Genomic DNA, 115,343 nt, shown 5'->3' on the forward strand with positions numbered 1-115,343 from the left:
CGGAAAATCCGGGATATCGCGTATGGCGGCTTTTATCTGCTGTGCTATCATTTAAATTTTATATAAGGCTCGATCTTGTGCAGTACATCAGGCGTTATGATTGCCACGTTGCCAACATCATCCATCGAATTATAATTGCCATGCTGCGTTCTATACTCAATTATCGCGCTGGCTTGCTTATAGCTAAGGTATGGGCTTTGCCGCAAGGATGCAAAAGAAATGGTATTGATATTTATTTTGATCACTCGGCTTGGATCAACTGTTAGCTGGTCTTTGATCTCAGCATATTTGGCGGAATCCAATTCATATACTTCCTTTAGCTGTTCCTTATTGTAAAAGCCCCCAATGCGGTTGCGGTAACGGATGATCCGGATGGCAAATGAGCCGCCTATGCCATGTACACGGGTCAATTGCGCGGAGTCGGCTGAATTAAGTTCAATGGTAACACCCGGCTTTAGTTTATTGCTAACGTAGGCTTTTGTAATATGATCTTCGTTGTTGGAATTCTTATAAGAGGTTACGCTATCCGCCTTTTGCGCTTTGCTTAACTGCGCTACAGCAGCATCAAAGCCCGTAAAGTTAATTGTGCTATCTTTGTAGAAATGTTGGTATACATAAGGTGCTGCCAGTACTAATAAAATAAGTATAACCAGCACCAGCATCCCGTTCCATTGTTTTTTAGTTATATTGAGGTAATTTTTAATTTGTGATTTCATTCAGGACTGTAAAACATGGGTAAAATAAATAAATTTGGAATATTATTGCCTCATTAATCTTTTTTTTATAAATAAATGAAAATTATAACCACCGAAGAGTTTGCCAAAGCCACCAAACTGGATAAGCTGAAAATGCCCGGCCTTGCTGCTTTACTGATGGAAGTAATGAAGATAAACCAGGTTAATGAAGTGTTTGCGCAGGCACAACACAAAAACGGAATCGAGTTTATTGATGCCATATTAGCCGGTTGCGGAGTTGAGATTGAATTTGACCCGCGAGACCTTAAAAACATACCCAAAGAATGTAGTTTTATAGCTATAGCCAATCACCCTTATGGTGGTATTGAGGGATTGGTTTTGTTGAAGATGCTACTTACTGTAAGGCCTGATGCCAAGCTGATGGCTAACTTCCTTCTGAAAAAGATCCCTAACCTGAGCGACTTTTTTATAGCGGTAAACCCTTTTGAAAATATTGAGCATTCCTCCAGCATCAGCGGTTTAAAAAACACCCTTGAACTATTGAACGCAGGCACGCCAATAGGCATTTTCCCTGCCGGTGAAGTATCTACCTTTAATATTGAATCTCAACAGGTAACAGATCGCCTATGGCACCCGGTTGTGGGTAAGATAATTGCCAAAGCAAAAGTGCCGGTGGTGCCTATTTATTTTCATGGTAATAATGGCTTGTTGTTTAACCTCTTGAGCATGATACACCCTGCTTTGCGTACAGCTAAGCTACCATCGGAATTATTTAACAAACAAGGCCAAACTATTAAGCTGCGTATAGGCAAAGCGATTAACATTGCTGATTACCCGGAGTATAATAATAGCAACAAGCTGCTTACCTTTTTGCGTGCACGTACCTATGCTTTAGGTACAGGGCTTGAGGAGGAGAAAAAACTTTTCAACCCGCGTAACCTATTCAAGATAAAGAAACTTCCGGAGGCTTTTGCGCCTGAAATGGACGCCAACCTGCTTGAAAAAGAAATAGAACCTATTCGCGAGGAATACCGCATTTGGCAGGAGAAAAACTACGAGGTATTTATTGTGCCTACTTCTGTTATCCCCAACATCATCAGGGAGATTGGCCGGTTGCGCGAGATAACTTTCCGCGAAATTGGCGAAGGGACCAATAAGGCGGCCGACCTGGATGAATACGATATTTATTATAATCACCTGTTTATTTGGGATATCGAAGCAAAACTAATTGTAGGTGCTTACCGCATTGGCTTGGGTGATGAGATATTTTATAGCCAGGGCAAAAACGGTTTCTATTTAAATGAGTTATTTAAAATAAAGGACCAGCTGATCCCGGTATTAAAGAAGAGCATTGAGTTAGGCCGGTCGTTCATCCGTAAGGAATATCAGCAAAAACCATTACCACTGTTTTTATTATGGAAGGCCATATTTAAATTCCTGATCGATAACCCGCGTTACCGTTATCTGATCGGGCCGGTAAGTATCAGTAATTCATTCTCCAAATTCTCTAAATCTCTGATTGTAGATTACATCAACAGAAACCACTTCGACCATGAGCTGGCGCAATATGTTAAGCCACGCAAAAAATTCAAGGTAGACTTCTCAAAAATAGATGCGGATATGCTGATGAACGGCGAAGACAGCTTTAAAAATTTGGACGATATTATATCCGAAGTGGAAACACGTAGCATGAAGGTACCCGTATTATTAAGGCAATACATCGCCCTAAATGCTAATATCATCTGCTTTAATATCGACCCAAAATTTGCTGACTGCCTGGATGGCTTCCTGGTATTGGACTTCCAAAAAGTACCTGCGGAGATGCTGGAGAAACTGGCTAAGAATTTGTAATTCTTTTAAAGCGTGTATCATTTCGACCTGAGGAGATAACTATCTCTTGAGCGCAGCGAAAAATCTTCTTCGATATCAAAGTAGCTATACAAATTGTAGAAGATCGCTTTAAACATGACAAACAATAAGGTATTTGCTTATTGTTTGTCATAGGGTGAAATAATTACCCTAATTAAAAGAAAGGGCGAAATTCGTAACAGAATTTCATTATCATAGATTTGCAAAACATACATATCTTTATCCTATCTATCGTACCTGCATGTTTTTATATCCATCACAGCAAATTAACAGAAAGCTTCCTGAGAACTATCAACATGGAGAATTGGATTTTTGCAAAACCGAATTCTCTTACAATACTCACAATGTAGAGCTATTGACATTTAAAAATTGCTATGTAAATTTCTTTGGTAATCTATATACTTCTGCCTTAAAATTGGTTGAGGTCTCGCTGGTCGCTCCATCAATATTCAGAAATCGTAGCTGGTTTAGGTTTCTCAAAAAAGTGATCATAAAACCTAAAAGGAAGCTTGCAAATGATGAAAAATACTTGTTAGCTTTTGATCAGTGGAGTAATAACCATTATCACTGGATAAATGATTATTTACCACGGCTAACACTATTAGCTTCCGAATTACAAAATTACACCTTATTACTGCCCGATGAGCCTTATATCAGAAATGTGGGTGTTAAACTGTTAGATTATCTCAATTTAAAACCCCGCCGTATTGAATGGATAGGCAGGGGTAAATTTGTTAAAGCACCTGATCTAACATTAATCACCTCTGTAGTTTTAAGTGGCCAGGTACATGATGAGTTAATAAAACAGGTACAAAACAGGTTAAGTGATACGCTCCTATCCGGCAATTTAAATGCCTCGCGCAGGATTTATATCAGTCGTACAAAAGCATCTAACCGTAAAGTATTAAATGAAGCAGAGGTTATCTCCTTATTAAAAGAATATGATTTTGAAGTAGTTGCTTTTGAAGACTTAAGTATTGAACAACAAATACAATTGGCCAACACCACCTCAGTAATGATATCTATGCATGGCGCGGGGTTAACAAACGCCATTTTCATGAAGAAAAATACAGCAGTATTAGAATTTAGAAGGGATAAAGTGTACCACAACCAGTGTTATTGGCACTTATCGGCGGCGCTGGGACAAAAATATTATTACCTGTTTGGGCAACCTGATTCAGATAACGTTATTGAAGGGGCCCCTGGTTGTAATTTAACCATTCCTTTATCAAAGTTAAGGTTAACTGTTGAACAAATGTTAAAAGATCAACAAACAAACTAAAAGACTTTTTGGGACTGATAACAAATTGTTTGTTCATAGTAAAGAACGGAAAAGTTCGTTAATGTTATCTTCACTGCCCTCCGGTAGAGATGACAATTCTGTAGTTAGATTTTTATAACCCTATCATTCTTCCGCTCTTCCGGCTTGTGTTCCAAAGCCTTCGGTATCAGCTTTACAATGGCAAATATAACCGAACCTATTACCGTAATTGCCTTAAACGCGAAGTGTACAAAAGGCTTCATCACTTCCCAGTTTTCCTGGGTTAGGTAAGTACCTTTATTCTCTCCAGGAGCCTGTTTTGTTTCTATTCTTTTATATTGAGTTGCCATGGCTGATGCTTTTTTTAATTAATAAAAGCATCAGAATGGACTTTTGTTTTAAGCAACTTTCCGTTTCAAGGTTAGCACTGTAATTTCCGGCCAAATACCCAACCTGCCTGAGAATGCCAGGAAACCAAAACCACGATTGACGTACAGGTAACGTTTATTATGATGCGCTAAACCCGCCCAGTCGAGGTATTTATATTGCACCGGGCTCCATCTGAAACCGGCAGTTTCCACACCGAATTGAGCGCCGTGGGTGTGGCCAGCCAAGGTAAGATCGATTTGGGTAGTGTTAAAGCGTACTTTTTCTTCCCAATGGGTAGGATCATGAGACAGCAAGATCTTAAAAGCATCTTTATCTACCTCCTCTAACGCTTTATCTAAATTTCCTATTTGTATAAATCCCCTGCCCCAGTTTTGTACACCTATTAAGGAAATCTTTTGGCCGTTCTTTTCCAGCTCTACATTTTCATCCAATAATAACCGGTAGCCAAGTTCCTTATGGTGCTGTTTTAGCTTATCTAAATTAGCTGCTTTTTCGGTCTCATTATCCCATTGAATGTAATCGCCATAATCATGGTTACCTAAAATTGAATATTGCCCGAATGGCGCTTTCAGTTGCTTAAAATGATCTATATATGGTTCAATTTCCCAGGCAGCATTGTTTACTAAATCGCCGGTAAAAACAAACAGGTCGCTTTTTTGCTTATTGGCGAGATCAATTCCACGCTGTACGGCTGCGGTATTATCAAAGCTACCGGAGTGTATATCTGAGATCTGTGTTATTGTAAAGCCGTCAAAAGCTTCGGGTAAATTATCAAAATAAATCGTTTCGTTATGAACTTTATAATCGTATTTTCCCCTTACCATGGCATAGATCAAACCCGCAAAAGGAAACGCAGCTATCAATATCGCCAGTTCGCTTATGAATTTTCGCCTTGAAGGGAAAAACGGTCCGGGAGTCTTCTCACCTTTATTTGCTATTGAATCACCTATCCCGTAAAAAAACCTGCCTAAATCACCTAAAGAAAGTACGATAGCAAAAAACAGCTTGGTAATAAGAAAAGTAACAAAGATGCTCAGCATATACTCATGATATGGCAGCATACCCCGGGCGTGACTGAAACTATTTAGCCCGACTAAAAAAAGAACTGTTACCCCGACTGAAATGATCAAATATCCCCAGGTAACAACCTGTCTTGCTTTGCTTGATTGCCAGTCATTGGTAAACGTTTTCAATCCTGAAAACACATACCAATCCAGCAACAGGCTTATCGCTGTCAAAATTAAAAAAACTGTAAACAAGCCCCCTCTGTGCATATTAAATTCATTAGAGCTGCAATTTAAAAAAGGACAGGTATTAATACATAAAGTTTATGTATTAATTACCTGTCCTTTATACAAAAGCCCCGCTGTATAGCGAGGCTTTAATATCATTAGTTAGTAATAACGATAGTATCTGTGATGACCACGATAGTATGGTGCACGGTGGTGATAATGGTGACCATTATGCACATATGGGCCTAAGCCAATATTAACTCTAACTTGTGCTTCTGCGTTTCCGAAAGTGAATGCTATTATTACGGCAAACAACATTAATTTAAGGTACTTCATAATATGTTTTTAGTTATTGTTAATACTGACTAATATCTGTGATAGTGATGCCAGTGACGGTGATGATAATAGTGGTGATGATGATAGTGGCCTCCAAGGCGTACTACTACCTGCGCCTGGGCACCTGCAAATGTGAATGCCATAATTAAGGCAAACAGCATAATTTTTAAATACTTCATGATTTGTGATTTATTTTTATAAATAGTTGAAAAAAATTCATTTATTGACTTGTATCAGCACTTATATTATTACAACCACAATTAACTTAAAAAGTTTAAAGTATTATATGTTTGTTACATAATACTTTAAAATGAAGCTTGGTTTTTTATTAAACATGCCTCCCATCCTATTATAGCAGCTTTGCGCGTGCTGCCCCAATGATATTGCCCGGTTTCGCCCGAAGAGCGGATGACACGGTGGCAAGGAATTAAGAAAGATACAGGATTGGCGCCGATAGCGCTTCCTACTGCCCTGCTAGCCTGGGGAGAATTTATTTTTTGCGCGATTGAAGCATAAGTATTCAAACCGCCAACGGGTATTTTTAATAGCGCATCCCAAACTTTAAGCTGAAAGTCGGTGCCCTTTAAATGCAGCTTAATATCTGATAATTGCGACCAGTCTTTTCTGAAAATAAACATGGCATTTTGGTGAATAACATCTGCAAATTGATGATAATCGGCATTAGGAAATTGGTTTTTTAATTCGCCCAGCGCTATTTCTTTATCATCGGCAAAAGCAATAAAACAAATACCTTTGGAGGTTGACGCTACAATAATATCTCCAAAGGGGCTTTCCGCAAAACTATAGTTTATACTTAGTGCCGCTCCGCCATTTCGATATTCGGCGGGCGTCATACCTTCAATATTTACGAACAGATCATGCAAGCGTCCTGTGCCGGATAAACCAGTTTCGTAAGCTGTATCAAATAAAGTAGCACTTTTTTCCTTAAGCATAGCTTTCGCATGTTCAATACTCAGGTACTGCAAAAACTTTTTTGGGCTTACGCCTGCCCAATCTGTAAACAAACGCTGAAAATGGAATGGGCTCAGGTTTATTTTAGCCGCCACCTCATCCAGGTTAGGCTGTAATTTAAAATTGAGTTTTATATAGTCAATTGCTTCGGCAATCCGTTCGTAATTTAGCTGTTCCTGGGTTTTCATATTTGCAGCATTTATGAAACATAATTTACCATTGTGAACGCTTTGCATAAACCCGAAACTTGCTAAGTTTTATATATAATTTTGCCTATTCGGGTAATATGATCTGAAAGTTCCTGGTTTTTGATATGATGGTAAATTGACAGATCGAATTGGTTGGGTAGTAAGAGATCATCCAATTTATGGATACGTTACTTAGTACGTTCAGGTCAATTTTTTCTCCCTTTAAAACTATATCAATATCAGTGGATTTATAATTACCCTTTGCCCTTGAACCATATAGAATAGCTGTTTCAATCCATTGTTATCCATCTATAACTAAATTAGCCTTGTAAGCCTCGCGGATGACATCTCTCGAACCGGCCATATTTAGTATGCCCTGGTATTCCAGATAATCTTTTAATGTATTCCAGGCTAATTCATAAGTGTATTCAAAAGCTTTGATAAGGCCTTATTCTTCCAGTTACGACAATTCTCCTTTTTGAACAAACTTTTCTAATTGCGCTATTGCTTTATTGTAATTTGAGAACCGTTGTAACCAGCGTATATCTTCATTTAAAGCCATAAACAAATATATAGAATTAATAGTTATACCGTTATTAGGATTTAAAACATCGTCTATTTTATATCTTTGCAGAACTTAAAATCACACTTATGAAGAAAATTTTCACCACACTTGCTATTATTTTAGGCTGCTATAGCCTGACTTTTGCCCAGCAAAAAGGCAGCGTTGAATTTGGCGCTAATGTTGGCTACAACAACTCTTACGTAAACGAAACTTATTCAGGGAATAGCAGCGACTTTATCAGCGGCGTTAATGCCGGATTATTTGTCGACTCATATTTTTCAAATGCATGGAGCTTAAAGGTTGAGGTTAACTATGATCAAAAGGGCTGGGGAAACGGCTTTTATACTGATCAAAACGGAACAACTTATGATGGAGTTAACTTTAAACTAAACTATATTACAGTACCTGTATTGGCCAGCTGGCACTTTGGCTATACCAACAACTGGTATGTTCATTTTGGCCCATATGTTGGCTTTTTAATGAGCGCAAAAGAAACAACCGACAACATTGATGTAAAACAGGTTTTTAATACTGTAGACGGCGGCCTTGATTTAGGTATTGGTGTTAAGATCCCTATCTCGAACAGGGCTAAAATATTTTTTGAATATGACGGTCAGGCCGGTGTAGTTAACATTTTTAAAAACAGTGACGATTATTCCAACGTAGAGAACCTACGGTCAAGCATTAACGCGGGCATCAATTTTTCGATCCATTAATTTCTTATAATCCTATTTAAAAAAGGTTCGTGCATTAGGACACGAACCTTTTTTATTTGATAAAATTGAGAAATCGAAATCCAAAATCCTTAAAAAAAACTATCTTTGCCCATGCAAGAAAAAATCCTTATTCTTGATTTCGGCTCACAGTTCACCCAACTGATCGCCCGCCGTGTCAGGGAGCTCAATATCTACTGCGAGATTTACCCCTTCAATCATTTTCCTGAAATTGACAGCACAGTAAAAGGCATTATACTTTCGGGTAGCCCTTATTCTGTTCGCCAGGAAGATGCGCCAAACTTTGATTTTGCAAAATTTCATGGCCAATTGCCTTTATTAGGCGTTTGCTACGGCGCGCAACACATTGCCCATAACAACGGTGGCGAAGTGATGAAATCAAGCACCCGCGAGTACGGACGTGCCAATCTGCAGTACATCGACCAGGAAAATAAGCTTTTTAAGGATGTTCCATTAGAATCACAGGTTTGGATGTCGCATGCCGATACAATTGCACGCATTGCTGATAATTTCCAGATCATCGCCAGTACCGAATCTGTAAAAGTTGCTGCTTATCAAATAACCGGTACCCAAACTTACGGTATACAATTCCACCCGGAAGTTACTCACAGTATTGACGGTAAGCAATTACTTCAAAACTTTCTGGTTGACATTTGCGGATGTTCACAGGATTGGACCCCGGATTCCTTCATCGAAACTACTATTGCTGCTTTGCAGGAAAAATTAGGTGATGATAAGGTTGTTTTAGGCTTATCAGGAGGTGTGGATTCATCGGTAGCGGCAATATTGCTGCACCAGGCCATCGGTAAAAATCTGCATTGTATATTTGTTGATAACGGCTTATTGCGCAAAGATGAATACCAATCTGTATTGGATTCATACAAGCACATGGGCTTAAATATAAAAGGAGTTGACGCCAAACAACGTTTTTACGATGCCTTAGCTGGTTTAACAGATCCTGAAAAAAAACGTAAAGCAATTGGTCGTGTGTTCATTGAAGTTTTTGATGACGAGGCGCACCAGGTAACCGATGTTAAGTGGTTAGGACAAGGTACAATCTATCCTGATATTATCGAATCAGTATCGGTAAAAGGCCCGTCAGCAACTATCAAATCTCATCATAACGTTGGTGGCTTGCCTGATTTTATGAAACTGAAAGTAGTTGAGCCATTAAATACTTTGTTTAAGGATGAAGTTCGCCGGGTTGGTAAGGCTTTAGGTATCGATCCGAATATATTAGGCCGCCACCCTTTCCCAGGTCCCGGTTTAGCTATCAGGATATTGGGCGATGTTACGCCTGAGAAAGTGCAGATATTACAGGAAGCAGATGCGATTTATATCAACAATTTGCGGTCATACGGTGTTTACGATAAAGTTTGGCAAGCCGGTGCAATATTTTTGCCCGTACAATCAGTAGGAGTTATGGGCGATGAGCGCACCTACGAGAATGTAATTTGCCTTCGCGCGGTAGAATCATTGGACGGGATGACAGCAGATTGGTGCCACCTCCCCTACGACCTGCTGGCGAAGATCTCTAACGAGATCATCAATAACGTAAAAGGAATTAACCGGGTAGTATATGACATCAGTTCGAAACCGCCTGCCACAATTGAGTGGGAATAGGTGGTTATTAGGTTTATTTACTGTACTGCTTATCGGTGCGTGTTCACCAAAAACACGCTGGGTATCCAATCCTGTAAATAAACCTGCTGAAACTCTCACTTCGCCAAAAGTTGAGGTTAAGCCGGTTGTACCGCCGGCATCAAAAGTTTCCGTTATTTCATTGATATTGCCATTTGGCCTGGATCATATCGGGCCGGGACAACATTATGATGCTATCAGCCTGAAAAAAGCAAGAATAGCTGCTGACTACTACCGCGGCTTTAAACTGGCCCTGGATTCCCTTACTTATGCAGGTTACAATTATAAATTAGAGCTTTTCGATTCAAAGGACAATAGCGCGCAAGCACATTCTTTAGCTTATAATCCAAAAGTCAGGGCAAGTGATTTGATCGTGGGGCCTGTTTTTCCGGAAGATGTTAAGGCTTTTACTTCGGTATTAACCAGTCCGCGAAAGCCTATTGTTTCGCCCCTGTCGCCGGAATCCCCGTCTACTTTTAAAAATCAAAACTTAGTTACGGTTAATCCACCACTGGATTACCATGCCTGGGCTACGGCAAAGTTTATCAACGATAAGATCAAACCTCAAAAGGTATTCATTTTAAGATCAGGCTATAGCGAGGACAATGATTACATCGTCCCCTTTAAAAAAGCCATTGACAGTTTAAGTGGCAGGCAAATTAAGGTGATCAGCATTACTATTGTGCGGGGCCAGCTTAGTGCTTTATTGCCGCAATTGGTTAAAAACGGGCAAAATATATTCCTGATCCCATCAACTAACCAGCAATTTTTAACAGTTACTCTCCATTCGCTCGATACCTTAAATAAGCGTTACCCCGTTACGCTTTTCGGCCACCCAAGCTGGGAGCATTTTGTTTTTTTGAAAGCGAAGCAAATGCAACGGCTTAGAACGCATATTACCTCGGCGGATAAGGTTGATTATAGCTTACCTTCAACCGTAACATTTATAAAAAGTTACCGCAATGCGTGGCATACTGAACCGTCAGCTTATGCATTAAAAGGCTTTGATGAAGGATTATATTTTGGTAGATTACTGGCTGAAAACAGTATAAAAAACTGGGCAGATTTCAACGGCCTGCATAATAGCTTTCATTTCGAAAAAAAACCGGGCCTGGGTTGGGTAAATACCCATGTAAACTTGCTAATGTATACTAACTTTGAGCTAAAGAAGGCAGAATGAAGGCGATAAACCAGCTTAAAACGTTCCAAAGATTATTAGAAGAGTACCCGGCCGAAACGCCATTAAGTAAGTTTTTACCCGGCTTTTATCGTCAAAACAAGCAAATGGGCTCAACCGACCGCAAGGTTGCCAGCCGCTTGATCTACAATTACTTTCGTTTAGGTGCCGCTTTGCCTGATCTGCCGTCAGAAGACCGCTTAATTGTAGCCGATTTTCTTTGCAATACCCAGGTAAACTCATTCATCCAGCATTTTAAACCGGAATGGGCGTTATGTATTGGCTTTACTTTGGATGAAAAACTGGCATTGGTTAAAACTGCCTACAAGGATTTTAAGTTAGCCGATGTTTTTCCCTGGGCTAATCAAATATCCGCAGGAATAGATAAAGAGGCCTTCCTGAAATCATTCTTCACGCAGCCCGATCTTTTTATTCATGTACACAATGGTTACGATCATTTGGTTAAAGCCGAACTGAACAAAGCGGAGGTTGCTTTTAAGGATGAAGGCAACGGTTGTTTTTCGCTGCCAAATGGTACGCGTTTGGAGACCATCTTCCCTACCCAGCATTGGTTCGAGGTGCAGGATTATTCCTCGCAACAAACAGCTAATTATTTTAAACCCAATAAATGGGACCAATGGTGGGATGCTTGCGCGGCATCCGGGGGGAAATCGTTGTTGTTGCATGAGCAGGAACCGGATATTAAATTAGTGGTGTCTGACATCCGTGAATCCATCTTAGCCAACCTCGATGAGCGTTTCCAGCAAGCAGGCTTGCGCAAATACCAAAAAAAGCTACTCGACCTTACCCAAAATCCCGACCAGGAAATGCATGATTATGCCTTTGACGGTATCATCCTCGATGCCCCCTGCTCCGGCTCCGGTACCTGGGGGCGTACGCCTGAGATGATCGCGCAATTCCATCCCTCCAAAATTGAATTCTTTCAGCGCCTGCAAAAAAGCATCGCCCAAAATGTTGCCCGCTTTATCAAACCGGGGAAGCCGCTTATTTATATTACCTGCTCTGCCTTTAGAAGCGAGAATGAGGATGTGGTTAACTATTTAGTAAAAGAATTAGGGCTAAAATTGGAAGAACAAACCGTATTAACAGGTTATGAAAATAAGGCAGATACCATGTTTGTGGCGAGATTGATCGGCGTTTGATTGACTACTCAAAGTTTAAATTTCTCTTCGGGTACAAATATATGCTAAGCAGAGTTACGAAGTTTTAAAAACTTCGTAACTCTGCTTAGCATATCGACTTCAGAGAGTTCGAGTCTCTCTTCGGGCACCAAATAATACAAACAATTTTATGTTAGTTGTAATTCAAATTGATGCACTTTGTCATCCATAACTAATAATAAATTATTATTGGAACGAACATTCCTAAATGAATATATATTTGCGGAACGATTATTCCAAATATAAAAAGTAATCTTCACACGACAATGAAAAAGTTAGAAAATAAAGTAGCCGTAGTTACAGGAGCATCAAAAGGTATAGGTGCGGGCATTGCCAAACATTTGGCAGCAGCAGGCGCCAGCGTAGTTGTAAATTATGCATCATCAAAAGAGGGCGCTGATAAAGTAGTTGCCGAAATTACCGCCAATGGCGGTAAAGCAGTAGCTGTGCAAGGCAGTGTATCAAACGAAGCCGACATAACCCGTTTATTTGCAGAAACTCAAAAAGCTTTTGGCGCTGTTGATATTTTGGTGAACAATGCCGGTGTATACCAATTTGGCGCCATAGAAGAAATTACCGCGGCAGATTTCCACAAACAGTTTGATACCAACGTACTTGGTTTATTGTTGACCACACAAGGCGCGTTAAAGGTTTTCAATGAGAATGGTGGCAGCATCATTAACATTGGTTCGGTTGTTAGTGCTATAACTCCACCAACAAGTGCAATTTACACCGCGACAAAAAGCGCTGTTGATGCTATTACCCATGTATTGGCTAAAGAGCTTGGAGCTAAAAAGATCCGTGTTAACTCTATTAACCCGGGTATGGTTGAAACAGAAGGCACACATGCTGCAGGTTTTATAGGCAGCGACTTTGAGACACAACAAGCAGCCACTGCACCACTTGGCCGTATCGGTCAGCCGGATGATATTGCTGATGTAGCTGTATTTTTGGCCTCTGAAGATTCACGCTGGTTAACCGGCGAGATCTTGCTTGCAGGCGGTGGTGTAAGGTAATACCCGCCGTTTTACATAAACTAATTTAAAATGAATAGCTTTGCTTATTACAAGCAAGGCTATTCCCCGTTATGGCAAGGACAAAAGATTTTGATGAGAACGAAGTGCTGGCCAAAGCTATACAGATCTTCTGGTACAAGGGCTATAATGGTACGTCCATGCAGGATTTGGTAGATGGTTTGGGAATCAGTCGTTCGAGCTTGTACGATACCTATACTGATAAGCACACCTTGTTTGTGAAAGCGCTGGAAAGCTATCAGAATTCAGGCAGCAGTAAAGTAGAGAAGATCGTTAATAGCGAAGGATCAGCCAAAGACATCATCAAAAAATTATTGGAATTTGTTACTGATGAGTTACTTGGCGATAAAGACCAAAAAGGGTGTTTTATGGTTAACGCCGAAGTGGAAGTGGCGCCGCATGATGCCGAAATAAATAACCTGGTTTGCAAAAACGATCAGCAGATGGAAGATGCCTTTTACCAGGTGATCAAAAGAGGTAAGGAAAGCGGTGAAATCAAAAGCCAACAGGATGCGCGGGCGTTATCACGTTTCTTTTTCAATACCATTAAAGGGATTCGTGTAACTGCTAAATCCACTACCGATAAGTCGGTTTTTGATGATATTATTAAGTTGACGGTGGCAGTGCTGAATTGAAGTATTCAAACAATTATTAACTGTCAATCGCATAAAGCGATCATGATATTTTAGCGAAGTTAACTACCAGGTAAGTTTACTATACTTTTTCTAAATTATACCAAGTCCGTCCATTAGATTCTGTAACTAGTATACTGTGTTCTTTTCCTGTTTTTGCAGCCGCTTTTTTAGCAGAATCTAAAATCTGTTGACGAGTAAAGTTTCCAATTTTATTGTATTCTGCGGTTGGGAGATGGTATGTTATATTATCATCAGAAATTATTGTGCGTAAAAACCCCTCCAATTCCATTTCAGCATGGAGCTTTTTGTAGTCGATTTCTTGAGATGCTTTGTGTAACTCTACACGTGTTGTAAAAGATGCCATACTTAAGTTTAGGTTGTTTATATAAAGTTGATTAAAATATTCGACAAAACATAATTAAATATTAAATCATTCATTTTTAGTATCTTGCATAAGCTATAATCCATTAAAGACCTAAATTATTTAAAATGACTCAGAATAATAAAATTGATAATTCTAATAAAGCAATTGAGATAACAAAAGTTAAACCTGCAAAGACAAAGTCTTCTGAAGGAGAGGAAAAAAAATCAACATCATCAAATCAGATAGATTTAATGAAAAGCACGTCTTCTACTTCTTCCAATTACCCAAGACATTCATTAGAAAAGGCTTTTAGGATACCCAAAGCAATTTTAGATCAAAATGCAGGTAAAGAAACCCCAGATAAGGAAGCAGCAAAATTTTTGGGTATTACAAACATTAAAGGGCCTTTCTCTGTCGAATTAAGCTCTTCATCCAAGTATGGATTGTTGGAGAAACCAAGTGCGGGTTTGATTAAGCCTACTGAATTAGCCAAAAGAATTTTGAGACCACAATCATCTGAGGATGAATTAAAAGGATTACGGGAGGCCATTTTAAAAGCTCCTGTTATTAGTGATGTATACAAGCATTATCGTGGTGAGAATTTACCAGATCGACAATTTTTTGAAAATGCATTGATTGATACATTTAAAATTCCTGTAGAAAAAATATCTGAATTTATAGAAATTTTTACAGAATCCTTAAATAAAGCAAAGCTCATTGAAACTATAGGAGATAAACAAAGAATAATTGATATTTCAGCTGAAAGAAATTCTCCAAAAGTGGATACTACAAATGAATTTAAAAAACTAAGTAAAGCTGCCTCAATTACTTCTACTGACACATGTTTCGTAATGATGCCGTTTGCACCACCGTTAGGTGAATATTATAGTAAAATTTATGAACCTGCTATAGAAAAAGCAGGACTAAAAGCTGTCCGTGCAGATGATGATATCTTTGGAACTGGGAAAATAATTGATCAGATCTGGAATGGAATAAATTCTGCAAAGGTTTTAATAGCAGAATTAACATCTAGAAATCCCAACGTTTATTATGAATTAGGCTTAGCACATGCATTGAAGAAACCTGTGGTTTTAATTTGTTCTAATGAACAAGATGTACCATTTGATTTAAAACATATTCGAGTTATATATTATGACATATATGATCCATTTTGGGGGACAAAACTAATAGAGAAAGTTGCAGAAAATATTCTATCAGCTATTAGTAACCCAATAGAAACAATATTATTTTAATTCCACACAAGTAATCCCCTACAAATGCGTATTACTCCTAAACAGCTTTATCGCGATAGCCAATAAGATTACCCCAAAAGCCTTACGCAAAATATTGATGCCTGTTTTGCCGAACAGCCTTTCCAGCCATTTTACATTTTTCAGCACGAGGTAGACGAATAGCGTATTAGCTACTATACCTACTAATATATCCTGGGTTTGGTATTGTGATTTTAGCGATAGCAGGGTGGTCATGGTACCCGCACCTGCAATCAGCGGGAATGCCAAGGGAACTATCGAGATGGTTTCGGGCATTTCTTCTTTGAAGAATTTCGCGCCTAATACCATTTCCATCGCGATAATAAAGATAACCAATGAACCTGCTATGGCGAATGATGACACATCCAGCCCGATAATATCCAGCAACTCGTTACCGCCAAATAAGAAGCCTATCATCAAAACCAACACCGCGATACTCGCCTTTTCTGATTCAATATGCCCCCCAGCGCGCTGGCGCAGCTCGATTATTACCGGGATAGCGCCTAAAACATCAATGATCGCGAAGAGGATCATCGTTACCGATAATACCTCTTTAAAAATGAGTGGGTGCATAACGTTAGGATTTGTATTTAGATGTTAACCTAAATGTAAGCAAAAAAGCAATGAGAATATAAAATGCCGACAGAAAGAAAACAAAATGAATGGAATATATCGCCATAAAACCGGCGGTAATTGGCCCTAACGTTTGCCCGATTGAGGCATAAGACTGATTTACGCCCATCACTTCTCCTTGTCGGTTGCTGGTATTATTATCCGCGATAATCGCGTTCAGCATGGGGTTACGCAATCCGTTGAACAAGCCATAAATAATTAAACCAATGGCAAATGTGATAATGGTACCAGTAAAGCCGGTGTAGAACATTGCGCCTAAACATGCCGCTGTTGACAGCAGTAAGATCATTGCCTTAGATGAAATGATCTTTGTAAAATAGGGAACACAGAGCTGCATAATGATACCTGTAACTGCAAAACCTGTATATAATAAGCCCACATTAGTGGGATTGAGTTTTAGCGTATCGACACTGAACGTCTGAAACCCAATGATGAGCGTGAACTGGGCCATTGTTAGTAAAAATCCAATGAAGATGGCGGTACCTATAACCGGCATTTTCAGGGTATTGATAAGCGACATAAAACTAAATTTACTTGCTCCCTTTAAAGTAGCTTTCTTCTTTTTGTCATTGGTTTCCTTTAAAAAGAAGACTGAGCACAATGCCCCCATCAAAGCAATACCGGCGGCAAAGTAAAACGGCACCTGCGGGCCGAATTTACTGAGCAAACCACCCACAGCAGGCCCTATCACAAATCCAAATCCAAATGCCGAGCTGAGGATCCCGAATTTCTTAGCCCTGTCTTTACTGGTTGAGGTATCGGATATCATGGCTTGTGCTACGGATACGTTGCCACCGGTTAAACCATCCAGTATCCGCGCAGCGAAAAGCATGATAGCACCTTGTGCGAAGGCAAACATCAGGAAAGATAAACAAGTACCAAATAAGCTGATAGCCAATAAAGGCTTCCGCCCAAACTTGTCACTCATGGAACCTAAAACAGGGGTTGCAAAAAACTGGGCAATACTGAATGCTGCAGTAAGTAAACCAATAGTTTCATGGTTGATGCCGAAACGTTTACCATAAGAATAAAGCAAGGGCACGATGATGCCGAAACCCAGCGAGTTAATGATGCAGATAAAAACAAGTACTGATAGTTCTTTATTCTTCACAGAGGGCATTTATAATGAGGACGGCGGTAAAAGTAGTTAAAACAAAAAGGCCCTGAAAATTTCAGGGCCATAAATATTTATGAGGTTATATCCTTATTTTTTTTCAAAGTCGGTTGCCTTAGGCAAAGCATCATAAGCATTACCCAATTTACTATTTTTGCGGCTGTAGCTCATGTAAATAACAAGGCCGATCAGCATCCAGCATAAAGCGCTTATTTGCGTTTCGGCAGGTAAGCTAAATATCATAGCAGCGCAAACAACGATGCCTAATATGGGTACTAATGGCACTAATGGAGTTTTAAACGGCCTAATCAGGTCCGGTTGCTTTTTACGTAGAATAATGACGCCAATACATACCAACACAAATGCGAACAGGGTTCCGACAGATGTTAAATCGCCCGCGATACTTTCAGGTAAAAAGGCTGCAAACAATCCCACGAATACAAACAAAATGATATTGCTCTTATACGGCGTACGGAACTTAGGGTGAAGATCAGAAAATATTTTTGGTAATAAACCATCAGTTGACATGGTATAGAATACCCTTGATTGACCCATTAACATCACCAGGATAACTGAGGAGAAGCCTGCCAAAATAGCTATACTTACTAAAGTTGAAAGCCATGCATATTGAGTCATATAATGGCTGATTGCATAAGCTACGGAAGCTTCTTTACCCGATTTCATAAAATCTGTATAAGGAGCAACACCTGTAAGTACCCATGAAAACAACACATATAATATGGTACAAACAGCTAAAGAACCTAAAATACCGATTGGCATATCCCTGCTTGGATTTTTTGCTTCTTGTGCAGCAGTAGAAACTGCGTCGAAACCAATAAATGCGAAGAATACTACCCCTGCTCCACTTAAAATACCTCCCCATCCGTGATTAAAGAATGGAAGATAAGAATAGAAAGTACCGTCAGGTTGTTTTACATCAGGGGCGTTTGCAGGTATTAAATATGGTGTATGATTTTCCGGCCTAATATATTGCCAGCCGATCGCGATAAATACCAACACAATAGCAACCTTTAACACAACAATAATGGCATTAATAGTAGCTGATTCCTGTGTACCTTTTATCAGCAATGCCGATATCAATAATAAGATAATTAAAGCCGGCAAATTAATAATGCCATGTTGTGAAACACCGTTAATAATTTCGGATTGTAGAGGTGAGTGGCACCATTCATATGGTATTCGATGCCCTACAAGATTATTGGCATACTCGCTCCAGCTGATAGATACGGTAGCCGCGCCCAGAGCATATTCTAATATCAGCGCCCAGCCAATTATCCAGGCAACAATCTCGCCCATTGTGGCATAAGCATAGGTATATGCGCTACCCGCAATAGGTATTATCGAAGCAAATTCTGCATAACATAAACCTGCAAAAGCACAACCAATAGCGGCAACAATAAAGGAGATGGTTACAGCCGGACCAGCGTGTTCGCCAGCTGCTGCTGCTGTTCTTACAAAAAGTCCCGCACCTATAATTGCACCAATACCTAAAGCTATCAGGCTGCCTGCCCCTAAGGTCCTTTTTAGGGATCCGGCGTCATCTGACGAGGCCACAAGCTGGCTGATAGATTTTTTTACAAATAACTTCATAGTTTAATTAATAAGATCAGTTTTTAGTTAAAATCGTTTTCCAAACGTAATTAATTTTATTGACATCTGAAAACGCTCACCATACAACAAATACACTTAAATCCTCTTAAAATCCTAAATAAATTTAATGACAATAAATTTACATGTTTAAACATATAAATTGAATTTACTATACTATATTTGACGAAAATATTAACACTCACAAAAATCAATATGAAAAAATTAATCCTATTAACTGTAATTGTATTATCACAAACCGCAGTATTTGCACAAACAACCTGGAAGGTTGATAAAGCACATGCTCGTTTCCAATTTACTGTAACTCACATGCAGGTGTCTGATGTTGAGGGTAACTTTAAAGATTTTGATGCAACCATTACTGCGTCAAAACCCGATTTCAGCGACGCTAAATTTGATTTTACTGCCAACGCTGCATCAATTAATACTGGTAACGATATGCGCGATGGTGATTTAAAATCCGATCATTTCTTTAATGTAGCAGTTGATCCAACAATTACTTTCACCAGTACTCGCATAGTTAAAACATCTCCTAACCACTACAAATTAAGCGGTAACTTAACAATGCATGGCATTACAAAATTTGTAACGTTTAATCTTTGGTACCGTGGCACTATCCTTAACCCAATGAGCAAGGCTAATGATGCAGGTTTCCAGTTAACCGGTACTGTAACGCGCACCGAATTTAACTTAGGCGCCATGTATCCTAATGCAGTACTTAGCGATGACGTTACTATTAAAGCTGACGGTGAATTTGCTGTAGCGAAATAATTAACTCCACTATATATATTTAAAGCGCCGCGTTAATAGCGGCGCTTTTTTTATTTTAACGGTTTAGCGCAAATGAAATTAAATGTTGCTTATTTGCACTAATTATTTATAATTGCCTTAACAAAGCAGTTGTTATTTTTATTAACAGTTAATTTAAAGCTACATTGAAAAATTCGCCGTTAAAAAGCCAGATCATTAAGCACCTGTATTTTGATAAAGGGCTTTCCTGCGCCGAACTAAGCGAGATATTAGATAAAAGCCTCCCATCAACTGCAAAAGCCATTAGTGAGCTAATTGATGATGGTATGGTGATAGAAGATGGCTACGCGCGCTCGAGCGGTGGGCGCAGGCCGCAGGTATACTCCATTAAGGGTGATGCCATGTATATCCTTGCGATAGCGATGGACCAGTTCTCGACCCGCATTCAATTAACCGACCTGCTGAATAACCCGGTTGGGGATATGATGGTTGTTGAGATGCAAATGGGCGATAATTCGCAGGCGCTTCCGTTGCTTATTTCCTATATAAATGATTATGTAAAAACCACAGGTATACCCAAAGATAAATACGCCGGGATAGGTATAGGTATGCCCGGATTTATAAATGTAAATGAGGGTATTAATTATACACACCTTGATGCCGGTGCTGATAGCTTAACACATTATATAACCCAGGAGACCGGTATACCCACTTGTATTGATAATGACTCGAGCCTAATTGCCCTTGCCGAGCAACGTTTTGGCATAGCCAAAAACCGTAAAGATGTTATGGTAATAAACTTAGGTTGGGGTATTGGTTTAGGAATGATTGTTAATGACGAATTGTACCGCGGGCATAATGGTTTTGCAGGCGAGTTTAGCCACATACCTATTTCTGATAGTAACGCTTTATGTAATTGCGGTAAACGCGGCTGTTTGGAGACAGAAGCATCTCTGTTAGTGGTTGTGCAAAAAGCGATACAAGGAATAAAGGAAGGGCGTATTTCCAGGTTAAATTATACGGAAGAAAATCATCCTAAATTAGTGGGAGATGCCATTATGGATGCCGCCAATAATGGCGATCAGTTTGCTATCGAGTTATTATCTGATGCCGGGTACAAAATTGGTAAGGCTTTATCAATACTCATCCACATCATGAACCCGTCAAATATTGTGCTTAGCGGCCGTGGCGCTATTGTAGGAAAAATACTGCTTGCGCCGATACAGCAAGCGTTAAATAAGTATTGCATCCCACGTTTAGCCGGCAGTACCGAACTTTTAATATCAGAGCTTGGTTTTGATGCCGAACTCATCGGCGCGGCGATATTGGTAATGGAAAACCTGGTTTGCGACCAACAATAAAAAATGGCTGGTATCAAATTTTAGTTTGATTCCCAACCATTCACAACTCACATTAATTTTTATAACACTACCGAAGACTGATATTGATATTCCTGGTGTTTTTGTAACCAGTTATAAATGTAATCAGCTACTTCTTCCCATCCGGGCTCACCACAAATGAAATGCCCGCGATTAGTAAATTCTTTATACTTAGTTATACTAACCTCGTCAGTATAAACTTCACTATTTCTTTTGGTCAATTCAGCTGGGATAATTTCATCCTTTTCGCCTGCGATGAATAATAATGGCGCATGTGGCATTTCCACGTCAATTTGTCCATCGGCACCCATACAATCTCGTAGTACGTTACGGCTGTCATGAGTTGCATATTCGCTATAAGCAACTTCAGTTTCTTCCATACTCATGGTGTTGCAAAAAGAATCGTGGAAATTTTGCAGATCCATATAAAATGGCTCGTTACCTTTAAAGGGATTAGCAATCAAAGCACTATTTTTCATAAAGCCCCAGTCAAAAGCCAGCATGGCGTTAGGTGCAACCGAGCTGATGGGTACACCAATATCTGCCAAGCCTTTTTCAACCAGTAACTGTACTATTAAACCGCCAACAGAGTGCCCAATCAAAACAGGTTTTTCATCTAAAGATGTTATAACGTCTTCTATTTTATCTACAATAGTTTGCAGATGCAGGTCACCTAAACCTTCGGGTGGATTGTTGCGCAAGTCTGTTGGCTCGCCTTCGTGCAATGGCCAGGTTGGCACTAAGCAATTATAACCTTTTGCACTGAAAAATTCGACCCATTTATCCCAACTTTTAGGATTTTGGAACATGCCGTGTATAAATACTATGGTTTTCATGGTTTGATTTTATTTACATCTACCATCAAAAAACCATACCAAAATCTTAATTAATTAAACTAAAAAGAAATTTTATTACAACCGGAAAGTTTAACTACAATAAATTAATCAAATCGCCAAGGTGCTCAATGGTTGCTATTTGACCTTCTTCAACTTTACCAAATCCATAAGCAGCAAAAATAAATGGTACGCCGGCTTTTTGCGCACTGGTAAAATCACCCATGGTATCGCCAACATAAACAGGTGCTTTAAGTTGATGATCATGTACAATGTCCATAATATTCTCCGCTTTCGGCGCATTTTTAGTTCCGTAACACTGATGCCCTAAAAAGTAGTGTCCAAGTTGGCTAAAATTCAAAAATGTTTCGATGTAATCGTTCTGGCAGTTACTTACAATAAACAATTTATATTTGGTTTGCAAGTATTGCAATACAAACTCCAGTTGCGGATACAATTCTCCGCCTTTTTCATTCAGCGTTTGTATTTCATATTTAGCGGCAATAGCTTTAAACTCGTTACGATGACTCTCATCTAATTCAGGGAATAAAACCTCGAAAATAGCTTTATAGGTCATTCCTGTGATACTGCGTACGGTATCAACAGTAAATTCTTTACTTAAAAAATCAACTTCCTGTTCAGCTTTCTGCCAGGCGAGAGCAACATTAGCTGTACTATCCCAAAGCGTACCATCAAGATCGAAAATTATACTGTCGAATTTATTTTTTAGCGAGATACTCATTCCTGCAAAATTAGAATTTTCGCTAATAGATTATGTGTAATTAGGGGAATAACATCCGATAATCCGAAATAAATATTTATTTTCTTTGAATGATCAATAATTAATCGTAATATTACGATATAATATGGGAACTACTAAAACCGAAATTTTCTCTGATGAACAAAACAAACTGGCCATAATGCTTAAAGCAATGGCGCACCCGGCGCGTATTGCAATTTTACAGCATATTATAAATGCTAATGCATGTATTTGTGGGGATTTAGTGGAAGAATTAGGATTAGCACAAGCAACCATATCCCAGCATTTAAAAGAACTTAAAAATGCCGGGCTAATTCAAGGCACAATTGAGGGTGTAAGCGTTTGTTATTGTATTGAACCTAAAGCGTGGACAATGCTTAATACAGAATTGGCTAATTTCTTCGGAGGATATAAAGATCCTAAAATCTGTTGTTAAAAAAATTTAAATTGATCCATCGTAATATTACAATTGATAATAATTAACATGAATATCACTCAAACAATAACCTGGCAATTATTTAAAGAGGCTTTAACACAAAACGATGAACTTAACCTGCAATTTAAGTATGCAGAGAATAAATTTGTTGATGCATCTTACCACATTACCGAAATTAAACAAGCGCCCATCACATCAGTTGATTGTGGTGGAGTTTTAAATACCTGGATAGAAATAATTGTTCAATTATGGGAGCCGATTGGCCAGCACCGGGTTAAACCCATGAAAGCTAAAAAGGCTTTGGAAATTATTGAAGTTGTGGAACACAAGCTGGAATTAGCTTCAAACGGAATAGTTAAAATTGAATTTGGTAATTCAGATTTTGATACACGCCAAATGTTTCCAAATGAATTTATAATAAAAGGCGAAGACTTAATTATTGACCTGCTTTCGGATGCTGTTCAATGCAAAGCCATTAATCGTGGCGATATCTGCGGCACAGAAAAATCAAAAGTAGAACTAAAAAACCTGGTTAAAGAAAATAGTTGCACTGCGGGATCAGGATGTTGCTAATTAATATAAATAATATGAAAAACATATTAGTATTATGCACCGGTAACAGCTGCCGGAGCCAGATAGCCGAAGGCTATTTAAGACATTTTGCAAGCAATAAAGCAAACGTTTACAGCGCCGGAATAGAAACCCATGGTGTTAATCCAAAGGCAATTGAGGTTATGGCCGAGGATGGCATAGATATATCCAAACATACCTCCAACAATATTGATGAATATATGCATGTTCCTTTCGATTTTGTGATTACTGTTTGCGATAATGCGAATGAAAATTGCCCTTACTTTCCTACCAAAGCACAGCGGTTTCATCAAAACTTTCCCGATCCAGCAAAAGCTACGGGTGACTTGAAAGATGTGATAAATGAATTTAGGCGGGTAAGGGAGATGATAAAATCCTACACCGAAAGTTTTATAAATCAACATTTAGCATAATCCGGATGAGTGCAAACAACTGTAACCCTACACAACGAAAAAAGCTATCTTTTTTAGATAGGTACTTAACCTTATGGATCTTTATCGCGATGGGCATAGGTATAGCGATTGGGTATTTTATACCATACGCACCCGCCTTTATCAATTCATACTCCAGTGGTACAACTAATATTCCCTTAGCTATTGGTTTAATATTAATGCTGTATCCCCCATTAGCAAAAGTGAATTATGAAACCATTGGCAAAGTGTTTAGCAACGCCAAAATATTAGGGGCCTCGCTACTACTTAATTGGGTAATCGGGCCCATATTGATGTTTGCCTTAGCTATTATATTCCTACATAACCATCCGCAATATATGATAGGGCTCATACTTATTGGCATTGCCCGGTGCATTGCCATGATATTGGTATGGAATGAACTTGCCGATGGTAACCGCGATTATGCAGCAGGCTTGGTGGCTATCAACAGTATTTTCCAGGTATTGCTTTATAGCGTTTATGCCTGGTTATTTATTACGGTACTATTACCATTTTTCGGTTTCAAAGGCGCAGAGATCAATATCACGATCAATGCAATTGCAAAATCTGTAGCAATTTATTTGGGTATCCCGTTTATAGCAAGCTTCGTTAGTCGGTATTTATTAATCAAAGCAAAGGGTATCAGCTGGTATCAGCAAAAATTCATTCCTTTTATTTCACCTATCACATTAATAGCCTTACTATTTACAATCATCGTCATGTTTAGCCTTAAAGGTAAATTGATTGTAGCCATACCTTTTGATGTACTGCGTATTGCTATACCTTTAGTAATTTACTTTGCCATTATGTTTTTGGCCAGTTTCTTTTTAGGCAGATATTTTGGTGCCGACTATTCACAAAACGCAGCCATATCCTTTACTGCCGCGGGAAACAATTTCGAATTAGCGATTGCCGTGGCCATAGGAGTTTTTGGCATTAATAGCGGGCAGGCCTTTGTTGGTGTTGTAGGCCCATTGGTTGAGGTACCTGCTTTAATAGCATTGGTTAACGTAGCATTTTGGTTAAAAAGGAGATTTTATCCATTAAATTAAATCTACAAAAAAAGGCCGGTATTGCTACCGGCCTTAAAATCAAATCAAACCTAATTTTAAACTAACCTATTGTTGCTCTTCTTCAGCAGCACCTTCACGGCTGCTTTCATAATGTTTAAGGATCTTGGCCTCAACATAAAAAATAATCTCTTCGGCAATATTTTTCGACTGGTCGCCTACACGCTCCAGTTTACGGATGATAGACAGAATGTAAAGCGCTTCTGGCAGGCTATCGTCATGTGCTTTTATAACCTCGGCAACTGTTGTTGGCGCGTTATCATTTATAGCGTCTAACACATCATCACGTTTAAAAATGCTGCGTGCTAATACAGTGTCCTCCTTCTCAAAAGCAGTACGGGTATCTATTAAAATATTTACTGCCTCTTCATACATACGTATCATTGAGGTGCTTTCCATTGCGGCTACATCAAAATTCACGGATGAATCAACCACATATTTAGCAATACCTGCTGCAATGTCGCCAATACGCTCCAAATTTGTATTGATCTTCAGCGCAGCCAACAAAAATCTCAGGTCGATAGCAACAGGGCAATGTAAAGCGAATATATTTTCGCAATCCCTGTCTATCTTTAACTCAAAAGAGTTTACTCTTTTTTCTTTAACCAAAACCTCGCGTGCCAAATCCTTATCAAACTGGATCATAGCATCCTTAGCCTTGTTTAATTGCGACTGTACCAATATCCACATATTGATAAGTTCTTTTTTAAGTGCGATTATTTCGTTTTCTAATGGTGTCATATCTTTTAAAAATTAAAAGTCAAAAAGTTAAAAGTCAAAAGTGATCATTAATTTAACTAATCTCTAATCACCAACCTCTAATCTCTATCATTAACTAAATCTTCCTGTTATGTAATTCTGTGTACGCTGATCGCTTGGATTAGTGAACATTTGCTTGGTATCATCAAACTCAACCAATTCGCCCATGTAAAAGAAGGCTGTTCTATCACTAACACGTGCAGCCTGCTGCATATTGTGTGTTACGATGATCAGTGTATAGTTTTCTTTTAATTCATGAAATAACGCTTCAACACTCGAAGTTGATATAGGGTCGAGTGCAGAAGTTGGCTCATCAAACAGGATCAGTTCAGGCTGCATGGCTATGGCGCGTGCGATGCACAAGCGCTGCTGCTGGCCTCCTGAAAGGAATGTACCTTTTTTATGTAAAGAATCTTTAACCTCTTTCCATAAAGCAGAACTGGTTAATGATTTTTCAACGATCACATCCTTATCAGCTTTTGATATTTTGATGCCATTTAATAAATAACCTGCTACAACATTTTCATAGATGCTCAAATTCGGGAACGGGTTGGGGCGTTGAAACACCATACCAATTTTCGAGCGAACATAAATAGCGTTCATGTCATAAACATTTTCACCGTCAAGTAGTATTTTACCTTTTGATGTTGCGCCTGGGATCAGTTCGTGCATACGGTTTATACCACGTAAAAACGTAGTTTTCCCGCAGCCCGAAGGGCCCATTACCGCTATAACCTCATTTTTGTTTATGCTGATATTTACATCTTTTACAACATGGTTATCACCAAAAAAAGAGTTATAATTTTCAGCTTTTACAATTGTACTTTCCATTTTCTTGTTAACACTTTTGTGAATATGTTTAATACTAAAACAAACATTAATAATATAAATGATGCGCCCCAGGCTAAGTTGTGCCAGTCATCATAAGGGCTGGTTGCATAGGTAAATATCAGGTGAGGTAAACTTTCCATTGGTTTGGTAAGCGAGTATGATAAGTACGGGTTACCAAAAGCTGTAAACAACAAAGGTGCAGTTTCACCAATAACACGTGCTATTGATAACATAATACCTGATAAAATACCCGCGAAGCCGCAAGGAACAATTACCTTTAAAATAACCCTGTGATATGGTACTCCTAATGATAGTGCAGCCTCTTTTAACGAAGCAGGCAACATTTTAAGCGTTTGCTCGGTCGACCTGATAACAATGGGCAACATCATTATTGCCAATGCGGCACTACCTGATAATGCCGAAAATGTTCCTAACGGTTTAACCAACCAGAAGTATACAACAATGCCCACTACTATTGAAGGCACGCCCTGTAAAATATCAACGCATAAACCGCTGTAATAAGCAAGTTTCGACTTTGGATTTTCACTCAGATAGATGCCGGCAGCCATCCCTACAGGAATAGCAACTACTGCTGATACCATAACCATTATAAAGCTACCAACTAATGCATTTATTATTCCTCCGCCGGTTTCGCCAACAGGTGCCGGAACATTGGTTAAAAAATGCCAGTTTACCTGGAAGATACCTTGCTTAATAATGTAACCCAAAACGATGATAAGCGGCACTGTAATTAAAAAGGCAAAAAATACAATTATGCCTTTAAATATCGCGCTTTTAGTGTTTCTTAATCCTACATTTAATTCCATAATAGCTTAATCGTTTGTGAACCGGGTGATGATTCGTTTGCCAATCAGGTTAATTACTACGGTTACAAAGAACAACACCAAACCAAGTTCAATCAAAGCAGATAAATATTGTGAGTGATCCGCTTCGGTAAACTCATTGGCTATAACGCTGGCCATGGTATTGCCCGGCCCGAAAATGGCATTCTTAAGGCTGTCTGCAACCGCGCTTGTGTTACCGATCAACATGGTAACTGCCATTGTTTCGCCTAAAGCCCTGCCTAATGAAAGCAATACCCCGGCAAATAAGCCCGAACGTGTATAAGGCATGATCACACTGCGAATAACTTCGAAACGTGTTGCACCTAAGCCGTAAGCAGCTTCTTTTAATGGAGATGGTACCATACGGATCAAGGTTATGCCTAATGAAGCCGCGTAAGGAATGATCATCACCGCCAAAATAAGTGAAGATGTAAATACACCGATACCATACGGCGCTACACCAATTTTCATTTCAAATGTACGGATAATGGGTACCAGCACAAATAATCCCCAAAAACCATAAATGATAGATGGTACTGCCGCAATTAATTCGATGGCATTCTTAAGCAGGTCGGATAACCAACCTTTAGGATTATACTCGCCAAGGTAAATTGCAATTGCATAAGAAAATGGCACCGAAATAATGAGCGCGATAAACGAAGTAAGTAATGTACCTACCAGGAAAGGATAAGCACCGTAAACGTTACTTACAGGGTCCCATATTTTGCCCCATAAAAAGCCTATGCCCAATGTTTTGATTGTTGGCATGGATTCAAGTATAAGCGTGGCAAGCACGCCTAATATGATAACCACCAGCAAAATACTCATTGCTATAAGTATACGCCTGAATATGGTTTCCCACTTAAGCTGGCCGTTTGATAGTTTTAATCTTTTATTTTCCACAAACTTATTGGTTTTCTTATATATACAACTACCAGTTCACCTTATCGGAGAACTGGTAGTTAGATTTTTTTAGAGCAAAGAACTAAGAGAATCAGGATTCAATAATTTATCTTGAATCTTACTTCCTGCGTCGAAATTATAATATTGCTTTACCGTCGTAAGTAGCTGATTTTAATATTTGCTCAGCAACTTTAACAGCTGATTTTGAAAGCGGTGCGTAGTTTAACGGAGCGCAATCAGCTTGTCCCTGGTGAATATTCCACCATAACAATTTCAATAATTCAGTAGCACGTGCTTTTGAACGGCCACCGTAGTTTTGCTCTTTGTAAATTAAAGCCCAGGTAAAGCTGGCAATTGGGTAACCTTTAGGGTTGTCAGTATCAGTAATAGATACTTTTGAATCCGCAGGGATAACAACGTTGCTTGCTAAAGTAGTAGCTTCAATTGTTGGCTCAATAAATTTACCGCTTTTGTTTTGGATGTTTGAGATAGGCATGTGGTTTTGTTTAGCGTAAGCTAATTCAACATAACCAATAGCACCAGGGGTTTGCTTTACTAAACCGGCAACACCTTCGCTACCTTTACCACCTAAACCAGCTGGCCAGTTAACAGCACTTGCTTTACCAACACGTTTTGCCCAATCAGCATTTACTTTAGTTAAGTAATCAGTGAAGATAAATGAGGTACCGCTACCGTCTGAACGGTGGATAACAACGATTGGCAATTCAGGCAAGTTAACACCTTTGTTTGTAGCTTTAATTTCGGCTGCATTCCAGGTAGTAATTTTACCTAAGTAAATATCAGCAAGATCTTTACCGGTTAGGTTTAAAGCCGCGCTAACACCCGGGATGTTGTAAGTTACTACAACAGCACCTGAAGTCATTGGGATATGCAGAACAGGGGCACTCATTTTAGCTGTTTGATCAGCATTTAAAGGAGCATCTGAATCACCAAAATCAACTGTTTTGTTTGTTAATTGCAATATACCGCCGCCAGAACCAATTGATTGGTAGTTAACTTTTGAAGCAGTGTATTGAGAAAACATTTTTGAGAACAGGGGGTAAACAAATGTACTACCTGCGCCCAGTAAGGTATTGTCCTGTGCCGAAGCAGATAATGTTGCCGCTGATGCTGCTAATGCAACTATCGCAACTTTTAAACTTTTCATTACTTTCATGATCTGTTATTTATATTTACTAGTTTATGATTTATTTACCAAAAGTGTAGAAGAAAGTCACTCTGTATACTAAAGTGTGGTTATCAGCAAAATAACCTTTTGTTGGAGCAGTTGTTTGTACACCTGTTACTGCATTCGTAGTAGTAGTAGTAGGGTTTAACTGGTCTTTGTACTGATCAAACCAGATGTTTGGCATAAAGTGAATGTTTTTAGCCGGAGTAAAATCTAAACCTGCTGTAACAAACTTTTGTTTAACTGTAGGATCATATGAACCATAGTTTGTATTAACCGTATATGTGTTAGCGCTGTTAAATTTAGTATCAGGATTATAACCATCATAACGAGCGAACCAACCCCATTGATTTTTAACTATAGCGCCTTTTGCCCATAATGAAATACCTTGTGCAGTAACATTTTGAGCTGTGAAAGTATTATTATCAGTAACACCTAATCCAAATTTTTGAGTGTAAGCTTCAACACCTACTGTTAAAGGTGAGCTGTTGTATGAAACAAATATTTTGTACATGTTATGCTCTTGTGTACCCAATGAACCTGAAGGGATAACGGTTGTAGCTACAGGAGTGTTAGATGCAGTTTTAGCATAATCCGCATATAAATCCACATAGATTTTGTTGTTTAGAAATTTACCCCACAAATCACCATAAAATATTTTAAAGAAACCTGTATTTGGGTTAGGGTTGGTTGCGCTTAAAGCATTATTGCTGTTATAAACAGTAGCTAAAGTTGAAGTAGTATTATCACCGATCATGAAAACGTAACCGAAGTTTTTAGTTTTAGGATCGAATGTACCTTGTAAAGCCGCACCAACATCATAAGAATTATTTTTGTGGAAGTCGGTGATTGTTCTTTCAATTGAACGGTAACCCCAGGTTGCTTCTGATAATGAAGTAGGAGCATTTGTTCCACCTTCGTTTAATGCGAAACCAGGAGTGCTCATTTCACCGATAACGAAGTCAGTTCCAGGCCAAACTTCTCTTGTACGTAAGTTAAAGTTTTTGATATAGAATGACATTCTGCCGTCAGCTAAGTTGTCACCGTTTTGAACACCTACAGTGCTGCTTACCGGTAGCGTGTTTTCATTAGGCTCTGATGCTAACAAAACTTCAGCCTTGAATTTTTTGGTTATATCATAATCATAACCTAAGTATAAACGACGGAACTGGAAAGCATTTCTGCCAGATGGAGTTTGGTAATAGTTGTTTTCTTTACCCTGGGTTGAAGTTAAAGGAGGTGTATGTTGAGCATAATAAGCATCGCCGAAAGCGTAACCCCATAATCTTCTTTGCGGGTGCCATGCAGTATCAACTGGCTCAGCAGGTTTTACCTGTGCGGTAGTTGTTGTTATAGCAACAGCCGAATCTTTTTTCGCGATCTCTTTCTTATGCATGGTTTCTGTCGATGCAAAAGTTTGCGCGTTAGCTGTAATACCCGATATTAACAAACCTGTTAACACAGCAGTATTTAATAGATACGTAAACGTTTTTTTCATAACGAAATGAGTTTAAATTTTTTCTTCAAAGGTGCAGGCGTAAGGTTACCCTAATATTAAGGATGCATTAACATTTGGTAATGTTATTTAAATATTAACTCAATGAAAAAAACATACTAATAGTAAATATGATTAATTATAAATTAACAAATGCATTCACAATTATCTAAATATCAATTCATTATATGCAATATTAACACTAAACAATTTGTTTATACAGAATTAACATAGTATAATTTTGTGTTAATACCCAGTTAACATAGTGCCTTTATTTTAGCGTTTTTAATAGCAATAGGTTGTATGGGGAGATTTTTCCAGGATTATTTTTTAAATGGTGCCCAGTTTTATAATTTGTTTGATCAGGCTGCTGGAAATGCAGTAGAGATGGCTGGTTTACTGGTTAATGCAGTAAATACAGAAGAGCCCGAAGCCCGCGAGGTGATTTTTAAACACATTGATCGCCTTGAGAACGTTGGCGATGATATTACCCATAAAATATATCTTGCGCTTGATAAGGTGATATTCACCCCACTTAACCGGCCCGACATACATACGCTTGCATCTGCCATTGATGATGTTGCCGATTTTATACATGAGGCAAGCGAGCGTATGTACCTTTATAATATTACCGAGTTTATCACACCTATGACAGAGATAGCTAACATTATATTAAATGCCAGCTCCGAAATAAAAAAATCTGTCAATATGCTGCGCATGTCAACCAAAGGGGCATTAATTTTGGAATCATGCAGGCAGATAAAACATTTTGAACATCAATCCGACCAGATCTATTATAATGCCCTTGCTGATTTATTCGCCAATGAAAAAAACGCGATCACATTAATTAAATATCGCGAGATATTGTATTCGCTGGAAACTACAACCAATAAATGCAAAAGCGTTACTGATGTTTTGCGGGCAATACTGGTAAATAGTTTTAATTATTCTGCCAATAATTAGTAACGAATAGCCTACCCAATATTCAATTAATTAACTTCGTTGCATAATGGCAGATTTAAACAATAACTCCAGATACGAAAAACTTACTTTATTAACCGCAGGCAACTTCCAGGCATTTTTATATGATTGCGATGGTACCCTTGCCGACAATATGGGTGCTCATAAAAAAACTTATGTTAAAGTTGCAGCTGAGGCCGGAGTTTTGATTGATGCCTCATTGGTTGATGAATTGGCCGGCTGGCCTGTTATTAATGTAGTTGAAGAAATTAATAAACGATACAACAGTTCGTTCGACCCAATTGAATTTGCACATAAGCGGGAGCAACTTTTTTTGGAGGAATACATCGATCAAACTCTACCTGTTGATTACGTTGTTAACCACCTAAAGTCACACGTTGGCAGAGTTAAAATCGGAGTAGTATCCGGAAGCCAGCGCAGCGCAGTAGAAAGAACATTGCGTGTATTGGGCATAGCTGATTTGCCTGAGGTTTTAGTTTGTGCCGGTGAAACCCCGCATGGCAAACCCTACCCCGACCCTTTTTTAGCTGCCGCCGAAAAACTTGGTGTAGCACCCGAAAATTGCCTGGTTTTTGAAGATGGTGAAGCAGGTACCCGCGCAGCTGAAGCCGCAGGTATGAAGTGGATCAGGATAGATAAGATATAGTTAATCATAATTGCTAGTCAATCACATTTCGTTGATTCATTATCCGTTTTAACAGGTAAAAAATTTCATAATCCGATTTAAATTACAGAAACTTGTTAAACTAAAATTTAACAAGTTAAAACATTTATTTTCAGGGTGTATGAATAAACGCTACTCGGCAATTATTACTGGTTTTTTATTATTTGTTTTCGCCGGGGATGCATTTTGTCAGCAACAACTGGTTACTGCCGGTAAAAAGAAAGCGCTTCAGGATCTGTCAATCCAAAAAAATACTATTTATACCAATAGCCATCAATCAGCTATGGCACAGGCAACAGTACATGGCTGGAAAATCCGTAGTAAAACCAAAGATGGCGGTATAAAAGCTTTACAAGGTTTAAATCGCAGGGGGTTCCCAGTTTATCTTAAAACTTTCGATAATATAATATCAGCTGCAACAACCCAAACCAATGCGGTGCAGCCGGTCGGCAGTTCAGGATTAAATCTGTCGGGGTCAAGTACTTTTTTAAATAATAAAATAGGTGAATGGGATGGCGGCGCTGTATATGCAGCTCACCAGGAATTTGCCGGTAAAACGATCACTCTTAAAACTACAGAATCGGTTCTTGACCACTCTACCCACGTAGCCGGCACAATAATGGCGAAAGGTGTTTACGCACCTGCAAAAGGGATGGCTTTTAATGCTGCCACACTCCAATCTTATGATTTCAATAATGATATAACTACCATGAGTGCCGCCGCCCCCGGTCTGATTTTATCAAACCACTCCTATGGCGATGTAGCAGGATGGGACCTGGATGCCAACGGTAACTGGACCTGGTACGGATTACCGGGAGATACCGTTGATTATGCATTTGGCATGTATGATGACAGGGCACAATCATTCGACCAGATAGCATATAACGCCCCATATTTTCTCATTGTAGAATCAGCCGGGAATTCGCGCGGTTATAATGGCCCTGCTATTGGCGGAACATACCAAGGGTACCAAAGTGCAACAAATCCAACCTTGGTAACAAAAACCCGCACAGCCGCCAGCGATATCAGCAGTCAATATGGGTTTAAAGGCATTGCAACAACAGGTAATGCAAAAAACATTTTAACCGTAGGCTCTGTTGGTGCTTTACCTTACGGCCCACCGGGTAACAGCAGTATTATTGCCAGCTATTTCAGCAGTTATGGCCCTACGGATGACGGGCGTGTTAAACCCGACATCATGGGTATGGGCGAAAACGTATTATCGTGCGGTAGCGCAACCCCAACAACTTATATCACATTAAGCGGTACATCTATGTCTGCGCCAAATGTTACCGGGTCTTTGTACCTGTTGCAGGAATATTATGCAGAAAAGCATTCCGGTAAATTTATGCGGGCCGCCACTTTAAAGGGGCTTGCTTGCGCAACTGCTCTTGATGCCGGTAGTGTCGGCCCGGATTACATGTACGGCTGGGGATTGCTGAACACCAAAAATGCGGCACAGGCAATAACCGATAATGGCACAAAAAGTATAATACAGGAAGATTCACTATCTCAGGGACAAACACAAACAGTTAATGTAGTGGCATCAGGGGATGGACCATTAATGGCTACTATATCTTGGACAGATCCCGCAGGTACAGCATCAACCATTGATACCGCTTATGACCCAACAATAAAATTGGTTAATGACCTGGATATAAGCGTTAGCGATGGCACTACAATCTTTATGCCCTGGATATTAGATCCGGCACACCCAATTAACCCTGCAACAACAGGCAATAACATACGCGATAATGTGGAGCAAGTTTATGTAGCTAAATCTGTACCCGGCAGAGAATATACTATTACTGTATCGCACAAAAACACTTTAAAATCAGGCGGACAAGCCTACTCCCTGATAGCTACCGGAGTTGGTGGCACCACCTATTGTACATCCGGGCCAACGTCGAGTGCAGATTCCCGTGTAAATAATTTCACCATATCAAATATAAATAATACGCCGGCTGCAGGTTGCACAACTTACGCTGATTATACCAGCCTTACCGATAGTTTAATCGCGGGTAAAACCTATCCCTTAAGCTTAACCTTAGGTACCTGCGGCAACAATTTCAATAAAATTGCTAAAGTATATATTGATTGGAATGGCGATGGCAATTTTAACGGCGCTGGCGAATTAGTGGCCACAACCGGGGTAATTAATGGCACAGGCACCTATAATAGTAACATCACAGTTCCGATAAGCGTAGTTCCGGGCAATTATAGCTTGTTGAGAGTTGTATTAACTGAAACTAACGATACTGCAGCTGTACAGGCATGCGGTTCGTATGCAAAAGGTGAAACCCAGGATTACCGTGTGAAATTTATAAAATCAACAACCGACGCAGGGGTAGTTTCTATTGCAAACCCTGAACCTGCCGGAAGCTGTTCAGGCGCTACGCCAATTACGGTTGTGCTTACTAATTATGGGTCAGCAAATATTAGTAATATACCGGTTATTGTTAAGGTAACATCAGCCAGCAATACGGTTACTACATTTACACAAACGTACACAGGCACATTGACACCATTACAACAAGCCGATTTTACTTTAAACACAACCTTTAACGCTGTTGCAGGGGCAACTTACACTGTTGTTGCATCAACAAGTTTGCCGGGGGATGTAATTACATCAAACGATACAGCAAAAAGCACTGTTATTATTAATACGGCGCCTACTGTCAGCGATCTTAAAGCCAGCTATTGTATCGAAACCAGTAAATACTCTTTATCGGGAATTGGCGATGGTACTATCTTTTGGTATAATAACACTACTGATACCTCACCTATTGCAACAGGTTCACCTGCAACTGCATCACAAATACCCGCAAACAAAACAGTTTATGCCGGACTAAATGATTTTAGCGGCACAATAGGGCCTGCTACTAAGGAAGTTTTCACCGGGGGTGGATATAATCAATTCGGACCGTCGGTTTTGGTGCATGCAAACGCACCTGTCATATTACAAAGTGCCCGTTTGTACATTGGCTACCCGGGAGCGATAACTTTTAATGTAACCAACAGCGGCGGCGAAACACTATCAAGCACAACCATAAATGCAGTAGCTACCGCAACAAATCCACAGCAGGGTGCACAATCTGATGACCCGGCAGATACGGGCAAAGTATATAACTTGAATCTATTGATCCCTGCAGCCGGTGATTATTCCATTAATGTATCATATGATGCCAATGTTACTATTTATCGTAATAACGCGGGTGTAAGCGGCTACCCTTTTACAATTGATAGTGTGTTTACTATTACAAGCAATACTGCCACAGGCACAGGTGTTAATCCTTTAAACTACTACTATTATTTTTATAATTTAAAGGTAATAAGTGCGAGTTGCGCGTCAGACACCAGGCTGCCTATAACTTTGATAAGGCCGACTATAACTAGTAATGGCTCGGTTTTAAGTTCTAATTTCTCTAGCGGTAACCAATGGTATTTAAATGGTAGTATCATTAATAATGCTACAGGCCAAACATATATCCCGGCCGGCAGCGGCAATTACAAGGTAAGGGTAACGTCAGGCACAGGTTGTTCCGATACATCGTCAACCTACGTATATATAAACACACCTACAGGAAGCACCGATGCCATTGGCTTTACGGTATATCCCGTACCTACAAATACTGTATTAAATGTGTTGTTTGATGCACCTGCAACCACAATAATGAACATGAGCCTGGTAAACAGTGTTGGCAGAACTGTTTATACTGATACACAAAGCATACCGGCGGGTAATTACAGCACTGCAATTAATGTAGCTAATCAACCTGCGGGAGTATATGTATTAAAGTTGATGCTTGGCGCAACTATTTATGCTAAAAAGATCGTGATCATACGATAACGATCTTTTCAAAAGTATCTAAAAAGTGTATTTTAACCCTAACCCCGGCGCAAGATCAAAATAAGGGCCGCTGGCTAATTCAATTCTTGGGTCAAGATCAAGACTTATAGCAATGGGTGCGCCCGGTAATGTATACTCCAATCCTATAACCCCATCTGCGCCTAATAAAATGTGGCTGCTATTATAGTATTCAGCCCCATTAAAATCATCAATCTCGCCTTTACCTACCGCGCCAATATGCGCGCCGAATCCATAATAAAATTTTAAAGCCGGTACATTAAAGGCTTCCTGGTTTAATTCATATAACCCGGTAAATACAACACCATGATCCCGAAAACCGATCAATCCATCATAAGAAACATTACTGGTTGGAAAATATTTTACAGAGATGCCACTTTCAAAAGGCCCAAACTTTAGCCCTACTGCCGTTCTGTAATCTCCGTTGCCTTGCGGCTGATTGTCCTGGGCATTTGATAGGTTAGCAACCAGTAAAAATGTTGCTGAAATAAATAAGGTAAGAAATATTTTTTTCATCAATGATAACTTTGTATATATAAATGTTACAATCAATAACGGGCGAAATTACATTTTATGGCATTGATAGCCAAAAAAACAAGTGGTCAGCTAATAATTATGCTGATATTTAACAAAAAACAATTTGGTTTTAAACGTCAATGTATCAAAATATTCTATTTTAGTGCTTTATTCAATGTTATTTTATTTTGATTGAATACATATAACCCCTGATATTAAAATGCTAAAAATCATTAAACTCAAACAAGCAGCTTATACCCTATTAATTTTCTTAGCATTGCCATTATTAAACAGTTGCGTACAAGGGGCATTAGGTAATACAAGTGGTGGCGAATTTTATAACGGTATGGTAGTTTGTGCTTACCCGGATGCATCAAAAGTTGGTTTAGATATTTTAAAAAAAGGTGGTAACGCGGTTGATGCTGCTATAGCTGTTCAGTTTGCGTTGGCGGTTACTTTACCCGAGGCCGGTAATATTGGCGGGGGAGGTTTTATGGTATACCGCGGTGCGGACGGGCAAAGTAACACGCTTGATTTCAGGGAAAAGGCACCCGGTGCCGCTACTACAAATATGTATCTTGATTCCGCAGGAAACCCAATACCTGACATGAGCCTATACACGCATAAAGCATCGGGTATACCCGGATCTGTTGATGGGATGTTTGAGGCACATAAAAAGTATGGTAAATTAAAATGGGCTGATCTTGTTCAACCTGCTGTTGATTTGGCCACAAATGGATTTAATATAACCGCGAATCTGGCTAATGATTTGAATAATAATGCAGCAAAATTCAAAAAACTTAATCCCGGCAAATCATACCTTTTAAAAGGTGATAAATGGAAACAAGGCGATTTATTGGTACAAACTGACCTGGCAAAAACCCTGCAACTGATTCGTGATAAAGGTCGTGAAGGATTTTACAATGGCGTTGTTGCTGATGAGCTGATTGCCGAAATGAAAATTGGAGACGGCATCTTCACCAAAAAAGATCTTGAAAACTATCATGCAGTATGGCGCAAACCTATTATTGGCATTTACAAGGGATTTAAAATCATCACCATGCCACCTCCTTCAAGCGGCGGGATCGCTTTAATTCAATTATTAAAATCAGTTGAAAATTACCCTTTGCACAGGTGGGGATATAGCCAGGATTCAACAATACAATTGATAGTTGAAGCTGAGCGTAGGGTATATGCCGATCGTTCAAAATATTTAGGCGACCCTGATTTTTTTAAGGTTCCGGTAGATAGTTTATTAAACACGGTATACATCGCGTCGCGCATGCAAAGCTTTAACTGGAACGCAGCCACACCAAGCGCGTCTATTAAACCGGGCACATTTGTTGGTTATGAAAGTGACCAAACTACGCATTACAGCATTGTTGACCGCGATGGTAATGCGGTAGCCATCACCACTACATTAAACGATTCATTCGGGTCGAAAATATTTGTTAAAGGCGGGGGCTTTTTACTAAATAACGAGATGGATGATTTTAGTGAAAAACCGGGCGTACCAAACATGTTTGGCCTTATTGGGGGTAAGGCTAACAGTATACAACCAGGCAAACGCATGTTATCATCAATGACGCCAACCATCATTGAAAAAGATGGGAAACTTTTTATGGTAGTAGGTACCCCGGGCGGATCAACCATTATCACATCAGTATTTCAAACTATATTAAATGTGATTGAGTTTGACCAAAGTATGCAGCAGGCCGTAACTTCAAAACGTTTCCATAGCCAATGGATGCCTGACGAGGTTTATATTGAAAAGGGCGCTGTTGATAGCACAACGCTTCGTAAATTGCAAAATAAGGGTTACAAATTTGTAGACCGTAAAGGAATCGGACGCGTTGATGCCATTTTAAAAACTAAATGGGGCCATTATGAAGGCGGTGCTGATCCGCGTGGTGATGACACTAAACTAGGCTGGTAACTGCGGAGGGATCAAAATTTACTTATGTTTGTGAACTATGCGAAACAATGTAAAAAGCCAGGAAACTATTGACTATTTTTTGAAGATAGTTTGGCAAACCGTTGCCAACCGTTATAACCAACTGGTAACTGAATTTGGCATTACACAATCAATAGGTTATTTGCTGATAAATATTGATGAGCAGGAGGGCACAACGGTTTCAAAAGCTGCAGCATTATTGGGATTAAAATCAACCAGTTTATCACGTATGCTCAACCAGCTGGAGAAAACAGGATTGATCTACCGTGAATCAAACCCAGGTGATAAAAGATCGGTTAAAATATATCTTACTGAACTTGGAAAAGAAAAACGCCACTTAGCCCGAGGGGTTGTAAAGCAATTTAATAATTATTTAAACGCGCACATAAATGAAAACGACAAGCAGTATTTAATTAATATGCTTGAAAAAATCAATCAACTCACCCTGAACTACAAGCCTTAAACATCACAAAAATCAATTATTGTTATAATATTTTGCCGTTTAACGGGTTAAATCACTGTAATATTTGTTAAAAAATGTTAAGCTGCCGTTTTTGAATTATAAAAGAATAAATTTGCCGTTTGAAAATTAAATGAACAGGACACTGTTAATAATTGCGCTTTGTTTGGTTTGCTGTTTTACGGCTTGCACAAAATCATCCTTATTTGGCCCTGCACAATATGCGGCTCAGGCTAAAATAGATGATTCCCTTGTGAGTAAATACATCAGGAGCGCCGGACTGGAAGGCAAATTTAAACATGTACAAAATAACGACACCATTGGTGTTTATTATATGATAATTGATACTGGGACAACAAGTACGCTTTATACAACTTCAACACAAGTTACTGTGGGCGATACAGGGAGTTACTTTAACCAAAAAGGAACCGGAGAAACCCAATTTTATGAAACAGGTATCTATCATCCCGCATATGTGTTGGCCAATGTAATTTCGGGGTGGCAATTGGGTATACCTGAATGTAATGCAGGCGGAGAAGTAAGATTACTCATACCATCCAGATACGCTTATGGGCACTACGCACAAGCAGACCTCGGATTACCAGCAAATGCTATTCTTGATTTTAACATAAGAATTTATAGTGTAACTAATTAATTAAATGAAACAAACAATTTTTACTCTTTTACTACTTTCTACTATTGGGTTTATGTCGTGCCGAAAAAATGGTGTTGAACAAACCATTGCACAATACGACCAAACCCAGATACAAAGCTATATTAAGAGCAATAATCTAACCGGTATGCAAAAAGATACTGTAGGCGGCGATACATCAGGTATATACTATCAAATTTTAAGCCCTGGTACAGGAACACCTTTAGTTTATACGGATCAAATATCCTTTGTATTCACTTTAAAAAGCTTAGATGGATTGTATACCACTTCTGATACAATTGCAAATCATTTTTTTGGTTATGTTGGCCATATTGCAAGTGGTGCTATTCCGCCGGGAGTTGAAATTGCTATTCTTAATGATTTAAAATACAGTGGCGGCAGAATACGGATGCTTATACCATCACAATTAGGTTTTGGAAAGGCTGGTTATGGTTCGGGCAGTATCAATATTTCCGGCAGTCATATTGCAGGTAACCAGAGCCTGGATATATATGTGCACATAATTTCTAAACAAACAGATATGGTTTACGGTACAAACACATTTGGGTACCAATATTCATATAATAAAGCACAAGAAGCTTATGATGAACAGGTAATTCAAAATTATATACCAACAACTGGTATAACTTATGTAAAGGCCCCATCGGTTAACCTGCCAGGCACCAATTATTGGTATTCAATAAGAACGCCGGGAACAGGCACTGATACGATAAACCAAAACTCAACAATCACAGCCAACTTTTATGGTAGATTGCTTGATAATCAAGTTTTCACTCAACACAATAACAGCATTGCTGATACGACAAGTTTGGACGTACCTGCTTTAGCCAAGGGTGTTCAGGAAGCATTGAGCCATACTACAACCGGATCAACAGTTTCAATGATATTTCCATCAGCGTTAGGATATGGTGAAGTACCCCAAAGCGCTGATATATCTGTTCCGGTGAATAGTTGTTTACGTTTTGAGTTTGAGGTGAGAAGAGTTTATCCGTAATTATTTAGCAAGGGCCAATTTAAATGCCTTTAAACAACGGTCACGTGCAAAAGCATGATCAACAATGGGTTTTGGATATGTCGTAAAGTCAGCATACTCCGGAACCCATTTTTTTATGTACTCAAATTTAGGATCGAACTTTTTAAGCTGAGATTCAGGATTGAAAATGCGGAAATATGGCGCCGCATCTGTACCGCTGCCTGCCGCCCATTGCCAGCCGCCAACATTGCTTGCCATTTCGTAATCGAGTAGTTTGAGGGCAAAATAATGTTCGCCCCAACGCCAGTCTATTAACAGATCCTTGGCTAAAAAACTGGCTACAACCATACGTACACGATTATGCATATAGCCTGTGGCATTCAATTCTCGCATACCTGCATCAACTAATGGAAAACCAGTTTTCCCTTCGCACCAGGCCTTGAACTGTTGTTCATCATTTATCCATTTGATCTTATCATACTCAGGCCTGAAGGCATGATCCATGGTATGCGGAAAATGATCCAGTATCATCATGTAAAACTCGCGCCAAACCAGTTCATTCAGCCAGGTCTTTTCTTTATATCCATTTGCTGTCGATGCTAACTCTCGAATACTTACTGTGCCGAATCGTAAGTGTAAACCAATATGTGATGTTCCTTTAATTCCCGGAAAATCGCGTTTATCAGCATAATCCTTGATAACTTCTTCGTATCGCCGTGAAGGAAAATCCACCATGCTTTTTTCAAAGCCTATTTCCTTAAGGGACGGAATTTTTAAACTATCTGTTTTTAACAGGTTATGCAAATATTTTTTTGTAGGATAGGCTTTAAGATAGAACGGTTTAAGTGTCTCGTACCATTTCCGCTGATATGGTGTATAAACAGTGTAAGGTGTACCATCATTTTTTAAAACTTCATCCTGGTCGAATATTACCTGATCTTTAAAAGTCTTAAATTCAATGTCGTGCTTCTTTAATAGTTTTGTGACCTCATCATCCCGCTTTTTGGCGTAAGGTTCATAATCATGGTTAGTGTAAACTGCCGATACCTGATAGTCTTTTAAAAGTTTCGACCAGGCATTTCCCGGTTTATCATAATATACCAATAAACTGCTGCCATGTTTTTTTAACTCTTTGTCTATATCTTCAATGGCATTATAGATGAAGGTGACGCGTGCATCATCTTTATCTTCCAGCTTGTCTAATATCTCTTTATCAAAAATAAATATGGGCAATACCGGGTTGCCCCTTTTTAAAGCGCGGTACAAACCGGCATTATCTTCGATCCTAAGATCGCGCCTGAACCAAAATATAGTAACTGGATTATTATTAGCCATAGATATTTTTTAATGCACCCTGCAATTCAGGAAATTCAAATTTAAACCCTGCAGATTCAATTTTTTGTGCCGATGTCCTATCGCTCTCCAATACTGCGACCCTCATTTCACCCATGAGCAACTTTAGAACAAACTCGGGCACATTTGGCGCCCAAAATGGTTTATTGAGTTGTTTAGCCACCGCTTTGGTTAATTGCTGATTGGTTACAGGGTTTGGCGCTGTCATATTATAAACACCCCTTAACCCGGGGGTTTCGATACCATAAATATACAAATTAACTACATCCTGCCAATGGATCCACGGCATCCATTGTTTGCCCGTACCCAGTGGTGAGCCTACTCCCCATTTTACCGGGTTAGCTAATTGCGGTAAAGCGCCGCCATCTTTATCCAAAACAATGCCTGTACGTAGTTTCAACACACGCAAACCTAACTCCAATCCCTCATCCGCAGCAGCCTCCCATTTCAGGCATACCTCAGCCAAAAAATCATTACCGGGTTTGCTTTCTTCAGTTAAAACTTCATCTGCCCTATCACCATAGTAACCTGTAGCTGACGCTGAAATAACTGATTTGACGATATTATTTTTTAGGCGAAGAAGGCCATATATCAATTCAATTGACTTGGTACGACTATCGATGATCTCCTGTTTGCGCTCATCTGTCCATCTTTTATCCACTACGCCCGCACCGGCTAAATGAACAATAGTATCAACCCCGTCTATGCAATCCGGATCAATTTCTTTTTTAGCTGTATCAAATAGAAAGGTTTTAACATTAGGGTCATTACCAGGCTTTCTGCCTAAATGACTTACCTGGTAGCCCTTTGCCAATAAAATTTTTGTTAACTGCGTGCCAATAAGGCCGGTACCCCCGGTTAATAATATGTGCTTTTGCATGGAGTTTTATGAATGTGAAAGGCTAACCTTTGGAATTTTAAATGCGATAAGTTGCTTTGCCATTCCTTTAAAGATAAATAAATGGAAAGGCAGCATACTATACCAATACAACCTGCCTACTAAACCGTTAGGCCTGAAGGTGGCAATTTGCGAGAGTATTTTTTTACCATTGCGATCGATGATCTTAAATTCAAGCCAGGCTTCGCCCGGTAATTTCATTTCAGCATACAATAATAATCGCTTGGTTTTTTTATCAGCCAATAATACCCGCCAAAAATCGATAACATCACCCGGCGACACGCTTACATTGCTGGTACGGCCGCGACGCAAACCTACGCCGCCTACCATTTTGTCCAGCATACCGCGAATCCCCCAGATCCAGTCCCAATAATACCAGCCGCGGTTGCCACCAATAGCCATAATATTATCTAAAACTTGTTGATCATCACCAGGAATAGAAAGCTTGACTTTATACTCTAATGTACCATTTTGAGGCACCTTGATCTGATCCATAAAATCTGAGTTGAGGTAGCCCATATTCAGGGCATCTTTCCAGCTGGATACAATTGAATTCTGTTCGATCTTATTAAAAGCTAATTCTAAAGCTTCTTCATAATGCAGGCATTTGCGCGGCACCACTTCATCAATCGCGTGATCTTTTACAATGGTCTCATTTTTCATGCTGTCAACCAGGCTTTGCGCAAGCTGGTAGCTTGTTGAGGTAACAAAGTAAAGCCAGTATGATGATATTTTTGGCGAAAGGAAAGGAATAGTAATAATGTATCTTTTTAGTTTACGCACTTTAGCGTAACCCAACATCATTTCCTTAAATGTTAATATGTCCGGCCCTCCAATATCAAAAGTTTTGCTGATGGCTTGTTCATTCAACAAAACACCTTCTAAATAACCTAACACATCACGGATACCGATTGGTTGGCATTTTGTATTAACCCATCGAGGTACAGTCATTAATGGCAGCTTTTCCGTCAGGTCACGAATGATCTCGAACGATGAACTGCCGGAACCAATAATGATAGATGCCCTTAAAACGGTTAAAGGCGACTTAGCATCAGCTAAAACATCCTCTACATGCCTGCGCGATTGCAGGTGCTTGGATAAATTAGTATCATTTGTGATTCCGCTTAAATAGATGATTTGCCTGGCTTTGGTTTTGTTAAGCACCTCCACAAAATTCTCTGCAGATGATGCTTCTAATTTGGCAAAATCTTCATTTTGCGACATAGAGTGCACCAGGTAATAAGCAGCTTCAATATCAGCAGGGAATTCGTCTATAGATTCCTTGTGCAACAAGTCGCCTTTTAATAGCTGAACTTTATCACTATAGTCACTTTGCTCATGAAAGCGGCGCTTATCCCGCACCAGGCAAACCACATCATGCCCTTGTTCTAAAAGAACAGGTATTAGCCTTGTACCGATGTAACCGTTAGCACCTGCGATTAATACTTTCATATATGGGCAACAATATAAATCAGAACCTGTTTGCATCAGCGTATTCCTGAATGGAATATGCTGACGATATTAGACATTTATGCTATCCTGCACAACTACCTTTGAACAAAGCTCAGCATATTTCGCTATAAACTCCTGGTGAATAGGATCTACATCATATGAATCATGATCAGCCTGGCTATTGAATATAATGAGCAAGGAAACATCATACGAGTTATCTACCGGGCCGCCGCTTGTACTTGCCGGTATGCCGATATGTATGTCTTTTATTGATTTTATAGCAGTTAATGCTTGCAAGCCATTAATAAATTTCGCGCTATCTGCTTTATCATTTAACCAAAAATGTACGTGATGTACAAATGAGTCTTTTAATATCATGTTATAATTATTGTAAGCTGTCTACCGTAAACTGTGTTGTTACATGCGGCTTGTAAGTATCTGTTTTAACTGTCGCTTTTAGCTCATGTAAAATATTGTATAAGCCGAAGTTAGTGCGGTTAACATAAATAAAGTGCTTTACACCTCTCGCCTGTTTAAACTCCGGCATTTTTGATATCTTCTCGCCGAAACTATATAATTCGTCAAAGAACTTACTTTCGCTAAAGTCAAATGTGCTATCAATATAAGGCATGGCGAATAAACGGATCATTTGTTTGTACTGCCCGTAATAAAACTCAACTTGGGCTGGCGTGTCATTTGGATGGATCATTTCCAGCAAGCGAAACGCCTTGATCGTTTCCTCTTTATTATCCAGTAAATTAGTTGATGTTAACGAGAAGAACGGCGAATAGAAATCTTCAGGCATTTCTTTTATACAACCAAAATCAATTACACCAAGCTTACCGTCAGGAGTGATCATAAAATTACCAGGGTGCGGGTCGGCGTGCACGGCGCGTAATTCATGCTGCTGAAAGTTATAGAAATCCCACAGCGCTTGCCCTATTGTATTTCTTAACTCCTGTGATGGGTTAGTAGCTAAAAATTCTTTCAAGTGTTGACCTTCAAGCCAACTCATGGTGATAATGCGTTTGCTTGATAATTCAGGATAATAGGTCGGAAATACGATGTTATTTAAATTAGCGCAAGCGTTTGAAAACTCTACCGATCGGCGAATTTCCAGTTCATAATCTGTTTCTTCTAACAAACGCTCTTCTACCTCGCGCATGTAAACATCAAGTTCTTTTTCGCTCATACCAAGTAGGCGGAACGCGAATGGCTTAACCAACTTTAGGTCGGATGATATAGAATCGCCAACACCCGGGTACTGTATCTTTACCGCCAACTTTTTGCCATTTAGTTCAGCTGAATGCACCTGCCCTATTGAGGCTGCATTGGTGGATTTCAGATTAAATTTATCATAGATCTGCTCAGGTGTTTTACCTAAATTCTTTTTGAAAGTTTGCACGATAAGCGGACCAGATAATGGCGGCGCATTATACTGCGATTGCGAAAACTTATCTACATAAGCCTGCGGCAGCAAGTTTTTGTCCATACTCAGCATTTGGGCTACCTTTAAGGCACTGCCTTTCAACTCGCTTAATGATTCGTAGATGTCGGCAGCATTATCCTCATTTAATTCGCTGTTATCCATCTCAGGATTAAACAGTTTTTTTGAATAATGTTTGATGTAATTACCCCCGATCTTAAAGCCTGTCTTCACAAACTTACCTGATCGTTGTACTTTACTGGTTGGTATACTATTTTGTTCTTTTGGCGTATCGCTCATATCTTTTTTGTTCATATACGTAATTTATGATGAGAAAAACACTCCATAAACTACTCAAATAATGCAGCCAGCTTTTGTACCGTCAAAGTAGAATAGTCGTCTATTGTCAAATTTGATGGTTGCAATTGTGCTGCCGCATGCCCGGTAGTAATGCCTACCACTTTCATGCCAGCTGCATTGGCAGCTTTAATTCCAGCCAACGAGTCTTCAAATACCACGCAATCCTCAGGCTTGGCATTCAATTCTTCGGCAGCCTTTAAAAAAATTTGCGGATTTGGCTTCCCTTTGGTTACCCGGCTGCCATCAATAATAGCCTCAAAATCATCACGGATGGGCACTTTATTGAGTATAAAATCAATATCACCCATGGTTGCTGATGATGCCATGGCCATTTTTATGCCAGCACTCTTCATTTCGGACAGGAAATTCTCTAATCCATTTATCGGCCTTAAAAATGGCGCATAAATTTCTCGGTAGAATTTTTCCTTTTCATCAAGGTATCCTTTTAGTGTTGCTTCATCAGCGTTAGGGAATAACCGCCTTAACGTTTCAATGATAGGGACACCACTAATATCTGTTTTATAGGTTTGCTCGGTGATATCGCCTAAACTATGATTTTTAAAAAATGCCTGCCACGATTTAAAGTGATAGGGTGTATTATCGATAAGGGTACCATCCATATCGAATATTGCGAAGAAGTTTTTCAAAGGGTTAAATCTATAAACTTGTCATTCTGGATGACCGGAATAACAATGGTAAAGAACTGGTTTATTAAAATTGGCCAAATCCCATCTTTTCTTTCATACCGCCGTTTTTAGCTAAAAACTTGCCATACTCAAAAAGATTGTCAATTGGTGAGCGCTGGAAAAGATCAAAGGTTACGTTAACGCCTTTTTCAATCGCTTCATCGGTTTTTTCAAAGCCGGTTGAGCTGTCGTTGATCCAGAAATTAAGCACAAATACAAATTGTATCCATAAGGCATCTTTATAACGTTTCGACAAAAATTTACGATCGGATAATTCTCCTGTTTCAATGCCTTCACTGATGACCTCTTCGGCAAAACCTTCGAAAATCTCTTTTAACTTTTCAAATACTTTAGGGGTTGTAAATCCTTTAGGTTGCTTTTTAATGCTGTAAACCGCAAAGCTGCGGCTGCCTTTAAGCAACTCAAAAAAAGCGTAAAAGAATGACAATGCCTTCTCGCGCGATGAATACTCCTGCCATACTTCCTGCGCACGGATTTCAATCAGGGTATTCAATGCAAAACCTGACCATATGCTTTCCTCGATCGCATCAAACGAACCAAAGAACTGGTAAAACTCAGCCTCGGTCATTTTATTTTTTTTGGCGAATATATAAACCGACTTTGGTTGAACGCCTTCTGTAAGCACATAATCGATGTATGCTTTTCTGATACCTTCTATAGTTGCCATATAATTTTAATTATGATATAAAATTAAGCATAGATAAACACCTATATGTCATGCTTATCTATAATTAAACGGGTAATAAAATTTGATATTACAATAAGCGATCAATACTAAAAATGTTTAGCACATGTCAAATAATTACTACACATGCGAAAAACAAATAAAAATTTGCAACTTTTGTACACCACTTTTTTCTAAAGGGTCTGCTATACATGAGCGAAAAAACTATTCTGGTTTGGTTTAGAAATGATTTACGAATACACGATAACGAAATACTGTTAGAAGCTATCCGTAAAGCTGATAAAATTTTGCCCGTATATTGTTTTGATCCCTTTTATTTCACAAAATCTTCATCAGGCGAGTTCAAAACAGGCAATTTTCGTGCAAGATTTTTATTTGAATCTGTTGCTGATCTGCGTAAAAATCTGCAAGAGCATGGCGCTGAGTTAGTGATCCGCATAGGCGATCCTGCCGAAATACTTCCGCAATTATGTGAGGAATACCATGTTAACGAGGTTTATCATCACCGTGAAGTAGCTTATGAAGAAACATCAATATCTGAGCAGGTGGAAACAGCCTTATGGAAGATAAAGCTTAACCTGAAACACTTCATCGGCCATACGCTTTATCATAAAGAGGATCTTCCGTTCCCAATAAAGGATATACCGGACAGCTTTGTCACTTTTAAAAAGAAAATTGAACGCGATAGCAACGTTCGCCCTTGTATTGATACACCAGGAGAAATTCATACTCCAGTTATCACCGATGCCGGCGAATTACCAACTTTACGGCAATTAGGCCTTACCGAGCCTGCTGACGATCCTCGCGCTACAACTAAATTCATTGGCGGCGAAACGGAAGCACTAAGACAACTAAATTATTTTATATCAAATAATAGCGCTGTAAGCGCTAAAAATGGGAAAATCGATAGTCTATTTGTCACGTCCCACCTTTCGCCGTGGATATCTGTTGGCTGTATTTCCTTACGACAAATTTATTGGGATGTTTTAAAAAACGAGGATAACCAGCATAACAATAGTCCATTAATTGTGGAATTGCTGTGGCGCGATTATTTCAGGTTTATGTTTAAAAAACATGGTCAAAAGTTTATCACAGCCAAAAATAGCAACGATGTAAGCGATTTCGCTGTGAACCAGGATGAACTTTTTACCAACTGGAAAAATGGGGAAACAGGAACACCATTGATCGATGCCATTATGCACGAATTAAATGCAACCGGTTATATCAACAACTACAGCAGGCAAACAACAGCCGGATATTTGGTGAATATCCTTAAAGTTGACTGGACCAAAGGTGCAGCCTATTTTGAGGAAAAATTGATAGACTATTCGCCGGCAAGCAATTGGGGAAACTGGGCTTTTATTGCAGGCATAGGTAGCGACCCAAAAGATAGCCGCTATTATAATACAGCCCGTCAAACAGATCTGGAGACTAAAAATAGTTTTATTGATACCTGGCTGCCTGCTGATAAAGTTAAATCGCCTGTCAATACGCTGTAAACAAATTATTTAGGTGTAACTTTTGGTTAAACATCACGTCTATAATGTAATAAAACAACCAATCATGAACTCTTTCGAAGATTTCACCGTTATTATAGGGCTAATAGCCGTAGCGTTAGAGGGTGTTTCTTATGTGCGCAACTTTTTGCACAAACTGTTACATAAGCGCTAACGCTTGTTTATTTTCAGCCAACAGCCTATTGTTTTGTTTTAAAATGAATGTTTTATAAATTAAATTTAAAGTTTGTAAGCACATATGCTTACTTTTGTACCGTTTAATTGAATGGTTTTACACATGGATCGCCTAAATTATATAAATAGCGGAAACGCAGCTTTTATTGATTCCCTTTACGAAGAATATAAGCAAGACCCCGCCTCTGTCGACTTTGGATGGCAGAAATTTTTTGAAGGTTTTGATTTTGGCCGTGGCGCCGAAGCAACCGAAGTAAGTGCTGAAACTCCTGAACATTTTCTGAAAGAGATTAATGTGCTTAATATGATAAATGGATACCGCACACGCGGCCATTTGTTTGCAACAACCAACCCTGTACGCGAACGCCGCCACTATTTTCCGGGCAAAGAACTGGAAACTTTTGGTTTGAGCGAGGCTGACAATGAAACCGTATTTAATGCAGGTGTAGAAATTGGTTTAGGCCCTGCCAAATTGCGCGACATTCGCCAGGCTTTAGAAGACACTTATTGCCGTACCATTGGCGCTGAATACCGCTACGTACGCAACCCGATAAAAATAAAATGGTTTGAGGAGCGTATGGAGCGCACCCGTAACACACCATCGTTTACAGTCGAACAGAAAAAGCTGATGTTTGAAAAACTTAGCCAGGCTGTAATATTCGAAAACTTTTTAGGTACCAAATTTTTAGGCCAGAAACGTTTCTCGTTAGAAGGTGCTGAAGCTATTATTCCTGCACTTGATTCGGTTATCCAAAAAGGATCATCGTTAGGCATACAGGAATACATCATCGGTATGGCTCACCGTGGCCGTTTGAACGTTTTGGCAAACATCATGAAGAAAACCTATAAGGAGATCTTTTTTGAGTTTGAAGGTAAAAATTATGATGAAGATTCACCATTTAGTGGTGACGTTAAATATCACTTAGGTTATTCAACCGACGTAAAAACCGACGAAGGTAAAAGCGTTCACTTAAGCCTTTGCCCTAACCCATCGCACTTAGAAGCGGTTGACCCGGTTGTAGAGGGTCTTACCCGTTCAAAAATCGACTTTAAATATAATGGCGACGAAGAAAAGATCGCGCCGATATTGATTCATGGTGATGCATCAGTTGCTGGCCAGGGCATAGTTTACGAGGTTTTACAAATGGAAAAACTGAATGGCTACAGTACCGGCGGCACCATCCACCTGGTGATCAATAACCAGATCGGTTTTACTACTAACTATTTAGATGCACGTTCAAGTACTTATTGCACTGATGTTGCCAAAACTGTACTTTCGCCGGTTTTCCACGTAAATGGCGATGATGTTGAGGCAGTTACTTATGTGATCAACTTAGCTATGGAATACCGCCAGGCTTTCCACAGCGACGTATTTATAGATATTTTATGCTACCGCCGCTATGGCCATAACGAAGCTGATGAACCTAAGTTCACTCAGCCTGTATTATATAAAGCCATCGACGCACATGAAAACCCACGCAAAGTTTATTTAGACAAGCTTTTGGCTGAGGGTTCTATCACTGAAGAATTCGCAAAAGAATCTGAAAAGAAATTCCGCGATCTTTTACAATCTCAATTAGACGAATCAAAAGCTGAAGAGAGATTTAGCGAGCCTATCCAAATGTTTGCCGGTGCATGGGAAGGATTGCATATAGCTACCGAAAAGGAAACCACTGCAAAAACCGAGACTGCTGTTCCAAAAGATGAATTATTGGCTATCGGTAAATCACTGACTGAATTACCAAAGGACAAAGAGTTTTTCAAGAAGATAGAGAAATTGTTCCAGGATCGCAATGCGATGGTTGAAAAAAGCCACGTATTCGATTGGGCAATGGGCGAATTATTAGCTTATGGATCTTTATTGAAAGAAGGCCATGCCGTAAGGTTAAGTGGCGAGGACGTGAAACGTGGTACATTCTCGCACCGCCACGCCGTATTAACACTGGCTGATTCGGAACAAGAATATACCCCGATGGATAATATAGGAGCCGAAGCTAAATTCAGCATTTACAATTCTTTATTATCTGAATATGGTGTATTAGGCTTTGAATATGGTTATGCATTAGCGAATCCGAGTGCTTTAACTATATGGGAAGCACAATTTGGTGATTTTTTTAACGGTGCACAGATCATCGTTGACCAATACATAGCCAGTGCAGAAACAAAATGGCAACGCGGTAACGGTTTGGTAATGTTATTGCCACATGGTTACGAAGGCCAGGGACCCGAGCACTCATCAGCACGTATTGAGCGCTTTATGGAACTTTGTGCCGATAACAATATCCAGGTAGCTAATTGCACTACACCTGCAAACTTCTTTCATATTTTGCGCCGCCAGATACACCGCGATTTCCGTAAACCATTGATCGTGTTTACACCAAAGAGCTTGCTTCGCAGCCCTAAATGTGTGTCACCATTGGTTGATTTCACCGAAGGGAAATTCCAGGAAGTGATTGATGACAGCTTTGCAGATGCGAAAAAAGTTAAACGCGTTTTATTCTGCTCAGGTAAGATCTATTATGATCTGTTAGATAAACAGCAAGCCGATCAGCGTAAGGATGTAGCCATTGTTCGTATCGAGCAATTATATCCGACACCTGTTCAGCAAATGGCTAAAATAAAAGCTAATTACAGCAAAGCCACAGAATTTATATGGGTACAGGAAGAACCTGAAAACATGGGGGCCTGGCCATATATGTGCCGCAAATTCCGCAAGGGCGATGTGTTGAATTTAGACGTAATATCACGTTTAGAAGGTAGCAGTACTGCCACAGGTTTCGCGAAACAACATGCTGCCCAACAATTGCACATTATTTCTAAAGCATTTGAATCACCTGCCGGCCCGGTATTAAAGGAAAAAATTAACAAAACGACACAAAAAATGGCTACGGCCAGTGCTGATTAATACTTTGTTGTGAGTTGTATGTTGCGTGTTGTAAGTAACCGCTTAACTAAAACTCACAACTCATAACATACAACTTAAAACATATGAGTTTAGAGATCAAAGTTCCGCCGGTTGGCGAATCAATTACCGAAGTAACACTGGCATCGTGGTTAAAAAAAGACGGCGAAGCGGTAAAAATGGATGAAGTAATTGCTGAATTAGAATCAGACAAGGCAACCTTCGAGCTTACTGCCGAAAAAGCCGGAACTTTAAAAACAATAGCTAAAGAAGGTGATGTATTGTCAATTGGTGCCGTAGTTTGTACTATTGAAGAGGGCGGCTCAGCCGCTTCTGCCCCGGCAGTATCAGCATCAACCGCTACTCCTACTAAAGAAGAAGCAAAGGAAGAGGAAAAATTAGCCTTAACCACTGCTGATGTATCAAAACAAGCCACCTATGCATCGGGTACACCATCGCCAGCTGCTGCAAAAATATTAGCCGAAAAAGGCGTTGACCCTGCCAGCGTAAATGGCAACGGCGTAGGCGGAAGAATAACCAAGGAAGATGCACTGAAAGCGCAAAATACACCGGCTGCTGCCCCTGTTCCAAAACCTGCAGCTGTTGCAGCCCCGATTGCCGAGATCAACCCGGGTGAGCGTACCGAGAAACGTGAGAAAATGTCTTCTCTTCGTAAAACAGTCGCCAAGCGTTTGGTATCTGTTAAAAACGAGACTGCGATGTTGACCACCTTTAACGAGGTTGACATGTCGCCGATCATGGATATCCGTGCTAAGTATAAGGATAAATTTAAAGAGAAAAATGGTGTTGGCTTAGGATTTATGTCGTTCTTCACCAAAGCAGTAACCGAGGCATTAAAAGAATGGCCTGCTGTAGGCGCACGTATTGAAGGTGAGGAAGTAGTTTACAGCAATTATGCTGATATATCTATCGCGGTATCTGCACCAAAAGGTTTAGTGGTTCCGGTTATCCGGAATGCGGAAAGCTTAAGCCTTGCCGGAATTGAGAAAGCCGTCGCAGCGTTAGCAGCTAAAGCCCGTGACAACAAATTATCACTGGAGGAAATGACAGGCGGAACATTTACCATCACCAATGGTGGTGTGTTTGGATCGATGTTATCAACCCCGATCATCAATTCACCGCAATCTGCAATTTTGGGTATGCACAATATTATTGAGCGCCCGGTTGCTGTCAACGGTCAAGTTGTTATCCGCCCGATGATGTATGTCGCTTTATCTTATGATCACCGAATTATTGATGGCCGTGAATCGGTAAGCTTCCTGGTAAGGGTTAAACAATTGCTTGAAGATCCAACAAGGTTATTATTAGGAGTTTAATCTCCTCCGCCCCCCTAAAGGGGAACTTTAATAAAAAGCCCGGTTGTAAATTACAACCGGGCTTTTTATTGCTTAATATCTTTAAAAAGTCGGGATAAAATATTTCTTCACTACTGCGGTAACTTTATGCTTGATGTGGGTTGACGCTTTTTTCTCCCAAACAATTTTATAACTCTCATTAGGCCTTTGCATGATCTTATAATAATCTATCAGATCCCCCGTAATTTCAACTGCATTTTTCGCGCCTATTGCGGCTATCTCTTTATGGTATTCGTCCATGCTTTTTTTGTGCTAATTTACCGATTATTAATTTAGCATTTTGTTGTACTGTTTCACGAAAACAGGTGAAACAATTAGCACATTTGAAATACTTTTAGCCCATTTTTGCTCTAAAACGGTTGTTTTACACGTAAAAATGGTCAAAAAACATCATATTTTTATTGTTTTCCGATCGTTTTACTCGAAAAATTTCGTTATTGTAATGTTTTTGTTCCAAAATATACCTAATAGTGTTTCATGCTGAAACACTATTGAAACGCAGATTTACCCGTCACATATTTGTTATCCGCTTTTAGATAATAGTTGAAACTTCTACCTTGCCTGAACGTTTTTTTTAATTAAACACCTGCATTATGGAATTTGCAAGATTTGGGAATACCGGGATGATCGTTTCAAGGCTATGCCTTGGCACTATGACCTACGGTACACCTACCGACCGCTGGCAATGGGCATTGAACGAAGAACAAAGCCGCCCGTTTATTAAACAGGCATTGGAATTAGGCATTAACTTTTTTGATACTGCCGATGTATACACCAACGGCGCCAGTGAGGAAGTGGTCGGCCGCGCCCTAAAAGATTTTTCTAAACGCGACGACTATGTATTGGCCACCAAGGTATTCAACCCAATGGGGCCGGGACCAAATGATAAAGGCCTGTCGCGCAAACACATCATGAGCGCGATTGATGCGAGCTTGAAAAGGCTGGGCACAGATTACGTCGACCTGTACCAGATCCACCGCTGGGATTATGATACCCCGATTGAGGAAACTTTGGAGGCCTTGCATGATATTGTAAAAGCCGGTAAGGCAAGATACATCGGCGCATCATCCATGTATAGCTGGCAGTTTGCAAAGGCGTTGTATACAGCTGAACTAAATGGCTGGACCAAATTTGTATCCATGCAGCCGCACTATAACCTAATCTATCGTGAGGAAGAACGGGAAATGCTGCCATTATGTGAGGATCAGAAGATAGCGGTTATCCCTTGGTCGCCATTGGCGCGCGGGGTGCTGACACGCAAACCTGAAGAACGTAACGATACCAAGCGCGCGCAAACCGATGCGTTCGGTAAATCATTGTATACTGATGAATCGGATATGGAAATCGTAAAACGTGTTACCGAAATTGCGGAGCAACATGGCGTTCCTAACGCGCAGGTAGCCTTAGCCTGGATGCTAACTAAGCCGGTGATCACCTCTCCTATTATTGGCGCAAGCAAACCGGGCCATTTAGAAGATGCGGCAGCGGCCTTATCGTTAAAACTAAGCGACGAGGAGATCAAAAAGTTAGAGGAACTTTATAAGCCGCATAGTATTCAAGGGCATAGCTAACGATAAATATAATTAAGGATAACATAAGTAAGGGTCATGCTGAGGCCACTCGAAACATAAGCGTAAAGGCCTCACCCACATGCTTCGACTAGGCTCAGCATGACACCCACTTAAACCTTAGGATTACACCAGCTTCCTCAAACTCATAATATAGCCAATATGCAATCCATCATGAAATGGCAAAAAAGCAATGGCCTCATCAATGTTGTTTATTTCAACATCATAACGGGTAACAAACGGTGTATAGTTAGCCATAATACCGCTATCCTGATCAGTATCTAATTGCTCGAGCGTGGTGAACAACATTTTTTTGATTTTCTCCACTCCTGCAGCATCAAGAAAACCTTCGGGTTTAGTTCCTGATTTATAAGTGTGAAAAAATGCTTCTTCAACGCTGGCAGGCAAACCGGCGCGCAAATAGCAAATGCCTTGCTGCGAAGCGATCATATGCCCAAGGTTCCAGATGATGTTATTATTAAAGCCACCAGGTATTTTGTTGAGTTGCTCAACGCTTAAATGGCTTATTTCATTTAGTACGCGCTGGCGTGGAAATTTTAGGATTTCTATAGCTCTTTTCATTGGTAATAATTTTCGCCTAAAGTGCGTAAAATATTTTATCCGGGCATAAATTTGCTTCATTTCAGCTTCATAGTTTTATTATAACTTTACGGGCTGTAACCAAAGCGATATTTGAATGCCGGGCACCATTGTCAGTTACTCACTTCAGTCTAAAAAGATCATCTGGTATTTCCTGTTTGGATGGACGGTGCTGAATATTATCCAAGGTTATACGCTTGAGCTTCATGCCGACGAAGCCTATTATTGGCTCTACTCCCGTTTTCTGGACTGGGGCTATTTCGATCACCCCCCTATGGTGGCGCTGTTTATCCGCTTTGGTGATAGCATTATGCACAATGAGCTTGGCTTGCGGATATTGACCATAACTGTCAGTACCCTATCATTTTACATCCTATGGCTCATCCTGAAAAAATATAATGCCAGCGCCAAGTTGTTTGTCATCGTGATCGCCTGCATGTTCATGTGCCACATGTATGGGTTCACCACAACTCCCGATGCGCCTTTATTCTTTTTTGCTGTTGTATTTTATTATTTCTACCAAAAATATATCGAGCAGGATACCTGGCTGTTGGCTTTTGTCCTGGGTTTAGTAGTCGCTTGTTTACTATATAGCAAGTATCATGCAGTATTACTCATCAGCTTTACCATTATCTCCAACATCAAATTATTAAAACGCCCTTCCTTCTGGCTGATCGTAATGTTAGCGGGCATACTGTTCATCCCCCATATTTTGTGGCAGGTACATCACAATTTCCCATCCCTTAACTATCATTTGTCTGAGCGTTCGGCAGAAAAGTATCATCCCGAATTTACTTACCTCTATCCCCTCGGGCAGATATTAATGGCAGGGCCAATCATCGGTTGGTATCTATTCTACAAAGGTTTCAGCACCAAAATTACAGATGCCTTTATCCGCTGCCTGATGGTGAATTGCATTGGCACACCGATATTTTTCCTGATCTCATCTTTCCGCGGCGAGGTACAACCGCAATGGACCTACATCTCCTTTGCACCGCTGATCCTGCTCATCGTGATCAACTTCGCCCAAAAACCAAATTTGCCGAAATGGTTTTTACCGGTGGCTTATATCAACATCGCAATTATTTTATGTGTGCGCTTCGCGCTGATAGCCGGTATTCCTATCGGCAGATTGCAAAGCCAGTTCGGGTTTAAGCAATGGGCTTATGCGGTTATGCAAAGGGCTGGTGATAACTATGTGGTTTTTAATGAAGGCTTTCAGAACCCATCTAAATACGATTATTATAACAATACGCTGAAAGGATTTTCCTACGATTCGAGGTATTATCGCGGTACCCAATTCGACATTTGGCCTATTGAGGACAGCATTCAAAACAAACGCGTTTTATATGTGCTGCAATATAAACTGAAAGGCATAACTACTGATTCTATCAAAGTACCCGCCGGAACCTGGTATACCGGTTGGGTTAATGATGTGCGTACCTATCAAAAAGTGACTGTTGATAATGGGAATTACAAGATGAGCCTGCCATCCGGCCAAAAGCACACTTTTGGCCTTGTGATCAAAAATCCGTATCCTTTCGCCATCAACTTTAGCAATACCGGCACCATACACCATGTATATTTGGATGCTTGTTTTTTTGATGAAAAGGGCGATGCGAAAATCCAGACGGCCGATACTACATTTAATCATATTGCGTTAAAGCCGCAACAAAGTACATATTACAAATTCACAATTGTCACCCCAAAGCAAAAAGGCCCTTACGACCTGGTATTTTCTATCCGTACCGACCCTTTTAATGGCAGCAAAAACAGCAGAATAGTTAAATTTACAGCGAATTAAATACCCCTGACAAATAATTACCCTTTATGATTAAAAAACTTTACTTATTAGCATTCTTATTATTTATAACATCAGCCGCAGCCTTTGCACAAGATAGTCTTGATGTACATTTTAATGCCTTGGGCTGGTTAGATAACCGCGAATATAAAGCCTTTATTCCCCGCTCACGCACTTACTCAGGCACACGTACCGCATTGGATTTTGGCCTGGTTATCGACAGTAATAATAGCTTCAGGGTTGGTACCAATGCCATACATGAATTCGGCGCGCAGCCCTATTTTTTAAGCGCTGTACCGGTAGCTTACTATCATTTTGAAAGCAGCCACTGGTTATTTAATGCCGGTGAATTCCCGCGTGAGGGTTTAATTGATGATTTCCCGCGTGCTATGCTGAACGATACCTTAATGTACTTTCGCCCGAATATTGAAGGTTTGCTAACGCGATACCAGGCGGGAAATTTTTGGCAGATAGGCTTTATCGACTGGCTGAGCCGCCAAACCGACACCCAGCGCGAAGAATTTATGTTTGGGGCCGAAGGTAAATTCACCTTTGGTAAAGACAGCCCTTTTTACATCAGGGATTACTTTATGATGGAGCACGATGCCGGTGCAGCTATACTACAACCAACCGACCATATTTATGATAACGGCGCGCTGGAACTAAGACTTGGATTAGACCTGACGAAGAAATCAGGCTTAGACTCATTAGCATTTGAGGCAGGTAACCTTACATCGTTTTTAAGGGAGCGTGGCAGCACCGGCTGGCAAACACGCAATGGCTTTGTGTTTACTGCCTATGCAGAAATAAATCCGCGATTAGCCCTTAGGGACGAAGTATACAAAGGCCAGGGCAGCATCATCTACTACGGCGACTCCTACTACGAAAAAACATTTTATAACCGACTTGATGTGATTTATACTCCATTCAGGGCCAAGCGCATTACCGGGCAATTCATCGCCAGCTTCCACGGTTCTCCTGGTCATTACAACGATAATCAGGAAGTATTCCGCATTAGCTATGATTTAGGCCGGAAGACGATAGCGAGGTTTAAGCCTGCGGAAAATAATAATTATTAGATAAAAACTATTTTTTATAGCTTTATAATAAAATTCGAGATGATTTTTAAGAAAAATATAGCCTTAATCTTATTTCTAATTATTAGTTATAAATCTTTTAGTCAAGCACCAATCAACTTTCAAACCATGAGCCATGTACATGAGGAGTGGAAAGGGTTGCGCCATTGTGATACACTATATTACGCGAATAAGATTCAGCCTGAAGTAATTGATGCCACAATTAAACAGTTACGCTCAAAAAAAGTATATCCTGTAAGCGACCTGTATATGGGTGCTAATAAAGCACCACTGATTGTAACCGTAGCTGAACAAACATATTTGATAGCAGAATTAAAAAAGCTTAAGTCATTCGAATGGCCTTCTGGCATGTTTCCGAATTCAAAGCTTATAAATATTGACAGCACTAAATCCGTATTTCTGATTACAAATAAATTGCCTAAATCGCAATCAGACGAATGTTCTATTATATATACTTTTTCGAAACCAATATATTTTAGAAATGGCTCAATTGCCTTGTATCTTGACCAGGAGCAATACTCAAATATTTCTACTCAGCTCACTTACAATTTTTATTACAAAGAAAATAAAGAGTGGGTAGAGTACGCAGATTGTTATATAAATATGGGTAAGGAAGACCCTGGCGATAACTGAGATAGAATAAAGTTATGCCTTTGTTGGTGTTGTAATAGGGGTATCACCAAAAACAATAAAGGCATTAACTTTTTGGCGACAACACCAACAGGGAAGTAATACGCGCAACACTTCTATCACCTCAGTGCGAAATTCAGCCACAATCAATTTTGTACATACAACATATAGACTGCTTCTTTCGCAATGACGCTAATTCTCAGCTTCTGCCAACCTGTCACCGTCATTATCTCCCATTCTGACGAAATTTATCCTTTCACATAACCTAAACAATTCTTTTCTCTGCCAAAGCAACATTGGCACAACCCTTGTTAAATACAATCTGTAAACAACAATATCAATCAAGAAAAAACAATATAATGGCTAAAATCATTGGAATCGACTTAGGGACAACGAACTCGTGCGTTGCGGTAATGGAGGGTAACGAACCCGTAGTTATTGCTAACAGCGAAGGCAAGCGTACTACACCATCAGTAGTTGCTTTTGTTGACAACGGCGAACGTAAAGTGGGTGATCCGGCGAAGCGTCAGGCTATCACCAATCCTACAAAAACTATATTTTCAATCAAACGCTTTATGGGTAACAACTTTAACGAAGTTACCACAGAAGCATCCCGTGTACCATATAAAGTGGTTAAAGGTGACAACAACACCCCACGTGTAGAAATTGGCGACCGTAACTATACTCCACAGGAAATCTCAGCAATGATCCTTCAGAAAATGAAGAAAACTGCTGAGGACTTTTTAGGTACCGAAGTTACTGAAGCGGTTATCACCGTTCCGGCTTATTTTAACGATGCACAACGCCAGGCTACTAAAGAAGCAGGCGAAATCGCAGGTTTAAAAGTACGCCGTATAATAAACGAACCTACTGCTGCTGCCTTAGCTTATGGCTTAGACAAAGCACACAAGGATATGAAAATTGCGGTATTTGATTGCGGTGGTGGTACACATGACGTGTCTATCCTGGAATTAGGTGATGGAGTTTTCGAAGTAAAATCAACCGATGGCGATACCCACTTAGGTGGTGATGACTTTGACCAGGTGATCATTGACTGGATGGCTGACGAATTTAAAAGCGATGAAGGCATTGACTTGCGTAAAGACCCGATGGGCTTACAACGTTTAAAAGAGTCTGCTGAGAAAGCTAAAATCGAGTTATCAAGCTCTGCACAAACCGAGATCAACTTGCCTTACATTACTGCTGTTGATGGTATGCCTAAGCACTTGGTTAAAACTTTAACCCGTGCTAAATTTGAGCAATTGGCTGATAGCCTGATCAAACGTACTATCGATCCTTGCCGTTCAGCATTGAAAAATGCAGGATTAAAGGTTACTGATATTGACGAAGTTATCCTGGTTGGTGGTTCAACACGTATCCCTGCAATCCAGGAAGCGGTTGAAAAATTCTTTGGTAAAGCACCTTCAAAAGGTGTAAACCCTGACGAAGTTGTAGCTATCGGTGCTGCAATTCAAGGTGGTGTATTAACCGGCGAAGTTAAGGATGTGTTATTGTTAGATGTTACCCCGCTTTCATTAGGTATCGAAACTATGGGTGGTGTAATGACTAAATTGATCGAATCAAACACAACTATTCCTACTAAAAAATCTGAAACATTCTCAACCGCGTCTGATAGCCAGCCGTCAGTAGAGATCCACATATTACAGGGTGAGCGCCCAATGGCTGCGGGTAACCGTACAATCGGCCGTTTCCACCTGGATGGTATACCACCAGCACCTCGCGGTGTGCCACAGATCGAAGTAACATTTGATATTGATGCTAACGGTATATTACATGTGGCTGCTAAAGATAAAGCAACCGGTAAAGAGCAAAACATCCGTATCGAAGCTTCATCAGGTTTAACTGATGCTGAGATCAAACGTATGAAAGACGAAGCTGAAGCTAATGCTGATGCCGACAAACAAGCAAAAGAAGAAGTTGAAAAACTGAATGCTGCCGATGCACTGATCTTCTCAACTGAAAAACAATTGAAAGAATATGGTGATAAGATCCCGGCTGATAAAAAAGCACCTATTGAAGAAGGTTTGAAAAAACTGAAAGATGCTTTCGCTTCTAAAAACTTAGCTGATATTGAAGCTGCTCAAAATGAGTTAAACACTTCATGGACCGCTGCCTCTGAAGATATGTACAAAGCTGCTGCAGATGCAGGCCAGGCACAACCAGGCGCTGAAGGCGCAGGACCAGAAGCTCATGCTGAAGGAAATGCTGATAACGTAACTGACGTTGACTTTGAAGAAGTAAAATAATCCTCCTATCTCCTGATAGTAAAAGCCCGGCTGGAAATTTCCAGCCGGGCTTTTTGTTTAATAAGAATTCTTTATATCATGTTTTCATTTCGACCATATAATAATTTAAAAATGCTCCTTTCCTTTAGCCAGTTTACTTTTTATCCTGCTTAAATGCACCGTACTTACGCCCAGATAAGAAGCAATATAGTGCTGCGCCACACGCTGCACAATATACGGCCTATCTTTTAAAAGGCTTTGGTAACGCTGTTCTGGTCTATCGCGAATGAAGGAAACAAACTCGTTCATGTAGTGCATCTGCCGCTGTGCGGAGATATGCAGCATCATTTTCGCGAAATCAGGCTCGTGGCTTAGCTCATCCATTAATTGCATCGTGTATTGCTTGGGCAGCATGTAAATAACCGATGGTTCAATGGTTTCTATGGTGAATAAACTCGGGATGTTATTGATGAAGCTATCGAACGAGGTAAGTCCCTCGTTTTCAAAAAAGAATTGTACCGTTTTGTCGTCGCCATTATTATTGAAAAAGAATCGTACGCAGCCTTTCTCAACAAAAATATAGTTCTGGGATATTTTGCCTTCGTCCAGCAAAATTGTTTTCGCCGGCACTTCCATGCGCTTTTGAACTGGCAGGTACTTATCCCAATACTTGTTTAGCTGCGGGAATTTATCACGAAAATGGAATATCATCTAAGCTAAGTTACTATATTTAAGCAATGAAATTTATATACCTGGCCTTTTTCATATTCAATATAAGTGTAGTTAATGCTCAACAAATACACTTACAGGGAACTATAAAGGATGCCGAAACCAACCAACCAATCGCCGCAGCTACGATCAGTATCCAATCAAAAGAATTGTATTACCCGGCTGATAACGCAGGCAGATTCAATATAGAAACGGATTCACCGGTGAACAGCGATTCGGTTATCTTTTCATGTATCGGTTACAAAACAAAAAAGGTAAAAGCGGCCGATCTATCTCCCGGCATCATCGTTAAGCTCGAGCTTAATATAAATGTGCTGCAGGAAGTTAAGATCAACAGTAAACCGATAATCCCTATAAATGTAGGAAGCAAGTACAAATATGGGAAATACAGTATACCGCTTAAGCCGGGATTTGATCAGGCCTATTTTATGGATGGATCAAAAAATGTAAAGGGTATTATCCAATCGGTTGGCTTTTATTTAGGCAATGGGATAGGTATAATTAAAGGTGGCGATATTACAACGCCATTCAGGATAAGGATTTTTGCTGTTGATACCAATGGCACGCCGGGTAGGGAATTAACTAAAGATATTATCGTAGTTCATGGCGAGAAAAATAATGCCTGGTTTGATGCTGATCTATCTGCCTATCATATCCCAAATCCTGACAGCGGCTTTTATGCATCCTTTACTTTATTGACTGATGAATACTACCAGATCAACAAAAGCATAAGGACAGCTGATTCATTATACAGTCCAAACAATGTTGGAAATGCTGCTGAAATAATTACGCCACGACTTGGGATGATGAAGGGTGGGAAGATCCCACAGCGTTCTTATTTTTCTACTGAAAAGGGATTTCCGATTACACACAGGGCCTGGCAAAAGGATTATTTTAACTTCAGCTATTTAATACGGGCTACAATAATACCTGAATACTAAAAACAGACCTTAAGAAGTTTTTAAAACTTCGTAAGTCTGTTAGTGTCAATTAATATTTAACTATCATTTCTTTGTTATCATTACCAAATGCTAATCCTGATGCTTTTCCATTTAACTTGATCGTCTTAACCTCTCTATCGAAGCCATGCAATACCAATTCAATCTGGCTATATTTTGATGCAAACAATCCTTCAACCGCTGAAAGGCTGATCTCTTTTTTAGTAGGGTCAAAGCTGATAGTGCGTTTGTAAAAAACATCTTTTTGATAATCGTAAGACGTACCATCATCCTCATAATAAACAAATGAATTGGCTTTGGTACCATTCCAGATGTTGATCTTCAGGATGCCATCACCTTTTTCTTTGGTATTCTGCACTACGCTTTGCATCGGGATGATGGCGCTGCCTTTAACAAATACCGGCAGATCAGTCAGCGGTGCAGATGCATTGATTATTTTACCGCCCTCATATTTTTCGCTGGTGCTTAAGCGGTACCATTCGCCTTTTGGCAGGTATACATCTTCGCTTAACCTGGTGCTTTCAACCGGTGCTACTAATATGCCATCGCCAAATAAAAACTGGTTTTGGAAATGCTCGGAGTAAACGCTGTCATCCTGAGTATAATTTATAGCCAGTGTGCGGCTTATTGGTAAACCTGTTAAATGCGACTGGTAAAAACTTGAATAAATGTATGGCAGCAATTTGTAGCGCTGCTCAATATCTTTTCTGATGACATCCTCGTTTTCTTTACCCCATAACCAAGGCTCACGATGTTTGGTATCATGTGCCGAGTGGTTACGGAACATTGGCGTATATACGCCTAATGAGTTCCAGCGGACCATCAGCTCAGGTGTTGGATCACCGGTAAATCCGCCAATATCGACCCCAACTAATGACATGCCGGTTATACCCAAACTATTTACCAAACGCGCGCCTAATAACATGTGGGCATCATAGGCAGAGTTGTCACCTGTCCATACTGCCGAAAAGCGTTGTGTGCCTGAATATGCTGCACGTGTTAACACAAACGGACGTTTATTACCCATTAGTTTTTTAGTACCTAAGTAAGTAGCTTCCGCCATTTGCATACCATATACGTTGCGGATCTCCGGCATATAATATTTACCGAATTTTACCATGTATGGAATATTTTGGTTCCACACAGCAGGTTCATTCATATCATTCCAAAAACCTTCAACGCCCGGTTCCGTTAATGCGCTGAATGATGCACCCCACCAGTCACGCACTTCTTTACTGGTAAAATCAGGGAAGTGCACACGGCCAGGCCATACTTCTGCTGTATATTTCTCCCCGTTTGGATAGGTAGCGAAATAGTTTTTAGTTATCCCTTCATCAAACTGCTTATAGCCTTCCTCAATTTTAATACCCGGGTCAACAATGGTAACCAAGTTAAAGTCCATATCCTTTAGCTTGGTCAATAAACCTTTGGGATCAGGAAAAGTAGTTTTATTCCAGGTGAAGATTTTGTAATGATCCATGTAATCAATATCACAATACATCACATCTGCCGGTATCTTATCTTTACGCAAATGCGTGGCTATATCTAATAATTCATCCGCGCTCATATAGCTCCAGCGGCATTGCTGATAGCCGAGGCTCCACAATGGCGGCATTTCCATGCGGCCTGTAAGCCATGTATAGTCTTCTATGATTTGTGCCACGCTTTGCGCACCGAAGAAGTAATAATTCATATCGCCTCCATCGGCGCCAAACCAACTGGTTTGATTATCGGTAGATGCACCAAAATCAAAATAACTTTTATGGGTATTATCAAAAAACAACCCATAAGTTAAACCACCATGCATCCCTACAAAAAACGGGAAGGTTTCATATAATGGATCGGTAGTTGGGCCATGATTAGGTGCATCAGTGTTCCAGTTTACGTAAGAACTGCCACGACGGTCAAGATTGCCCGTCTTTTCGCCCAAGCCGATAAAACGTTCGTCTTTATATAATTTACGGTAGTTCACCACCCTTGCTCCCTGCCAGTTTGTACCAAAACTTGGGTCGTCCTGACTTAGAGCCCTACCATCTGCAGTATAAAAATTGAACCTTAGTGGGGATTTATTAATCACCAGCTTTAAAGCCGATGTAGTAACTTCAATGGTATTGCCGTTGTCTTTATATTGGATGTCGGCTGCGGGCTCTTTAACTACCGCAAATGATGTATCCAGGCTATGCTCTTTACTGATACTTACCCTGATGATGCTGGGTGTGTAAATCCAAACCCTTGCTTCGGCCTCTTTGGTTTTGATGATTAAAACATTGTCTTTTTTATTTACACTTTCGGCATTCCCTAAGATCTGTACATCCATATGTTGTTGGGCAAATAAATTTGATGAATAAACTGCTAACAGAATAACGAGCGACAAGCAATAACGTTTCATTTTTTAATAATTGGTATTTTCAAAAGTAATAATTATCCGGGAACGTTGCCGGAAACATCGAAACAAAATTCGAAATGGTTGCGTTTTGTTTTACCACAGAAGTAGTAAAGAGAAGGTACAGACATAAAGAGCGTTTATTTCCTATCTGTATAAACAAAAAATCCCGCTCGAGGCGGGATTTGTATATCTATTTTAATTTATTTATGCCCAAAGATTCTCCGGATAAAAACCGCTGTTTACCAAATCAGAGATACATTTTTGAACGATAGGCTTGTCTTCTTTATAAGTAACACCAAACCATTTTGATGCAGTTGGGATCACTTTAAATGATGCGATATTCTCTTTAATTAATTTATCAGCTACCAAAGGAATAAAAAATTCTGATTTTGGATTGTTTTCATTCGCTGCAACAAAATCGCGAAACATTTGCTCGCTTTGTTTAAATACAGCCGGCGTAAATCCCCAAAAATTCATGGATACACGGGTATCGGTAGGTAATTCGGTTTCAACTCCACCTTCCTCATAAACTACTTTTCCGCCGTCCTTAAAATAAACCTGCGTACGCTCATTTACCTCAATCATATTGCCGTTGTCATCAACCTTACACACACCGCGTGATACCGAACCATAATCAGATAAAGTTTTATCTATTTGGTATCCTATTAATGAGTATTTGTCATCAGCAACTTCGGTTGTTAAAAACTTGGCCATTTTTTCAAATGAGTCATAGCCATAAAAGTCATCCGCGTTAATTACGCAAAAAGGCTCATTGATCTGGTTTCGGGCAGCTAATACCGCATGGGCAGTTCCCCATGGTTTAGCGCGCTCAATTTCTTTATCAATACCAAAAGGTTTCAGGTCATAGCTCTGGAAAACGTAATCAGTTTCCACTTTACCGGCTAGTTTAGGTTCGAAAATAGCCTTAAAATTTTCTACAAATTCCTCGCGGATAATAAAGCTGATCTTTCCAAATCCCGCCTTAATGGCGTCATAAATTGAATAATCAATAATGGTTTCGCCATTTGGGCCAAAGCCATCAACTTGTTTCATGCTGCCATAGCGACTGGCCATACCTGCTGCCAGTATTAATAGTGTAGGTTTCATATATTTAAGGATAGTATGTTTATAACTGTAAATATGACATTTTAAAATGAGATATTCTACTTAGTATACTGTTTAATATTTAAAATGTTTTAAATGCACGCGCTATTTAATATATCTAAAGTCCTGCCCGGCCTTAATGTTCAGCAGTGATTCATAGATCAGGCGTATCACGTTATCCACGTCTTCCTTGTGGATCATCTCTACAGTGGTATGCATATAACGCAATGGCAAGGATATCAATGCCGATGGTACACCATCATTTGAATAAGCAAATGCATCGGTATCAGTTCCTGTTGATCGTGATGATGCCTGGCGCTGGAAAGGGATCTCTGCCTTTTGAGCAGTCTCGATCAATAGCTTGTTCAGGTTGTTTTGCACTGCAGCCGCATAAGATACTACCGGCCCTTTACCACAAGCCAGGTCGCCCTGTGTTATCTTGCTGATCATCGGCGTTTGGGTATCATGCGTAACATCAGTTACAATAGCTACATTCGGCTTAATATGATGAGCGATCATCTCTGCACCACGTAAACCGATCTCTTCCTGAACAGCATTGACGATATATAAACCGAAAGGCAGTTTCTTTTTATTTTCTTTTAATAAACGGGCAACCTCGGCAATCATAAAGCCACCGGCACGGTTATCCAGGGCACGGCCAACATAGTAGCGGTCATTCAACACCATAAATTCATCCTCGTAGGTGATAACACAGCCTACATGGATACCTTTTTTCTCTACTTCATCCTTTGATGTACAACCACAATCCAGGAAAATGTTCTTTAATGAGGGCGCCTCCTCTTTTTCACCGGCACCACGTGTGTGGATAGCAGGCCAGCCGAAAACAGCTTTTACTATACCATTGTCGGTATGGATATTTACTCTTTTTGATGGCGCAATCTGGTGATCTGAACCACCATTACGAATAACATAGATCAATCCATCACTTGTGATATAATTTACAAACCAGGAGATCTCATCAGCATGGGCCTCGATAACAACTTTATATTCAGCTTTTGGGTTAATGATGCCTACGGCAGTTCCGTAGTTATCTACATAATGCTCATCAATATAAGGGGCAATATAATCAAGCCATAATTTTTGTCCTGTCCATTCAAACCCTGTTGGGGATGGATTATTGATGTAAGTCTCAAAAAAAGCAAGAGAAGTTTCATTTACAACCGGAGTATGCTTTGCTGTATCAGTTTTTTTTTTAGCCATTTATTTAGTAGCCATTAGCATTTAGCCACACGCAAATATAATAAAGCTGATGATAATGCTATATATTAAATAACCATCCGGATTTATTAATGGGTTAACATTTAATTTATATCCCATGCGTTACTTTGTACAAGTAATTTTTTTTCAGAAAAATTAGTTTAGTTTGGTTAAAAGCCGGTGTGGTGACCGGCTTTTTTAAATATCTTTTTCCATCAATTCATAATCAATCCCCATTTTACTGTAGGTGCTGCCTGTTTGCTCGAAACCATGCTTTGCGTAAAATGAAACGGCCGATAATCTTGCATTACACCATATGCGCTTACCACCTTCAGCTTTGGCAAAAGCAGTTACATAATTAAGCATCAGGCTGCCTATGCCCATATTTTGTACGCTTGGATCTACTGCCACTTTTCTAAATTGAAAATCGTTTCCCTTCTGAAATAAGGAGATCACACCAACAAGCCAACCATCTTTAAACGCGCCAAAATGGACGCCGTCGAGGTCTTCAGTCATGCTCATATCACGCACCCCAAGGCTAGGGTATAAAATCTCCTGTCGTAGTTTCCAGGTTAGTTCGTGGCGTATTTGTTCTATCGATATTTCTTCCATTAATTTTATTTGATGCCAAGATATAAAACCTGTTAAACAAAAAGTCCGGCTTAGCCGGGCTTTTAATGTTATTTACTTGTCCAAACATTGTTGGCCGGATTATAATCCGGGAACACGTTATCAGGGTCATAGGTAACTGATTGTATTTCTTCAGTTGACGGATATTTGAAAGTCCAGCTTGCAAAGCGCTCCCAAATTTCTACAGGTAAATGTACTCGATCGGTTTTTCCGCTTTTGGTTTTAATTTCGAGGGTAACAGGCATTGCCATTTTATCCAGGTTGTCAATGGTGATCAAAGCCCCTTTTGCAGGGTCATTATCAACATATTTAACATCGCTTACGGCAACATCTAAACGCCAGTTGTTTACAAACCACCCTCTCCAGAACCATTGCAGGCTTTCGCCGGAAACATTTTCCATCGTACGGAAGAAATCATCAGGTGTTGGGTGTTTATAGGCCCACCTGTTGATATAAGTTTGAAATGCACGGTCAAAGCGATCCGGCCCTAATATCTGCTCACGTAATAATGTTAATGCAATACTCGGTTTAAAATATAAAAGCAAACCGGTATTTCTTTCTTTAAGGTCAGCCGGTTCTGTTAACACGGGTTCCAGGTCGGGGTTAGTAATTACAGGCCCCATACGGTGCATGTCCATCGGCGCTTTGGGTTTGTACTCGCCGTTATTAAAATCAGCAGTTGATAAGGTATTGATAAAAGTATTAAAACCTTCATCCATCCAGCCATATAAACGCTCGTTTGAACCTACGATCATAGGGAACCAGGTATGACCAAACTCATGATCATTTACGCCCCATAAACCTTTTCCTTTAGACTTATATCCGCAAAATACAATTCCGGGATATTCCATACCGCCAACTATACCTGCAACTACCGTGGCATTAGGGTAAGGATATTCAAACCATTTTGATGAGTTGAATTCCAATGATTTTTTTACGTACTCTGTTGAACGTCCGTAAGCATCGTTGCCATCGCTTTCAACCGGGTAAGCTGAAATAGCCATTGCTTTTCTTCCGCTTGGCAAGTCCAATTTTGCTGCATCCAAAATAAATGCTGCTGAAGACCCCCATGAGGCATCGCGTGCATTTTTAATTTTATAGTGCCAGGTTAAAGTGCTTTTTCCTGATGGGCGGGATGAAGGATCGGTTATTTCGCTGGCGCTACGGATGATCACCGTTTTTTCGCTTTGCGAAGCTGCTTCCCAACGTTTTAACTGCTCCGCAGTATAAACCTCAGTTGGGTTTTGCAATTCACCTGATGCTACAACGATGTGATTGGCAGGCGCGGTAATGCTCAGGTCGAAATCACCATACTCAAGATAAAATTCTCCAGGGCCAGTGTATGGGATAGTATTCCAGCCCATTATATCATCATAAACGCACATACGCGGATACCATTGCGCTATCTGGAAGATCTTTCCGTTTTTGGTTGTCAATACACCCATACGGTCTGATCCGTAATCTGGGGCGATGAATGACCACTCTATCTGGATCTTTACTTTAGCACCATTAGCCTCCAATTCTTTTGGCAGGAAAACTTGCATACGGGTATCGGTGATTAAATATTTCACGTCAATACCGTCAGCTTTAACCGATTTGATCTTGTCGCCGGCATCAAATATTTGTCCGCGTCCCCAATTACGGCTGCCGGTTAAAGGGACAATAGCAGTACCTCTTGAATCGGCACGGAAAAGGTTTTGTTCAACCATCATCCACAAAAAGCCGAGTTTTTGCGGGCTGTTATTGGTATAAGTTATAGTTTCAGAGCCTGTAACTTCATTAGTTTGATCATTAAGTGAAGCGGCTATCTGGTAATCAGCACGGTTTTGCCAGTACTTTGCCCCGGGTTGGCCATCGGCTGCACGATATTCATTACCATTCTTGCTGTAAAACAAGGGAGCAAAAGCATCGCGATAATTGTACTTGGATTCAGGGGCTGCAGGAGTTGTAGTTGTAGCAGCAGCAGGTTGTTGCTGTGCATATGAAAAGCTTACAGCAAGTAATAAAGCCGGCAAAAAGCCCGCTATCAATTTTAATTTCATTATTAGTCAGTTAAAAATTTCGGAGACCAATATAGTATAAAATTGGCTAAATGCTGTAAGGTAAAATAATTGTTACCAAAATATTTATTTAGCCTAAAGCAGATAGCATTACGATACCCTACTTATTAAAGTGCTGTTTATAAGCTTGTTCGTCAAAACCAAAAAACAAAAAGTCTTCATCCTCTATGACAGGGCGTTTTATCATGCTGGTTTTTTGTTGCAATAAAGGCAATGCTTCTGCGGCACTTTTTACGCTTATTTTTACAGCAGGCTCAAGTTGTTTCCAGGTTAGGCCCTGTTTGTTTAAAAACTTTTCGTAACCGGCTTTGCCGTTCCATTCATTAAGCTTTTGCTCACTTACGCCCAGCTTTTTAAAATCCTGGAACTCGTAATCAACGTTATTCTCCTTAAACCAGTCTAATGCTTTTTTAACTGTATTGCAATTGGTTATTCCGTATACTTTCATCTAAATAATTATTGACCGCCGCCGCTCCCTGATTTACCTGCAGTATCATCATTATTAATACCATGCTGGTTTTTCTTAATATCACTGTTCAGCTTGCCAAATTTATAACTTATTCTAATAGCGAATGTGCGGTAGGTATTTTCATTGTTCATTTGCTGGTAAAAATCAGGGGTGCTGGTATATGAAGATGCGTTCCAGAATTTACTCCATGGGTTATTAGCTACAAAAGATATGTTGGCATTTTTATTTAACAAATCCTTACTGAAAACGTAGGAGTTGAAAATAAAATAGCTTGATTTTCCCTGTAAATTAACGTTGCCGCTAAAGTAACCAGTATTGGTGCTTATACGATAGCCATCATCAAACTTATAACTTATACTGGTAAACATATTGCCAACATAACCCGTATTTTTATCAAGGCTACCGTCATAAAAACCCTTTAACATTACATAATTAAGCAAGCCGTTTATATTTATTGATAATTTTGTAGTAATAGGGTAATTGGTATTCACGTTTAACCCCAGGCTTTTGTTGCTGCCTAAATTTTCGTAGGTTGAGTAGGTAACATTATCACCCGTTAAATTGCTAACGTTTTGTATAGAATTATTTGAGAAAGAATAGCTAAGCCCAAGATTTATTGATCCTTTTGAAAACTGACTGTAATTAAGTTCAAAAACGTGGTTTAGTTCTGGCTTCAAATCAGGATTGCCTTCGGTAATGAATTGCGGATTAGAGCGGTTTACAAACGGGTTTAGTTCATAAATATTCGGGCGCTGTATGCGTTCTGTAAAACCAAAGTTAAAGCTGCTAGTACTGGTTAATGAGCGTTGTATTGATACCGATGGGATAAGATTTCTGTAATTGGTTTTTAAAGTGGTATCAACCGAACTAAAGTCCGCACCTATTGTAGTTTCTTCTAATCTCAACCCTGCTTTTGCTGTCCACTTAGCCAGTTTTAACTGGTAAGAATTATATAAGCTATATATGTTTTGATGATAAGTAAAGTTATCGGTTTGGCTTGGATCAAGTATATATTCGTTAGATGTATTGTTAAGCGTATCCGATTGAAAATCGCTAAAATCATTTCTTAAGATAGCCTTTCCACCTGCTTCCATACTTAATGCTTTACTCATTGGCTGGGCATAATCTACCTGGATGGTATGCTCCCTTGTTCCTGCGTTGTTGTATTGATTATAATTCGCCTGCGGATAGTTATATATTTCTCTAAAATCATTGCTTGTACTTTGTGTATTTGGCGAATAGCTGTATTTGTAAGATAGCGTGAGTAACTGATCTTTACTTCTTTTAAATCCTAACTGGTAATTAACACTTGCATCAAAAGCCTTATAGTGCGAGTTACTGGCATTATTCTCATAATAGCGTTGTGTGAGCGAATCACCAATCATAGTTTTGGTTAATCCATTAGTTGCCTGGCCATCTTTGTCTGTTTCAAAATCAATAGATGCGGTAAGCAAATTAAGTGTATCAATTTCATAACTAAAATCACCGTTGGCATATTTATAATTGCCGTTCCAGCTGTTTAATCCCGATTGGGTCAGCACAGATTGATTGGTGAAGAAATCCTCGGTACTGCTGTAGGGCGTCACCGTTTTATTTCGAATTCCGGTGCCTGCATAACCTGAAAACCCGAATTTACCCTGTTTAACAGTACCATTTAAATTTATACCAGGACCCCAGGCAGTATTGTCACGTATATTTACACCAACATTATAACCTTCGTCAATATTTTTAGTAGTGATGATATTGATAATCCCGGCTAAACCTTCGGCATCATACTTAGCAGGCGGCGTTGTTATAACTTCAATCTTCACAATGTTAGTCCCCGGCATTGAGCGTAACACATCCGATGGATTTTTCGCCAACAAGGCCGATTCTTTACCATTGATCAATATTTTATAATTGCCACTACCTTTTAGCTGGATATTATCATTAGCATCAACTGTTAATAAGGGAACTTTACGCATCATATCCAGCGCTGTTACCGATTTGCTTTCCGGATCAGCAGCTACATTATAACTAATCCGGTCAACCTCTTGAGTCATTAAAGGTTTAACCGCTGTTATTACCACATCCTTTAATTGGTTGCTTGATGTTTGCAGCATTATTTTTCCGAAATCAAAAAGTTTATTGTTACCTTTTAAAGCTAAAACCTTGCTTTTGTACCCTACAAAAGCCAATACTAATTTATAGGATTTTCCTGTCAGGGCTTTTAACTCAAACGTTCCGTCATCTTTTGTCAAATTGCTTTTTACGGGTGAGTTTGTTGAAGCATCCTGCAGGGCAACAGTTACATAGCCTAATGGTTGGTTTGTAGTGGAATCAATAGCTATACCTTTTACAACTATTGTTTGCGGAGCGGTTTGAGCAAAAGATGCGAAAGAAATAAAACAGCAAAAAAGTGCTGGTAGAAATGTTTTCATTAATGATATGAGTTTCGGTAATAGACACAGGAATTACCCTGCCGTTACAATAAAAGTAAAAGTATTTTACTTTATGCAGATAATGAACCGTTTAACAAAGTTTAACTATGTCTTGAACAGAATTTAACATTTACTACTTGTTGTAGCGTGTCATGGTAAGCTCGGTGCCAACGGTAACAAAGCTTTTGATCATTTCTATAGACCGATCAATTAAGGCGGGGAGTTCAGGCTGTTCATCGGCATCAAATCCGCTTAACACATAATCAGCCTGGCGGCCTTTGGAGAAATTATCGCTTACGCCAAAACGTAACCTGGCATATTCATTATGGCCAAGGGTAGCTTCTATATTTTTAAGGCCATTGTGGCCAGCAGCACTACCTTTGGGCTTTAAACGTAGCGTACCTAATGGTAAAGCAATGTCATCTACAATCACCAGCACATTTTCAACCGGTATCTTCAATTCGTTCATCCAATAGTTAACCGCCTTACCGCTTAAATTCATGTAAGTGGTAGGTTTTATAAGGCAAAGGGTGCGGCTTTTATAAGGCACTTCGGTGTAATAGGCTAAACGCATGTTATAAAACTTATTGTTTTCCTGCTTTACCAACTCATCCAGCACCATAAAACCTATGTTATGCCTTGTATCAGCATACTCCGGACCAATATTACCCAAACCAACTATCAGATATTTCATTTCAAATGCGAAGATATATATTTAAACAAAAACAGCGATAAGTAAACTTATCGCTGTTAATCTTAAAATCATAAATCAATCAGTTTAAGCTGATCAATCCAGAAATCGTGTTATTTTTTACCTTGAGCTGCTTCTTGCTCAGCCTGACGTAATGCACGTGAAGTAGTTACCGAAACGATGGTATCCTCTTTAGCGTTGGTGATAGTCAGGTTTGGAAGGCTAATTTCAGCTACTTTAACTGATTTACCAACCTCTAAGTGCTCGATGCTTACTTCGATAGCATCCAGGTGATCTTTAGGTAAAGCTTTGATGCGTAGTTTTCTTAGTTTTTGAACTAATTTACCACCCGCTTTAACACCTGGAGAGCTTCCGGTTAATTTGATCGGAATTTCGATAGTTACAGGTTTTTTCTCATCTAATAACAGAAAATCCACGTGGATAATTTGCTCTGTTAATGGGTGAAACTGAAGATCTTTAATAATAGCCTGTGAAGTAACACCAGCAATTTGTAAATCGATGAAATGAACAACCGGTGTATAAACTACGGCTCTCAAATCAGCTGCGGACACTGCAAAGTGGGTTTGGGTTGGCCCACCGTAAAGTACTGCCGGTACCAAAGCCTGGTAGCGTAGTTCTTTAGCGTCTCGTTTCCCTACGTTCTCTCTTGGAGAACCGCTAATAGCAATTGATTTCATTATTTGTATTTATTAATTAAGCCCACAGCTAACATGCTATGGATTTTCTTTATTTAATTCGACTCGCCATGGACTATAACCCATGGACCATCGACTAATTAGTCTACTCTAAAAAGCTGGCTTATAGAGCCATGCTCGTTTACATTTTCAATAGCGCTTGCAAATAATTTAGCTGTTGATAATACTCTTATCTTATCGCTTTTGTATTTAAGCGGTATGGTATCGGTAACGATCAATTCTGATAAAACAGAATTTTCAATTATTTCATATGCTTTACCTGATAATACCGGGTGTGTACAAACCGCCCTTACACTACGTGCGCCACGTTCCATAATTAAAGCTGCTGCTTTTGCTAAAGTGCCCGCAGTATCGCAAATATCATCTATCAGTACAATATCCTGGTCGGTAACATCACCTATCAGGGTCATTGATTCAATTTCATTAGCGCGTTTACGGCGTTTATCGCAAATTACAACCTCGGCATTAAAAAACTTAGCGAAACTGCGTGCCCTGTATGATCCGCCCATATCCGGTGAGGCAACTGTTAAATTACCCAGGCCCAGGCTTTTGATATAAGGCACAAATATGATAGATGCATCCAGGTGATCAACCGGGATATCAAAAAATCCCTGTATTTGTGCCGCGTGTAAATCCATGGTCATAATGCGGTTAATACCTGCTGCAACCAATAAATTAGCCACCAACTTTGAACCGATAGCCACACGTGGTTTATCTTTCCTGTCCTGCCTTGCTAACCCGAAATAAGGTATAACTGCCGTTACATAATGCGCCGAAGCCCTGCGTGCAGCATCAATCATCATCAGCAACTCCATTAAATTATCAGTTGGCGGGTTGGTTGATTGTATCAGGAATACATCACATCCGCGTACCGACTCATTAAAATGTGGCTGAAACTCGCCATCGCTAAACTTTGAAAGAACAACTTCGCCTAAATCGCGACCATAAGCATCAGCAATGTTTTGCGCCAGTACTGTTGTACCTGAACCTGCAAATAACTTAATAGGGTTAAATTGTAAAGGCATTTTTTATTTCGGATTTTAGATTTACGATTTCAGGTTTAAACCCTCCTCTCAAATCTCATTACAAATGCTATATAAAAAACAATTTCGGATCCCGATCGACGAATTAGATAATTCTAAAATCGCAGACCTAAAATCCGAAATTAAACTGTTGCCCGACCAGGATTCGAACCTAGACAAACGGTACCAAAAACCGTCGTACTACCATTATACTATCAGGCAATCTCCTTTGGTTTGTTATCCATCCCGAAAAGGAATGCAAATATAGGACGATTTTTCAAACTTTAAAAATGAATTTGAAAAAAGTATTTTACAGCTTAATCTTCTATTACAACGCCCATTGAGCCAAATTTCTCGATCCGCTCATTCACAAGTTCGTCAACAGGTTTTTCTCTAAGTACTTTAAGGTCTTTTAGTAATTGTTTTTTGAGGGTAGACGCCATAGCAACTGGATCCTGATGCGCGCCGCCAAGCGGTTCTTTGATCACACCATCTATCAATTTATTTTTCAACATTTCTGTTGAAGTCAGTTTCAAAACTTCTGCCGCGCGTTCTTTATTTTCCCAGGTTTTCCATAAAATGGTCGAACAATTTTCCGGCGAGATCACCGAATACCATGAATTTTCCAGCATCAAAACTTTATCACCTATCCCAATACCCAATGCACCGCCTGATGCACCTTCACCGATAATCACACAAATGATAGGCACTTTTAATACCGACATTTCCAGTAAGTTACGCGCAATTGCTTCGCCCTGTCCTCGTTCTTCGGCTTCTAGGCCGGGGAATGCTCCGGGCGTGTCAATCAATGTTATTACCGGCTTATTGAATTTTTCGGCCATTTTCATCAGCCTTAACGCCTTGCGGTACCCTTCAGGATTTGGCATACCAAAGTTCCGGTATTGGCGCTCCTTGGTATTTTTTCCTTTTTGGTGCCCGATGATCATCACGCTTTGGCCGTTTATAGTACCAAAACCACCAACAATAGCTTTATCATCACCAACGGTACGGTCGCCGTGCAGCTCAATAAAATCATCGCACATCAGCTCAATATACTGCAAAGTATAAGGCCTTTCCGGATGACGGGAAATTTGTACTTTTTGCCAGCCGCTCAGGTTAGCATATATCTCTTTTTGCGTTGTGTTAAATTTTTCCTGCAATTCTGCAAGGGTTGCAGACATATCGAGGTTATTTTTTTCTTCAACCTGCTTAACTTTTTCCATCTGCTGTTGCAGTTCGGCAAGCGGTTTTTCAAAATCAAATGTAATCTTCATACAGTTAAAATGGGGATTGCAAATTTACACAAAATTAAGCGTGATATTGTTTATTTATGATTTTCCAGTTTTTCAAACAATTTAATCTGTCCTTCACTTAATAATCCTTCTGTTTTGTAACAAGCCTGTAATATGGCATTTCTTATTTCACCCTGGTATAAACCATAGCGGTTGGTATAAAAAATGATAGTTCCATCATCCAACTGATGTGTCCTGAAAAGGTCATCCAGCTTTTTTTCATTGGTGATAATATTACCTCCCATTTCTACCCTTTTTCGATGCAGTTCGGTATTAATTGCTGTTAACTTACTTAATTGGATTGGACTAAGATCAAGTTGCTTTTTGTACTGAAGCACCTTATCGGGCATGGGGTAATGGTTCAGCTCGGCAACTGCAGCCATATTATCCAGGTCGACACCATTTATTAAAGCTTCATAGCGCGCTGAAGTAATACTTTTAACGGTCGAATGATTCACTGAACTATCAGTTTGCGCATAGGTATATCTGCAATAGAAAGTAAATACTATAATAACCGCTTTTTTTAACATGGATAGTAATTAATGACTAAGGTATATATTTTGAGTTTAAACGCCCCAACAAATGCTTATAAATAGAAAAACCCGCTCTTATAAAGCAGGTTTTTCCTATATATATGTTGAGTTTAATTATATTAAAATTCTTCGGCGTATACCGGTTTTTTAACCCCATTATCATAAGCTTTTAAGCTTTTCTTTAACAGCTTACGTGCTACGTGTATGCGGGTTTTAACTGTTCCGATAGGGATAGTCAAATGATCAGCAATCTCGTGGTATTTGTGTCCTTCAAAATACATAGTAAATGGCACGTAGTAGTCTGAAGGTAAACGGTCCATCGCACGTTTGATATCATCCATGACGAATTTTGATTCACCCTGATTTTTTGTTGAGCTGAATACTAAGTTTGGAGAAGAAATCTCGTCAGATTTAGTAACGAATGTGCTCATTTTAACAAAACGGCGATAATTATTAATGAAGGTATTTTTCATAATGGTATATAACCAACCTTTTAAATTTGTACCTTCTTTAAATTTATTATAATAAGTTATAGCTTTCAACATTGTATCCTGAACAAGGTCGTTTGCATCGTCAGCGTCATGTGTAAAGTGTAAGGCGTATGACCTTAGTGAACTTGCTTGACGTAATACCAGGGTGTTAAACTCAATCTTTGTCATTCTGTTAATGTTTTAGTATTAACAGAAAGGCAAACATGATACCATGTACCAAAAACATTACAGCACTAACAATATATCCCAGGCCTTATGTAAAAAATAATACGATTAGCATAAATTTTGTTTTTGCACAAAAAGCGAATTTTTATATTGTAAAACACTCATTTACATATAAATGACAATCCATTTATCGAACAATGCTCAATAAAGAACACGCAAATACCAATAAATTAAAATTGTTTTAAAAAGATGTTTTAATTGATAACATTTACTTCGCGTTCCAGCGTAACGCCAAATTTACTGTACACACTGTCTATGATTTGCGACGATAAGTTGTACACTTCTCTGCCCGTTGCACCGCCATGATTCACTAATACCAGCGCCTGGTTATGCCATGTACCTGTATTGCCTACTACTTTTCCCTTCCAGCCGCATTGTTCTATCAGCCATCCGGCAGCCAGCTTCACATAGCCATCAGCCGTAGCATAATTAACAACATCCGGATAATGTTCGCGCACAATATCAAACTCGTCTTTAGGAATAACAGGATTCTTAAAGAAACTACCCGCATTGCCTATCGTTGATGGATCGGGCAGTTTGGATACCCTTATGTGTGAAACAACCTTAGATACGTCCTTAATAGTTGGATTGGTAATTCCCCTATTTGCTAATTCATCTTTAATTGCGCCGTAATTTAATCTAAGATTTTGAACCAGGGACAATTCAAATTTCACAGACACTATGATATAGTGTCCCTTCATATCATTTTTAAATATGCTATCGCGATAATCAAACTGGCAGTCGGCTTTGCTGAATGTTTTAAATTCGCCGGTTGCTATTTCAAAAGCATTACAGCTTAAAAAAATATCTTTCAGCTCCACCCCATAAGCGCCGATGTTTTGTACAGGCGATGCGCCCACCGAGCCGGGGATCAGGCTCAGGTTTTCCATCCCGGCGAAACCGTTATCAACACAATAATTAACTAAATCATTCCAAATCTCGCCTGCCCCGGCCACAACCAGTACCTGCTGATTATTAATGCGGTAATCGATGCCGTGAATATTCATATGTATCACCAAACCTGCAAAATCCTTTCTGAAAAGCACATTACTGCCACCGCCCAAAACCAAGCGCTCCATTTGCGTCCATTGCGGATCCATAAAAAGCTCAATTAGTTCCTCGGCGCGGTTTATTTCAACAAAATATTTAGCAGAAACATCAATACCGAAAGTGTTAAAGTTTTTAAGCGATACGTTTTGTTGAATATGCAGCATTCGAATGATTATTTGAGCCGCAAATTTGCTAAAATTTATTGGTGCAGCATGATTTCGTAATGTTTAAGGCTAAAATTTTATAATCTGTTAACAAAATCGTACATCTTTTAATGTTTTTTTATTATTTTAGGAACTTAAATATACTTATTAAAAAATTTAAAGAAGTAACAAATGTCAGATACTCCAAAAAAATCAGGTTTGAATCCTATCATTATTATCGGGATTTTATTTTTTGTATTCGGTTTTGTAACCTGGTTAAATGGTACGTTAATACCTTATTTAAAAATAGCCTGCCAGCTAAATAACTTTGAATCGTACCTGGTTGCGTCAGCATTTTATATAGCTTATTTATTAATGGCTAAGCCATCGGCCTGGTTATTAAAAGTATTCGGATTTAAAAATGGCATGGCTGTAGGACTGATCATCATTGCCGCGGGCGCGCTAATTTTTGTGCCTGCTGCTTTAACGCGCATTTACTCTATATTTCTTTTAGGCTTGTTTATTCAAGGCTCTGGCTTGGCTGTATTACAATCTGCATCAAACCCATATATTACCATTTTGGGCCCGCCCGAAAGTGCCGCCAAGCGAATCAGTATTATGGGTATATTTAACAAGTTTGCCGGCGTACTTGCGCCTATCGCATTAGGTTCCGTAGTATTAAGCAATATCGATTCCTTTAACGCCAAACTGGCGACTCTTAGTGGTGCAGAAAAGATAGCACAGTTAAATGAACTGGCATCACGGGTGATCGTTCCTTACGCTTTAATCGTTATTGTATTGGTTATATTAGGAATACTGATCTATTTCTCCGGTTTGCCTGAAATTGATACTGATCTTGAAGATGAAACCTTAGCAGCCGCGAATTCGGCCAAAACAAGCATTTTTAATTTCCCGCACTTAATAATAGGTGTGATCGCCTTATTCTTCTATGTAGGTGCCGAAGTTATAGCCGGCGACTCTATCATCAGTTATGGCGTCGCGCATCATATGCCTTTATCCCAAGCACGTTACCTGGCATCATGTACATTAGGCTTTATGGTAATAGGCTATATCGCCGGGATCGTCTTTATTCCAAAATACATTTCGCAACAAAAGGCGTTGGTTTGCTCAGCAATATTGGGCGTATTATTAACTATTGTTGCCGTACTTGCGCCTAAATATGTATCGATAGCCTGTATTGCACTTTTGGGGTTGGCAAACTCATTAATGTGGCCTGCAATATGGCCTTTGGCGTTATCAGGCTTAGGCAGATTTACTAAAATCGGTTCATCGTTCCTGGTGATGGGTATTGCGGGTGCTGCAGTTTTCCCACCATTATATGGTTTATTGGTTGATGCAACTAAAACATCACAAGGCCCCGAAATGGCTGCACAAACCTCTTATTGGATCCTAATACCCATTTATTTGTTCATCCTTTATTTTGCTACCATTGGGTATAAGAAGGGCAAGCACGTGATAGCAGTTTAAGCATTCTAAAAAAGGAGAAACAACATAAATTATTTCTCCCTTTAATAAATCAAAAATTCAAATCCAAATCGAAATTTCTAAATCCGAATTAAATATGGATCGGCCTGTTATCCGTTGCTGCTAAGCAAGCTTCGCGCATAGCCTCGGTATAGGTTGGATGCGCATGACTTGTGCGCGATACATCTTCTGCAGATGCACGGAACTCCATCGCTATAACAGCTTCGGCGATCATATCCGCCGCACGCGGGCCGATAATATGTACACCTAAAATTTCGTCGGTGGTAGCGTCAGCCAAAACTTTAACAAAACCGTCAAGATCACCACTGGCTACTGCCCTGCCTGCTGCGCGGAACGGGAACGAACCTATTTTGTATTTCACGCCTTGCTCTTTTAATTGCTCTTCTGTTTGTCCAACAGCGGCAACTTCAGGCCAGGTATATACTACACCTGGTATCAGGTTGTAATTGATATGTGGTTTTTGTCCCGCGATGATCTCGGCAACCATGGTACCTTCGTCTTCGGCCTTGTGAGCCAGCATCGCTCCGCGGATCACATCGCCAATGGCATAAACACCTTTAACGCTGGTTTCCATATGCTCGTTAACCGGAATCTTTCTGCCGCGTTCCTCAACGGTGATGCCAATCTTATCCAAACCTAAATTATCGGTATAGGCTATACGGCCAACCGCAACCAGGCAATAATCGCCTTTTAATTCTTTTTTATCGCCGTTAGGTGCGTCAAACGTTACGGTAACTTCCTTGCCTTTTACAGTCGCCCCGGTTACTTTGTGGCCGGTATAAAACTCCAAGCCTTGTTTTGATAACACACGTTGTAATTCTTTACCTAAACCTTTATCCATGGTTGGGATAATACCATCCATAAATTCAATTACAGATACTTTAGCGCCTAAGCGTGAATAAACCGAACCCAATTCCAAACCGATAACACCACCACCGATCAGGATCAGGTGTTTAGGCACTTCCGTAAGGGTTAACGCTTCGGTTGACGTAATGATGCGTTTCTTATCGACCTTTAAAAATGGCAGGCTTGATGGTTTTGAACCCGTAGCGATGATCACATTAGTACCGGTAATTTCCTGCTCGGTACCATTTTCTTTTTTAATGATGATGGTGTTTTTATCTTTAAAGGAGCCAACGCCCTGGTATGAATCTATTTTATTCTTTTTGAAAAGAAAAGTGATACCACCTGTGTTCTTCGCAACAACTTCAACTTTACGTTTCATCATCTGCGCCATATCAACCGATAAGTTATCCAGGTTAATACCGTGCGTTTTGAACGAGTGAGATGCGTTATAATAATGTTCGCTCGAGTCAAGCAATGCCTTTGACGGGATGCAGCCTACATTAAGGCACGTACCCCCAAAAGTTGAGTATTTTTCGATACAGGCTGTTTTTAAACCTAATTGGGCACAACGTATAGCGGCTACGTAGCCACCCGGACCCGAACCGATTACGATAACATCATATTGCATAGTTAGTGTATTTTGGAACGCAAAGTTAAGCATTATCCAATAGCCTCAAAATGAATAAGTGTTACATCAACGTCAATTATTTATCAGTAATTATGTTACATAATAATTTTCTGATTTAACGCTTAAATTATACTGTGTTTAATTAAATTAGCTGCTTAACTGATCACCACACAATGAAAAAAATCTTACTCCTTTTTGGGTTAATTATACTGTCGACCCAATTGCGGGCTCAAACTACTGCTGAGGATTCTACCTACATCAGGCAAAACTATATTAAAATGGAAAAGCAAATTACCATGCGCGATGGTAAAAAACTATTTGTCGCCATTTACATGCCTAAGGACCAATCAAAAAAATATCCTATCCTGATGACCCGCACGCCTTATAATGTTGGCCCTTACGGACCAGATGCTTATAAAAAGATGCTGGGCCAAAATATGCTGTTTGCGAAGGCTGGCTATATTTTTGTTTATGAGGATGTGCGTGGCCGATGGATGAGCGAGGGCCAGTTTGTGGATGTTCGTCCGCAAATCGACAATAAAAAAGGTAAAAATGATATTGATGAAAGCAGTGATACCTATGATACAATAGATTGGTTGATCAAAAACGTACCTAATAACAATGGCAAAGTGGGTATTTTGGGTATTTCCTATCCGGGTTTCTATTCAACTGCATCACTACCAAACGCGCACCCGGCTTTAAAGGCGGTATCGCCGCAGGCGCCTGTCACTGATTGGTTTATCGGCGATGATTTTCACCACAATGGCGCTTTCTTTTTAATGGATGCATTTTCATTTATAACTAATTTTGGCGTGCCACGATTAAAACCAATCACGCCGGATCAATTTAAAAATGGGGTAAAATATACTTTAAAGGATAATTATAAATTCTACCTGGAAATGGGCGCCCTGCCTAACTACAAAAAGAAATACATGGGCGATTCGGTAAAATTCTGGAATGATATTATGGATCACCCTAATTATGATTTTTTTTGGCAGGCGATGAATATCCGTCCACACCTAAAAAATATTACGCCCGCTACGATGGTTGTCGGCGGATTTTTTGATGCCGAGGATTGCTTTGGTGCGTTGCATGTTTACAAATCTTTACAGGAACAAAACCCGGAATCTCACCCGAACATGCTGGTTATGGGTCCTTGGTTCCACGGTGGCTGGGAACGTGGCGAAGGGCAATATTTTGACGACCAGAATTTCGGCTCAAAAACAAGTGTTTGGTTCCGCGAGAATGTGGAGCTGCCATTTTTTAACTATTACCTAAAGGGTGAAGGCGAAATGGCTTTACCAAAAGCCACCATCTTCATTACCGGATCAAACGAATGGCATAAATTCAGCTCATGGCCGCCACAAAACACCGAAGAAAAGACGCTCTATTTTCAGCCGAATGGCAAATTAACGTTCAGTCAACCCACAACTACCGATAGCTTTGATGAATATGTAAGCGACCCTAATGCGCCTGTACCTTACCAGGACGGCATACAGGAGCGCCGTACCCGTGAGTATATGCTGGATGACCAGCGTTTTGCTGAGCGCCGCCCGGATGTAAAAGTTTATCAAACAGATACGCTGACTGAAGACATTACCCTAACAGGTCCGGTTATTGCCAACCTGTTTTCATCAACAACCGGTACTGATGCTGATTATGTCGTTAAACTGGTTGATGTATTCCCAGATAATTATCCTAACCCGGTACCAAATCCAAAAGGTGTAATTATGCAGGGATACGAAATGCTGATCCGTGGTGAGATCTTCAGGGCGCGCTACCGTAATTCATATGAACATCCTGAAGCAATGGAGCCCGGCAAGGTTACCGAAATAAAATATGCGATGCCTGACGTTGCACATACTTTTAGAAAAGGGCACAGGATCATGATCCAGGTACAAAACTCATGGTTCCCGCTGGTAGATCGTAACCCGCAAAAATTTGTAGATATTTACACCGCAAAGGATTCAGATTTCCAAAAAGCGACAATACGCATTTATCACGACACACAAAACCCATCATCAGTTAAAGTAATCGTACTACAATAAATTTTAATTACACATCAATAAAGATCATGAAAGCATATCGCTTATTATTAATTGCCTTAGCTGCCGCAACGCTAAATGCAAACGCCCAGTTAGGCAAACCCAAAGAAACTTTTACCAAAGCCGACACCCTGCGCGGCGATTATAACTCGCCTTTAAGAGCTTGTTACGATATTAACTATTACCACTTAGATGTGAAGTTTGATATCGATAACAAATTCATCAGCGGCAGCACATTGTTTAAATTTACTGCTACGCAGGATTTCACCAAATTACAATTCGACCTGTTCTCTAACTTAAAAATTGAAAAAGTTGTGTATAAAGGACAGGAATTACCTTATACCCGTGAGTTTAACGCAGTATTTGTAACTTTCCCTAACACCATAGCAAAAGGCAGCATTGACGAGTTTACCGTATTTTATTCAGGTAACCCAACGATTGCTAAAAACGCGCCGTGGGATGGCGGGGTAGTTTACACTACCGATTCGCTTAAAAAACCTTGGGTTGCTACAGCTTGCCAGGGCTTAGGAGCAAGTGTGTGGTGGCCTAATAAAGATCAGCAAGCCGATGAGGTCGACAGCGCCCTGATCAGCATCAGCGTACCAAATGGTTTAAAGGATGTTTCTAACGGACGTTTACGTAAAATTACCAAACTGAAAGATGGTTATACCCGCTTCGACTGGTTTGTGGCAAACCCGATAAATAATTATGACATAGAAGCCAATATTGGTGATTACACGCATTTTAATGATGCATATGATGGCGAAAAAGGTAAATTAACACTTGACTACTGGGTACTTACTTACCATTTAGAACAGGCGAAAAGACAGTTCGGTTTAAATGTTAAAAAAATGATCAGTTCATTTGAGCATTGGTTTGGACCGTATCCTTTTTATGAAGATGGTTATAAGCTGATCGAAACCCCGCACTTAGGCATGGAGCACCAAAGTGGTACAGCTTACGGAAATCACTTTGTTAATGGTTACTATTCACACGGTAGAGGTTTCGATCTTTCAGGAACCGGCTGGGGTTTAAAATGGGATTATATCATCATTCACGAAAGCGGACACGAATGGTTCGGTAATAATATCACATCGAAAGATTTAGGGGATATGTGGATCCATGAATCGTTTACAGATTACTCGGAATCATTATTTGTTGAAAGCTATTACGGCAAGCAGGCGGGCCAGGAATACGTTCATGGCTTACGTACAACAATCGCTAATGACAGGCCTATTGTTGGCCCGTATGGTGTAAATAAAGAAGGGTCTGAGGATATGTATAATAAGGGATCTGTATTTTTGAACATGATCCGTACTATTATTAATGATGATGAAAAATGGCGCAGCATTCTTAGAGGGTTGAATAAAACATTCTATCATAAAACTGTAACTTATGAGGATATAACGGGCTATATCAATAAAGAGTCAGGTATAGATTTCACCTCTTTCTTTGATCAATACCTGCATCATAGCACCCTGCCGATATTGATTTTCAATACATACAATGGCACTTTATATTGCCACTGGACAAGTTGTGCACCTGGTTTAAAAATGGCTGTGAAGATGAAAACTAAAGGTGGCGAGTATAAATTTATTAATGTTGGCCAAAGCCCAACCCAGGTAGATATTGATGGTGTTACCGAAGATAATGTTGAGGTTGACACATTCAATTATTACATAGGTATATTAAAAAACTAAATTAATTTTGGTTAGTGTGCAACGTAAATCTTTTGTGTGCGTCATATAAACAAATAACAATACAAATCATGAAATCACTAACCAGAATCTTATTAGCCACGGCGCTTGTTACCGGCGCAGGTTATACTTATGCAAAGCCCATTGTTACAACTAAGGCAAAAGTTTTAAATGATGTACAGGACAGGCATCTTTCCGGCTTTAACGCCATTGCAGCGCAAGGCTCTTTTGATGTAATTATAACACAAGGCTCATCGGAGTCGGTTAAAGTTGATGCTCCTGCAGATCTTATGGATCGTGTAATAACAGAAGTTGATAACCATGTGTTAAAGATCCACAATAAACGTCACAACGGATCTGACTGGAACGGGGACTGGATGGGACACAAAAAAATAACTGTTTACGTTACCGTTCGTGATGTTAACTCGGTTGATATTAGTGGCTCAGGTAACGTATCTTTTAAAGACGGCCTGCATGCTGAAAGTTTAAATTTAAGTGTAAGTGGATCGGGAGATGTTATCGGTAAGGTTGAAACCAAGGATCTGGATTGTAATATTTCAGGCTCAGGCAATATGAAGCTGAGCGGCCATGCGGAACACTCATCAGTAAGTGTATCAGGTTCCGGCGATTATAGCGCACGTGATGTTGTTACATCAACGACGGCTGTACAAGTGTCGGGATCTGGTAACGCAAGTATTAACGCAAGCAGCACCGTCACAGCTTCAGTATCAGGATCGGGTGATGTAAGATACACCGGAGGAGCGCATAATATTGTGAAGCATAAATCAGGTAGCGGCGATATTAGCGGCGACTAATAACCGATATTTTAGCAAATAGAAAAGGCTTGGTTCTTATGGAACTAAGCCTTTTCTATTTGCTAAACTGTCATTTCGACCGGAGATAAAAATCTTCTTCGATTTGCGGATCGTAATGTTAAGGTTTAAAAAATCTCTCCCTCCGGTCGAATGACACTAATAAAGTATATACTAAACATAAACGTCCTGCTCAATGAGTAGGACGTTTATTTAATCTTAAAAGAAAAATTAATTATTCTCCTTTTTCAGCATTTTCTTCGTTAGCAGCCGGTGCTTCCGGAGTGTGTTCTGTTGGTTCGTGCTGTGATGCAGGGGTTTCAATTTCGATCTCATCAGCAGCTGTCTCACCAAGTTCTAATTCAGCAGGGGCTTCAGCCGCTGGTGCAGCAGAATCCTGAGCAACAGGAGCAGCTTTCGCTTTTGCTGAACCACCACGACGACGTGTAGTCTTTTTAGCAGTTTGAGCGCTATCAGCACCATAAACCGTGTTGTAATCAACTAACTCTATCATTGCCATTTCAGCGTTGTCACCTAAACGGTTTTCTATTTTGATGATACGGGTGTAACCACCCGGGCGGTTAGCAATTTTTTCAGCAATATCGCGGAACAGGATGCTAACAGCATCTTTATCCTGCAAATAGCTAAATACGGTACGACGTGAATGCGTAGTATCGTTTTTTGATTTAGTTAAAATTGGCTCAACATAACCGCGTAAAGCTTTTGCTTTCGCTAATGTTGTAGTAATACGCTTGTGTAAAATAAGCGAAGTTGCCATGTTACTCATCATCGCCTTACGGTGACTGTTAGTACGGCCTAAATGGTTTACTTTTTTTCCGTGTCTCATTGTTATTTAATTTTAGCACGTGCATACCGTTGGGCGACAAGTAGGTCAAGCCCGCGGAATTATGCCTTCGCTGTTTTTTATTAGTATTGACGTATGAGATTTTAGATGTGAGAACTAATCTCTGATCGCCAACCTCAGGTCTTTATTTAATTTATTATTCTTCGTCTAATTTAAATTTAGACAGGTTCATACCAAATGACAAGCCTTTTGATTTAACCAGGTCCTGAATTTCAGTTAATGATTTTTTACCGAAGTTTCTGAATTTTAACATATCAGCAACATCATAAGAAACCAGATCAGCTAAGCTACGAATGTCAGCAGCTTTCAGGCAATTTAATGCACGAACTGAAAGATCAAGATCAACTAATTCAGTTTTAAGGATTTTACGCATATGTAAGATCTCTTCGTCAACTTCTTTAGTTTCTTCTTTAGCCTGAGCTTCAAGCATCATGTTCTCATCGCTGAACAACATAAAGTGCTGGATAAGGATCTTGGCAGCTTCTTTAAGCGCATCTTCCGGATGTATTGAGCCATCAGTAGTAATATCCAGAACTAATTTCTCGTAGTCTGTTTTTTGTTCTACACGATAGTTTTCAATAGTGAACTTTACATTTTTGATGGGTGTGAAGATAGAATCGATAGCGATAACACCTACATTAGCATCAGGGTTTTTATTTTCGTCACTTGGAATGTAACCACGGCCCTTGTTAATAGTAAGCTCGATTTCAAGCGTTACTGAAGAGTCCATATTACAAATAACCAAATCAGGATTTAAAATTGTAAAGTTGTTTGAAAACTTAGTAATGTCTCCGGCTTTGAAAGCATCCTGACCATTAATGATCACAAATATCTTTTCGCTATCGCCAGATTCACCTGTTTTCTTAAACCTTACTTGTTTCAGGTTTAATATAATTTCGGTTACATCTTCAACAACACCTTTAATGGTAGAAAACTCGTGCATCACGCCTGAAAAACGTACAGATGTGATCGCAAAACCTTCCAGTGATGAAAGTAAGATACGACGCAGAGCATTACCAATGGTGATACCGAAACCTGGTTCTAACGGACGAAACTCAAACGTGCCATCAAAATCAGTTGATTTCTGCATGATAACCTTGTCTGGTTTTTGAAATGCTAAAATTGCCATTTATATCCTTTATTTATGTTTGTTAATTTGAATTGATTAAACCACAAAAATGATTGGTATAATATACCAACCATTTTGTGTAGAAATATCTTATTATTTTGAGTATAACTCGACGATCAGGTTTTCCTTGATATTCTCAGGGATCTCATCACGGTTTGGATAGTTTAGGAATTTGCCTGTTAATTCATTAGCATCCCATTCTAACCAGCTATATTTATTAATCCTTCGGCCGGCTACTGAATTAGCAATAGCTTCTAAAGATTTTGATTTTTCACGTACTGATATAACATCACCAGCTTTTAACTGGTACGAAGCAATATTTACTACTTCACCATTAACATTGATGTGTTTGTGGCCAACCAGCTGGCGTGCGCCTGAACGGGTTGGAGCGATACCTAAACGGTAAACAGCATTATCAAGGCGTGCCTCTAAAAACTTCAATAAGTTTTCGCCGGTGATACCTTCTTTAGCCGATGCGCGGTGAAACAAGTTTTCGAATTGTTTTTCTAATACACCGTAAGTGTATTTAACTTTTTGTTTCTCCATCAACTGAGTTGAATACTCAGATTGTTTTCCTCTTCTTTTTGAGGCACCGTGCATTCCCGGTGGATAGTTTTTTCTTTCTAACGCTTTATCCGGGCCGAAGATCGGCTCACGGAAACGACGTGCAATTTTGGATTTTGGTCCTGTGTATCTAGCCATTTTTGTGTTGTTTTAAAGTATCAAACGGCCCGCAGCCGTTGAATCTTAGCTTTAAAATATAATTAATTAAACTCTTCTTCTTTTTGACGGACGGCAACCATTGTGTGGAAGCGGTGTAATGTCCTTTATAGTAGTTACCTCAATACCTGCAGTTTGCAAAGTACGGATAGCTGACTCACGGCCAGCACCCGGGCCTTTAACAAAAACTTCAACTTTGCGTAAGCCTAAATCATAGGCAACTTTACCACAATCGGAAGCAGCCTGGCCGGCAGCGTAAGGAGTGTTCTTTTTTGAACCTTTAAAACCCATTTTACCAGCTGATGACCATGATATAGCCTGGCCGCTTTTGTTGGTAAGGGTGATGATAATGTTATTGAATGTTGCGTTGATGTGTGCCTCGCCAACCGATTCAACAATTACAATACGCTTTTTGGTAACTTTTTTAGTCTTAGCCATTTTATGTTTTAATTATTGATCTGATGAATTACTGAATTATAAATAACTCGGACCCATTGACCATTTTAATTTATTTATTCCTAATGATATAAGAGCAGCAACTAATCACTACTCTCCAATCACTAATCACTATTTAGTAGCTTTCTTTTTATTAGCAACTGTTTTACGCTTTCCTTTACGGGTACGTGAGTTGTTCTTAGTACGCTGACCACGCAATGGTAAACCTTTACGGTGACGTGTACCGCGGTAACAACCGATATCCATTAAACGTTTAATGTTAAGCTGAACTTCTGAACGCAGTGCACCTTCAACCTTGATCTGATCATTAATAATACCACGTATAGCAGCTAACTGATCATCATTCCAATCCTGAACTTTAGTATTGAAATCAATACCAGCCTGGGTTAAAATTTCTTTCGCTGTTGAACGACCGATTCCGTAGATATAGGTTAAGCCTATCTCTCCTCTTTTGTTATTTGGTAAATCAATACCTGATATCCTTGCCATATTTTTTGTTTTGCTTTTACGAATAACCGAACGGCGGGCCACCGTTGTGCGGATTACTCAAATTTTTTAATTATCCCTGACGCTGTTTGTATTTAGGGTTCTTTTTGTTAATAACATAAAGTTTCCCGTTACGGCGGATGATCTTGCAATCAACACTGCGTTTTTTAATGGATGCTCTAACTTTCATCTCTTTGTTTATTTATATCTATAGGTTATTCTACCCTTTGTTAAATCATACGGACTCATTTCCAATTTCACCCTGTCACCAGGTAGAATTTTAATGTAGTGCATCCGCATTTTGCCGGAAATATGCGCAATAATCTCATGTCCGTTCTCCAATTCAACCCTGAACATGGCATTGGATAATGCCTCTCTAATAGTCCCGTCCTGTTCAATCGAAGATTGTTTAGCCATATTTTACTGATTATTACTTAATTATCCGCCCTTAAAGCGGGTTGCAAAATTAATAAAAATTTTTTAATTATTATTTTTTTCTTTTAAAACATTATCAACGTATGAAAATGTCGAAAGGATGTCCACTTTCCCCTTAGTTACAGCTACCGTATGCTCATAATGAGCAGATGGTTTTTTATCAACTGTTGATACTGTCCATCCATCATCCCAAAATTTAACACCGGCACGGCCTGCATTAATCATTGGCTCAATGGCAATTACCATTCCTTCCTCCAATTTAATGCCGGATCCGCGTTTACCATAATTAGGTACTTCAGGTTTTTCATGCAAATGCAATCCAACACCGTGTCCTACTAACTCTTTAACTACACCAAAACCATTCTTTTCAGCATGCTCCTGTACGGCGTAGCCTATATCCCCAATGCGCATACCTACCACAGCTTTCTCAACACCAAGGTCAAGGCATTCACGGGTAACACGCATTAATTTCTTGGCTGTATCGCTAACCTCACCAATGGCAAATGTAAATGCTGAATCACCGTAATATTTATTTAAAATAACACCGCAATCAACTGATACAATATCGCCTTCAACCAAAGCCTTATTATTAGGGAAGCCGTGTACTACCTGGTCATTGGGCGAAATACACAATGAGAAAGGGAATCCGTGATAATTTAAAAAGGCAGGAACGCCACCATGATCACGTATATAGGTTTCGGCAAGTTTGTTTAGCTCAATAGTAGTAACACCCGGAGCAATAACCTTGGCTATTTCTCCGAGTGTTTTAGATAGCAGTAAGCAACTTTCTCTTATCAGTTCTATCTCCTCGACAGACTTATAATTGATTTTTGGCATACTAATATATTATAGAACCGGGGTTGAGCCTGTAACCGCTGGCGCTGAGCTACGACCTTTGATCCTGCCGGTTTTCATTAATCCATCGTAATGACGCATTAATAAATGGCTTTCAATTTGTTGTAAGGTATCTAAAATTACACCCACCAAAATGATCAATGATGTACCGCCGAAGAATCTTGCGAAAAGACTGCTTACACCTATTGAACCTGCAATAGCCGGAATAACAGCAATTATTGCTAAAGCTATTGAGCCGGGTAAAGTAATTTTTGAAATAATATCATCAATAAAGTTTGCTGTAGTTCTGCCTGGTTGTACACCCGGAATAAAACCACCGTTCTTCTTCATATCATCAGCCATTTGGTTAGGATTGACCGTGATAGCTGTATAGAAGTAAGTGAACAGGATGATCAACACTGCAAACAATAAGTTGTGCGCCCATGAATTGTAGTTAGCTAGTGCCATAACCGTAGGATTAGCAGCAACGCTTGGAAACAATGATGGGATGTAAGCAGGGATAAACATTAATGCTTGTGCAAAAATGATAGGCATTACACCTGCCGCATTCACTTTTAAAGGAATGTATTGTCGTACACCACCATATTGTTTATTACCAACAATACGCTTAGCATATTGCACTGCTATCTTTCGGGTTCCCTGCACAATTAAAATGGTAAACATTACTACCGCAATGTAGGCTACAATTTCAACTACGAAAGTGATCAAACCTCCCTGGCCGCTACGGCGAACATTAAATTCGTTTACAACAGCACCTGGTAAAGAAGCAATGATACCGATCATAATGATCAGTGATATACCGTTACCAATACCTTTATCAGTTATACGCTCACCTAGCCACATTACGAATAAAGTGCCTGATGTTAATACAAATACGTTAAGTATAGTAAAGAACGGATCGCCAATTAACCTTGCTTCAGGTGATACCTGTGACTTTAGATAACCAATAGCCTGTAACATGGTAATTCCTATGGTTAGGTAACGTGTCCACTGGTTAATTTTATTCTGTCCGCTTTCGCCTTCTTTCTGTAATTTAGCAAAGTAAGGAACGGCGATACCAAGTAATTGCACCACAATTGATGCCGAGATGTAAGGCATTACACCTAACGCAAAAATTGATGCACGCGAAAACGCGCCACCGGCAAACATGTTTAACAATCCTAATAAACCTTCTTTGGCGCTGCTGTTTAATGATGCAGGATCCACACCAGGTAAAACAACAACGCAGCCTATACGGTATATTAAAAGAAATAAGAGTGTGTTGGTTATACGCACTCTTAGATCCTCGATTTTCCAAATATTGGATAATGTGGTGAAAAAATTCTTCATCGAAAAATTATAGCTTAACTATGGTACCACCAGCTGCTTCAATAGCTTTTTGCGCTGTGGCAGTAAATGCATGTGCTTTAACTTCTAAAGTGGCTTTCAGTTCGCCACGACCTAAAATTTTAACAAGGTCGCTTTTCTTTGATACTAAACCATATAGTTTTAGTGTATCAAAATCAACTGCGGTGATTGAATGTTGTTCAACTAAGCCTTGCAATACATCAAGGTTAACGCCAACATACTCAACACGGTTGTTGTTTTTAAAGCCAACTTTAGGCACACGGCGTTGTAACGGCATCTGTCCACCTTCAAAACCAATTTTGGTTGAAGTACCTGAACGTGAACCGGCGCCTTTGTGGCCACGGGTTGATGTTCCGCCACGGCCTGAACCTGTACCACGGCCAATTCTTTTTCTATTTTTAGTAGAACCCTCTGCAGGTTTTAAATTACTTAAATTCATGATATTAAATATTTTCTACTGCTACCAAATGATTAACTTTCTTTACCATACCGATGATAGCCGGAGTAGCTTCAACTTCCACACTATGGTTAATCTTACGCAGGCCTAAAGCTTCTACGGTTCTTTTTTGGCGTTCACTTCTGTCGATCACGCTCTTAATCTGTGTTATTTTGATTTTTGCCATGACTGATTATCCGTTAAATACTTTACCTAAATTAATCCCGCGTTGCTGTGCTACAGTATAAGCATCACGCAATTGTGATAATGCGGATACAGTTGCCTTAACCACGTTGTGCGGGTTAGATGAACCTTTTGATTTAGCCAATACGTTGTGTACACCTGCAGACTCTAACACTGCACGCATCGCACCACCAGCAATTACACCAGTACCGTTAGCAGCTGGTTTAATGAAAACAAAACCGCCTGAAAACTTACCAATTTGCTCGTGAGGTACAGTACCGTTAATGATAGGTACTTTTACCAGATTCTTTTTAGCATCATCTATGCCTTTGGCAATAGCTTCAGTTACTTCTTTAGCTTTACCTAAGCCATAACCTACTACACCGTTTTCATCGCCTACTACTACGATAGCAGAAAAGCTGAATGTACGGCCACCTTTGGTTACTTTGGCTACACGTTGTATGCTTACCAGGCGGTCTTTTAATTCGATCTCGCTTGTTTTTACTCTTTTTATGTTGATTGTTGACATTTCCTGTTTCGATTAAAAGTTTAAACCGCCCTCACGTGCACCTTCAGCCAATGATTTAACACGACCATGATACAAATAACCGTTTCTATCGAAAACCACATCTTTAATGCCAGCAGCTAAGGCTTTTTCAGCTACCAGTTTCCCTACGGCTACTGATTGATCTGATTTAGTACCTTCTGTTGCTACAAAATCTTTCGATAAAGATGATGCTGATACAATAGTTTTTCCGGATACATCGTCAATTATCTGGGCATAAATACCTTTATTGCTCCTGTATACAGACAAGCGCGGACGCGCTGTTGAACCTGAAAGGCGTTTTCTGATGCCTTTCTTTATTCTGTCTCTTCTTGATAGTTTAGCTCCCATGACGATTATTTTTTAGATGCTGATTTACCTGCTTTTCTTCTCAATACTTCGCCTACAAATTTGATACCTTTACCTTTGTAAGGCTCTGGTGTACGTAACGAGCGTATTTTTGCAGCTACCTGGCCGATCAATTGTTTGTCAATTGATTCCAAAATGATAGTTGGGTTTTTCCCTTTTTCAGCAGTTGTTGAAACTTTAATTTCTTGTGGCAATTCAAATACCCAGTGGTGAGAGTAACCCAACACTAAATCTAATGTATTACCTGTATTGGTTGCGCGGTAACCTACACCTACTAATTCCTGCTCCACTTTGTAACCTGTAGTTACACCTACAACCATATTATTTAAAAGCGAACGGTATAAACCGTGTAACGCTTTGTGGCGTTTTTGCTCTGAAGGGCGCTTAACAAGCAAATTTCCTTCTTCCTGCTCAACAGTGATGTCACTGTCTACAGCTTGATGCAACTCACCTTTAGGGCCTTTAACAGTAACCAGGTTCTCTGGTGATACTGTTACAGTTACGCCCTGTGGCAGTGCAATTGGTGCTTTTCCTATTCTTGACATTGCTTAATTTCTCCTATTAATATACGTAGCATAAAACCTCACCACCAATATTTTGCTGACGAGCTTCTTTATCGGTCATTACACCTTTAGAAGTTGACAGGATGGCGATACCTAAACCATTTAATACTCTTGGCATATTATCCATGCCTGCGTATTTCCTCAAACCTGGTTTACTTATACGTGCGATGCTGCGGATAGCAGAAATTTTAGTTATCGGGTGGTATTTTAATGCCACTTTAATGGTTCCTTGCGGGCCATTTTCCTCAAACTTGTAATTCGCAATGTAACCTTTGTCGAAAAGCACCTTAGTGATTTCCTTTTTCAGATTTGATGCAGGAATTTCAACAACCCTATGGTTGGCTTTAATAGCATTCCTTACTCTTGTAAGATAATCTGCGATTGGATCTGTATTCATTTTTCTATATTATGATAGTGGTTTCCTTCCCGTAACATCCGGGGCGACCTTCTATCGGTTAATTCTTTTTATTTGAGTATCAAGTACTATGATATATCAATCTTGCTGCTTGATACCAACTACTTGTTACTAACTAGTTACCAGCTTGCTTTTCTTACTCCCGGTATTTTACCAGCTAAAGCCATTTCACGGAATGTAACACGTGAAATACCAAATTGGCGCATATAACCACGAGGGCGGCCGGTTAATTTGCAACGGTTGTGCAATTTTACCGGTGAAGCAGCCTTAGGTAATTTATCTAAACCTGCGTAATCGCCTGCTGCTTTAAGAGTTTCTCTTTTTTCAGCATATTTAGCTACTAATTTAGCACGTTTAAGTTCACGTGCTTTTATACCTTCTTTAGCCATTGCTATTTTGATTTTTAAATGGTAATCCAAATTGTTTAAGCAACTCAAGTGCTTCAACATCGTTTGTTGCCGAGGTTACAAAGGTAATATCCATACCTTGGATTTTATTGATTTTGTCAATATTAATCTCAGGGAATATAATTTGCTCTGTAATACCTAAAGTATAGTTGCCTTTTCCGTCAAAACCTTTATCGTTAATGCCTTTAAAATCGCGTATACGTGGTAAAGCAACAGATATCAAACGATCTAAAAACTCATACATTGTGTTGTCACGCAGGGTAACACGTACGCCGATTGGCATATTTTTACGCAATTTAAAGTTCGATATATCTTTTTTAGATTTTGACGATACTGCTTGCTGGCCGGTAATGGTAGTTAACTCAGTAATGGTGTTCTCGATCAATTTCTTGTCGGTAGTTGCACCACCTACACCCTGGTTAATTGCAATTTTTTGCAATTTAGGAACCTGCATAACGCTTTTGTACTGAAATTTATCTTTCAGCGCGGTGCGGATGTCTTCCTGATATTTTGATTTTAATCTCGGTGTGTAAGTCATTACTTAATTTCCTCCCCTGATTTTTTTGATACCCTAACTAATTTACCGGCATCGTTTAATTTTCTTCCAACACGTGTTGGCTTACCTGTTTTGGCATCAACCAAAGCTAAGTTTGATACGTGTATAGCAGCTTCTTTTTTTACAATTCCGCCGTTTGGATTAGCAGCATTAGGTTTTGTATGTTTTGATACTAAGTTAGCACCTTCAACAATTGCTCTGCCTGTAGCTAATATTACTTCAGTTATTTTACCTTGCGTACCTTTTGAGTCGCCGGCTATTACCTGCACTAAATCACCTTTACGGATCTTTAGTTTTGCTGGTTGTGCGTGTTTTTTCTTTTCCATTGTTACAATACCTCCGGTGCTAATGATACAATTTTCATAAATTGCTTCTCACGCAGTTCCCTTGCAACAGGGCCAAAGATACGTGTACCACGTGGCTCGTCCTGGTTGTTCAACAATACTGCTGCGTTGTCGTCAAAACGTATATATGAACCGTCTTTTCTACGGATTTCTTTTTTGGTACGTACTACTACCGCTTTTGATACTGTACCTTTTTTAACGTTACCTGATGGTAAAGCGCTTTTTACGGTGACTACTATCTTATCGCCAATAGAAGCATATCTTTTGCCGGTACCGCCCAATACGCGGATAACTAAAACTTCTTTAGCGCCGCTGTTATCAGCTACATTTAATCTTGATTCCTGTTGTACCATGTTATTTAGCCCTTTCTAAAATTTGAACTAATCTCCAGTTTTTGCTTTTGCTCAACGGGCGTGTTTCCATTATCAAAACGGTATCACCAATACCACAGGTATTAGTCTCGTCATGAGCCATAAATTTGGTAGTTTTCTTAACGAACTTACCATAGATCGGGTGCTTCACCTTCCGCTCAACAGCTACAACGATAGATTTCTCCATCTTGTTGCTTACTACCAGGCCGGTACGTGTTTTTCTTAAATTTCTTTCCATTTCTAAAAAATTAATTCTTTTCAGAAGCCGGCGCAGCTTTGCGCTTAGTTAATTCAGTAGTTAAACGAGCTACATCCTTACGTACTTTTGTTATACGTTTTGGGTTCTCAATAGCCGAAACTGCATGTGCAAATTTCAGTTTGGTGAGACTTGCTCTCTCTTCGCCGATCCTCACAACCAATTCTTCAGTTGATAGCTCTAAAATTTCTGAGTTCTTCATGTTATTTATTCTGTTGTAAATGTTTAAGGTTGTAATGTTTAGTGTAACGGCCATCAGATTGTTTTGTAATTAAACATTACAACCCTTTAACATTTCAACCCTTTAACTATCTTTTTTATTTATGCTTCTACGTAATCTCTACGTACTATAAATCTTGTTTGTACCGGCAGTTTCGCTGCTGCAAGGCGTAAAGCCTCTTTAGCAATATCCAATGGTACACCTTCTGCTTCAAAGATGATTCTTCCGGGGCGTACTACCGCTACCCAGTATTCAGGGGCACCTTTACCTTTACCCATACGTACCTCTGCAGGTTTCTTAGTTACAGGTTTGTCAGGGAATATTCTGATCCATACCTGGCCTTCACGTTTCATGTAACGTGTTACAGCAATACGGGCAGCCTCGATCTGGCGGCTGGTAATCCAGGCCGGCTCGAGTGATTTTATACCGAAAGATCCGAATGAAAGTTCAGCGCCACGGCTGGCGTTTCCCTTCATCTTGCCTTTTTGCATCTTTCTGAACTTCGTTCTTTTTGGCTGTAGCATTTTCTTAAGCTTTTATATCAATCTGATATAGTAATCTACTTTTGTTATTATCTCTTTGCTGGACCACCCGGGCGATTACCGCCTGGACGATTATTTCCCGGACCACCCGGACGGTTACCACCACCGCGGTTGTTAGGGTTACCACCTGGTTTCCTGTCGCCGCCACCGCTTCTGCGATCGCCGCCACGGTCACCACCTCTTTCGTTGCCACCACGGCCACCGAAACCGGCTGCGTTACCTTCAGGGCGTCCGCCTTTGCCGCTGCTGCTGCTTGTACCACCAATGTTTGGAGACAAGTCGCGTTTGCCGTAAACTTCACCTTTACATATCCAAACTTTAACACCTATTTTACCATAAGTAGTTAATGCTTCTGCTAAAGCGTAGTCAATATCGGCACGGAAAGTGTGCAAAGGAATTCTACCTTCTTTATATTGTTCGCTACGTGCCATTTCCGCACCGCCTAAGCGGCCTGATGTCATCACCTTGATTCCTTCAGCACCCATTCTCATGGTTGAAGCAATTGTGGTTTTCATCGCACGACGGAAAGAGATACGTGCTTCTAATTGTTTTGCGATGCCTTCTGCAACTAATTGTGCATCAAGCTCAGGGCGTTTGATTTCGAAGATGTTGATCTGAACTTCCTTTTTAGTAAGTTTTTTCAATTCTTCTTTGATCTTATCAACCTCGGCGCCACCTTTACCTATTACAATACCCGGGCGTGCAGTGTGAATAGTTACCGTAATGCGTTTTAAAGTACGCTCAATAACTATTTTAGATACACCACCTTTGTTTATACGTGCTGAAAGGTATTTGCGAATCTTTTCGTCTTCAACTAATTTATCGGCATAGTGATTTCCACCGAACCAATTAGAATCCCAACCTTTGATGATTCCTAACCTGTTACCTATTGGATTTGCTTTCTGTCCCATAATTAGTTGTTATCGTTTTTACTGTCCACAATAAGTGTAACGTGGTTTGAGCGTTTGCGGATACGGTATCCTCTTCCTTGCGGAGCAGGGCGTAATCTTTTTAACTGGCGGCCACCACCTACCGAGATCTCTTTAACATATAGAGCGCTATCTTCAACACGTTTGTCTTCGTTTTTTGCTTCCCAGTTTTTAATAGCTGATAACAATAATTTCTCAACGCGTATTGCGGCTTCTTTATTAGTAAATTTTAGGATGTATAACGCTTTCTCAACGTTTTCACCGCGTATCAGGTCAACTACCAGGCGCATTTTGCGTGGTGAAGTTGGGCAGTTCTGTAGTTTAGCAACCGAAGCGCCACCCACAAGGGCTTTTGCAGCTTCTTTTTGTTGCCTGATCAGTACAGACTTTTTGATTTTAGTTGTTGCTTCCATGCCTTATTTTTTCTTTTCTGCGTGACCGCGGAATGTACGGGTTGGGGCAAATTCACCCAACTTATGACCAACCATGTTTTCTGTTACATACACAGGGATAAATTTGTTACCGTTGTGTACCGCGAATGTATGACCAACAAAATCCGGAGAAATCATGGAACGACGTGACCATGTTTTTACTACTGATTTCTTATTTGAATCATTTAGTGTCGTAACCTTTTTGTCAAGGTTATGATCGATGTAAGGTCCTTTTCTAATTGAACGTGCCATTGCTATTTCTTCCTTCTTTCAATGATATAACGATCCGATGATTTCTTTTTGTCACGGGTTTTGTAGCCTTTAGCTAATAAACCTTTACGTGAACGTGGGTGACCACCTGAGGCTCTGCCCTCACCACCACCCATAGGGTGATCTACCGGGTTCATGGCTACACCACGAACTCTTGGGCGACGGCCTAACCAGCGTTTGCGACCAGCTTTACCTAACACCGCGTTTGCTCTTTCGCCATTTGAAACGGTACCGATAGTTGCCAAACAAGTTGACAAGATCATACGTGTTTCGCCTGAAGGCAATTTAATGATAGCGTATTTGCCGTCACGTGCTGATAGCTGAGCGTAAGTACCTGCGCTACGGGCGATGGTACCACCCTGTCCCGGATTTAATTCAATGTTGTGAATAATAGAACCCAACGGGATATTTTTCAATGGCATTGTATTTCCAACTTCAGGAGTTGCTGTTTCGCCAGACACAACTGTCTGACCAACTTCCAATCCTGCCGGAGCGATCATGTATCTTTTTTCACCATCTACAAAGTGTAGCAGGGCTATACGGGCTGACCGGTTAGGATCATACTCGATAGTTGCAACCTTTGCAGGGATGTCAAATTTATTTCTTTTGAAATCAATTAACCTGTATGCTTGTTTATGACCGCCACCCATGTAGCGCATAGTCATTTTACCGCTGTTGTTACGACCGCCCGATCTTGTGTTTGCTGATACAACCAACGATTTTTCAGGAACGTTTGTTGTAATGTCAGAGTTAGATACATCTACTCTGAAACGGGTACCCGGTGTAACCGGTCTAAATCTTTTAACTGCCATCTCTATTATATATTGCTGTAAAAGTCTATAACTTCACCGTCTTTCAGCGTGATGATCGCTTTTTTATACGTAGCAGCACGGCCGCTAACGGCGCCTGCTTTTGTATTGCGGCTTTTTAATTTACCAACGTACCTCATGGTATTTACATCTGTAATGTTCACACCGTACATGGTTTCAATAGCTGCTTTTATTTGGATCTTGTTAGCCCTTGGGTCAACTATAAAAGCATAACGGTTAAGTTTCTCAGTTAATTGAGCAACTTTCTCGGTAAGTAGGGGTTTTCTTAAAATTTCCATAATTACTTAGCTAATGCTTCCTCCAAAGTTTTAACAGCGCCTGCAGTTAGTAAAAGTTTGCCAGCGTTTAACACATCATAAGTGTTTAACTGATCGGCAGTAATAACTTTCGCTTTCTTCAGGTTTCTGCTTGATAAATACACATTGTTATCTGCAGTTGCCAATACTAATAATGTTCTAACATCAGTAACATTAAGATCGGCTACCATTTGTATGTAGTTTTTAGTTTTGATAGAATCAAAGTTGAAATCTTCCAACACTACTACATTGTTATCTTTTGCTTTGTATGATAAAGCTGATTTACGTGCTAACGCTTTAAGTTTCTTGTTTAATTTGAAACTGTAATCGCGTGGCTGCGGACCGAATACACGGCCACCACCATTAAATAATGGTGATTTTACGCTACCGGCACGTGCACCGCCTGTACCTTTTTGTTTATATAATTTGCGGGTTGAACCTGCAATCTCGTTACGCTGTTTTGATTTGTGCGTACCCTGACGTTGGTTAGCTAAAAACTGCTTAACATCAAGATAGATAGCGTGATCGTTTGGCTCAATACCGAATACGGACTCAGGAAGTTGCACCTTGGCACCTGTTTCTTTACCTGATACATTTAATACTTTAACTTCCATCTTATTTATCCACTATTACGAATGAACCCTTAGCTCCAGGTATGGAACCTTTAACTACTAATAGGTTTTGCTCAGGATAAACCTTCAAAACTTCTAAGTTTTGAACCTTAACGCGCTCATTACCCATTTGACCAGCCATACGCATACCTTTGAATACACGAGAAGGCCATGATGACGCTCCTAATGAACCCGGTGCACGTAAACGATTGTGCTGACCGTGAGTTTGCATACCCACACCACCAAAACCGTGACGCTTTACAACACCCTGAAATCCTTTACCTTTTGAAGTACCTACTACGTCAACAAAATCTCCGCTTGCGAAAATATCTACAGTAACAGTGTCACCTAAGTTTTTTTCGTCTTCGAATGTTTTGAATTCAACAAGCTTACGCTTTGGAGTAGTACCGGCTTTTTGGAAATGGCCTTTTAAAGGGCCTGAGGTGTTTTTTTCTTTCTTGTCGCCATATGCCAACTGAACAGCAGCATATCCGTCTGTATCCACAGATCTAACTTGTGTTACAACGCAAGGGCCAGCTTCGATTACTGTACAAGGAATATTTTTCCCTGTCTCATCGAAAATGCTGGTCATTCCTACCTTTTTACCAATAATTCCTGACATTTTCTTTTAATTTATTTGTGCCCATCGAAGCAGTAGGGCTTCGTTCAAGGCAATTCTTCCCCGTTAAGGGACGGCAAAGATAGGAACTTTACATTAAATATCAAATAGTTAGTACGTTATTTTTTCATAAATATTTGATGAAGAAAATTCATGCGGGAAAGAATGCATTTTATTACACAAAAACTTGGTCAATAATGAATAAGAACCTTTTTATCTGTTAGCTAACTAATTATACTTGAGTCAGTTCATTAATAATGATACCTGCATTGCAAAATATATATACCGTGTTCATGCACTTGGTAAACCAACCGATGCTCATCAGTTATACGCCTGCTCCAATAACCGGAAAAATTGCCTCTCAATGGTTCAGGCTTACCAATACCGTTGAACGGAGTCCGCAAACACTCTTTTATCAAATCGTTTATTCTGCGAAGAATCTTTTTATCGGTTTGCTGCCAGTATAAATAATCTTCCCATGCCTGGGTTTGCCATTCCAGTTTCATTAATCTTCGATCAGGTCATGAGGAAAATGTGTACCGCTATTTGATTCATCAATAGCGCTTTGTAGTCGCTTTCTGTTGGCTTCGCTTTTAACCAGGTGCAATGTTTCAGCTATTGAATTATATTCATCCAGATCCATCACAACCACATTTTTACCTTTGTTGCGCGATACAATAACTATTTCAGCATCATCATTCACCCTATCCAAACTCTTGGCAAGGTTCTTTCTGAACTCGGTATAATTTAAAACATCCATAACAAGTACTTAGTTAAGTACAATAATAAGCAAAATTTAAAATCGGACATCATATTTAGTTTTATTTTCCTTATATTCAGCCAACTATTAACTGATCTTATTCTCATTGCATGAAAAACCTCAACAAAGCCGGGTTCGCGCTGCTTGCTGCTGCAATTTTACTCGGATGCAAGCAACCGGCTACTACTACCACGACAACTATTACCACGACTTCAACAACCACAGAATCTATTCATGACCGACTGGGCAAGGCAACCCGTGTAGATAAAAACGGTTGGATATATGTGCATTTAACTGGTTCGCCATCTGATATCGGGTTTCAGCATGGCTATTTGTTATCGAAGGAGATTGATACCTTAATAAAGGTTATGCAGTTCTACCTGCCACACACAAGTAAAAGAGACTGGGCTTTTTATCGCGATGCCTCAAAACGGTTTATGTGGAAAAAGATAGATCCTGAATACCAGGCCGAGCTAAAAGGTATCGCCGAAGGCCTAAATGCAAAAGGGTTTAAATATGACTCGCTGGATCTGGTGTCCTTAAATGCCAATATCGAGTTATCCGAGTATTATGTACCTGCGGTGCTAAACAAATTAAAAAAAGATAGCGCAAACAATAAAGCACCGGGTAATTGCAGTGCATTTATCGCGACCGGTAAATATACTAAGGATGGTAAGATCGTTATCGGCCATAACAACTGGACGGATTATATTGAGGGTGAGCGCTGGAATGTGATTGCTGATATTACCCCCGCAAAAGGCAACCATATATTAATGGACTGCGCGCCTGGGTTTATTCATAGCGGTGACGACTTCGTGGTAACCAATAGCGGCATATTAATCACCGAAACTACTATAACCGGCTTTAAAGGTTTTGATACTACCCGCACGCCGGAGTTTGTTCGCGCACGTAGGGCGGCTCAGTATAGCAAAAGCATTGATGATGTGATCAAGATTATGACCAGCGATAATAATGGCGGTTATGCTAACGATTGGCTGATAGGTGATATTAAAACCAATGAAGTAGCTAAACTGGAACTGGGTTTGAAAGATTATAAAGTTTGGCGTTCAAAAGATACGGCGATGATAGGATCAAACTTCCCGAGTGATCCTAAACTGATCAAGGAGGAAACTACCTTTAATGTAAATGACCCTACCAACTCCCCTAACGCGCGTAAGCTCCGCATGCAGCAATTAGTAGCAGTTGATTATAAAGGTAAGCTAACCGCCGCTACAGGTAAGACCATTGAAGGTGACACTTACGATGCTCTGAACAAAAAGCAGGCATTCGACCGTTGTGTAATTGACGGGCACGTAGACGAAGACCCGCACGGCGTACCGGAATGGAGCGAAGGGCCATATTACCCGATGGGTGCTGTGCAGGGTAAAGTAACCACCAGTGCCTTAGCCAGCAATATGCAATTATGGGCACACATGGGTCACCCCGGAGGATCTGACTTTTTAGCCGGACCATTCTTTAAGAAACACCCGGAATATAGCTACCAAAGTAAATACCTGCGCGATATGAAGGCTTACCCGTGGACTTTGTTCTCAGCTTCGAAATAATTTAGATTATTATCTTTGCAGCCCGGAAGCATTATAGCTTCCGGGCTTTTTTATGAATTTTTATACACGTAAATGGGTAAAACCCGAAGACCTGAATGCCCACGGAACGCTATTCGGCGGAAGATTATTAAGCTGGATTGATGAGGAAGCGGCTATTTATACTATCGTGCAGTTAGGCACTAATGGCTGTGTTACCAAGTATATGTCGGAAATAAACTTTATCAACTCAGCCCGTCAGGGCGATATTATTGAATTAGGTATTAAAGCAACGCACTTTGGTAATACCTCAATTACCTTAACCTGTGAAGTGCGTAACAAGATCAGCCACAAAACTATCCTTACTATAGATAAAATTGTATTTGTCAGTCTTGATGAAAACGGCAAGCCTACCAAACACGGAAAAACGGAAATTACTTATAGTGATGAACGGTTGAGGGAAGAGGATTAGCTATTCCATCATCAATCTTCTGATCAACTCGGCACTTTGCGCTTTGCCCTCATCAAGCCGGTGGCTGAAGAATTGCTGTACTTCGTTGAAATGCTTTTTGTAACCTTCCATATCGCCGTAACCGATGATAGCCGACCACTCCCTTACCGCGGAGTGGAATTCCAAATCATCACCACGGATGGTTTTGTCGTAAAGTGCGGTTTCGATTGATTCTTCAAGCAAAGCCTCATTTTTAAACAAATACTCGGCAATACCCAATCGCAGGCGAAACGGCGGTGTTTGACAGATAAGGTTATCATAAGGATTTACCCTTAAGTGATACCAAGCATCAACCATACTTAACAAGCTTAAATGCGAGTTTGGTTTTTGCAATTCGAGTTTTGATGATAGCGAAAACTCCTTCATCACTGTATCGCTTAGCATAATAGGTTTGCGGCTTTCGTGGAAAACGAAGTCGCGGGCTTTATATATCCTTGAACGAAATTCATCCGCTTCTTCCTTTATCATCAGCTTAAACAATTCTGATTCCGATTCTGCATAAGCTTTTACCTGTTGCCTTGCATAAGGATTTAGTATTGCCAAGCCGGCATACACGTGTGCTTTATAACTGAAGATCCTCAGGGTAGTTAATATTTTTACATTATCAATCCCACCTACATAAGAACCATTTTCCCATGGGAAAAAGCCTGCAGATTTCCAGGCAGTACCCATACTTTCAAAACCTACGTGCGTTACAGCCTGGGTGTCGGCTACTATTTTGTCATGCTCGTGATAATCGCGCATTTCCACAATATCGGTTTCTATCGACGTAAACAGATCAAGCATGCGTTGATAAGCTTCCTTATCGGTACGATGTGGTATCAATATCAGCTTTTGTCCTTTTGGCTCAAAACCCGGACCATGCATGGCATGAAAAGTGATTATCTGGGCATTGGCTGGGAGGTACTTTTCAAAGATGGCTATCTCAGGAGTTTTAACCGATGTTTGGCCCGCCACAATAGCGCCAACCTTAGTTACCGGTCCGCATTCGGCTGCAACCTGCTCTAATTTTTCGGCTTCTACAGAATAGATGATCAGGTCATTAGTACGGGCGACGTCTTTACCGTTAGTTACCAAATTTATACCCAGGGGCGATAATTCCTGCTCCAGTTTAGTATAATTTTCAGGCAGATCGCAGCCGGAAACCGTGTAACCGGCTTTGGCAAAGGCTTTTGCATAAAGCTTGCCCATATCTCCTAATCCTATAAAGCCAATATTCATTCCGCTAATATAACTATGCATAGCAAATTTTCGTATCAATAAAAAAATGGCTACCTTAAATTGCCATTTAACAAACAATAAACCCGAAATATCCTTGTTTTATTAATATGGTTATATGTAATTTCACAATATGAAGAAGCCGCTTATATTTCCAATCATTATCTTATTTACCTGCTTCACCATAGCATCATTACACGCACAGGATTCAGTAAAAAAAGCATCTGTTGCAAAGCCTGCTGTTATAAATCCTTATTCCAAGTATAAATATAAACCTGCTGCTTCGGTCTATGCATCAAGAGTAGCAGATAGCACAAAAGTCATTGCCGCTTCGAAACCAGCTGCACCAACCGATAACAGCCTTAACGGTCAATATCAATATTTGCTTACCAAAGTTTACTTCTACCAGCAACCATTACTGAATGCTTTTCACAAGAGCATTACCGACACGCTTACGCTTGCACGCCAGGAATTAAAAGCTTCGCAAGCTAAACTTGCTGTTGCGAATAAAATAATCGACAGCCTGCAGGCCAGCATCAAGGTAAATGCGCAAACCCTTACCGAATCAAATCAAAAAGTAGATGAGGTTAGCTTCATAGGCATACCCGTTACCAAGGAAACCTACAATTGGATCATGTGGGGATTAGTTTTAGTATTCGGCGCTACTGCTGTAATTGTGATTGCCAGATCAGGCGCAAGTACGCGTGAGGCTACCTATCGCACCCAGCTATACAGCGAATTAGAAGAAGAGTACCGCGTATACAAAACCAAAACCGTTGAAAAGGAAAAGAAAATGGCCCGCGAACTCCAAACCGAGCGCAACAAGATCGACGAGCTGTTAGGCAGGGGATAATCTGATTTACGTATGAAAGCCTATCTTTTCGGCTGGAACCCGGTTAAGTTTAAATGGGACGATCTGGATGATGATATTGCAAAGCTTCAGGCCGGTGAAAAGCTGGAAGAAGATTGGAGCTGCGCCAGCCATAAAACAATTAAACCCGGCGACAGGGCTTACATTGTACATGTAGGACAAGATCCAAGAGGCATATTTGCATCTGGAATTATTTCATCCGAGCCATTTCTCGCTTTACGCAAGGGACGAACCTATTATCGCATAGCCATCACCATTGATGTGCTCTTTAACCCGCAAAAGCAACCCATACTAACTTTAGATATTCTGAAAACCGGTAACCTCTCCGCGCAAACCTGGACACCACAATCATCCGGCATCTCCATCCGACCGGAATTGGTAGATGAACTGCAAGGCGTTTGGCAGGATTTCCTGGAAAATAATTAGGTTGATCGAGCCTGTTTCAGTTTGAAAGCTACATCCCATTTCACCGTTAATAAACACTTTGAAACATCACTGAAACTACCCCCAAACTTAACCGAAACATATCTGAATGAACCGAAACACCCCCGAACATTCAGAAACAAACCGGCACAATCCCGAACATCTAAATATCTGATTATTACCAGATAATCAATTTAACACTGTTTCAGTGTTGAAACACATTCAAGTTGATTACCAATAACTTATATTCATAAATAAACAACCTGAAACAAGCACCCGGTAATCCCTTTTTGCCAGTTCAAGCGTCCAGGCATGAACTTTATTTTTTGTAAGCGTCCACGCTTACTTTAATTATTGGATGACCATTATCGTAAGCGTGAACGCTTACACCATTCTGCATTCAAGCGAAAGGCGCTTTAACGGGCTAAGGTCTATTCACTCCTTAGGCTTTTTACAGGGTTAGCAACTGCTGCTTTTATGGCTTGCGCACTCACCGTCATTAGGGTAATGAGCATTGCACCTGCACATGATACCATGAACACCCACCATGAAATATCGGTATGATAATGATAGGCCTTTAACCAGTTGTTCAAATAATACCAGGCTAGTGGTGTTGCTATAAAACAAGAGATCAATACCAGGAGAATAAATTCTTTTGATAGCATTCCCCATAAATTAGCTACTGAAGCGCCTAATACTTTACGAACACCTATTTCCTTAGTGCGCTGCTCCGCTACAAATGATGCCAGCCCGAATAATCCTAACGATGAAATGAATATGGCAAGTATGGCAAAAAATGATGCCAGTTTACCAATACGCTCCTCATCCGAAAATTTTTCCGCATATTCATCGTCCGTAAATTTATAGGCAAAGGGGCTGCCGGGATTATAGCGTTTAAACACATTGCCAATTTTATCGAGCGCGGCAGAAATAGCCATCGTTGGTTTTATTTTTATGGTGATAACATTGGCCCATCCATAGTTCATCATAAATACGGTTGGGTCAACGGGTATATAGGGTGAATTCATGATCATATCTGATACCACACCTACAACTGTATAAGCTTTGCCATTTAGCTTCACCGTTTGGCCCACAGGATTTTTAAAGCCGATAAGTTTTTGCGCGCTTTCATTCAGCACCATGGCATTGGTATCAGTAGCAAATGCTTTTGAAAAATCGCGCCCCTGGGTTACATGCCAGCCAATTGTTTTACCAAAATCATGGGTAACCGCAATGGTTCCTAAAACAGGGGTAACTGATGGATCTTTGCCCGTCCAATCGAACCCTATTTGGTTCGACCATACACCTGTAGTAGGGCTTGATGATTCTGCCATATTCTCAACAGCCCCGGTACGGATCAGGTCGTTCCTGATGGCATCGTAATGGCCAATCAAATCGGGCGTGTTCATCATCACGGTAATTAATCCGGCACGTGAGTAACCGATAGGCCTGTTCTTTGCAAATTGAATTTGCTTAAATACAATCACCGTACCTATAATAAGTGTAATCGAAATAGTAAACTGCAATACCACCAATATTTTACGCGGCAGTGCCGAAAAACGACCGGTGCGGAATGTCCCCTTTAACACCTTAACCGCGTTAAAGCCCGACAAATAAAAAGCAGGGTAACTGCCGGATATTACTCCTGTAAATGTTACAAATAACATGGCGATGAGCCAAAACCATGGATTTGCAAAAGGCACTTGCATTTGTTTATCGGCCATGAGGTTAAAATATGGCATAAACAGCAGTACAATAACAAGGGCAAGGGCAAAAGCAATTACAGCCATTATAATAGATTCGCTTAAAAATTGAATTACCAATTGTTTGCGTAACGAACCAATAGCTTTACGTATGCCAACCTCTTTGGCCCTTTTCTCCGAGCGGGCAGTGCTCAAATTCATAAAGTTAATGCACGCCAGCAACAATACAAACGCGCCGATGATGCCAAACAACCATACGTAAGTTATGCGGCCACCTTTTACTTTTCCATTTTCAAACTCGCTGTAAAGGCGCCATTTATCCATGCTATGCAACATCAGGCGTTCGTGGCCTTCTTTAAAATGAGTACCCGCGAGCGGTTCTATTTTAGCTGAAACAACATCCATATTTACATTAGGGTTCATCTGCACAAATAATTGAAAGCTATGGTTCCCCCACTGTGTTTGTGAATCCTGCAGCCATTTTTCAGTATTGATATACTTATCCCATGGCATCAAAATATGCGTATCGCTAAACGATGAATTATGAGGGATATCTTCATAGATCCCAGCAACCGTCATGTCATATTTGCTGTTTACCCGTATGGTCTTATTCATAGGGTCAGTGTCCCCAAATAATGCCTTCGCTGTCGATTGGCTTATTAATATTGAAAGTTGATCATTCAGCGCATTAATATTCCCCTCAATCATATGCAGGCTCATCATTGTTGGGAATACCGACTGAACCCACATGCCATTACCGGAGATCTTTTTGTCGCCATTAGCTAATATGTTGTCATGATTTCCTGAGGAAAATGCGATACTTTTAAAATCCGCTCCATATTTATTATGCAGTTCAGCTCCAAGCGGCATGGCCACGGCATCTTGTGTAGACACCTGTCCGTTAAACTCCATTGTTGCCATCACCTGTGCTATATCACTGTGGTTGTTATGGTAATGGTTATAGGTAAGTTCATCCATTAGCCACAAACCAATCAACATGGCCACCGCCATACCAAAAGCCAGGCCCAGGATATTTATGGACGAATAAACCCTATTTTTGATTAGGTTACGCCACGCTATTTTGATAAAGTTTTTAATCATAATGTGATGATCTACAGTTCAAGCTATCTATCCCAATACGATGCCACTATTGTAAATAGCTGTTAAACAATCATTTAATCAAAACAAACTCAAATTAACCGTTCGCTTTTGATACAGGTGGTGTTCGTTTGCGATATGATAAACTTTTTTTAAGCTATCATAGTCGGATCTTTACACTATTACTCACGCAGTTTCAAATGTCCACGCTTACTTTTATCTTTTGTAAGCATAGGCGGGTATAAATTATTTATTAATAACATCCGCCAGCTCTACAATCTTATAAGCAGGGTTTAGTTTAAAAAATACTCCCAGGGCTGCAATATGGCTTGCCCCCAATATGACCATTACTTTTTGGTCATCAGGACTGATCTTTTTTTGTATCAATGAATACATATAAATATTCCTTTTGTACCATTGGGCCGCTACGTCTGCCCCAATAAAATTATTTGGCTCACCTGCTTTAGTCAGCAAATTGGTGTAAAACCCAAGATCTGCATTGCGGTAAGTTTGTGTATTCTGTGCCAATAAAATATCGGTAAGCGAAGCTCCGCTTTGAACCAGGTTATTAAAGTTGCTTGAGATATTTTTGATATATTCAGGTATGGCTTGCATAAGTTGCTCCTGTTTAGCCTGGGTTATCACTTTCATTACTGAATCGGTCCCTTTAAGATTCATTCTATAATCTATAGCATCAATTTTATTTAAGCCCAGTGCTTTTCCTGATTTAAAACCGATCTGATAAATCTCGCTCTTATCATTTAAGCCCGACATGATCTTATCCGCTAAAAAATCCTGGTACAACTGATCAAGCTTATTTTGATCCTGGTACGGGTATTCAACCAAAACCCGCTGTGGTTTAAATTTCACTATAGCAGCAATTATATGATCGATCTCTTTTTGTACAGCAACAGATTTTATATCTAACGATTTCAATTTTGAAGCATCCAGACCGGGGTTTTCAAAGTGGAATGTTCCGATCATTAACACTTGGGTTTGCTGGGCATGGCCGGAGTAAACAAATAAAAGGCAGGTTAATAAGCATATTATTAGCTTAAAATTTAATTTAAACATAGGGAAAAGAAGATTTTTACAGGATAAAGCTGACCTATTTACAATTTGATTAAACCTGGGGAATATCGGTTTCAAAGCTTCATTATCTCAGCATATCAAACATACAACTAAAAAGCGGCTATCAATGGTACTAAATGCGGTATATTAAGCTTAATGAAACAAATTCATCAAGTCTCTCCAACTCTTCGCCAGTTCAAGCTTCCACGCTTGAACTCAAGTTTTTTATAAATTTCCACGCTTACTTTATTTACCGGTCAACCATTATTGTAAAAGTGGACGCTTGAACGGGCAAAGAGATGTTTATATAGCTTTTAGACTTCGTTTTTGTTCCAAAATGGCACAGACAGCAACTTCAAATATGTAAAAATTATACCACTATGCTCCGCTTCGTGATAGTTAGCGGCTTGCAATGCCTGGATATGATTTTTCACTTTAAATCCGATGGGCAACTCAAAGGGGGAATAGTTAACAAATAATCCGGATTTCAGATCTAATTCCAGTTGGTCGACTGTATAGATCAGTAAATGTTTTACCTCATTCACATCCGGAGTAGTTGTCCAGGAAAGCGGGGATGACCCAATTTTAAAGGCATCCATAAATTCGTTAGATATATGCATCGGCAATCCGCTACGCATATACACGTGCCGCTGTTGCGAAGTGATGCAATGCCCGATATTCCAGATTATATTATTATTGAAACCTTTTGGAATCGTGAATAATATATCACGCCCAACTGTTTCTATTAAATGAAACAGCCTAAGCCTGCTTGCCCTTAAAATTTCACACTCGAAACGTTCATTGATCATATAATTAGTTTTAATGATTGTTATTAAGATTATAAATTTACAATATTGCGAAAGGCGTATGATCAACTCTGAATTTTATAATAACAATATCCTAAAGATTTACCATGACAGTAAATTTAATAAACTTGCTTTGCTAAAGCGAAGATTTGACTGTTCGGTATACATTGCTATCATCAGTTTGAATGATAACTCAACTACTATTATAAATGTAGAGGGCATTTTTACTAATTTATTGGTAGGATTTAATAATTCAGATTATTTTAAAAACCCTGATTACACTAATCGTAATATAGCAATTAAAGCAAACAAGGAATTACTTAATGATTACTCCCGGGATTTTATATTAGTTTCTGAATTTAAGGTTTTTGAAGTAGACTTTAACCGAAACGAAATATTACTGGTAACTGCACATAAAGAATATAAAACAACGGATAAAAACCGACCTTTAGTTGACAATAAATATAATCACTACATAGTTCTAAACTTTGAAGGCGAGATTGTGCTCTATAATCAAATTAATAAGGGAGGTAGATCTCATGACTACCTTAATAGCTTACAATTTCTGGATCATAAAACACTTTTTGTATTTAATTATGAAAACCATGAATTTACTTTGTGGGATTTACCAACGAAGCAATCAACTGTAACCAAGCTGATAGACTACGAAATTTACATTCCTAATGAAGATATTTACTATGAATATGTTGGTCCTTATGCATTGCACCGTGGCTTAAGATTAGTTGCTTTTCAACTTGAAAATCCAACTTATGGGCAAGATTGTATTAAGATAGCAACAATTAATGATGAAAATTCCTTAGAATTTATTTTAAGTTATACTTACCAAGAACCGCGATTATGCGAAATGGTATTCAATCTAAAAGGTGATAAAATCTATATAATTGAAATAATTCCGGAGTTGTATGGACTAAATATCCCAAATGTTAGCATTTGTATTTATACATTTGAGTTAGAACTAACGCTAAAACATACAATATCCACAAAGCTCAATCATAGTGTGGGGATACAAAAAATATGCAATTATACAGCTGAAATTATTTGCATAATCACATCTGATTGGTTTTTTCTTTATAATATCATTACTGGCTTTGAAGTTGGGTTTATTAAAAGAGAACCAACATCACCCTATTATATATCAACTAATAAAATTTTCTATCTCAAAAATAAAAAACTATATCATTTCAGCATTGAAGATGGTGAGTTACCTGTTTATCCTATCGAAGATGATAAACAGGATGTAAATATTCCTGTTTCACCTAAAATAAAAGAACATCAATCAAATCCTATTGCTAATCATGAATTTCAATCTCCTAAACCCAGAACTTCAGGATATATAAGATTTCTTATATTCCTTCTAATAATTATACTCAGTTGGGTTAAATGCAATAAGTAATATTCAAACATTTTCTCTTTATCTTACTACATAAAATAGAAAAGTGACAACTTAGAGTCAGCGATACCAAAGAAAAGTAAACGTTAATGTAAAGCCGTAGAATGCACACCGCAGAAGATTCTTCACTACGTTCAGAATGACAAAGGGGATAGGTTAAAAGCAAAAAAGCCATCCGAATTATCGAATGGCTTTTTATATCTTGAATCTTGATTCTAATATCTTGACTCTAAATGTCCGTACCTTCCGGTACTATCACACTTTAATTTCAACTTCAACTCCACTTGGCAATTCAAGTTTCATTAAAGCGTCTACAGTTTTTGAGTTAGAGCTGTAGATATCCAATAACCTCTTGTAAGAGCATAATTGGAACTGCTCACGTGCTTTTTTGTTTACGTGCGGTGAACGCAGTACTGTAAAGATTTTCTTTTCAGTAGGTAAAGGAAGCGGTCCGCTTACTACAGCGCCGGTTGGCTTTACGGTCTTAACGATCTTCTCAGCTGATTTATCAACCAGGTTGTAATCGTAAGATTTTAGTTTGATTCTGATTCTTTGGCTCATTTTTATTTTTGTTTTAAACTACCCTAAGAGCTATTTATTAGATGTAGTTGGTTTATTTATTATTTGCAGATGTGCTTATATGCAAATGTGCGGATGCTTTTAATTTCTCATTTGCATATCTGCACACCTGCATATATT

General features: G+C 39.7%; 122 protein-coding genes and 1 tRNA gene (1 of these 123 running past the window's edge). 40 read left to right on the plus strand and 83 right to left on the minus strand.

Features of this window, described 5'->3' with window-relative positions:
* Both ACYZ0U_RS16110 and ACYZ0U_RS16115 read right to left on the minus strand, forming a co-directional pair.
* A protein-coding gene (locus tag ACYZ0U_RS16110) for an adenine phosphoribosyltransferase (RefSeq protein ID WP_461453556.1) crosses the window boundary here: on the minus strand, positions 1 to 51 show its start. It extends 477 nt beyond the left edge of the window; 51 of the gene's 528 nt are visible here — the first part of the coding sequence; its start codon is at positions 49 to 51; the stop codon falls past the left edge of the window.
* Positions 48 to 716 carry a ComEA family DNA-binding protein gene (locus tag ACYZ0U_RS16115; protein WP_461453557.1) on the minus strand — a complete coding sequence of 223 codons (669 nt, stop codon included), beginning with the start codon at positions 714 to 716 and terminating at the stop codon, positions 48 to 50. The genes ACYZ0U_RS16110 and ACYZ0U_RS16115 overlap by 4 nt, the downstream gene beginning before the upstream one ends.
* Positions 717 to 791: 75 nt before the next feature.
* Here ACYZ0U_RS16115 and ACYZ0U_RS16120 point away from each other — a divergent pair, with 75 nt between their 5' ends.
* Positions 792 to 2,546 carry a lysophospholipid acyltransferase family protein gene (locus ACYZ0U_RS16120; protein ID WP_461453558.1) on the plus strand — a complete coding sequence of 585 codons (1,755 nt, stop codon included), beginning with the start codon at positions 792 to 794 and terminating at the stop codon, positions 2,544 to 2,546.
* Between the two features lie 259 nt (positions 2,547 to 2,805).
* Positions 2,806 to 3,846 (plus strand): glycosyltransferase family 61 protein, encoded by a 1,041-nt coding sequence (locus ACYZ0U_RS16125; protein ID WP_461453559.1) that lies wholly within the window; start codon positions 2,806 to 2,808, stop codon positions 3,844 to 3,846.
* A gap of 104 nt (positions 3,847 to 3,950) precedes the next feature.
* Here the strand turns inward: ACYZ0U_RS16125 and ACYZ0U_RS16130 are convergent, their stop codons facing one another.
* The 6 genes from ACYZ0U_RS16130 to ACYZ0U_RS16155 all read right to left on the minus strand — a co-directional run bounded on the left by ACYZ0U_RS16130 (position 3,951) and on the right by ACYZ0U_RS16155 (position 7,385).
* The gene (locus ACYZ0U_RS16130; RefSeq protein ID WP_461453560.1) at positions 3,951 to 4,175 is read right to left on the minus strand and encodes a hypothetical protein; all 225 of its coding nucleotides are present in this window, start codon (positions 4,173 to 4,175) and stop codon (positions 3,951 to 3,953) included.
* Between the two features lie 48 nt (positions 4,176 to 4,223).
* Positions 4,224 to 5,453: a metallophosphoesterase gene (locus ACYZ0U_RS16135; RefSeq protein ID WP_461453561.1), complete on the minus strand. Its 1,230-nt coding sequence runs from the start codon at positions 5,451 to 5,453 to the stop codon at positions 4,224 to 4,226.
* 156 nt (positions 5,454 to 5,609) lie between these two features.
* Positions 5,610 to 5,783 (minus strand): hypothetical protein, encoded by a 174-nt coding sequence (locus ACYZ0U_RS16140; RefSeq protein WP_461453562.1) that lies wholly within the window; start codon positions 5,781 to 5,783, stop codon positions 5,610 to 5,612.
* A gap of 29 nt (positions 5,784 to 5,812) precedes the next feature.
* Positions 5,813 to 5,962 carry a hypothetical protein gene (locus ACYZ0U_RS16145; RefSeq protein ID WP_461453563.1) on the minus strand — a complete coding sequence of 50 codons (150 nt, stop codon included), beginning with the start codon at positions 5,960 to 5,962 and terminating at the stop codon, positions 5,813 to 5,815.
* Between the two features lie 126 nt (positions 5,963 to 6,088).
* Positions 6,089 to 6,943: a bifunctional helix-turn-helix domain-containing protein/methylated-DNA--[protein]-cysteine S-methyltransferase gene (locus tag ACYZ0U_RS16150; RefSeq protein ID WP_461453564.1), complete on the minus strand. Its 855-nt coding sequence runs from the start codon at positions 6,941 to 6,943 to the stop codon at positions 6,089 to 6,091.
* A 301-nt stretch (positions 6,944 to 7,244) separates the two neighbouring features.
* Positions 7,245 to 7,385, minus strand: a complete 141-nt coding sequence (locus ACYZ0U_RS16155; protein ID WP_461453724.1) for a nucleotidyltransferase substrate binding protein — start codon at positions 7,383 to 7,385, stop codon at positions 7,245 to 7,247.
* 209 nt (positions 7,386 to 7,594) lie between these two features.
* Between ACYZ0U_RS16155 and ACYZ0U_RS16160 the strand changes: the two genes are divergently transcribed.
* The 6 genes from ACYZ0U_RS16160 (at position 7,595) to ACYZ0U_RS16185 (ending at position 13,910) form a co-directional block, all read left to right on the plus strand.
* Positions 7,595 to 8,224: a porin family protein gene (locus ACYZ0U_RS16160; protein ID WP_461453565.1), complete on the plus strand. Its 630-nt coding sequence runs from the start codon at positions 7,595 to 7,597 to the stop codon at positions 8,222 to 8,224.
* A gap of 111 nt (positions 8,225 to 8,335) precedes the next feature.
* Positions 8,336 to 9,865 (plus strand): glutamine-hydrolyzing GMP synthase, encoded by a 1,530-nt coding sequence (gene guaA, locus ACYZ0U_RS16165; RefSeq protein WP_461453566.1) that lies wholly within the window; start codon positions 8,336 to 8,338, stop codon positions 9,863 to 9,865.
* A complete protein-coding gene (locus ACYZ0U_RS16170) occupies positions 9,822 to 11,063 on the plus strand; it encodes an ABC transporter substrate-binding protein (protein ID WP_461453567.1) in 1,242 nt (413 codons plus the stop codon). Before guaA ends, ACYZ0U_RS16170 begins: the two co-directional genes overlap by 44 nt.
* Positions 11,060 to 12,223 carry an RsmB/NOP family class I SAM-dependent RNA methyltransferase gene (locus tag ACYZ0U_RS16175; RefSeq protein WP_461453568.1) on the plus strand — a complete coding sequence of 388 codons (1,164 nt, stop codon included), beginning with the start codon at positions 11,060 to 11,062 and terminating at the stop codon, positions 12,221 to 12,223. Before ACYZ0U_RS16170 ends, ACYZ0U_RS16175 begins: the two co-directional genes overlap by 4 nt.
* A gap of 284 nt (positions 12,224 to 12,507) precedes the next feature.
* Complete coding sequence (locus ACYZ0U_RS16180) at positions 12,508 to 13,257, plus strand: SDR family NAD(P)-dependent oxidoreductase (protein ID WP_461453569.1); 750 nt, start codon at positions 12,508 to 12,510, stop codon at positions 13,255 to 13,257.
* A gap of 71 nt (positions 13,258 to 13,328) precedes the next feature.
* Entirely contained in the window at positions 13,329 to 13,910 is a 582-nt protein-coding gene (locus ACYZ0U_RS16185) for a TetR/AcrR family transcriptional regulator (protein ID WP_461453570.1), read from the plus strand.
* A 79-nt stretch (positions 13,911 to 13,989) separates the two neighbouring features.
* Here ACYZ0U_RS16185 and ACYZ0U_RS16190 read toward each other — a convergent pair whose 3' ends face one another.
* On the minus strand, positions 13,990 to 14,274 hold the full coding sequence (locus ACYZ0U_RS16190; protein WP_461453571.1) for a hypothetical protein: 285 nt from the start codon (positions 14,272 to 14,274) through the stop codon (positions 13,990 to 13,992).
* 125 nt (positions 14,275 to 14,399) lie between these two features.
* On the opposite strand from ACYZ0U_RS16190, the gene ACYZ0U_RS16195 reads away from it, so the two are divergent.
* Positions 14,400 to 15,527, plus strand: a complete 1,128-nt coding sequence (locus tag ACYZ0U_RS16195; RefSeq protein ID WP_461453572.1) for a hypothetical protein — start codon at positions 14,400 to 14,402, stop codon at positions 15,525 to 15,527.
* An 18-nt stretch (positions 15,528 to 15,545) separates the two neighbouring features.
* On the opposite strand, the gene ACYZ0U_RS16200 is transcribed toward ACYZ0U_RS16195, so the two are convergent.
* The 3 genes from ACYZ0U_RS16200 to ACYZ0U_RS16210 form a co-directional block, all read right to left on the minus strand.
* On the minus strand, positions 15,546 to 16,118 hold the full coding sequence (locus ACYZ0U_RS16200) for a MarC family protein (RefSeq protein ID WP_461453573.1): 573 nt from the start codon (positions 16,116 to 16,118) through the stop codon (positions 15,546 to 15,548).
* A gap of 4 nt (positions 16,119 to 16,122) precedes the next feature.
* On the minus strand, positions 16,123 to 17,289 hold the full coding sequence (locus tag ACYZ0U_RS16205; RefSeq protein ID WP_461453574.1) for an MFS transporter: 1,167 nt from the start codon (positions 17,287 to 17,289) through the stop codon (positions 16,123 to 16,125).
* 93 nt (positions 17,290 to 17,382) lie between these two features.
* On the minus strand, positions 17,383 to 18,903 hold the full coding sequence (locus ACYZ0U_RS16210) for an amino acid permease (protein WP_461453575.1): 1,521 nt from the start codon (positions 18,901 to 18,903) through the stop codon (positions 17,383 to 17,385).
* A 213-nt stretch (positions 18,904 to 19,116) separates the two neighbouring features.
* Between ACYZ0U_RS16210 and ACYZ0U_RS16215 the strand changes: the two genes are divergently transcribed.
* Positions 19,117 to 19,692, plus strand: coding sequence for a YceI family protein (locus ACYZ0U_RS16215; RefSeq protein WP_461453576.1), 576 nt, complete (start codon positions 19,117 to 19,119; stop codon positions 19,690 to 19,692).
* 164 nt (positions 19,693 to 19,856) lie between these two features.
* Complete coding sequence (locus ACYZ0U_RS16220; protein WP_461453577.1) at positions 19,857 to 21,032, plus strand: ROK family transcriptional regulator; 1,176 nt, start codon at positions 19,857 to 19,859, stop codon at positions 21,030 to 21,032.
* Between the two features lie 59 nt (positions 21,033 to 21,091).
* On the opposite strand, the gene ACYZ0U_RS16225 is transcribed toward ACYZ0U_RS16220, so the two are convergent.
* Both ACYZ0U_RS16225 and ACYZ0U_RS16230 read right to left on the minus strand, forming a co-directional pair.
* Positions 21,092 to 21,886, minus strand: coding sequence for an alpha/beta hydrolase (locus ACYZ0U_RS16225; RefSeq protein WP_461453578.1), 795 nt, complete (start codon positions 21,884 to 21,886; stop codon positions 21,092 to 21,094).
* A 94-nt stretch (positions 21,887 to 21,980) separates the two neighbouring features.
* Complete coding sequence (locus ACYZ0U_RS16230; RefSeq protein WP_461453579.1) at positions 21,981 to 22,625, minus strand: HAD family hydrolase; 645 nt, start codon at positions 22,623 to 22,625, stop codon at positions 21,981 to 21,983.
* Positions 22,626 to 22,749: 124 nt separating this feature from the next.
* On the opposite strand from ACYZ0U_RS16230, the gene ACYZ0U_RS16235 reads away from it, so the two are divergent.
* Genes ACYZ0U_RS16235 through arsB form a run of 4 tightly spaced genes read left to right on the plus strand, consistent with a single transcriptional unit; the run spans position 22,750 to position 25,153 of the window.
* Positions 22,750 to 23,079 (plus strand): ArsR/SmtB family transcription factor, encoded by a 330-nt coding sequence (locus ACYZ0U_RS16235; RefSeq protein ID WP_461453580.1) that lies wholly within the window; start codon positions 22,750 to 22,752, stop codon positions 23,077 to 23,079.
* A gap of 48 nt (positions 23,080 to 23,127) precedes the next feature.
* Positions 23,128 to 23,652, plus strand: coding sequence for a DUF6428 family protein (locus ACYZ0U_RS16240; protein WP_461453581.1), 525 nt, complete (start codon positions 23,128 to 23,130; stop codon positions 23,650 to 23,652).
* A 14-nt stretch (positions 23,653 to 23,666) separates the two neighbouring features.
* A complete protein-coding gene (locus ACYZ0U_RS16245) occupies positions 23,667 to 24,083 on the plus strand; it encodes an arsenate reductase ArsC (RefSeq protein ID WP_461453582.1) in 417 nt (138 codons plus the stop codon).
* 5 nt (positions 24,084 to 24,088) lie between these two features.
* Entirely contained in the window at positions 24,089 to 25,153 is a 1,065-nt protein-coding gene (gene arsB, locus ACYZ0U_RS16250) for an ACR3 family arsenite efflux transporter (RefSeq protein WP_461453583.1), read from the plus strand.
* Between the two features lie 66 nt (positions 25,154 to 25,219).
* Here the strand turns inward: arsB and phoU are convergent, their stop codons facing one another.
* The 6 genes from phoU to ACYZ0U_RS16280 all read right to left on the minus strand — a co-directional run bounded on the left by phoU (position 25,220) and on the right by ACYZ0U_RS16280 (position 31,196).
* On the minus strand, positions 25,220 to 25,912 hold the full coding sequence (gene phoU, locus ACYZ0U_RS16255; protein ID WP_461453584.1) for a phosphate signaling complex protein PhoU: 693 nt from the start codon (positions 25,910 to 25,912) through the stop codon (positions 25,220 to 25,222).
* 90 nt (positions 25,913 to 26,002) lie between these two features.
* Positions 26,003 to 26,761: a phosphate ABC transporter ATP-binding protein PstB gene (pstB, locus tag ACYZ0U_RS16260; protein WP_461453585.1), complete on the minus strand. Its 759-nt coding sequence runs from the start codon at positions 26,759 to 26,761 to the stop codon at positions 26,003 to 26,005.
* Positions 26,743 to 27,588 (minus strand): phosphate ABC transporter permease PstA, encoded by an 846-nt coding sequence (gene pstA / locus ACYZ0U_RS16265; protein WP_461453586.1) that lies wholly within the window; start codon positions 27,586 to 27,588, stop codon positions 26,743 to 26,745. The genes pstB and pstA overlap by 19 nt, the downstream gene beginning before the upstream one ends.
* Before the next feature lie 6 nt (positions 27,589 to 27,594).
* A complete protein-coding gene (gene pstC, locus ACYZ0U_RS16270; protein WP_461453587.1) occupies positions 27,595 to 28,509 on the minus strand; it encodes a phosphate ABC transporter permease subunit PstC in 915 nt (304 codons plus the stop codon).
* 136 nt (positions 28,510 to 28,645) lie between these two features.
* A complete protein-coding gene (gene pstS, locus ACYZ0U_RS16275; RefSeq protein WP_461453588.1) occupies positions 28,646 to 29,686 on the minus strand; it encodes a phosphate ABC transporter substrate-binding protein PstS in 1,041 nt (346 codons plus the stop codon).
* Between the two features lie 31 nt (positions 29,687 to 29,717).
* A complete protein-coding gene (locus ACYZ0U_RS16280; RefSeq protein ID WP_461453589.1) occupies positions 29,718 to 31,196 on the minus strand; it encodes a hypothetical protein in 1,479 nt (492 codons plus the stop codon).
* A gap of 300 nt (positions 31,197 to 31,496) precedes the next feature.
* On the opposite strand from ACYZ0U_RS16280, the gene ACYZ0U_RS16285 reads away from it, so the two are divergent.
* The 3 genes from ACYZ0U_RS16285 to ACYZ0U_RS16295 all read left to right on the plus strand — a co-directional run bounded on the left by ACYZ0U_RS16285 (position 31,497) and on the right by ACYZ0U_RS16295 (position 36,688).
* A complete protein-coding gene (locus tag ACYZ0U_RS16285; RefSeq protein ID WP_461453590.1) occupies positions 31,497 to 32,156 on the plus strand; it encodes a DUF47 domain-containing protein in 660 nt (219 codons plus the stop codon).
* 46 nt (positions 32,157 to 32,202) lie between these two features.
* Positions 32,203 to 32,820 carry an HAD family hydrolase gene (locus tag ACYZ0U_RS16290; protein ID WP_461453591.1) on the plus strand — a complete coding sequence of 206 codons (618 nt, stop codon included), beginning with the start codon at positions 32,203 to 32,205 and terminating at the stop codon, positions 32,818 to 32,820.
* Positions 32,821 to 32,959: 139 nt separating this feature from the next.
* Entirely contained in the window at positions 32,960 to 36,688 is a 3,729-nt protein-coding gene (locus ACYZ0U_RS16295) for a S8 family serine peptidase (RefSeq protein WP_461453592.1), read from the plus strand.
* A gap of 18 nt (positions 36,689 to 36,706) precedes the next feature.
* Here ACYZ0U_RS16295 and ACYZ0U_RS16300 read toward each other — a convergent pair whose 3' ends face one another.
* On the minus strand, positions 36,707 to 37,222 hold the full coding sequence (locus ACYZ0U_RS16300) for a hypothetical protein (protein ID WP_461453593.1): 516 nt from the start codon (positions 37,220 to 37,222) through the stop codon (positions 36,707 to 36,709).
* A 220-nt stretch (positions 37,223 to 37,442) separates the two neighbouring features.
* Here ACYZ0U_RS16300 and ggt point away from each other — a divergent pair, with 220 nt between their 5' ends.
* The 4 genes from ggt to ACYZ0U_RS16320 all read left to right on the plus strand — a co-directional run bounded on the left by ggt (position 37,443) and on the right by ACYZ0U_RS16320 (position 41,303).
* On the plus strand, positions 37,443 to 39,158 hold the full coding sequence (gene ggt, locus ACYZ0U_RS16305; protein WP_461453594.1) for a gamma-glutamyltransferase: 1,716 nt from the start codon (positions 37,443 to 37,445) through the stop codon (positions 39,156 to 39,158).
* A gap of 37 nt (positions 39,159 to 39,195) precedes the next feature.
* Positions 39,196 to 39,639: a MarR family winged helix-turn-helix transcriptional regulator gene (locus tag ACYZ0U_RS16310; protein ID WP_461453595.1), complete on the plus strand. Its 444-nt coding sequence runs from the start codon at positions 39,196 to 39,198 to the stop codon at positions 39,637 to 39,639.
* Between the two features lie 130 nt (positions 39,640 to 39,769).
* Complete coding sequence (locus ACYZ0U_RS16315) at positions 39,770 to 40,291, plus strand: FKBP-type peptidyl-prolyl cis-trans isomerase (protein WP_461453596.1); 522 nt, start codon at positions 39,770 to 39,772, stop codon at positions 40,289 to 40,291.
* A gap of 4 nt (positions 40,292 to 40,295) precedes the next feature.
* Positions 40,296 to 41,303, plus strand: coding sequence for an FKBP-type peptidyl-prolyl cis-trans isomerase (locus tag ACYZ0U_RS16320; RefSeq protein ID WP_461453597.1), 1,008 nt, complete (start codon positions 40,296 to 40,298; stop codon positions 41,301 to 41,303).
* Here the strand turns inward: ACYZ0U_RS16320 and ACYZ0U_RS16325 are convergent, their stop codons facing one another.
* The 7 genes from ACYZ0U_RS16325 to ACYZ0U_RS16355 all read right to left on the minus strand — a co-directional run bounded on the left by ACYZ0U_RS16325 (position 41,304) and on the right by ACYZ0U_RS16355 (position 48,145).
* A complete protein-coding gene (locus ACYZ0U_RS16325; protein WP_461453598.1) occupies positions 41,304 to 42,617 on the minus strand; it encodes a cryptochrome/photolyase family protein in 1,314 nt (437 codons plus the stop codon). It lies immediately after the preceding gene.
* Positions 42,610 to 43,515 (minus strand): TIGR01777 family oxidoreductase, encoded by a 906-nt coding sequence (locus ACYZ0U_RS16330; RefSeq protein ID WP_461453599.1) that lies wholly within the window; start codon positions 43,513 to 43,515, stop codon positions 42,610 to 42,612. The genes ACYZ0U_RS16325 and ACYZ0U_RS16330 overlap by 8 nt, the downstream gene beginning before the upstream one ends.
* Positions 43,516 to 43,521: 6 nt before the next feature.
* A complete protein-coding gene (locus ACYZ0U_RS16335) occupies positions 43,522 to 44,985 on the minus strand; it encodes an SDR family oxidoreductase (protein ID WP_461453600.1) in 1,464 nt (487 codons plus the stop codon).
* Positions 44,986 to 45,054: 69 nt separating this feature from the next.
* On the minus strand, positions 45,055 to 45,363 hold the full coding sequence (locus ACYZ0U_RS16340; protein ID WP_461453601.1) for a Dabb family protein: 309 nt from the start codon (positions 45,361 to 45,363) through the stop codon (positions 45,055 to 45,057).
* A gap of 7 nt (positions 45,364 to 45,370) precedes the next feature.
* Entirely contained in the window at positions 45,371 to 46,726 is a 1,356-nt protein-coding gene (locus tag ACYZ0U_RS16345; RefSeq protein ID WP_461453602.1) for an ABC1 kinase family protein, read from the minus strand.
* 35 nt (positions 46,727 to 46,761) lie between these two features.
* Positions 46,762 to 47,418: an HAD family hydrolase gene (locus tag ACYZ0U_RS16350; RefSeq protein WP_461453603.1), complete on the minus strand. Its 657-nt coding sequence runs from the start codon at positions 47,416 to 47,418 to the stop codon at positions 46,762 to 46,764.
* A 64-nt stretch (positions 47,419 to 47,482) separates the two neighbouring features.
* Positions 47,483 to 48,145, minus strand: coding sequence for a TetR family transcriptional regulator C-terminal domain-containing protein (locus tag ACYZ0U_RS16355; RefSeq protein WP_461453604.1), 663 nt, complete (start codon positions 48,143 to 48,145; stop codon positions 47,483 to 47,485).
* Between the two features lie 209 nt (positions 48,146 to 48,354).
* On the opposite strand from ACYZ0U_RS16355, the gene ACYZ0U_RS16360 reads away from it, so the two are divergent.
* The 3 genes from ACYZ0U_RS16360 to odhB all read left to right on the plus strand — a co-directional run bounded on the left by ACYZ0U_RS16360 (position 48,355) and on the right by odhB (position 54,093).
* Positions 48,355 to 49,662: a DASH family cryptochrome gene (locus tag ACYZ0U_RS16360; protein WP_461453605.1), complete on the plus strand. Its 1,308-nt coding sequence runs from the start codon at positions 48,355 to 48,357 to the stop codon at positions 49,660 to 49,662.
* Positions 49,663 to 49,957: 295 nt separating this feature from the next.
* Entirely contained in the window at positions 49,958 to 52,759 is a 2,802-nt protein-coding gene (locus tag ACYZ0U_RS16365; protein WP_461453606.1) for a 2-oxoglutarate dehydrogenase E1 component, read from the plus strand.
* Positions 52,760 to 52,842: 83 nt separating this feature from the next.
* On the plus strand, positions 52,843 to 54,093 hold the full coding sequence (gene odhB, locus ACYZ0U_RS16370) for a 2-oxoglutarate dehydrogenase complex dihydrolipoyllysine-residue succinyltransferase (RefSeq protein ID WP_461453607.1): 1,251 nt from the start codon (positions 52,843 to 52,845) through the stop codon (positions 54,091 to 54,093).
* A gap of 81 nt (positions 54,094 to 54,174) precedes the next feature.
* Here odhB and ACYZ0U_RS16375 read toward each other — a convergent pair whose 3' ends face one another.
* Positions 54,175 to 54,372 carry a hypothetical protein gene (locus ACYZ0U_RS16375; protein WP_461453608.1) on the minus strand — a complete coding sequence of 66 codons (198 nt, stop codon included), beginning with the start codon at positions 54,370 to 54,372 and terminating at the stop codon, positions 54,175 to 54,177.
* 353 nt (positions 54,373 to 54,725) lie between these two features.
* Between ACYZ0U_RS16375 and ACYZ0U_RS16380 the strand changes: the two genes are divergently transcribed.
* Positions 54,726 to 55,703, plus strand: a complete 978-nt coding sequence (locus ACYZ0U_RS16380) for an aldo/keto reductase (RefSeq protein ID WP_461453609.1) — start codon at positions 54,726 to 54,728, stop codon at positions 55,701 to 55,703.
* Between the two features lie 123 nt (positions 55,704 to 55,826).
* On the opposite strand, the gene ACYZ0U_RS16385 is transcribed toward ACYZ0U_RS16380, so the two are convergent.
* Positions 55,827 to 56,282, minus strand: coding sequence for a DinB family protein (locus tag ACYZ0U_RS16385; protein WP_461453610.1), 456 nt, complete (start codon positions 56,280 to 56,282; stop codon positions 55,827 to 55,829).
* Positions 56,283 to 56,397: 115 nt separating this feature from the next.
* On the opposite strand from ACYZ0U_RS16385, the gene ACYZ0U_RS16390 reads away from it, so the two are divergent.
* The 4 genes from ACYZ0U_RS16390 to dnaK all read left to right on the plus strand — a co-directional run bounded on the left by ACYZ0U_RS16390 (position 56,398) and on the right by dnaK (position 62,095).
* The gene (locus ACYZ0U_RS16390) at positions 56,398 to 58,104 is read left to right on the plus strand and encodes an ArnT family glycosyltransferase (protein ID WP_461453611.1); all 1,707 of its coding nucleotides are present in this window, start codon (positions 56,398 to 56,400) and stop codon (positions 58,102 to 58,104) included.
* A 26-nt stretch (positions 58,105 to 58,130) separates the two neighbouring features.
* A complete protein-coding gene (locus tag ACYZ0U_RS16395; protein ID WP_461453612.1) occupies positions 58,131 to 59,180 on the plus strand; it encodes a hypothetical protein in 1,050 nt (349 codons plus the stop codon).
* A gap of 39 nt (positions 59,181 to 59,219) precedes the next feature.
* Positions 59,220 to 59,831: a hypothetical protein gene (locus tag ACYZ0U_RS16400; RefSeq protein ID WP_461453613.1), complete on the plus strand. Its 612-nt coding sequence runs from the start codon at positions 59,220 to 59,222 to the stop codon at positions 59,829 to 59,831.
* A gap of 356 nt (positions 59,832 to 60,187) precedes the next feature.
* Complete coding sequence (dnaK, locus tag ACYZ0U_RS16405; RefSeq protein ID WP_461453614.1) at positions 60,188 to 62,095, plus strand: molecular chaperone DnaK; 1,908 nt, start codon at positions 60,188 to 60,190, stop codon at positions 62,093 to 62,095.
* 105 nt (positions 62,096 to 62,200) lie between these two features.
* On the opposite strand, the gene ACYZ0U_RS16410 is transcribed toward dnaK, so the two are convergent.
* The gene (locus ACYZ0U_RS16410; protein ID WP_461453615.1) at positions 62,201 to 62,785 is read right to left on the minus strand and encodes a Crp/Fnr family transcriptional regulator; all 585 of its coding nucleotides are present in this window, start codon (positions 62,783 to 62,785) and stop codon (positions 62,201 to 62,203) included.
* Between the two features lie 26 nt (positions 62,786 to 62,811).
* On the opposite strand from ACYZ0U_RS16410, the gene ACYZ0U_RS16415 reads away from it, so the two are divergent.
* On the plus strand, positions 62,812 to 63,744 hold the full coding sequence (locus ACYZ0U_RS16415) for a carboxypeptidase-like regulatory domain-containing protein (RefSeq protein WP_461453616.1): 933 nt from the start codon (positions 62,812 to 62,814) through the stop codon (positions 63,742 to 63,744).
* A gap of 49 nt (positions 63,745 to 63,793) precedes the next feature.
* Here the strand turns inward: ACYZ0U_RS16415 and ACYZ0U_RS16420 are convergent, their stop codons facing one another.
* The 15 genes from ACYZ0U_RS16420 to murB all read right to left on the minus strand — a co-directional run bounded on the left by ACYZ0U_RS16420 (position 63,794) and on the right by murB (position 80,233).
* Complete coding sequence (locus ACYZ0U_RS16420; protein ID WP_461453617.1) at positions 63,794 to 66,151, minus strand: glycoside hydrolase family 31 protein; 2,358 nt, start codon at positions 66,149 to 66,151, stop codon at positions 63,794 to 63,796.
* A gap of 201 nt (positions 66,152 to 66,352) precedes the next feature.
* On the minus strand, positions 66,353 to 67,255 hold the full coding sequence (locus ACYZ0U_RS16425) for a nucleotidyltransferase family protein (protein WP_461453618.1): 903 nt from the start codon (positions 67,253 to 67,255) through the stop codon (positions 66,353 to 66,355).
* 102 nt (positions 67,256 to 67,357) lie between these two features.
* A complete protein-coding gene (locus ACYZ0U_RS16430) occupies positions 67,358 to 68,473 on the minus strand; it encodes a M42 family metallopeptidase (protein ID WP_461453619.1) in 1,116 nt (371 codons plus the stop codon).
* Positions 68,474 to 68,668: 195 nt separating this feature from the next.
* A complete protein-coding gene (locus ACYZ0U_RS16435; protein ID WP_461453620.1) occupies positions 68,669 to 69,082 on the minus strand; it encodes a GNAT family N-acetyltransferase in 414 nt (137 codons plus the stop codon).
* A gap of 68 nt (positions 69,083 to 69,150) precedes the next feature.
* A complete protein-coding gene (locus tag ACYZ0U_RS16440; protein WP_461453621.1) occupies positions 69,151 to 71,142 on the minus strand; it encodes a M1 family metallopeptidase in 1,992 nt (663 codons plus the stop codon).
* Positions 71,143 to 71,260: 118 nt separating this feature from the next.
* Positions 71,261 to 71,608, minus strand: a complete 348-nt coding sequence (locus tag ACYZ0U_RS16445) for a Spx/MgsR family RNA polymerase-binding regulatory protein (RefSeq protein WP_461453622.1) — start codon at positions 71,606 to 71,608, stop codon at positions 71,261 to 71,263.
* Positions 71,609 to 71,616: 8 nt separating this feature from the next.
* Positions 71,617 to 74,049, minus strand: a complete 2,433-nt coding sequence (locus ACYZ0U_RS16450; RefSeq protein WP_461453623.1) for an outer membrane beta-barrel family protein — start codon at positions 74,047 to 74,049, stop codon at positions 71,617 to 71,619.
* A gap of 133 nt (positions 74,050 to 74,182) precedes the next feature.
* Complete coding sequence (gene pth / locus ACYZ0U_RS16455) at positions 74,183 to 74,743, minus strand: aminoacyl-tRNA hydrolase (RefSeq protein WP_461453624.1); 561 nt, start codon at positions 74,741 to 74,743, stop codon at positions 74,183 to 74,185.
* Positions 74,744 to 74,853: 110 nt separating this feature from the next.
* A complete protein-coding gene (locus ACYZ0U_RS16460; RefSeq protein ID WP_461453625.1) occupies positions 74,854 to 75,438 on the minus strand; it encodes a 50S ribosomal protein L25/general stress protein Ctc in 585 nt (194 codons plus the stop codon).
* Between the two features lie 98 nt (positions 75,439 to 75,536).
* Complete coding sequence (locus ACYZ0U_RS16465) at positions 75,537 to 76,481, minus strand: ribose-phosphate pyrophosphokinase (RefSeq protein ID WP_461453626.1); 945 nt, start codon at positions 76,479 to 76,481, stop codon at positions 75,537 to 75,539.
* Between the two features lie 148 nt (positions 76,482 to 76,629).
* Positions 76,630 to 76,700 (minus strand) — tRNA-Gln (locus ACYZ0U_RS16470).
* Between the two features lie 95 nt (positions 76,701 to 76,795).
* A complete protein-coding gene (locus tag ACYZ0U_RS16475) occupies positions 76,796 to 77,752 on the minus strand; it encodes an acetyl-CoA carboxylase carboxyltransferase subunit alpha (RefSeq protein WP_461453627.1) in 957 nt (318 codons plus the stop codon).
* Between the two features lie 50 nt (positions 77,753 to 77,802).
* On the minus strand, positions 77,803 to 78,300 hold the full coding sequence (locus ACYZ0U_RS16480) for a hypothetical protein (protein ID WP_461453628.1): 498 nt from the start codon (positions 78,298 to 78,300) through the stop codon (positions 77,803 to 77,805).
* Positions 78,301 to 78,422: 122 nt separating this feature from the next.
* Positions 78,423 to 78,962 carry an RNA polymerase sigma factor gene (locus tag ACYZ0U_RS16485; protein ID WP_461453629.1) on the minus strand — a complete coding sequence of 180 codons (540 nt, stop codon included), beginning with the start codon at positions 78,960 to 78,962 and terminating at the stop codon, positions 78,423 to 78,425.
* A gap of 251 nt (positions 78,963 to 79,213) precedes the next feature.
* Positions 79,214 to 80,233 carry a UDP-N-acetylmuramate dehydrogenase gene (gene murB, locus ACYZ0U_RS16490; RefSeq protein WP_461453630.1) on the minus strand — a complete coding sequence of 340 codons (1,020 nt, stop codon included), beginning with the start codon at positions 80,231 to 80,233 and terminating at the stop codon, positions 79,214 to 79,216.
* A gap of 171 nt (positions 80,234 to 80,404) precedes the next feature.
* Here murB and ACYZ0U_RS16495 point away from each other — a divergent pair, with 171 nt between their 5' ends.
* Complete coding sequence (locus ACYZ0U_RS16495) at positions 80,405 to 81,700, plus strand: sugar MFS transporter (protein WP_461453631.1); 1,296 nt, start codon at positions 80,405 to 80,407, stop codon at positions 81,698 to 81,700.
* A gap of 88 nt (positions 81,701 to 81,788) precedes the next feature.
* On the opposite strand, the gene lpdA is transcribed toward ACYZ0U_RS16495, so the two are convergent.
* Positions 81,789 to 83,192, minus strand: a complete 1,404-nt coding sequence (gene lpdA / locus ACYZ0U_RS16500; RefSeq protein ID WP_461453632.1) for a dihydrolipoyl dehydrogenase — start codon at positions 83,190 to 83,192, stop codon at positions 81,789 to 81,791.
* Positions 83,193 to 83,365: 173 nt separating this feature from the next.
* Here lpdA and ACYZ0U_RS16505 point away from each other — a divergent pair, with 173 nt between their 5' ends.
* The 3 genes from ACYZ0U_RS16505 (at position 83,366) to ACYZ0U_RS16515 (ending at position 87,749) form a co-directional block, all read left to right on the plus strand.
* The gene (locus ACYZ0U_RS16505) at positions 83,366 to 85,240 is read left to right on the plus strand and encodes a CocE/NonD family hydrolase (RefSeq protein WP_461453633.1); all 1,875 of its coding nucleotides are present in this window, start codon (positions 83,366 to 83,368) and stop codon (positions 85,238 to 85,240) included.
* 26 nt (positions 85,241 to 85,266) lie between these two features.
* Positions 85,267 to 86,937 carry a M1 family metallopeptidase gene (locus tag ACYZ0U_RS16510; RefSeq protein ID WP_461453634.1) on the plus strand — a complete coding sequence of 557 codons (1,671 nt, stop codon included), beginning with the start codon at positions 85,267 to 85,269 and terminating at the stop codon, positions 86,935 to 86,937.
* Positions 86,938 to 87,005: 68 nt separating this feature from the next.
* Entirely contained in the window at positions 87,006 to 87,749 is a 744-nt protein-coding gene (locus tag ACYZ0U_RS16515) for a head GIN domain-containing protein (RefSeq protein ID WP_461453635.1), read from the plus strand.
* 232 nt (positions 87,750 to 87,981) lie between these two features.
* On the opposite strand, the gene rplQ is transcribed toward ACYZ0U_RS16515, so the two are convergent.
* The 31 genes from rplQ to ACYZ0U_RS16670 all read right to left on the minus strand — a co-directional run bounded on the left by rplQ (position 87,982) and on the right by ACYZ0U_RS16670 (position 103,991).
* Positions 87,982 to 88,593: a 50S ribosomal protein L17 gene (rplQ, locus tag ACYZ0U_RS16520; protein WP_461453636.1), complete on the minus strand. Its 612-nt coding sequence runs from the start codon at positions 88,591 to 88,593 to the stop codon at positions 87,982 to 87,984.
* 154 nt (positions 88,594 to 88,747) lie between these two features.
* The gene (locus ACYZ0U_RS16525) at positions 88,748 to 89,740 is read right to left on the minus strand and encodes a DNA-directed RNA polymerase subunit alpha (RefSeq protein WP_158995340.1); all 993 of its coding nucleotides are present in this window, start codon (positions 89,738 to 89,740) and stop codon (positions 88,748 to 88,750) included.
* 93 nt (positions 89,741 to 89,833) lie between these two features.
* Positions 89,834 to 90,442 (minus strand): 30S ribosomal protein S4, encoded by a 609-nt coding sequence (gene rpsD, locus ACYZ0U_RS16530; protein WP_461453637.1) that lies wholly within the window; start codon positions 90,440 to 90,442, stop codon positions 89,834 to 89,836.
* Positions 90,443 to 90,508: 66 nt separating this feature from the next.
* Positions 90,509 to 90,898 (minus strand): 30S ribosomal protein S11, encoded by a 390-nt coding sequence (gene rpsK / locus ACYZ0U_RS16535; RefSeq protein WP_461453638.1) that lies wholly within the window; start codon positions 90,896 to 90,898, stop codon positions 90,509 to 90,511.
* Positions 90,899 to 91,027: 129 nt separating this feature from the next.
* Entirely contained in the window at positions 91,028 to 91,405 is a 378-nt protein-coding gene (rpsM, locus tag ACYZ0U_RS16540) for a 30S ribosomal protein S13 (RefSeq protein ID WP_461453639.1), read from the minus strand.
* A gap of 70 nt (positions 91,406 to 91,475) precedes the next feature.
* On the minus strand, positions 91,476 to 91,592 hold the full coding sequence (gene rpmJ, locus ACYZ0U_RS16545; protein ID WP_073405774.1) for a 50S ribosomal protein L36: 117 nt from the start codon (positions 91,590 to 91,592) through the stop codon (positions 91,476 to 91,478).
* Positions 91,593 to 91,600: 8 nt separating this feature from the next.
* Positions 91,601 to 91,819, minus strand: a complete 219-nt coding sequence (infA, locus tag ACYZ0U_RS16550) for a translation initiation factor IF-1 (RefSeq protein WP_022833270.1) — start codon at positions 91,817 to 91,819, stop codon at positions 91,601 to 91,603.
* A 63-nt stretch (positions 91,820 to 91,882) separates the two neighbouring features.
* A complete protein-coding gene (gene map / locus ACYZ0U_RS16555) occupies positions 91,883 to 92,674 on the minus strand; it encodes a type I methionyl aminopeptidase (RefSeq protein ID WP_461453640.1) in 792 nt (263 codons plus the stop codon).
* A 9-nt stretch (positions 92,675 to 92,683) separates the two neighbouring features.
* Positions 92,684 to 94,021, minus strand: coding sequence for a preprotein translocase subunit SecY (gene secY / locus ACYZ0U_RS16560; RefSeq protein ID WP_461453641.1), 1,338 nt, complete (start codon positions 94,019 to 94,021; stop codon positions 92,684 to 92,686).
* Positions 94,022 to 94,028: 7 nt separating this feature from the next.
* Positions 94,029 to 94,478 (minus strand): 50S ribosomal protein L15, encoded by a 450-nt coding sequence (rplO, locus tag ACYZ0U_RS16565; protein WP_461453642.1) that lies wholly within the window; start codon positions 94,476 to 94,478, stop codon positions 94,029 to 94,031.
* Between the two features lie 4 nt (positions 94,479 to 94,482).
* Positions 94,483 to 94,662 carry a 50S ribosomal protein L30 gene (gene rpmD / locus ACYZ0U_RS16570; RefSeq protein ID WP_461453643.1) on the minus strand — a complete coding sequence of 60 codons (180 nt, stop codon included), beginning with the start codon at positions 94,660 to 94,662 and terminating at the stop codon, positions 94,483 to 94,485.
* A gap of 6 nt (positions 94,663 to 94,668) precedes the next feature.
* The gene (gene rpsE, locus ACYZ0U_RS16575) at positions 94,669 to 95,187 is read right to left on the minus strand and encodes a 30S ribosomal protein S5 (protein WP_461453644.1); all 519 of its coding nucleotides are present in this window, start codon (positions 95,185 to 95,187) and stop codon (positions 94,669 to 94,671) included.
* A 12-nt stretch (positions 95,188 to 95,199) separates the two neighbouring features.
* Positions 95,200 to 95,553, minus strand: a complete 354-nt coding sequence (rplR, locus tag ACYZ0U_RS16580) for a 50S ribosomal protein L18 (RefSeq protein WP_461453645.1) — start codon at positions 95,551 to 95,553, stop codon at positions 95,200 to 95,202.
* A 5-nt stretch (positions 95,554 to 95,558) separates the two neighbouring features.
* Complete coding sequence (gene rplF / locus ACYZ0U_RS16585) at positions 95,559 to 96,116, minus strand: 50S ribosomal protein L6 (protein ID WP_461453646.1); 558 nt, start codon at positions 96,114 to 96,116, stop codon at positions 95,559 to 95,561.
* 16 nt (positions 96,117 to 96,132) lie between these two features.
* On the minus strand, positions 96,133 to 96,531 hold the full coding sequence (rpsH, locus tag ACYZ0U_RS16590; protein WP_461453647.1) for a 30S ribosomal protein S8: 399 nt from the start codon (positions 96,529 to 96,531) through the stop codon (positions 96,133 to 96,135).
* A gap of 137 nt (positions 96,532 to 96,668) precedes the next feature.
* Positions 96,669 to 96,938, minus strand: coding sequence for a 30S ribosomal protein S14 (gene rpsN, locus ACYZ0U_RS16595; RefSeq protein ID WP_158995316.1), 270 nt, complete (start codon positions 96,936 to 96,938; stop codon positions 96,669 to 96,671).
* On the minus strand, positions 96,931 to 97,494 hold the full coding sequence (rplE, locus tag ACYZ0U_RS16600) for a 50S ribosomal protein L5 (protein ID WP_461453648.1): 564 nt from the start codon (positions 97,492 to 97,494) through the stop codon (positions 96,931 to 96,933). Before rplE ends, rpsN begins: the two co-directional genes overlap by 8 nt.
* Positions 97,494 to 97,838, minus strand: coding sequence for a 50S ribosomal protein L24 (gene rplX / locus ACYZ0U_RS16605; protein WP_461453649.1), 345 nt, complete (start codon positions 97,836 to 97,838; stop codon positions 97,494 to 97,496). Before rplX ends, rplE begins: the two co-directional genes overlap by 1 nt.
* Before the next feature lie 2 nt (positions 97,839 to 97,840).
* Positions 97,841 to 98,209: a 50S ribosomal protein L14 gene (gene rplN / locus ACYZ0U_RS16610; RefSeq protein ID WP_073405786.1), complete on the minus strand. Its 369-nt coding sequence runs from the start codon at positions 98,207 to 98,209 to the stop codon at positions 97,841 to 97,843.
* Position 98,210: 1 nt separating this feature from the next.
* Entirely contained in the window at positions 98,211 to 98,465 is a 255-nt protein-coding gene (gene rpsQ, locus ACYZ0U_RS16615; protein ID WP_008506277.1) for a 30S ribosomal protein S17, read from the minus strand.
* A gap of 10 nt (positions 98,466 to 98,475) precedes the next feature.
* On the minus strand, positions 98,476 to 98,685 hold the full coding sequence (gene rpmC / locus ACYZ0U_RS16620) for a 50S ribosomal protein L29 (protein WP_461453650.1): 210 nt from the start codon (positions 98,683 to 98,685) through the stop codon (positions 98,476 to 98,478).
* Between the two features lie 119 nt (positions 98,686 to 98,804).
* Positions 98,805 to 99,227, minus strand: a complete 423-nt coding sequence (rplP, locus tag ACYZ0U_RS16625) for a 50S ribosomal protein L16 (protein ID WP_461453651.1) — start codon at positions 99,225 to 99,227, stop codon at positions 98,805 to 98,807.
* 47 nt (positions 99,228 to 99,274) lie between these two features.
* Entirely contained in the window at positions 99,275 to 100,156 is an 882-nt protein-coding gene (gene rpsC / locus ACYZ0U_RS16630) for a 30S ribosomal protein S3 (protein ID WP_461453652.1), read from the minus strand.
* A 2-nt stretch (positions 100,157 to 100,158) separates the two neighbouring features.
* On the minus strand, positions 100,159 to 100,587 hold the full coding sequence (rplV, locus tag ACYZ0U_RS16635; protein WP_461453653.1) for a 50S ribosomal protein L22: 429 nt from the start codon (positions 100,585 to 100,587) through the stop codon (positions 100,159 to 100,161).
* 3 nt (positions 100,588 to 100,590) lie between these two features.
* Entirely contained in the window at positions 100,591 to 100,857 is a 267-nt protein-coding gene (gene rpsS, locus ACYZ0U_RS16640) for a 30S ribosomal protein S19 (protein WP_179415241.1), read from the minus strand.
* A gap of 2 nt (positions 100,858 to 100,859) precedes the next feature.
* Positions 100,860 to 101,687, minus strand: a complete 828-nt coding sequence (gene rplB, locus ACYZ0U_RS16645) for a 50S ribosomal protein L2 (RefSeq protein ID WP_461453654.1) — start codon at positions 101,685 to 101,687, stop codon at positions 100,860 to 100,862.
* Positions 101,688 to 101,692: 5 nt separating this feature from the next.
* Positions 101,693 to 101,983: a 50S ribosomal protein L23 gene (gene rplW, locus ACYZ0U_RS16650; RefSeq protein WP_461453655.1), complete on the minus strand. Its 291-nt coding sequence runs from the start codon at positions 101,981 to 101,983 to the stop codon at positions 101,693 to 101,695.
* 2 nt (positions 101,984 to 101,985) lie between these two features.
* The gene (rplD, locus tag ACYZ0U_RS16655) at positions 101,986 to 102,615 is read right to left on the minus strand and encodes a 50S ribosomal protein L4 (RefSeq protein ID WP_179415238.1); all 630 of its coding nucleotides are present in this window, start codon (positions 102,613 to 102,615) and stop codon (positions 101,986 to 101,988) included.
* A gap of 1 nt (position 102,616) precedes the next feature.
* A complete protein-coding gene (gene rplC, locus ACYZ0U_RS16660; protein ID WP_461453656.1) occupies positions 102,617 to 103,234 on the minus strand; it encodes a 50S ribosomal protein L3 in 618 nt (205 codons plus the stop codon).
* 248 nt (positions 103,235 to 103,482) lie between these two features.
* Positions 103,483 to 103,737: a Txe/YoeB family addiction module toxin gene (locus ACYZ0U_RS16665; RefSeq protein ID WP_461453657.1), complete on the minus strand. Its 255-nt coding sequence runs from the start codon at positions 103,735 to 103,737 to the stop codon at positions 103,483 to 103,485.
* Positions 103,737 to 103,991 carry a type II toxin-antitoxin system Phd/YefM family antitoxin gene (locus ACYZ0U_RS16670; RefSeq protein ID WP_461453658.1) on the minus strand — a complete coding sequence of 85 codons (255 nt, stop codon included), beginning with the start codon at positions 103,989 to 103,991 and terminating at the stop codon, positions 103,737 to 103,739. The genes ACYZ0U_RS16665 and ACYZ0U_RS16670 overlap by 1 nt, the downstream gene beginning before the upstream one ends.
* Positions 103,992 to 104,101: 110 nt before the next feature.
* On the opposite strand from ACYZ0U_RS16670, the gene ACYZ0U_RS16675 reads away from it, so the two are divergent.
* Together ACYZ0U_RS16675 and ACYZ0U_RS16680 are read left to right on the plus strand one after the other, a co-directional pair.
* Positions 104,102 to 105,556, plus strand: a complete 1,455-nt coding sequence (locus ACYZ0U_RS16675; RefSeq protein WP_461453659.1) for a C45 family autoproteolytic acyltransferase/hydolase — start codon at positions 104,102 to 104,104, stop codon at positions 105,554 to 105,556.
* Between the two features lie 52 nt (positions 105,557 to 105,608).
* A complete protein-coding gene (locus ACYZ0U_RS16680) occupies positions 105,609 to 106,004 on the plus strand; it encodes an acyl-CoA thioesterase (protein WP_461453660.1) in 396 nt (131 codons plus the stop codon).
* Here ACYZ0U_RS16680 and ACYZ0U_RS16685 read toward each other — a convergent pair whose 3' ends face one another.
* Positions 106,005 to 107,264, minus strand: a complete 1,260-nt coding sequence (locus tag ACYZ0U_RS16685) for a prephenate dehydrogenase/arogenate dehydrogenase family protein (protein ID WP_461453661.1) — start codon at positions 107,262 to 107,264, stop codon at positions 106,005 to 106,007.
* Positions 107,265 to 107,394: 130 nt separating this feature from the next.
* Between ACYZ0U_RS16685 and ACYZ0U_RS16690 the strand changes: the two genes are divergently transcribed.
* Positions 107,395 to 108,114, plus strand: a complete 720-nt coding sequence (locus ACYZ0U_RS16690) for a hypothetical protein (RefSeq protein ID WP_461453662.1) — start codon at positions 107,395 to 107,397, stop codon at positions 108,112 to 108,114.
* A gap of 12 nt (positions 108,115 to 108,126) precedes the next feature.
* Positions 108,127 to 108,558 carry a hypothetical protein gene (locus ACYZ0U_RS16695; protein ID WP_461453663.1) on the plus strand — a complete coding sequence of 144 codons (432 nt, stop codon included), beginning with the start codon at positions 108,127 to 108,129 and terminating at the stop codon, positions 108,556 to 108,558.
* 428 nt (positions 108,559 to 108,986) lie between these two features.
* On the opposite strand, the gene ACYZ0U_RS16700 is transcribed toward ACYZ0U_RS16695, so the two are convergent.
* The 3 genes from ACYZ0U_RS16700 to ACYZ0U_RS16710 all read right to left on the minus strand — a co-directional run bounded on the left by ACYZ0U_RS16700 (position 108,987) and on the right by ACYZ0U_RS16710 (position 113,236).
* On the minus strand, positions 108,987 to 111,359 hold the full coding sequence (locus ACYZ0U_RS16700) for an ABC transporter permease (protein ID WP_461453664.1): 2,373 nt from the start codon (positions 111,357 to 111,359) through the stop codon (positions 108,987 to 108,989).
* A 243-nt stretch (positions 111,360 to 111,602) separates the two neighbouring features.
* Complete coding sequence (locus ACYZ0U_RS16705) at positions 111,603 to 112,430, minus strand: DUF5694 domain-containing protein (protein WP_461453665.1); 828 nt, start codon at positions 112,428 to 112,430, stop codon at positions 111,603 to 111,605.
* A gap of 311 nt (positions 112,431 to 112,741) precedes the next feature.
* Positions 112,742 to 113,236, minus strand: coding sequence for a DinB family protein (locus ACYZ0U_RS16710; protein WP_461453666.1), 495 nt, complete (start codon positions 113,234 to 113,236; stop codon positions 112,742 to 112,744).
* Between the two features lie 58 nt (positions 113,237 to 113,294).
* Here ACYZ0U_RS16710 and ACYZ0U_RS16715 point away from each other — a divergent pair, with 58 nt between their 5' ends.
* A complete protein-coding gene (locus ACYZ0U_RS16715) occupies positions 113,295 to 114,647 on the plus strand; it encodes a hypothetical protein (RefSeq protein WP_461453667.1) in 1,353 nt (450 codons plus the stop codon).
* Positions 114,648 to 114,899: 252 nt separating this feature from the next.
* Here the strand turns inward: ACYZ0U_RS16715 and rpsJ are convergent, their stop codons facing one another.
* Positions 114,900 to 115,205 carry a 30S ribosomal protein S10 gene (gene rpsJ / locus ACYZ0U_RS16720; RefSeq protein ID WP_022830652.1) on the minus strand — a complete coding sequence of 102 codons (306 nt, stop codon included), beginning with the start codon at positions 115,203 to 115,205 and terminating at the stop codon, positions 114,900 to 114,902.
* Positions 115,206 to 115,343: the final 138 nt, after the last annotated feature.

Source organism: Mucilaginibacter sp., assembly GCF_965225845.1.
GTDB lineage: Bacteria > Bacteroidota > Bacteroidia > Sphingobacteriales > Sphingobacteriaceae > Mucilaginibacter.

Coding starts and splice junctions, on each gene's coding strand:
- ACYZ0U_RS16115 (WP_461453557.1), bottom strand. CDS start 716: ATGAAATCACAAATTAAAAATTACCTCAATATAACTAAAAAACAATGG.
- ACYZ0U_RS16120 (WP_461453558.1), top strand. CDS start 792: ATGAAAATTATAACCACCGAAGAGTTTGCCAAAGCCACCAAACTGGAT.
- ACYZ0U_RS16125 (WP_461453559.1), top strand. CDS start 2,806: ATGTTTTTATATCCATCACAGCAAATTAACAGAAAGCTTCCTGAGAAC.
- ACYZ0U_RS16130 (WP_461453560.1), bottom strand. CDS start 4,175: ATGGCAACTCAATATAAAAGAATAGAAACAAAACAGGCTCCTGGAGAG.
- ACYZ0U_RS16140 (WP_461453562.1), bottom strand. CDS start 5,783: ATGAAGTACCTTAAATTAATGTTGTTTGCCGTAATAATAGCATTCACT.
- ACYZ0U_RS16145 (WP_461453563.1), bottom strand. CDS start 5,962: ATGAAGTATTTAAAAATTATGCTGTTTGCCTTAATTATGGCATTCACA.
- ACYZ0U_RS16150 (WP_461453564.1), bottom strand. CDS start 6,943: ATGAAAACCCAGGAACAGCTAAATTACGAACGGATTGCCGAAGCAATT.
- ACYZ0U_RS16160 (WP_461453565.1), top strand. CDS start 7,595: ATGAAGAAAATTTTCACCACACTTGCTATTATTTTAGGCTGCTATAGC.
- guaA (WP_461453566.1), top strand. CDS start 8,336: ATGCAAGAAAAAATCCTTATTCTTGATTTCGGCTCACAGTTCACCCAA.
- ACYZ0U_RS16170 (WP_461453567.1), top strand. CDS start 9,822: ATGACATCAGTTCGAAACCGCCTGCCACAATTGAGTGGGAATAGGTGG.
- ACYZ0U_RS16175 (WP_461453568.1), top strand. CDS start 11,060: ATGAAGGCGATAAACCAGCTTAAAACGTTCCAAAGATTATTAGAAGAG.
- ACYZ0U_RS16180 (WP_461453569.1), top strand. CDS start 12,508: ATGAAAAAGTTAGAAAATAAAGTAGCCGTAGTTACAGGAGCATCAAAA.
- ACYZ0U_RS16185 (WP_461453570.1), top strand. CDS start 13,329: ATGGCAAGGACAAAAGATTTTGATGAGAACGAAGTGCTGGCCAAAGCT.
- ACYZ0U_RS16190 (WP_461453571.1), bottom strand. CDS start 14,274: ATGGCATCTTTTACAACACGTGTAGAGTTACACAAAGCATCTCAAGAA.
- ACYZ0U_RS16195 (WP_461453572.1), top strand. CDS start 14,400: ATGACTCAGAATAATAAAATTGATAATTCTAATAAAGCAATTGAGATA.
- ACYZ0U_RS16200 (WP_461453573.1), bottom strand. CDS start 16,118: ATGCACCCACTCATTTTTAAAGAGGTATTATCGGTAACGATGATCCTC.
- ACYZ0U_RS16210 (WP_461453575.1), bottom strand. CDS start 18,903: ATGAAGTTATTTGTAAAAAAATCTATCAGCCAGCTTGTGGCCTCGTCA.
- ACYZ0U_RS16215 (WP_461453576.1), top strand. CDS start 19,117: ATGAAAAAATTAATCCTATTAACTGTAATTGTATTATCACAAACCGCA.
- ACYZ0U_RS16225 (WP_461453578.1), bottom strand. CDS start 21,886: ATGAAAACCATAGTATTTATACACGGCATGTTCCAAAATCCTAAAAGT.
- ACYZ0U_RS16230 (WP_461453579.1), bottom strand. CDS start 22,625: ATGAGTATCTCGCTAAAAAATAAATTCGACAGTATAATTTTCGATCTT.
- ACYZ0U_RS16235 (WP_461453580.1), top strand. CDS start 22,750: ATGGGAACTACTAAAACCGAAATTTTCTCTGATGAACAAAACAAACTG.
- ACYZ0U_RS16240 (WP_461453581.1), top strand. CDS start 23,128: ATGAATATCACTCAAACAATAACCTGGCAATTATTTAAAGAGGCTTTA.
- ACYZ0U_RS16245 (WP_461453582.1), top strand. CDS start 23,667: ATGAAAAACATATTAGTATTATGCACCGGTAACAGCTGCCGGAGCCAG.
- arsB (WP_461453583.1), top strand. CDS start 24,089: ATGAGTGCAAACAACTGTAACCCTACACAACGAAAAAAGCTATCTTTT.
- phoU (WP_461453584.1), bottom strand. CDS start 25,912: ATGACACCATTAGAAAACGAAATAATCGCACTTAAAAAAGAACTTATC.
- pstB (WP_461453585.1), bottom strand. CDS start 26,761: ATGGAAAGTACAATTGTAAAAGCTGAAAATTATAACTCTTTTTTTGGT.
- pstA (WP_461453586.1), bottom strand. CDS start 27,588: ATGGAATTAAATGTAGGATTAAGAAACACTAAAAGCGCGATATTTAAA.
- pstS (WP_461453588.1), bottom strand. CDS start 29,686: ATGAAAGTAATGAAAAGTTTAAAAGTTGCGATAGTTGCATTAGCAGCA.
- ACYZ0U_RS16280 (WP_461453589.1), bottom strand. CDS start 31,196: ATGAAAAAAACGTTTACGTATCTATTAAATACTGCTGTGTTAACAGGT.
- ACYZ0U_RS16285 (WP_461453590.1), top strand. CDS start 31,497: ATGGGGAGATTTTTCCAGGATTATTTTTTAAATGGTGCCCAGTTTTAT.
- ACYZ0U_RS16290 (WP_461453591.1), top strand. CDS start 32,203: ATGGCAGATTTAAACAATAACTCCAGATACGAAAAACTTACTTTATTA.
- ACYZ0U_RS16295 (WP_461453592.1), top strand. CDS start 32,960: ATGAATAAACGCTACTCGGCAATTATTACTGGTTTTTTATTATTTGTT.
- ACYZ0U_RS16300 (WP_461453593.1), bottom strand. CDS start 37,222: ATGAAAAAAATATTTCTTACCTTATTTATTTCAGCAACATTTTTACTG.
- ggt (WP_461453594.1), top strand. CDS start 37,443: ATGCTAAAAATCATTAAACTCAAACAAGCAGCTTATACCCTATTAATT.
- ACYZ0U_RS16310 (WP_461453595.1), top strand. CDS start 39,196: ATGCGAAACAATGTAAAAAGCCAGGAAACTATTGACTATTTTTTGAAG.
- ACYZ0U_RS16315 (WP_461453596.1), top strand. CDS start 39,770: ATGAACAGGACACTGTTAATAATTGCGCTTTGTTTGGTTTGCTGTTTT.
- ACYZ0U_RS16320 (WP_461453597.1), top strand. CDS start 40,296: ATGAAACAAACAATTTTTACTCTTTTACTACTTTCTACTATTGGGTTT.
- ACYZ0U_RS16325 (WP_461453598.1), bottom strand. CDS start 42,617: ATGGCTAATAATAATCCAGTTACTATATTTTGGTTCAGGCGCGATCTT.
- ACYZ0U_RS16330 (WP_461453599.1), bottom strand. CDS start 43,515: ATGCAAAAGCACATATTATTAACCGGGGGTACCGGCCTTATTGGCACG.
- ACYZ0U_RS16335 (WP_461453600.1), bottom strand. CDS start 44,985: ATGAAAGTATTAATCGCAGGTGCTAACGGTTACATCGGTACAAGGCTA.
- ACYZ0U_RS16340 (WP_461453601.1), bottom strand. CDS start 45,363: ATGATATTAAAAGACTCATTTGTACATCACGTACATTTTTGGTTAAAT.
- ACYZ0U_RS16345 (WP_461453602.1), bottom strand. CDS start 46,726: ATGAACAAAAAAGATATGAGCGATACGCCAAAAGAACAAAATAGTATA.
- ACYZ0U_RS16355 (WP_461453604.1), bottom strand. CDS start 48,145: ATGGCAACTATAGAAGGTATCAGAAAAGCATACATCGATTATGTGCTT.
- ACYZ0U_RS16360 (WP_461453605.1), top strand. CDS start 48,355: ATGAGCGAAAAAACTATTCTGGTTTGGTTTAGAAATGATTTACGAATA.
- ACYZ0U_RS16365 (WP_461453606.1), top strand. CDS start 49,958: ATGGATCGCCTAAATTATATAAATAGCGGAAACGCAGCTTTTATTGAT.
- odhB (WP_461453607.1), top strand. CDS start 52,843: ATGAGTTTAGAGATCAAAGTTCCGCCGGTTGGCGAATCAATTACCGAA.
- ACYZ0U_RS16375 (WP_461453608.1), bottom strand. CDS start 54,372: ATGGACGAATACCATAAAGAGATAGCCGCAATAGGCGCGAAAAATGCA.
- ACYZ0U_RS16380 (WP_461453609.1), top strand. CDS start 54,726: ATGGAATTTGCAAGATTTGGGAATACCGGGATGATCGTTTCAAGGCTA.
- ACYZ0U_RS16385 (WP_461453610.1), bottom strand. CDS start 56,282: ATGAAAAGAGCTATAGAAATCCTAAAATTTCCACGCCAGCGCGTACTA.
- ACYZ0U_RS16390 (WP_461453611.1), top strand. CDS start 56,398: ATGCCGGGCACCATTGTCAGTTACTCACTTCAGTCTAAAAAGATCATC.
- ACYZ0U_RS16395 (WP_461453612.1), top strand. CDS start 58,131: ATGATTAAAAAACTTTACTTATTAGCATTCTTATTATTTATAACATCA.
- ACYZ0U_RS16400 (WP_461453613.1), top strand. CDS start 59,220: ATGATTTTTAAGAAAAATATAGCCTTAATCTTATTTCTAATTATTAGT.
- dnaK (WP_461453614.1), top strand. CDS start 60,188: ATGGCTAAAATCATTGGAATCGACTTAGGGACAACGAACTCGTGCGTT.
- ACYZ0U_RS16410 (WP_461453615.1), bottom strand. CDS start 62,785: ATGATATTCCATTTTCGTGATAAATTCCCGCAGCTAAACAAGTATTGG.
- ACYZ0U_RS16415 (WP_461453616.1), top strand. CDS start 62,812: ATGAAATTTATATACCTGGCCTTTTTCATATTCAATATAAGTGTAGTT.
- ACYZ0U_RS16420 (WP_461453617.1), bottom strand. CDS start 66,151: ATGAAACGTTATTGCTTGTCGCTCGTTATTCTGTTAGCAGTTTATTCA.
- ACYZ0U_RS16425 (WP_461453618.1), bottom strand. CDS start 67,255: ATGAAACCTACACTATTAATACTGGCAGCAGGTATGGCCAGTCGCTAT.
- ACYZ0U_RS16430 (WP_461453619.1), bottom strand. CDS start 68,473: ATGGCTAAAAAAAAAACTGATACAGCAAAGCATACTCCGGTTGTAAAT.
- ACYZ0U_RS16435 (WP_461453620.1), bottom strand. CDS start 69,082: ATGGAAGAAATATCGATAGAACAAATACGCCACGAACTAACCTGGAAA.
- ACYZ0U_RS16440 (WP_461453621.1), bottom strand. CDS start 71,142: ATGAAATTAAAATTGATAGCGGGCTTTTTGCCGGCTTTATTACTTGCT.
- ACYZ0U_RS16445 (WP_461453622.1), bottom strand. CDS start 71,608: ATGAAAGTATACGGAATAACCAATTGCAATACAGTTAAAAAAGCATTA.
- ACYZ0U_RS16450 (WP_461453623.1), bottom strand. CDS start 74,049: ATGAAAACATTTCTACCAGCACTTTTTTGCTGTTTTATTTCTTTCGCA.
- pth (WP_461453624.1), bottom strand. CDS start 74,743: ATGAAATATCTGATAGTTGGTTTGGGTAATATTGGTCCGGAGTATGCT.
- ACYZ0U_RS16460 (WP_461453625.1), bottom strand. CDS start 75,438: ATGAAATCAATTGCTATTAGCGGTTCTCCAAGAGAGAACGTAGGGAAA.
- ACYZ0U_RS16465 (WP_461453626.1), bottom strand. CDS start 76,481: ATGCCTTTACAATTTAACCCTATTAAGTTATTTGCAGGTTCAGGTACA.
- ACYZ0U_RS16475 (WP_461453627.1), bottom strand. CDS start 77,752: ATGAAGATTACATTTGATTTTGAAAAACCGCTTGCCGAACTGCAACAG.
- ACYZ0U_RS16480 (WP_461453628.1), bottom strand. CDS start 78,300: ATGTTAAAAAAAGCGGTTATTATAGTATTTACTTTCTATTGCAGATAT.
- ACYZ0U_RS16485 (WP_461453629.1), bottom strand. CDS start 78,962: ATGACAAAGATTGAGTTTAACACCCTGGTATTACGTCAAGCAAGTTCA.
- murB (WP_461453630.1), bottom strand. CDS start 80,233: ATGCTGCATATTCAACAAAACGTATCGCTTAAAAACTTTAACACTTTC.
- ACYZ0U_RS16495 (WP_461453631.1), top strand. CDS start 80,405: ATGTCAGATACTCCAAAAAAATCAGGTTTGAATCCTATCATTATTATC.
- lpdA (WP_461453632.1), bottom strand. CDS start 83,192: ATGCAATATGATGTTATCGTAATCGGTTCGGGTCCGGGTGGCTACGTA.
- ACYZ0U_RS16505 (WP_461453633.1), top strand. CDS start 83,366: ATGAAAAAAATCTTACTCCTTTTTGGGTTAATTATACTGTCGACCCAA.
- ACYZ0U_RS16510 (WP_461453634.1), top strand. CDS start 85,267: ATGAAAGCATATCGCTTATTATTAATTGCCTTAGCTGCCGCAACGCTA.
- ACYZ0U_RS16515 (WP_461453635.1), top strand. CDS start 87,006: ATGAAATCACTAACCAGAATCTTATTAGCCACGGCGCTTGTTACCGGC.
- rplQ (WP_461453636.1), bottom strand. CDS start 88,593: ATGAGACACGGAAAAAAAGTAAACCATTTAGGCCGTACTAACAGTCAC.
- ACYZ0U_RS16525 (WP_158995340.1), bottom strand. CDS start 89,740: ATGGCAATTTTAGCATTTCAAAAACCAGACAAGGTTATCATGCAGAAA.
- rpsD (WP_461453637.1), bottom strand. CDS start 90,442: ATGGCTAGATACACAGGACCAAAATCCAAAATTGCACGTCGTTTCCGT.
- rpsK (WP_461453638.1), bottom strand. CDS start 90,898: ATGGCTAAGACTAAAAAAGTTACCAAAAAGCGTATTGTAATTGTTGAA.
- rpsM (WP_461453639.1), bottom strand. CDS start 91,405: ATGGCAAGGATATCAGGTATTGATTTACCAAATAACAAAAGAGGAGAG.
- rpmJ (WP_073405774.1), bottom strand. CDS start 91,592: ATGAAAGTTAGAGCATCCATTAAAAAACGCAGTGTTGATTGCAAGATC.
- infA (WP_022833270.1), bottom strand. CDS start 91,819: ATGGCTAAACAATCTTCGATTGAACAGGACGGGACTATTAGAGAGGCA.
- map (WP_461453640.1), bottom strand. CDS start 92,674: ATGCCAAAAATCAATTATAAGTCTGTCGAGGAGATAGAACTGATAAGA.
- secY (WP_461453641.1), bottom strand. CDS start 94,021: ATGAAGAATTTTTTCACCACATTATCCAATATTTGGAAAATCGAGGAT.
- rplO (WP_461453642.1), bottom strand. CDS start 94,478: ATGAATTTAAGTAATTTAAAACCTGCAGAGGGTTCTACTAAAAATAGA.
- rpmD (WP_461453643.1), bottom strand. CDS start 94,662: ATGGCAAAAATCAAAATAACACAGATTAAGAGCGTGATCGACAGAAGT.
- rpsE (WP_461453644.1), bottom strand. CDS start 95,187: ATGTCAACAATCAACATAAAAAGAGTAAAAACAAGCGAGATCGAATTA.
- rplR (WP_461453645.1), bottom strand. CDS start 95,553: ATGGGAGCTAAACTATCAAGAAGAGACAGAATAAAGAAAGGCATCAGA.
- rplF (WP_461453646.1), bottom strand. CDS start 96,116: ATGTCAAGAATAGGAAAAGCACCAATTGCACTGCCACAGGGCGTAACT.
- rpsH (WP_461453647.1), bottom strand. CDS start 96,531: ATGAATACAGATCCAATCGCAGATTATCTTACAAGAGTAAGGAATGCT.
- rpsN (WP_158995316.1), bottom strand. CDS start 96,938: ATGGCTAAAGAAGGTATAAAAGCACGTGAACTTAAACGTGCTAAATTA.
- rplE (WP_461453648.1), bottom strand. CDS start 97,494: ATGACTTACACACCGAGATTAAAATCAAAATATCAGGAAGACATCCGC.
- rplX (WP_461453649.1), bottom strand. CDS start 97,838: ATGGAAAAGAAAAAACACGCACAACCAGCAAAACTAAAGATCCGTAAA.
- rplN (WP_073405786.1), bottom strand. CDS start 98,209: ATGGTACAACAGGAATCAAGATTAAATGTAGCTGATAACAGCGGCGCT.
- rpsQ (WP_008506277.1), bottom strand. CDS start 98,465: ATGGAAAGAAATTTAAGAAAAACACGTACCGGCCTGGTAGTAAGCAAC.
- rpmC (WP_461453650.1), bottom strand. CDS start 98,685: ATGAAGAACTCAGAAATTTTAGAGCTATCAACTGAAGAATTGGTTGTG.
- rplP (WP_461453651.1), bottom strand. CDS start 99,227: ATGCTACAGCCAAAAAGAACGAAGTTCAGAAAGATGCAAAAAGGCAAG.
- rpsC (WP_461453652.1), bottom strand. CDS start 100,156: ATGGGACAGAAAGCAAATCCAATAGGTAACAGGTTAGGAATCATCAAA.
- rplV (WP_461453653.1), bottom strand. CDS start 100,587: ATGGAAGCAACAACTAAAATCAAAAAGTCTGTACTGATCAGGCAACAA.
- rpsS (WP_179415241.1), bottom strand. CDS start 100,857: ATGGCACGTTCAATTAGAAAAGGACCTTACATCGATCATAACCTTGAC.
- rplB (WP_461453654.1), bottom strand. CDS start 101,687: ATGGCAGTTAAAAGATTTAGACCGGTTACACCGGGTACCCGTTTCAGA.
- rplW (WP_461453655.1), bottom strand. CDS start 101,983: ATGGAAATTTTAAGAAAACCCCTACTTACCGAGAAAGTTGCTCAATTA.
- rplD (WP_179415238.1), bottom strand. CDS start 102,615: ATGGAAGTTAAAGTATTAAATGTATCAGGTAAAGAAACAGGTGCCAAG.
- rplC (WP_461453656.1), bottom strand. CDS start 103,234: ATGTCAGGAATTATTGGTAAAAAGGTAGGAATGACCAGCATTTTCGAT.
- ACYZ0U_RS16665 (WP_461453657.1), bottom strand. CDS start 103,737: ATGAAACTGGAATGGCAAACCCAGGCATGGGAAGATTATTTATACTGG.
- ACYZ0U_RS16670 (WP_461453658.1), bottom strand. CDS start 103,991: ATGGATGTTTTAAATTATACCGAGTTCAGAAAGAACCTTGCCAAGAGT.
- ACYZ0U_RS16675 (WP_461453659.1), top strand. CDS start 104,102: ATGAAAAACCTCAACAAAGCCGGGTTCGCGCTGCTTGCTGCTGCAATT.
- ACYZ0U_RS16680 (WP_461453660.1), top strand. CDS start 105,609: ATGAATTTTTATACACGTAAATGGGTAAAACCCGAAGACCTGAATGCC.
- ACYZ0U_RS16685 (WP_461453661.1), bottom strand. CDS start 107,264: ATGAATATTGGCTTTATAGGATTAGGAGATATGGGCAAGCTTTATGCA.
- ACYZ0U_RS16690 (WP_461453662.1), top strand. CDS start 107,395: ATGAAGAAGCCGCTTATATTTCCAATCATTATCTTATTTACCTGCTTC.
- ACYZ0U_RS16695 (WP_461453663.1), top strand. CDS start 108,127: ATGAAAGCCTATCTTTTCGGCTGGAACCCGGTTAAGTTTAAATGGGAC.
- ACYZ0U_RS16700 (WP_461453664.1), bottom strand. CDS start 111,359: ATGATTAAAAACTTTATCAAAATAGCGTGGCGTAACCTAATCAAAAAT.
- ACYZ0U_RS16705 (WP_461453665.1), bottom strand. CDS start 112,430: ATGTTTAAATTAAATTTTAAGCTAATAATATGCTTATTAACCTGCCTT.
- ACYZ0U_RS16710 (WP_461453666.1), bottom strand. CDS start 113,236: ATGATCAATGAACGTTTCGAGTGTGAAATTTTAAGGGCAAGCAGGCTT.
- ACYZ0U_RS16715 (WP_461453667.1), top strand. CDS start 113,295: ATGATCAACTCTGAATTTTATAATAACAATATCCTAAAGATTTACCAT.
- rpsJ (WP_022830652.1), bottom strand. CDS start 115,205: ATGAGCCAAAGAATCAGAATCAAACTAAAATCTTACGATTACAACCTG.